This window comes from Rhodobacter maritimus, assembly GCF_058747975.1.
On sequence record NZ_CM179095.1, the window covers coordinates 2,943,079 to 3,058,421 of the forward strand.

The window sequence follows — 115,343 nt, forward strand, 5'->3', positions numbered from 1 at the left end:
GGCATGACTGGGGACAAGATCCCCGCGCGGAACCGACAGATGCAGATCTATCTCCCGATCGCCGAAATCGCAGTGAACGCCTTTCTCCTGCTGGGGATCGGCGGGCTGGTCGGCGTGCTGTCGGGTCTGTTCGGGGTGGGCGGCGGCTTCCTGATCACGCCGCTTCTGTTCTTCATCGGCATCCCGCCCACCGTGGCCGTGGCCACGGGCGCAAACCAGGTCGTCGCCTCTTCGGTTTCCGGCGTTCTGGCGCAGTTCAAGCGCAAGGCGGTGGATGTGCCGATGGGCCTCGTGCTGCTTCTGGGCGGGCTGAGCGGATCGGCCCTGGGCGTGTGGCTGTTCAACCTGTTGGCGCGCATGGGTCAGATAGACCTTGTGGTGCAGCTGTCCTATGTCGTCTTCCTTGGCTCGGTCGGGCTTTTGATGTTGCAGGAATCACTGCGCGCAATGCGCCGCGCCCGCCGCGCGACCAAGCCGGTAAAGCGCCATCAGCATACCTGGGTGCACAACCTGCCGCTGAAGGTCAAGTTCCGCGCCTCGGGCCTTTATATCTCGGTCATTCCGCCGATCCTCGTGGGCATGGTGGTGGGCATCCTCGCGGCCATCATGGGTGTCGGGGGGGGCTTCATCATGGTGCCCGCCATGATCTACCTGCTGGGCATGCCGACCAAGGTGGTGATCGGCACCTCGCTGTTCCAGATCATCTTCGTTGCCGCCTTCACCACCTTCATGCACGCCATAACCAACCAGTCGGTCGACGTGATGCTGGCCCTGATGCTGATCATCGGCAGCGTGATCGGCGCGCAGATCGGTTCGCAGTTCGGCGCGCGGCTGAAAGCCGAGCAGCTGCGCATCCTTCTGGCGCTTCTGGTGCTGGCAGTGGCCGGCAAGCTTGCGCTCGACCTGCTGATCCCGCCGGGCGATCTCTACTCGCTTTCGACGGGGGCCGCGGCATGAGACAGCTTTTCGCCGCCGCCCTTCTCCTTTGCCTAACCGGCGTTGCCACGCGCGCGGAAGAGGTCGTCGCCGGGCTCAGCCAGGACAATATCGACATCACGGCAAGCTTCGAAGGCTCCGAGATCCTGATCTACGGCGCGGTGAAACGCTATAGCCCGGAACCGGGCGGCCCGCCCCTCGAGGTCATCGTGACGCTCGAGGGCCCCTCTGCCCCCGTCACCATCCGGCGCAAATCGCGCGAGGCGGGCATCTGGGTCAACACCGCCTCCGTGGGCGTGGCAGCCGCCCCCACCTTCTATTCCGTTGCCACGACCGGACCGCTGAACGACATCCTCGCCCCGGACGAAGACGTAACCCAACGCATCTCGATCCCGCTGGCGATGCGGGCCTTCTCTGGCCCGCTAACCGTTTCGGATGCGCGCCCCTTCACCGAAGCCCTTCTCAGGATCCGCGAGGCCGATGGGCTTTATTCGGTCGAGACGGGCGGGGTTCATCTGGTCGAGGACACGCTGTTTCGCGCCGATTTCGACCTGCCCTCGAATCTCGCCGAAGGCGATTACAAGACCCGCATCTTCCTGCTGCGCGGTGGCCATGTCATCGATCAGCATCGCGCGGCGATCTATGTGCGCAAGGTCGGGCTGGAACGCTGGCTTTTCGGCCTGTCGCGCGATCTTCCCGCCGCCTATGGCCTGATGTCGCTGGCGCTTGCCGTATTCGCCGGCTGGGCCGCGGCCGCCATCTTCCGCATCATCCGGAACTGACCCCCGCACAAAAACCTGACGGCTAGAACGCCTTGAAGGTCATCGTCGTCAGCGTCCTGCTGATACCGGGAATATCGAACAGCATTTCGGACAGGTAATGCCCCACATCCACATCTTCGGGGATATAGATCTTGGCAATCAGGTCGTAATCGCCGCTGGTCGAATAAAGCTCACTGACCACCTCGCGGTCGAAAATCTCGTCGGCCACCTCATAGGTCTTGCCGGGCTGACAGCGAAACTGGACGAATACGCAGCGCATCTGCCATCTCCTTCTCTCGGGCATCCGGAATGCAGACTAGGCCGCCTGCGCGGCAGGCGAAAGGGGCCTGCTTTCATCTTCGTTCAAATATCCCTGCCGGAGGCTCCCGGCCTTTGTCGGGGAAGCCTCCGGCGGGGATATTTCGCCTCTGAAGAAACCCTCAGGGATCTTCGGCCTCAAGCCGCAGCGGTGCCGCACCGGGTTTGAGATCGTCGATGGACAGCGGGGCGGCGGGGCGGGCAAGCCGGGCGCGCGTGACCCAAAGGAGGCGCTGTTCGGCGCGCGTGATCGCGACATAGGCCAGCCGTTTCCAAAGCGGGATGCCGGCCTCGACCCGCCCGGCGCGGAAGGCCGCGTAAAGATCCGGGGCGAAGACCTGGACGTTTTCCCATTGCGACCCCTGGGCCTTGTGGATGGTGACCGCAGCGCCATGCAGGAAGGCTGCACCCATGCGGGCGGCATAGGGGATGAAGGGTTCTTCCTGGTCGGGCAGTTCGATCTTGATGATCGAGGCCGCGGAAAGGCGCGGATCCTCTGCGCCCATCACATGCAGGCGCGAGAAGCCCGGCTTCTTGCCGGGGCCGAGATAGATGACCTGCGCCCCCTTGATGAGGCCCCGCGCCTCGAGGTCGATGCGCTTCTTGCGATGTTTGAGCGGCAGCTCGATTCCGTCGCAGATCAGCGGCTCTCCGGGCAGAAGCTGATCGGCCGGGGCGCCATGGGCCGCGCGGAAGGCCTGGATCAGGCGGATACGGGTGGCATTGCGCCAGACCAGGACCGGGCTGCGCGCCATGAGATCGCTTTCCACCCGTTCGGCCCAGACCACGCGGGGATCGTTGCGCGCGAATTCCTCGATCATCCGCTCGAACCGCTCAAAGGTCAGGGCATCGTCGGAGAGGGCATGGGCGAGATCGAGGATCGGGTTGTCGTCGCTTTGGCGGTGGATGCGGTGCAGCACGAGCTTGCGCTTGTCGGAAAGCCGCTCGAACACCATTTCACCCGACTGGTTCACCGGGGCCAGCTGCGCCGGATCGCCAAACAGGATGAGGGTCGAGAACAGCTCGCGCAGGTCGTCGAACTGGCGTTCGTCGAGCATCGAGGATTCGTCGACGAAGCCGATATCAAGGGGGTCCTCGCGCCGTTTCCAGCCGCGAATGAAATCCGATCCACGCAGCCCCGCGGCGGCAAGGGCGGCGGGGATCGACTTGACCTGTTCGTAGAAGGCGCGGGCACGGTCGAGCGCCTCATCCGTCAGCCCGCCGATTTCCAGCATGTCGACATTGGGGCGGTCCCCCTGCCCGGCCAGCCATTCCGCGATGCGTTCGTATTCGGGATCGTAAAGCGGGGTATAGAGGATACGGTGGATCGTGGTGGCCGGCACGCCGCGCGTGCGCAGGACGGATGCGGCCTTGTTAGTCGGCGCAAGGATCGCCAGCGTGCGTTTGTCCTTGCGCTTGCGCCCCTCGAAATCGCCCGAGACGATCTCGACCCCCGCAGCCTCCAGCGCCTTGAACAGCGCGGCCAGCAGCATGGTCTTGCCCGACCCCGCCTTGCCGATCACCGCCAGAACCCGGCTGCCGCCGCCATCGGGCATCAGCGTGCTTTCGACAAGGTCGATCCCGGCATCGGCAAGCGCCTCGGCCACGCGGTCCCAGGCTTCGGCCTGATCGTCAGAGAAGGTCGGTGCAGCGGTCATGCGCGCGACCATAGGGCCGCGCGCGAACGGGGGGAAGGGAGAAACCCGCGCCTATTGCGCCGCGATGGGCGCAGGGCGGACCATCGCCACGATGTCCATCATGATGCGGTTCAGCTCGAAATCCTTGGGTGTATAGACCCGCGCGACGCCGAAGCCGCGCAGCTTCCCGGCATCCTCGTCGGGGATGATGCCGCCGACCAGCACCGGCACATGCCCGAGCCCGGCCGCGCGCATCCGCTCCATCACCTCTTCGATCAGCGGCAGGTGGCTGCCCGACAGGATCGACAGGCCCACGACATGGGCCTCGTCCTCGACGGCCCTGGCGACGATCTGCTCGGGCGTGAGGCGGATGCCTTCGTAGGTGATGTCCATGCCGCAATCGCGGGCGCGGAAGGCGATCTGCTCGGCGCCGTTGGAATGACCGTCGAGACCGGGCTTGCCGACCACGAATTTCAGGCGGCGGCCAAGCTGGCTCGAGACCGCATCCACGGCTTCGCGGATCTCTTCCAGCCCCTCGGTGCGGTTCGAGGGGTTGCGCGAAACGCCGGTCGGGCCGCGATATTCGCCATGAACCTTGCGCATGATACCAGCCCATTCGCCGGTCGTGGCGCCCGCTTTCGCCGCGGCGATCGAGGCCGGCATGATGTTCTCGCCGGCCTTTGCCGCATCGCGCAGCGCGCCAAGCGCCAGTTGCACGGCCCCCTCGTCGCGCGCCGCGCGCCAGGCTTGCAGGCGCGCGATCTGGTCCTGCTCGACCGCCGGGTCGACCACCATGATGCCGCCATCGCCCGCGGTCAGCGGGCTCGGTTCACCCTCGCGCCAGCGGTTCACGCCGACGACGATGGTCTCGTTCGCCTCGATCCGGTTCAGCCGCTCGGCGTTGGATTCGACCAGCCGGGATTTCATGTAGTCGATCGCGGCGATCGCACCGCCCATCGAATCGAGCGTCGCAAGCTCTTGCCGCGCGCCGTCCTTCAGTTCTTCTACCCTGGCGGTGACGGCCGGGTTGCCGTCGAACAGGTCGCCATATTCAAGAAGATCGGTCTCATAGGCCATGATCTGCTGCATGCGCAGCGACCATTGCTGATCCCAGGGGCGCGGCAGGCCGAGCGCCTCGTTCCAGGCGGGCAGCTGCACCGCGCGCGCACGCGCGTTCTTCGACAGCGTGACGGCCAGCATCTCGATCAGGATGCGGTAGACGTTGTTTTCGGGCTGCTGCTCGGTCAGGCCAAGGGAGTTGACCTGCACACCATAGCGGAAGCGGCGGAACTTCTCTTCCTCGATGCCATAGCGGTCGCGGCAGATCTCGTCCCACAGTTCGGTGAAGGCGCGCATCTTGCACATCTCGGTGACGAAGCGGATGCCCGCATTCACGAAGAACGAGATGCGGCCCACCATCGCCGGGAACCCCTCGGCCGGGACCTTGTCCTTCAGATCGTCCAGCACCGCGATCCCGGTGGCAAGGGCGAAGGCCAGTTCCTGCTGGGGCGTCGCGCCGGCCTCTTGCAGGTGGTAGGAACAGACGTTCATCGGGTTCCATTTGGGCAGGTGCTGCGCGGTATAGGCGGCGACATCGGTGATCATCGCAAGGCTGGGCTTCGGCGGGCAGATATAGGTGCCGCGCGACAGGTATTCCTTGACCAGGTCGTTCTGCACCGTGCCCTGAAGTTTGGAGACATCCGCCCCCTGCTCTTCGGCCACCGCGATGTAAAGCGACAGAAGCCACGGTGCGGTCGCGTTGATCGTCATCGAGGTGTTCATCTGCTCCAGCGGGATCTGGTCGAACAGCGCGCGCATGTCGCCCAGATGGCAGACCGGCACGCCGACCTTGCCGACCTCGCCCCGGCTCAGGACATGGTCGCTGTCATAGCCGGTCTGGGTGGGCAGATCGAAGGCCACCGAAAGGCCGGTCTGCCCCTTGGACAGGTTCGTGCGGTAAAGCGCGTTGGATTTCTCGGCGGTCGAATGGCCCGCATAGGTGCGGAACAGCCAGGGCTTGTCCTTGGCGGGTTTTGGCGTATCGGTCATGGCGGCCTCCGAATCCTGGGTTCGCAACAAAATTGCGACTGAACCCGAATTAGGCGAAATATTGTATCCCTGTCAATTCGCCGCGCTGCGGCAGAGCCGGCTTTGCGCCGGAATTGACAATCTGCGGCATTGCTGCGCCCGCATGCTGTTTTTCTGCGCATGCGAGGGACATAAAATTACAAAAACGTAAGGTCAGGCATTGCAATGTTGCGCGCCAATCGGTATCCGAAGCACAAGACCGCCCCGATTCTGCGGCGCGGCAACTGCTGACAGGAGACGCCAATGGCCCTTGACGTGCAAAGCCCGATCGCGCCTTACGATGCGCCGGAAAAAGACCTCTACGAGATCGGCGAAATGCCGCCCCTCGGCTATGTTCCTAAGAAGATGTATGCGTGGGCGATCCGGCGCGACCGTCATGGCGAACCCGAGAAATCCTTCGAGGTCGAGGTGGTCGACACATGGGAGGTCGACAGCCACGAGGTGCTGGTCCTCGTGATGGCTGCGGGCGTGAACTATAACGGGGTCTGGGCCGGCCTTGGCGTGCCGATCAGCCCGTTCGACGGCCACAAGCAGCCCTATCACATCGCGGGTTCGGATGCCTCGGGGATCATCTGGAAAGTCGGCGACAAGGTAAAACGCTGGAAGGTGGGCGACGAGGTCGTGATCCACTGCAACCAGGACGATGGCGACGACGAGGAGTGCAACGGCGGCGATCCGATGTTCTCGCCCAGCCAGCGGATCTGGGGCTACGAGACGAATGACGGCTCCTTCGCGCAGTTCACCCGCGTGCAGGCGCAGCAGCTCATGCCCCGCCCGCGCCACCTGACCTGGGAGGAAAGCGCCTGCTATACGCTGACGCTGGCCACCGCCTACCGGATGCTTTTCGGGCATGAACCGCATGACCTGAAGCCCGGCCAGAACGTGCTGGTCTGGGGCGCCTCGGGGGGGCTTGGTTCCTTCGCGATCCAGTTGATCAACGCGGCCGGCGCGAACGCGATCGGCGTAATCTCGGAAGAGGACAAGCGCGAGTTCGTCATGGGGCTGGGCGCCAAGGGCGTCATCAACCGCAAGGACTTCAACTGCTGGGGGCAACTGCCGAAGGTCAACACCCCGGAATATAACGAGTGGCTGAAAGAGGCGCGCAAGTTCGGCAAGGCGATCTGGGACATCACCGGCAAGGGCGTCAGCGTGGACATGGTGTTCGAGCACCCCGGCGAGGCGACCTTCCCGGTCTCGACTCTGGTCGTGAAGAAGGGCGGCATGGTGGTGATCTGCGCCGGCACCAGCGGGTTCAACTGCACCTTCGACGTGCGCTACATGTGGATGCACCAGAAGCGCCTTCAGGGCAGCCACTTCGCCCATCTCAAGCAGGCATCGGCCGCCAACAAGCTGATGCTGGAGCGGCGCCTTGATCCCTGCATGTCCGAGGTCTTCCCCTGGGCGGACATCCCCAAGGCGCATACCAAGATGTGGAAGAACCAGCACAAGCCCGGCAACATGGCCGTTCTGGTGCAGGCCCCGCGCACCGGCCTGCGCACCTTCGAGGATACGCTGGAAGCCGCGCCTAAAGGCTGAGTCGCCTCATTCGGCGGAAACGGAAAGCCCGCGCCCTGACGGCGCGGGCTTTTCGCTGTGCGGCCCTTCGGCGGCGGATCAGTTCGCGGCGGCGACCCTGCCCCCGTTCGTCGCGGCGCGATACCAGCGCACGATCTGCGCCCTCTCCTCGGGTTCCATCCACGACACGTTCGCGGGTGGCATGGCCACGCTGACCCCGGCCTGGATATAGATCGCGCGCGCGGCGCGGGCGATTTCGCCGCGGGTTTCCAGAAGCACGTTCTTGGGCGCGCGATGGATCCCGTCATAGCCCGGCTCACGCGCGTGGCACATCGAGCACCGGCCCAGAACGATGTCCTGGACCGCGTCGAAACCCTCGGCCTCGGCAAAGCGCTGCTCGGCGGGGGTCAGCGCGCGCGCCTCGGCGGTCTCCAGATCCTCTTGCATCAGGGGCGCGGTCGACAGCCACATGATGCAGATGAACAGGATCACCGTCACCGCCCAGGTCCAGTGCGGATTGCCCTTGCGCGCGTGGCGGGTGTTGAACCAGTGCCGGATCGTCACCCCCATCAGGAAGACCAGCGCCGCGATAAGCCAGTTGTATTGCGTCGCGAAGGCCAGCGGATAGTGGTTCGACAGCATCAGGAACACGACCGGCAGCGTCAGGTAGTTGTTATGGGTCGAGCGCAGCTTGGCGATCTTGCCGTATTTGGGATCGGGGGTGCGGCCCTCTTGCAGGTCTTTCACCACGATGCGCTGGTTTGGCATGATGATCAGGAAGACGTTGGCCGTCATGATCGTGGCGGTGAAGGCCCCCAGATGCAGAAGCGCCGCGCGCCCGGTGAAGATCTGGTTATAGCCCCACGCCATCGCCACCAGCAGCACGAACAGCAGCACCATCAGGAACGTGGGCTTCTCCCCCAGTCCGGATTTGCACAGGAAATCGTAGACCAGCCAGCCGACGGTCAGCGAGGCGGCCGAGATGGCGATGCCCTGCCAGACGCTCAGATCCGCCTTCGCCGTGTCGATCAGGTAAAGCTCGGCCCCCGCCCAGTAGACGATCATCAGAAGCGCGGCCCCCGAAAGCCATGTGGCATAGCTTTCCCATTTGAACCATGTCAGATGCTCGGGCATGCGCTCGGGCGCAACCAGATATTTCTGGATATGGTAGAAGCCGCCGCCATGGACCTGCCATTCCTCGCCATGGGCGCCGACGGGCAGGTCCGGCACCTTGCGCAGCCCCAGATCCAGCGCGATGAAGTAGAACGACGACCCGATCCAGGCGATCGCGGTGATGACATGCAGCCAGCGAACCGCGAATCCGATCCAGTCCCAGGCGATGGCCAATTCAAACATCACAACCCCCTCCCTCAGGATTTCAGGGAACGCTAGCGAAGTTCCGGTTATTGCTGTATCCAGCAAATACTCCAAGCTGCTTCAAAAAAAACCGCAAAATGTGCCATGGCCTATCTGGACAACATCAGAACCTTCATCCGTGTCTATGAATTGGGCAGCATGTCCGCCGCCGCCCGCGATCAGCGCATTTCCGCGGCGGTCGCCTCGGCGCGGATCTCGCAGCTGGAGGAACATCTCAATGTCCGGCTGTTCCAGCGCACCACCCGCAAGCTGAACCCGACCGAACAGGGAGAGCTGTTCTACCAGGGCGCGTGCAAGATCCTCGATGCCGTGGACGAGGCCGAAGCGGATATCAGTAACGTCACCCAGACGCCGCGCGGATCGCTTTATGTCGCGGCCCCGCTTGGCGTGGGCCGGCGGCTGATCGCGCCGATGGTGCCCGCCTTCCGCGAGGCCTATCCGCTGATCACCGTGCGCCTGCGCCTGTCGGACCGGCGGCTGGACCTGGCGGCCGAGGGGCTGGATGCGGCCTTCTTCCTGGGCGTGCCCGAGGATTCGACGCTGCGCATCCGCAAGATCACCGATTGCCCGCGCGTCCTGTGCGCCTCCTCCGCCTATATCGCGCGCAAGGGCATGCCGCGCGACAGTGCCGCGCTGAAGGACGGGCATGATTGCCTTAACCTGCGCTATCCGGGCGCGCCGGAATTCCAGTGGCCGTTGCAGGGGCCCGAGGGCGTGCGGCGCGTTGCGGTCTCGGGGCCGCTGGAATCGGATGACGGGGATGTGCTGACGCAATGGGCGCTTGGCGGGCACGGCATCGTGCTGAAGCCGCTTTTCGAGGTGGCCGAGCATCTGCGCGCCGGGCGCCTTGTCCGGGTGCTGCCGGACGAGCCGCCGGTGCCGATCCAGATGGCGTGCCTGTTCACCCACCGCCGCAGGCAGGACCCCAAGACGCGGCTGTTCATCGACTTCATGGCCCGCCACATCCAGAACGCGGTTGCCACAAGCCCCGATCAGCTTCCGCGATAGGTGGAATAGCCGAACGGCGACAGCAAAAGCGGCACATGGTAATGCGCGGCCTCGGACATGCCGAAGCGGATCGGCACGATATTGAGGAACCGCGGATCTTCGGGCGGCGTGCCGCTGGCATCAAGGTAATCGCCGGTATGGAAGACCAGCTCATAGCAGCCGACGGCGAATTCCTCCGCCGGAAGGATGTGGCGGTCGGTGCGCCCGTCGGCATTGGTCACAAGGCTGCACAGGTGGATACGCGCCTCGGCCTCGATGCGGTAAAGGTCGATCTGCAATCCTTCCGCAGGGCAGCCGCGGGCCGTGTCCAGAACATGCGTCGTCAGATAACCGGCCATCTCCATCCCCTGTCACTTGCGTCGGCCGCCATATTGGCGCGTTATCGCACAGGATACAGTGCAAACTTTCCGACAGCTTCTTCAAAAAGAACCTGAAAGTCATTTTCATTGCCGTGATTTACAAGGGATCGCACAAGAGAAGGGGGCTCCGATGAACCGATATTCCCGCGACATGCTTGGATATGGCGCGCAGGCGCCGGATGCGGAATGGCCGGGCGGCGCCCAGATCGCGGTGCAATTCGTGCTGAACTACGAAGAGGGCGGGGAAAACTGCGTCCTGCACGGCGATGCCGCCTCGGAGGCCTTCCTGTCCGATATAGCGGGCGCGGCGCCATGGCCCGGCCAACGCCACTGGAACATGGAGTCGATCTATGAATACGGCGCGCGCGCCGGGTTCTGGCGGCTGCACCGGCTGTTCACCGGGGCCGGGGTGCCGCTGACGATCTATGGCGTGGCCACGGCCCTTGCACGCAGCCCCGCGCAGGTTGCGGCGATGAAATCCGCCGGCTGGGAGATCGCCTCGCACGGGCTGAAATGGGTCGAGCACAAGGACATGCCCGAAGACCAGGAGCGCGCCGCCATCGCCGAGGCGATCCGGCTGCACACCGAGGTCGTCGGAGAGCGGCCGCGCGGCTGGTATACCGGGCGCTGTTCGGCCAACACGGTGCGGCTCGTCGCGGAAGAGGGCGGCTTCGCCTATGTCTCGGACACCTATGACGACGACCTGCCCTACTGGCTTGGGGTCGGGGACCGGGATCAGCTCATCATCCCCTACACGCTGGAAGCCAATGACATGCGCTTCGCCACCGCCCCCGGCTACATCACCGGCGAGCAGTTCTTCCAGTATCTCAAGGACGCCTTCGACGTGCTTTACGCCGAGGGCGAGGCCGGCGCCGCCAAGATGATGTCGGTCGGCCTGCATTGCCGCCTGATCGGCCGCCCCGGCAAGATCGCGGGGCTGAAGCGGTTTCTCGACTATGCCCGGTCGCATGCCGGGGTTTGGTTTGCACGGCGGATCGACATTGCCGAACATTGGGTCAGCACCCACCCGCCGGCCCGGCACGAACGGCCAAGCCGGATGGACAAGGCCGGTTTCGTCGCCCGGTTCGGCGGGATCTTCGAGCATTCGCCCTGGATCGCCGAACGCGCATGGGATCTGGAGCTTGGCCCCGCGCATGATTGCGCGGCGGGCGTCCACAACGCCCTTGCCCGCGCCTTCCGCAGTGCAAGCCATGACGAACGCCTTGGCGTGCTGAACGCGCATCCCGACCTTGCGGGCAAGCTGGCGCAGGCCAGGCGGCTGACGGCGGAGTCCACCTCGGAACAGGCCGGGGCCGGGCTTGACGCGCTGACCGATCAGGAACGCGCCACCTTCGAAAGGCTCAACGCCGATTATGTCGCCCGCCACGGCTTTCCGTTCATCATCGCGGTGCGGGACAATACCAAGGCCAGCATCCTTGCGGCCTTCGGGCGGCGCATCGCCAATGACAACGAGACCGAATTCGCCGAGGCCTGCCGCCAGGTGGAGCGGATCGCCGAGCTGCGCCTGAAGGATCTGCTGCCATGAGCCTGCACGCCGAGCCGCTGACCGCCCGGGCCTTCGCCCCCTTCGGGGACGTGATCGAGATCTCGGGCACCCCCGACAAGATGATCAACCAGGGGCTTTGCGGCCGCCACCATGATCTGGCGCGGCTTGATTTCGGGGACGGGCAGGCCGGGATCAGCCTGTTCGATTCCCAACCCGCCGCGCAGCCCCTCAGCGTCCGGATGGTCGAGCGTCACCCGCTTGGCAGCCAGGCCTTCATCCCGCTCAATCAGGTGCCCTTCCTCGTGGTCGTGGCCGAGGATGACAACGGCACCCCCGTCAACCCGCGCGCCTTCCTGACCGCGCGGGGGCAATCGGTCAACCTGCTGCGCGGCACATGGCACGGGGTCCTGGCCCCGATCGGCGCGCAGGGGCTTTACGCCGTGGTCGACCGCATCGGGGCGGGCAACAACCTTGAGGAATACTGGTTCGAGACCCCGATCCCCGTCACCTTCTGAGCCCCTGTCCGCCAAATGGAAAAGGCCCCGGTTGCACCACCGGGGCCTTCGTCTTTCGGTTCGCTCAGCGTGCGTCAGTGGCCGCCATCGGCCGCCAGTGCTGCCTCTTTCGCCTCATCCTCGCCGATCTCGACCGCGCCGTTGAAGAACCAGTTCAGCGCCACCGCCGCGATCGAGGCCAGAAGGATGCCGGATTCGATCAGCGGGTGGATCGCATGGGGCATCCACATCTTGAAATCGGGCGCGACCAGCGGGATCATCCCGAACCCGAGCGAGACGGCCACCACGAACAGATTGAAGCGGTTCGTCTTGAAATCCACGCCCGACAGGATGCGCACCCCGGTTGCGGCCACCATGCCGAACATCACAAGGCCCGCACCGCCCAGAACCGCCGTCGGCAGGGATTCCACCAGTGCACCCATCTTCGGGATCAGCCCAAGGACGATCATGATGATGCCCCCCGCCACGCAGACATAGCGCGACCGGATCCCCGTCACCCCCACAAGCCCCACGTTCTGCGAGAACGAGGTATAGGGGAAGGTGTTGAAGACCCCGCCGATCAGCGTGCCCAGACCATCGGTGCGCAGCCCGGCGGTCAGCATCGGGCGGGTGATCTTGCGGTTGCACATCTCGCCCAGGGCCAGGAACATGCCCGTCGACTCGATCATCACCACGATCATCACAAGCACCATGGTAAAGATCATCACCGGATCAAAGATCGGCATGCCGAAGCGGAACGGCGTGATCAGCGCGAACCAGCCGGCATCGGCCACCTTGTCGAAATGCATCATGCCCATCAGCGCCGCGGCAAGGCCGCCCGCCACGATGCCCACAAGCACCGCGATATTGGCCAGGAACCCCTTGGCATAGCGCGCCACCAGCAGCACCACGACCAGCACCAGCGCCGAGACCGTGATATTCGTCGGGCTGGCATAGGCCGGGTTGGGCGACGAGGCCGCAAGCGACAGGCCCTGCGGCAATTCGGGAACCGCGCCGCTGCCGGCAAGATCCTTCACTGCGTTCAGCCATTCGGCATGTTCCGGGCTGACCAGCTTCGGCGCCGTCGGGCCGACCGGCAGGCCGAAGATCCAGTTGATGCCGATCCGCATCAGCGTCACCCCGATCACAAGGATGATCGTGCCGGTCACGACGGGCGGGAAGAAGCGCAGCATCCGGCTGATCAATGGCGCGATCAGCATCGAGATGATGCCCGCGCCGATGATCGCGCCAAAGATCATCCGCGCGCCGTCGACACCGGGATTGGCGGCGCCGATCGCCACCATCGGCCCGACGGCCGCGAAGGTCACGCCCATCATCACCGGCAGGCGGATGCCGAAATAGGGCGACATGCCAAGCGACTGGATGATCGACACGATGCCGCAGACGAACAGATCGGCCGAGATGAGGAAGGCCACCTGCTCGGGGTCGAGCTTGAGCACGCGGCCGATGATGAGCGGGACCGCGATGGCCCCGGCATACATGACAAGGACATGCTGCAACCCAAGGGTAAACAGCTTTGGCGGGGGCAGCATTTCGTTCACTGCATCCGGGTGGGTCTGGGACGCCATCTTTCTGATATTCCTTCCTGTTGGGCGCGGCTTTCTTGTTTTGGGGAGGACCGCGGCCTGTGGTTTCGGGATCTATCCGTAGCTGGACACCTCCGATCCGGCGAGGGCGGCGGTGTTCAGCAGCCCGCGCACGGTGATGGACGGAGTGACGATATGGACGCGGTTGCCCATACCCATGAGGATCGGGCCGACCTCGATGCCGCCCGCCACGGATTTCAGGATGTTGCGGGTCGCGCCCGCCGCATCGGTATTGGAATAGATCAGCACATTGGCCTTGCCGGTCAGCCGCCCGTTGGGGAACAGCCGCGCCCGCAGATCGGGATCAAGCGCCGCATCGGTGTGCATCTCGCCCTCATACTCGAAGTTCAGATCCATGCCCCGCAGGATCTCCAGCGCGCTGCGCATGATGCGGCCCGGCTCGTAATCCAGGTTCCCGAACTGCGAGCCCGAGCAAAGCGCGATCCGCGGCTCAACCCCGAAACGGCGGACATGGCGCGCCGCCGCGATCACGGTTTCGGCCATCTGCGTGGCGGTCGGGACAAGGTTCACATGCGTGTCGGCCACGAAAAGCGGCCCGTCATCCAGGATCAGAAGCGACAGCGCACCGATCGGGTGCAGCTCGGAATTGCTCAGCACCTGGGTGGCGTAGTTCAGATGCCAGCGATACTGCCCGAAGGTGCCGCAGATCATGCTGTCGGCCTCGCCCCGATGCACCATCACGGCGGCGATCGCGGTGGTGTTCGTGCGCAGGATCGCCTTTGCCAGATCCGGGGTGACGCCATCGCGCTCCATGATCGTGTGATACGTCCCCCAATAGTCGCGGTAGCGCGGATCGTCCTCGGGATTGACGACCTCGAAATCCTCGCCGATGCGGATCTTCAGGCCCTCGCGCTCCAGCCGGGCAAGGATGACATCGGGGCGGCCGATCAGGATCGGGGTGTCGTGCTTTTCCTCGACCATGGCCTGGGCGGTGCGCAGCACGCGCTCGTCCTCGCCCTCGGCGAAAGCGATGCGGCGGTTGGCGGTCCGCGCCGCGTCGAACACCCGTCGCATAATCGCGTGTGACTTGAAGACCTTGGCCTGCAACTGCCCCTTGTAGGCCTCAAGGTCCAGCGCCCGCGTGGCCACCCCGGATTCAATCGCTGCCTTGGCGACGGCATAGGCGATGGTGGGCAGAAGGCGCGGATCGAACGGTTTGGGGATCAGGTAATCCGGCCCGAAGGTCAGCTTTTCGCCACTATAGGCCTGCCCGACCTCGGCCGAGGTCGTCTCACGCGCGAGGGCCGCGATGGCCTCGACGCAGGCCAGCTTCATGGCGTCGTTGATCTCGGTCGCGCCGGCATCCAGCGCACCGCGGAAGATGAAGGGGAAGCACAGGACGTTGTTGACCTGATTGGGATAGTCCGACCGGCCCGTAGCGATCAGCGCGCCCGGCGCGGCTTCGCGGGCCTCTTCGGGCATGATTTCGGGGGTGGGGTTGGCAAGCGCGAAGATGATCGGGTTCGGGGCCATCTTGCGCACCATGTCCTGCGTCAGAAGGCCTGGCCCCGACACGCCCAGGAACAGGTCCGCCCCCTCCATCGCGTCCGAGGTGGTGCGCATTTCGGTCTCGCGCGCGAATTCGCGCTTCTCGGGCGTCAGGTCGTTGCGTTGGCTGTGCACCACGCCCTTGCTGTCCAGCATGGTGATGTTTTCCTTCCGCACCCCCATCACCATCAGCATCTTCAGGCAGGCGATGCCCGCGGCCCCTGCCCCAAGGGCCACGACGCGGATCGCATCGGCGGTCTTGCCCGCCACCCGCAGCGCGTTGACCGCCGCGGCCGAGGCCACGATCGCGGTGCCGTGCTGGTCGTCGTGAAAGACCGGGATGTTCATCCGCTCCTTGCACAGCCGCTCGACCAGGAAACAGTCGGGGGCCTTGATGTCCTCAAGGTTCACGGCGCCGAAGGTCGGTTCCAGCTTGCACACGATATCGGCCAGCTTCTCGGGATCGCTTTCGTTGACCTCGATGTCGAAGCAGTCGATGCCCGCGAATTTCTTGAACAGGACGGCCTTGCCCTCCATCACGGGCTTGGAGGCCTGCGCACCGATATTGCCAAGCCCCAGCACCGCCGTCCCGTTCGAGATGACCGCCACGAGGTTTCCCTTGGCCGTGTAGCGCACCGCATCGGCGGGGTTCTTCTCGATCTCGGTGCAGGCCTCGGCCACGCCGGGGGAATAGGCGTTCGACAGGTCGCGCCCGGTCGTCATCGGCTTGGTCGCGCGGATCTCAAGCTTCCCGGGCCGGGGAAACTCATGGTAGTTCAAGGCTTGTTGCCGCTTCGTGACCTCTTTGGCGTCTTCCGTCGACATGGCGTATCCCCCTTTTACGCAGTTGGCTTTTCAGAACTCTACGTCCGTTGCGACGCCACGCGCCATAGCCAATTCAACCACGCGGGAAGCAACCGCCAGATCCTGCAACCCAACCCCGGTCCCGTCGAAAAGCGTGATCTCTGCGTCGGATCTGCGGCCGGGATGCTCTTGCACGATCACCTTGCCCAGTTCGGTGATCGCTTCGGGGGCCAGCAGGCCCGCGGCCACGGCATGCTGACACTCGCCGATGCCGACCGCCTGCGCGACCTCATCGGTGAAGACCGAGGCGCGGGCAACCAGAGCGGCCTCGACCTCCTGCTTGCCGCGCGTATCGGTGCCCATGCAGGCCAGATGCGTGCCGGGGCGGATATCGGCGGACTTCAGGATCGGCGCGAAGCTGGAGGTGATGGTGACGATCACATCGGCCGCGGCGCCCAGTTCCGCGGGCGAGACGGCCTCGAACGGCAGGCCCAGCTCTTCGGCGACCGCGGCCAGCGCCGTCAACTTTTCGGGCGAGCGGTTCCAGCCCACGACCTTCTCGAAGCTGCGCTGCGCCGCCACCGCGCGCAGCTGGAAGGCCGCCTGATGGCCTGCACCGATCATGCCCAGAACCCGCGCATCGGTCCGCGCCAGATGCGCGACCGACACGGCCGCCGCCGCCGCGGTGCGCAGCGCGGTCAGAAGGTTGCCCCCCACGACCGCACGGCACCGCCCGGTATCGGCATCGAACAGGAACACCGTGGACTGGTGGTTCGTCAGCCCCCGCGCCGCGTTTCCGGGCCAGTATCCCCCCGATTTCAGGCCGAGGTTCAGCGCATCGCCATCGAAACCGGACTTGAACCCGTAAAGCGCATCGGCATGGCCAAGCGCTTCGCGGATCACCGGAAAGTTGCGCGCCGATCCCTGCGCCATCGCGGCGAACACGCCCTCGATGGCCTCGAAACTGTCCTGGCGCGACAAAAGCCCCGCGATCCTGCTTTCGGGAACGATGATCATATCCTGCCTTTCCACCCGAGGGGTTGCGTCGGCGGTGCGCGCGGCCCCGCCGTCATGGGCCTAGTAGGCCTTGCCGCGCGCCGAGACCGGCCAGAGGCATTCGACCGTGCCGTTGCGCACCCCCACATACCAGTCATGGACGTTGCAGGTCGGGTCGCAATGGCCCGGCACAAGGCGCAGCTTGTCATTGACCTTCAGAACCCCGTCCGGATCCTCGACGACGCCATGCTCGTCCGAGCATTTGGTGTATCGGATATCGTCGCGGCCAAAGACGACGGGCAGCCCGCTATCGACCGACTGCGCCTTGAGGCCGGCATCGACCACCGCCAGATGCGGCTTGGCATGGCTCATGACCGAGGTCAGGATGAACAGCGCGTTTTCCCATTCCCCCTGGTCGATGCGCTTGCCCTCCTTGTCGTGGATCCGGCCGTAATCGGCATCCATGAAGGCGTAGGAACCGCATTGCAGCTCGTTGTAAACGCCCGAGCCGCTTTCGAAATAATAAGACCCGGTGCCGCCGCCCGAGACGAATTCGGGGGGCAGGCCCTCGGCTTCCAGCGCGGCCACCGCCTCCTTGACCTGCGCGATGGCGGCATCAAGCCTGGCCTTGCGGTCTTCATAGCTGTCCATGTGCTGCATCGCGCCCTGATAGGCCTGGATGCCCCGGAAGGTCAGGTTGGGCGCGGCAGCGGCGGCGCGGGCGATCGCCACCACCTCGGGCGCGGTCTTCACGCCGCAGCGCCCCGCGCCGCAGTCGATCTCGACGAAGATGCCCAGCTCGGTGCCGTGCCTTTGCGCCGCGGCCGACAGTTCGGCGATATTGGCCGGGTCATCGACGCAGACCGTTACCGTCGCACCCAGTTTCGGCAGGCGCGCCAGCCGGTCGATCTTGGCCGCGTCGCGCACCTCGTTCGTGACCAGCACGTCGCGGATGCCGCCGCGCGCGAAGACCTCGGCCTCCGAGACCTTCTGGCAGCAGACGCCGACCGCGCCGCCCATGCTTTCCTGAAGCTTCTGCACATCGACCGACTTGTGCATCTTGCCATGGCTGCGATGGCGCATCCCGTGGGCGCGCGCGTAATCCCCCATCTTGCGGATGTTGCGCTCCAGCGCGTCGAGATCGAGGATCAGGCAGGGCGTCTGGATCTCGGCCTCGGCCATGCCGGGGCGCGCGGGAATGTCATAGCCGACCTCGAGGCGGGAAATATCTGTCACTGCGTTCATCGTGGCTCTCCGTGTTCAGCTGTTCATCCAGGGCAGGCGGTCCAGATCGACATTGCCCCCGGTAATGATGACGCCCACGCGCTTGCCCGCGAAGACATCGGGATTTTTCAGGATCGTGGCCAGCGGCACCGCGCTGGACGGTTCCATCACGATCTTCATGCGCTTCCAGATCAGTTTCATCGCCTCGACGATCTCGTCTTCGGAAGCGGTCAGGATATCGGTGACGTGGTTGCGGACGAAATGCCAGGTCAGATCCTTCAGCGGCACCTTGAGCCCGTCCGCGACAGTTTCGGGCGCGTCGTCGGCAATGATATGCCCGGCGCGGAAGCTGCGGGCGGCATCGTCGGCCTGCTCGGGCTCGGCCGCATAGATCCGCACGTCGGGGGCAAGGTTCGACAGCGTCAGGCAGGTGCCCGACACCATGCCGCCGCCGCCGATGGGCGCGATCACCGCGTCCAGATCCGGAACCTGCTCAAGCAGTTCTTTCGAGCAGGTGCCCTGCCCCGCAATGACGCGCGGGTCGTTATAGGGATGCACGAACTCGGCCCCCGATTGCGCGACCACCTCGGCAAAGACGGCCTCGCGCGAGGTGGTGGAGGGTTCGCATTCCACCACGCGCCCGCCATAGCCCCGGACCGCATCTTTCTTGGCCTGCGGCGCGGTGCGCGGCATGACCACGGTGCAGGGAATGCCCCGGCGGCCGGCGGCATAGCTCAGGCAGGTGCCGTGATTGCCCGAGCTGTGCGTGGCCACGCCCTTCGCGGCCTGCGCATCCGACAGCCCGAAGACCGCGTTCGACGCCCCCCGCGCCTTGAACGCCCCCGCCTTTTGCAGGTTCTCGCATTTGAAGAACAGCTCGGCCCCGGCAAGGTCGTCGATGAAACCCGAGGTCAGGACCGGCGTGCGGTGGATATGGGGGCGGATGCGCTCATGCGCGATCAGCATGTCGGCAAGGGTCGGGATCTGCATCGCCTCAAGATCCTTCATCACGCGGCCTGCGCCAGGCTTGCGGCCGTTGCGCGGTAATGTTCCTGCGCCGCCGCCACGCCCGAGCCAAGACGGACGGGAAGGCCAAGATCGGCCATGCACATCTCGGCCGTGGCCAGGCCCGACAGCATCATGACATCGGTCAGGCTGCCCAGATGGCCGATGCGGAAGACCTTGCCCGCAACCTCGCCCAGGCCAACCCCGAAGGCCACGCCATAGGTATTGGCGGCATGGGTGACGATCCGGGTGGCGTCGAAGCCCTCGGGCGTGCGGATCGCGCTGACCGTGTCCGAATACAGCGCGGGCGCCTCGGCGCAAAGCTCCATCCCCCAGGCGCGCACCGCGGCGCGCACGCCTTCGGCAATGCGGTGGTGGCGGGCAAAGACCGTCTCCAGCCCCTCGGCCAGAAGCATCTCGGTGGACAGCTTCAACCCGTTCAGAAGCCCGACGGCGGGCGTGTAGGGATAGGCGTTGGCGCTGTAGGAACGGCCCATGTCGCGCACATCGAAGAAGGTCCGCGGCAGGCGCGCGCCCTCGACCGCGGCCATCGCCTTTTGCGAAAAGCCCAGGATCGCCAGCCCCGCGGGCAGCATGAAACCCTTCTGGCTGCCGGTCACGGCGATATCGACGCCCCATTCGTCCATGCGGAAATCCATCGACGCGATCGAGCTGACACCGTCGACGAACAGCATCGCGGGATGGTTCGCCGCGTCCAGCGCACGGCGCACCGCCGCGATGTCCGAACGCACGCCGGTTGCGGTTTCGTTATGCGTGGCCAGCACCGCCTTGATCCTGTGCGCGCTGTCGGCGGCAAGGATCTCGGCGTAGCGGTCGGCGGGCAGCCCCGCGCCCCAGGGCGTTTCGACCACCTCGACCTCCAGCCCGTGGCGCTGGCACATGTCGATCCAGCGATGGCTGAACATGCCGTTGCGCGCGGCCAGAACCTTGTCGCCGGGCGAAAGGGTGTTGCTCAGCGCGGTTTCCCAGCCGCCCGTGCCGGTCGAGGGAAACACGAAGATCTCGGCGCTCTCGCTTTTGAGGATCTTGCGCACGCCGGCCAGTGCGGGGCGCAGGATCTGCCCGAAAAGCGGCGAGCGGTGATCGAGCGTCGGCATGTCGACCGCCTTGCGCAGCACCTCGGGCATGTTCGTGGGGCCGGGGATGAAGACGGGGTTCTGAAAGCTCATGTCGTGCCCTCCTGATTGGGTTTCCCGAACGATATGAGGGGATTGCAGCGCAGCGCAATTTTTCTGAAAAATTCTTTCATTCGTTGAAAAACGTGATTTTATCATTTCAATCCCGTATGTTACGTTTTTCATTCACGGTGACGCATTTTCAAACGCACACGACAGATGCTTCATCATTTTCAAGAAGGATGCCCGGATGAAGACGCCAATGCGCCGCAAGGGGCGGCCCCGATCGACCGGAAGCGCCGCGGGACAGGGCACGATCCAGGCGCTGGTGCGCGCGCTGGACGTGCTTGACGCCATCGGCGATGCCAACGGAATGACGCTGAGCGGGATCGCCGCAGAGCTTGGGCAGTCGCCCGCCACGATCCACCGCATCCTCTCGACGCTGGAGGCGCGCGCCATCGTGGAGAACGATCCCGCCACCCAGACCTGGCATGTCGGGCCATCGGCCTTCCGGCTCGGCTCGGCCTTCCTGCGCCGCTCGGGCGTGGTGGAGCGCAGCCGCCCGGTGATGCATGCGCTGATGGAAAGCACCGGAGAGACCTCGAACCTGGGGATCGAGCGGGGCGGGCACGTGATGTTCGTCAGCCAGGTCGAAACGCATGAATCGATCCGCGCGTTCTTTCCGCCGGGCACGCTGTCGCCGCTGCATGCCTCGGGGATCGGCAAGGCGCTGCTGAGCCTTTATCCCGACGCGCGGCTGGCGGAGTTCCTGCGCGGGCGCGTGCTGGAGCGGTTCACCCCGCGCACCCTGACCGATGCCGCAGCACTTGGCGCAGAGCTTTTGCAGATCCGCAGCCGCGGCTATGCCGTCGACGACGAGGAAAAGGCCGAGGGTATGCGCTGCGTTGCCGCCCCGATCGTGAATTTCTACGGCGAGGCGGTTGCCGGGATCTCGGTCTCGGGGCCGACGCACCGGATGCCGGCGCATCGGCTGGACGATATCGGCGCGATGGTGCGCGCGGCAGCGGCGGCCGTGTCGCGCGGGCTGGGCGCGCCGGATCAGCCCGGCTGACGCATCAGGCCGGGGCCCGACAGCGGCATGTGCCGGTTGACATCCTTGTAAAGCAGATAGCGGAACGGCCCCGGCCCGCCGGCATAGCAGGCCTGCGGGCAGAAGGCGCGCAGCCACATGTAATCGCCGGCCTCGACCTCGACCCAGTCCTGGTTGAGGCGATAGACCGCCTTGCCCTCAAGCACATAAAGCCCGTGTTCCATGACATGGGTTTCGGCAAAGGGAATGACGCCGCCAGGCTGGAAGGTGACGATGGTCACATGCATGTCGTGGCGCATATCCGCCATGTCCACGAAACGGGTGGTGGCCCATTTGCCGTCCGTGTCGGGCATCGCGGCGGGGGGGATGTCGTTTTCGTTCGTCACGAACGGCTCGGGCGCGTCCAGCCCCTCGACCCATTGATAGGCCTTGCGGATCCAGTGGAACCGCGCGGGGGCCCCGGCGCGGTTGTGCATCTGCCAGACGCACCCCGGCGGCAGGAAGGCATAGCCGCCCGGCCCCATCGCATGGACCGTGCCCGCAATCATCAGCTCCAGCGTGCCCTCGACCACGAAGATCACGGCCTCGGCGCCCGGATCGCTTTCGGGGCGGTCGCTGCCGCCACCCGGCGCGATCTCTCCGATATATTGCGAGAAGGTCTCGGCAAAGCCCGAAAGCGGGCGCGACAGAACCCAGAAGCGGGCACCTTCCCAGAAGGGCAGGTAGCTGGTGACGATATCGCTCATCGTGCCTTTGGGGATCACCGCATAGGCCTCGGTGAACATGGCGCGATCGGTCAGAAGCTGCGTCTGCGGCGGCAATCCGCCTTGCGGCGCGTAATAGGTTCTGCGGGTCATCTGAATGTGGCCTTTCGGGCGAGCGTCCGTTGCCCCATCAAACCCTGCGGGGGATCGCTTTCCAACTGCTTTCTCAATCGGGAATCCGCAAAGGATTGCCTTGGGAAACATGAAAATGGTCAACGCGCCTCTCCGGCCCGCGCGGGCATGTTGTGATGGGCCGCGATCCGGCCCATATAGGGGCGGCAAAGCGCAGGAAGAACGATGGCAAGACCCCAGACCCCGGCCCGCAAGGCGGCAGACTGGATCGCAGACAGACTTATCCGGTCGGTCCTGTGGCTTCTGTTGCAGCTGCCCTATGACAGGCGGGTTCCGCTGGCAGGTTGGCTGATGTCGCGCATCGTGGCGCCGCTGATCGGCTATCCACGCCGGGTGCGCGACAACCTGGCCCTGATCTTTCCCGACCTGCCCGAAGATCGCATACGGGAAATCACCCGCGCGGTACCCGACAACCTGGGCCGCACGCTGATCGAGATCTATTCGGGCGCGGAATTCGCCGAACGCGCAATGCGTGCCCCGATCGCCGGACCCGGCCTGGCCGCGATCGAAGCGGCGGTGAAAGCGGGCCGCCCGGTGATCCTTGTGACCGGCCATATCGGCAATTACGATGCGGCGCGCGCCGCGCTCAATGCGCGCGGCTTCGGCATCGGCGGACTTTATAAGCCGATGACCAACCGCTTCTTCAACACACATTACGTCCGCGCGATCGAGCGTATCGGCAAGCCGATGTTTCCGCGCGGACGCGCCGGGCTGACCGACATGATCCGCTATCTGCGCGGTGGCGGCACGCTTGGCATCGTTCTGGACCAGCATGTCTGGGACGGCGTCCCGCTGGAGTTCATGGGCCGTCCGGCAATGACCTCGCTGTCCGCGGCCGAACTGGCGCTGCGCTACAATGCGCTTCTGGTGCCAAGCTATGGCCTGCGCGCGCCAAACGGCGTGGATTTCAACCTCGTGCTCGAGGCCCCGATCCCACCCGATACCCCCGAGGTGATGACGCTTGCCCTCAACCGCAGCCTCGAGGCGCAGGTCCACGCGCATGTGGAGCAGTGGCTCTGGACGCATCGGCGCTGGAAATCGGTGTCGGTCGATATGGCCGCGGATGACGGTTAAGCTGCCCGGTGGCCCGAAACTTTCCGCCCCAAGGGTGCGCTTTGTCTGTATTTCGTCCCAATCCCGTGTAATCTGACCCCCGCAAACACCTTTCCCGCAGCCCCAAAAGCCAGGAGCGGCGCCTTCATTCCGGACACCAAGCATTCTTCCGTCATCCCCCGACATGACGGTTACCGCCCGGAAATCGACGGGCTGCGCGCGATCGCCGTTCTGGCCGTCGTGTTCTTCCATTTCTCGGCTCCCGGCCTGGGTGGCGGCTTTGTGGGCGTGGATGTCTTCTTCGTCATTTCGGGCTTTCTGATCGGCGGGATCCTCTGGCAGGAACTGACGCAGACGGGCCGGTTGTCGCTGTCGCATTTCTATCTTCGTCGCTTTCGCAGGCTGGCCCCGGCCTTCGTGGCGATGGCCGTGGTGACCTCCGTCTTCGCCGCACTGATCCTTCTTCCGTTCGAGTTCCGGGCATTCGGGAAATCGCTGATCGCGGCAACGGTCTATCTGGCCAATGTCCAGTTCTGGCGCGAAGCGGGCTATTTCGACACCGAGGCCGACAGCAAGATCCTGCTGCACACCTGGTCGCTTTCGGTCGAAGAGCAGTTCTATCTGGCGGTGCCGATCCTCATGCTGGCGTTGCGCCACCGGCCGGCACTGCTCCGGGGCATGCTTTGGCTGGTCTTCGTGACCTCCACGATTGCCTGCGTCGCGCTGACGCCGCGTTGGCCATCGGCCACCTTCTTCCTGTTCCCCTTCCGCGCATGGGAGCTTCTGGCAGGCGTCCTTCTTGCCGTCGAAGGGCAGCGGCGCGGCTGGAAGTGGTCCTTTCATCCCGCGCTGTCCTGGGTGGGTATCGCGCTTCTGGCAGGCTCGATAGCGCTGGTCCGCGCGGGAGACGGCTTTCCGGGCATCCAGGCACTGTTTCCGGTGCTGGGCACGGCACTTCTGATCGCCAACGGGCGGCAGGACAATCCCGTCAATCGCACCCTTTCCGCACGGGGACCGGTCTTTGTCGGGCTGATCTCCTATTCGCTTTACCTTTGGCATTGGCCGGTCTTCACGCTGTCCCACTACTACCGCGAGGAATATTCCGGCGCCGTGGAAGCGGCCGCCTGGATGGCGCTTGCGGCGGTGCTGGCCGTGCTGTCCTGGCGCTATGTAGAGCTGCCCTTCCGCCGCGGCCTGCGGATCAGCTTTCCGATCGCCCTTGCGGGGGTTGGTGCCGCGTCGGCGGTGCTTCTGGCGATCGGGGCTGCCGCCTATCTGACGGACGGCGCCCCGGCGCGGTTCCGCGCCGAAACGCGGGTGCATATCGCGGCCTCGGCCGATTTCCTGCAAGACACCTCGCGCTGCACATGGCGCGACACGGGCCCCCTTGCCGGGCTTGAGGTCTGCGAGATCGGCCCCGAAGGCGCGGCACCGAGGGTTCTGATCTGGGGCGACAGTCACCTGCGCGCCTTCATGGAAGGGCTTGCCCTTGCCGCGCAGGAAACCGGCACGCCCGGCCTTCTGATCTGGAACGCGGGCTGCCCTCCGGTCTTTGGCGTGACGAAGGTGGAAACCGCCACCACCCCGGCCGAGGATCGCGCCTGCACCACCGCCAACGCCACGATGCTGGCCGCGCTGCCCGACCTTGCCGGGATCGAGCGTGTCCTGCTGATCGGTCGCTGGAGCTATTACGCCACCGGCACCGGCACGGGGCGGGACGCAGAGAACCGCATCGAGATCGCGCCGCAGCCCGGAAGCGGATTGGAGGGTGCGGATGGGCAGGCTGCACTGATGGACGCGGCACTGCGCGCGACGGTCAACACCCTGCGCCAACACTTCAACGCGGTCCATGTGCTGCGCCAGGTTCCCGAGATCCCGTTCTACGATTCCCGCACCATCGCGCGGCGCCTTGCCCGCGGCGACGCCCCGGACAGGACCGAGGCCGCCCTTTCGGTCCCGCGGACCACGGTTCTTGACAGGGTTGCCCAAGCCGAGGTTCCATTGATTTCCATGGATTCAGAACGGAAGATCACTCTCATCGACAGCTGGCCCGAACTCTGCGATGCGGACCGTTGTGGTGTGATGAAGGCCGGGCAGGCGCTCTATTTCGACAACAACCACCTGACGAATACCGGCGCGCGGGCGCTGCGGCATCTGTTCACGCCCTTTCTGTCCGCCGATACCGCCCCCCGGACGGAGGCGGTTGCGGCACCATGAGCAGCGGCTTGGCAGACAGACATTGGGACGTCATCGTCATCGGCACCGGCATGGGCGGCGGCACGGTGGGACGGGCGCTTGCCGAAAAGGGGCTTTCGGTTCTGTTCGTGGAAAAGGGCCGCAAGGGGCATCGGGCAGAACAAACCGCGCTGGATGCGAACCTATCCGACCGGGTCGCACGCAAGATCCGCGGCTTCTGGCCCGATCCGATCGAGGGGCAGATCAACGGGGGCAGGATCAGCTTCTATCCGCCGCTTGGCGCGGGGGTCGGCGGCTCGTCCGTCTATTACGCCGCTGCGCTGGAGCGGCCCGAACCCCATGACCTTGACCACAGTCCGGAACGTCCGCACCCTGCCGGCGGCTGGCCGGTGCGCTATGCCGCGTTTCATCCCTATCTCGAAGCGGCCGAGCGGATCTATCACATCTGCGGATCCGCGGACCCGCTGTCGTCCGTGCCCGCGGACAACCTGCGCCCACCACCCGACCTGCCGCCCGGCGATGCCGCCCTGATGGCGCAGATGCAGCGGATCGGCCTGCATCCCTACAGGCTGCACACGGCGGTGCGCTATCTGGAGGGTTGCCTGGACTGCCTTGGCGTGAAATGCCCGCGCAACTGCAAGATGGACGGGCGCTCCGCCGGGGTGGAGCCTGCCCTTGCAACCGGTCGCGCTGCCCTTCTGGAGCGGTGCGAGGTAACCGCTCTGCGCGGCGAACCGGGGCGCATCACCCATGTCGAGGCCCTGCTTGACGGCAATCCCGTCATGCTGCGGGGCGATGTCGTGGTATTGGCGGCGGGGGGCTTCGGCTCACCGCAGCTTTTGCTGGATTCGGCCGCAGAGCACTGGCCGCAGGGCTGTGCAAATGAAAGCGGGCTGGTGGGCCGCAACCTGATGTTTCACGTCAACGAGATGTTCGCCCTTTGGCCGGACCGGTCGGCGCGGAACTTTGCCCCCTCGCGCGCGATCGGGCTGCGCGATCTGTATTATGCCGAGGGCAAGCGTTTCGGGATGGTGCAGGCGATGGGGCTGAACGCGTCCTATGGCGATATCCTGCATCATTTGCGCATGCTTCTGGCGCGCACGGGGCTGGACCGGATCCGCCCACTCTACCAGCTTGCCCGCCTGCCTGCCGGGATCGCGGCGCGGTTCCTGGGCGACGCGAAGATCTTCGTCGGCCTGATGGAAGATATCGGCTACCCCGAAAACCGCATCCTGCCGCCCGACGGATCGGGCACGCTGCGCTTCGAATACCGCTTCAGCGACGAGTTGCTGGCCCGGCGCAAGGCGTTTCGAAAAGCGATCCGCCGCAGCTTTCGCGGGCAGCGCAAGATGTTCCTCTCCTTCCAGCCCGAGCTGAATTTCGGTCACCCCTGCGGTACCCTGCGCTTCGGTGAAGATCCGGCGACATCCGTTCTGAACCCCGATTGCCGCGCGCATGGGATAGGCAATCTCTATGTGACGGATTCATCCTTCATGCCCAGCTCGATGGGCGTCAATCCCAGCCTGACCATCGCCGCCAACGCCCTGCGTGTCGCGGATCGCATCGCCGAGGCCCGAAATGAGCACTGAATGGATCAAGGAACGCGCCAGCGTCGTGACCGGGGCCAGCAGCGGGCTTGGCCGCGCGCTTGCGCTTGAACTCGTGGGACGTGGACTGACCGTCGCGGGGATCGGGCGCGACGCGGAAAGGCTTGAGCAAACGCGCGCCCTTGCCGCGGCGCAAAGCGGGCCGGGACATTTCCATCCCTTCCCTCTGGATATTTCGGACGCGGAAGCCGTGGCCGCAGAATTCGCCCGGATCGAGGACCGCCTTGGCCCGATCGCCCTGCTGATCAACAACGCCGCGGTTCACCCGCGTCAGGATTTCCTGGACGAAACCCCCGAAAGCTTCATGCAAGGCATCCGCAACAACCTTGGCGGCACGGTTGCCTGCACCCATGCCGCCCTGCGCAGTATGACCCAAACCGGACAGGGGCGGATCGTCAACGTCATCTCTTTCGCCGATCAGCGGCCCGACCCGGCCTGCGGGGTCTATGCCGTCTCGAAAGGGGCGATCCGCATCTTTTCACGGGCCCTTGTCGCGGATCTTGCAGATCGCTTTCCACGCATCGTGCTCTCAGACTGGGCACCGGGGATTCTGGCCACCGGAATGGGACGGTCGGACGGTATCCCGCCTGAGCAGGCCGCGAAATGGGGGGCCACGCTCGCGCTTTGGCATGATCCGATGCTGAACGGCATGACGTTCGACCGCGATCAACAGCTTTTGCCGCCGCAAAGCCTCGGGCAACGGTTGAAGCGCCGCATGATGCTGCGCGGCCCGGTCAGGCCGCTGCGCCTGGACTGAGCCCTATGGCGCAACCAGTTGCGCCAGAAGCGCGATCTTGTCGTGATGGAGCCACAGCGCGACCGCGCCAAGAAGATACCCCACCGAGAAGAAGATACCGTCGTGCAGCGGATCCCACGCACCATGCCGTCGTGCCAGGCGTATCAGGAACGGGTAGACCGTGATCCCCGCGATCCCCTGCCCCACCAATGCGCCGGTCATGCCGCCGATCTCCGCACCGACCAGGAAGAACGCGGTCTGCACCGAGGCACGCAACGCGGTGAAGAAAAAGAAGTTGCGCGAATCCCCCGCGGCAAGCGCCGACTGGTCGTAGGTCAGACCTATCACCGTGGTGATCTGCACGCAGGCGATCAGTACCACGATGCCGCCGGCCGCGATATACCGGTCGTCATACATCACCCCGATCAGGAAGGGGCCGAAGAAGGCCATCGTCAGCACAAGGCTCAGCAGGCCCCCGGACATCGCGAAGCGCATCTTACGCAGGCGTTGGAAATTTTCTGCCGAGGCCGATGGCGGACGCTCCCGGTAAAGCGGGATCATCAGCCGCCCCATTACGGCCGAGCCAAGCAGAAGCGGGAAACTGGCCAGGAAATAACCGATATTGTAGATGCCCAGCAGATACATCGACAGATATTTGCCCAGGATCGCCCTGTCCCCCTGCCCGATCAGGAAGCCGCAGATCGTGCTAAGGAAGATCCATTTGCCGAAATGGATCAGCTCATGCGCGGCGGTAGGCTCCCACCGAAAACGGTTCCGCTCGCCCGGCAGGAAGATCAAGCTGAGAACAAGCTTGGCAAACGCCGTGATGACGGTGCCCGCTACCAATGCCCAGATCGACTCGAAGATCCATGCGAGGATGCCCATGGCGATGATGCCGATGGTCTGCGCCGAAAGGTCGATCAGCGTCAGCCGTCCGATCAGCAGATGGCGCGCGGCGGTCTCGATCCGGGTCGGATTGAATCCCGCAACCAGAAGCGACACCCCCGCGACCGGCAGAAGCTGCGCCAGCATCGGCTCGTTGTAGAAGGTGGCGGCCGGAATGGCGATCGCACAGGTCCCCAGCCACAGGATGACGCCGCGCACCACCTGGATCGTCCATGCGGTGTTCAGGAAATCGGGCTCGTCCCCGCGCTTGTTCTGCAGGATCGAGGGACCGATCCCCACATCCGAGAACATCACGAGCCCCATGATGAACACGGTCACAAGGGCCATCAGGCCGAAGGCCTCGGGGAACAGGATGCGCGTCAGGATCAGGTTCGAGATCAGGCGGATCGCCTGCCCGCCGCCATAGCCCATGACGGTCCAGGCAGAGCTGCGCATGGCCCGGGCGGCAAGCCCCTGGTCCAGCAGAAGTTTTCGTACCAAAGCTACCACGGTTACTGATGATCCTGCTGGGGGTCCGGCAATGACTTGCTGGCGAAATTGCCTCCGCCGTTCTGATGCGCGCCACCCTAAGAAGCAAGGGGCGGGGCGTCAATCGCAAGACTGGCGTGCCGGCGGGCCGGGTGACGCCGAAGTGATGGCCTGCGGAGGACTCCCCCTGGCACCCCGACCCGGGAGGCCGCTTCCCCAGCCCCGCCGATTGGCTTTTTGCCCATTCTCTGGAATAGTCGGGCAAGGGTGGCGGCTTCCCGCCGTCATCGGCCCCGGCGGGTGTGGCCATGCTTGCAACCCCTGCGCGGAGGGATGAAAAGGACGGCACGGACGCGCGGCCATCCTGAAGCGGGTGAAGAACTGTTAACCCCGGATGGCGCAATACTGCGCCTGCTGGGCCAGCGGACAGATGGTTTCGAAGCAAAGGATCGGCAGCAAGTGACGGCAGACGACATCCCGAACCGCGCGAACAATCCCTATCGCATCGCGTTGCGCGGATTGCGGCGCACCTTCGTGCAGGTCGGGCTGCTCAGCGCGATCCTCAACCTGCTGATGCTGACCGGGCCGCTTTACATGCTTCAGGTCTATGACAGGGTGCTGTCCTCGGGATCGGTCGCCACCTTGCAGGGCCTTTTCGTGATCGTCGTGGTGCTTTACGCCTTTCTGGGGATCTATGAGTTCCTGCGCGCGCGCCTGCTGTCGCGGGCCGGCTACCGGCTGGATGCCGAACTGGGCGGCAAGACCTTCGATTACTGGCTGCGCACCGGGCTTGGCGAACGTCGCAGCACCGAAAATCCGATGCGCGATCTGGGCGTGGTGCGGGCCTTCCTGTCCAGCCCCGCCATCGCGGGGATCTTCGATCTGCCCTGGATTCCGCTGTTCCTTGGCATCGTGTTCTACATTCACCCGTGGCTGGGGTATCTGACGCTGGTCGGGGCGGCCATCGTGGGCGTCGCAGCCTGGGCCAACCAGTCCCTGACGCAGGCACCCATCGCCGAGGCCATGCAGCTTGAAGGGGTCGAGCGCGGCTTTGCCGAGCGCAGCCGCCGCAACGGCGAGGCGGTCGTGGCCCTGGGGATGGCGCACAAGCTGATCGAACGCTGGCGCGAATTGCATGACGCGGCCCTGGCAAGGATGCAGACCGGGGGCGACAGGTCCGAGGGGTTCTCGGCCTTCGCCAAATCCTTCCGGCTGCTCTTGCAATCCATGCTGCTGACGCTTGGCGCCTATCTCGCGCTGCAACAGGAGGTGTCGGCAGGGGCGATCATCGCCACCTCGATCATCGCCGGGCGCGCGCTTGCCCCGGTGGATCAGGTGATCGGCCAGTGGCGCGCGATCGGCCGCGCGCGCGAGGCCCATCACCGGCTTCTCGACACGCTTGACCGGATGCCGGCCGAACGGCGCCATGTCCGCCTGCCGCCGCCCAAGGGCCATTTGCAGGTCACCAATCTGGGCAAGCGCATCCCCGACGCCCCCGCCAATGCCGAACGCAGCATGATCCTTGACAAGATCACCTTCAGCCTGTCGCCCGGCGACGGGCTTGGGGTGATCGGCAACAGCGCGGCGGGCAAATCCAGCCTTGCCAAGCTGATCGTCGGCGTCTGGTCGGCCGATACCGGCGAGGTGCGCCTTGACGGCGCCACCCTCGATCAGTGGGAGCCGCAGGACCTTGGCCGCCATATCGGCTATCTGCCGCAATCTCTTGAGATGCTGCCCGGCACCATCGCCGAGAATATCGCGCGCTTCGACCCGGCGGCGGAAGACAAGAAGATCATCGAGGCCTCGCGGATCGCGGGCGTGCACGAGATGATCCTGTCCCTGCCCAAGGGCTATTCCACGCAGGTCGGCAATACCGCGCAACCGCTTTCGGGCGGGCAGGTCCAGCGCATCGGCCTGGCCCGCGCGATCTATGGCCTGCCGCGCCTGATCGTGCTGGACGAGCCGAACTCGAACCTCGACAGCCGCGGCGACGACGCGCTTGCAAACGCGATCCGCACGCTGCGCGCGCGCGGCAGCGTGGTGATCGTGATGGCGCATCGGCCAAGCGTGATTTCCGCGGTGAACAAGGTGATGATCCTGAACCGCGGCACGCTTGCCCATTTCGGCGACAAGGACGAAATCCTGCGCGTGGCGATGAATACGCGCCAGCCCGCACCGCCGCCCGAAACGGAACCCGCCGCGGAAGAGATCCCGACGATGGTCCAGATCCTGCCGCAGCCGGGCGCGGACGGGCAGGCCGGGGGGCTGAAGGCCACGCGGGTTTCCGGCGCGCTGAAGCGGCGCAAGCATGTCCTGACCAATCCTAAACCCGCCGACGGCCCCGAAGCGCAGGATACCGACACGCCTGCCGAAACGACCGTCCGCAACTCCGGTGCCTGACAGATGACCACCACCCCCGCCGCCACGAAACCCGCTGCGCCCGCCGCTTCCGCGCCGGCCGTGCATACCGGGCTGACCGGGGCCGCGCGCGCGGCCGCCCTTGTCACGCTCTGCCTGACGCTTGTCGCGGGCTACTGGATGGTCACGACCGAGATTTCCGGCGCGGTCATCGCCTCGGGGCAGGCCGTCGTGCGCGGCAAGCCGAAGGTCATCCAAAGCCTCGATGGCGGGATCGTACAAGAGATCCTTGTCGCGGATGGCGATGTGGTCGAGGCCGGGCAGGTGCTGATGCGGCTTGATCCGACGCTGCTTCTGATCAACCTCGACATCTATCGCAACCGCCTTGCCGAAACGCTGGCCCGCGAAAGCCGCCTTCAGGCCGAATATGCCGGCGCGGCCGAGATCGTCTTTCCCACCCCGCCCGCAACGCTTCCCGAAGGCTCGCTTGATCGCCATGTCGTGGGGCAGACCGAGATCTTCCGCGCCCGCAAGGAGGTTCTGGCCGGGCGCGTCGAGCAGCTGGAAGAACGCATCCTGCAATTCCGCAACCAGATCGACGGGGTCGAGGGACGCATCGCAGCCAGCCAAGAGCAGCTGCGCTTTACCGAAAAGGAACTGAAAACCGCGCAGTCGCTTTACGATGACGGGCTTGCGCGCGAAGCCCAGGTGCTTGAGGTGCAGCGCGCGCAATCGGCCCTTCTGGGGCGGCTCTCCGAGGAACAGTCCGAGCTTGCCCGGATCCGGAACTCGATCCGCGACACCGAGCTTGAGATACTTCAGGCCCGCCGCCAGTTCCGCGAAGACGTGGTGACCGAACTGCGCGAGGCCACCGCACAGCGCGAAGAGCTGGAGTTGCAGATCGTCACGCTGGAAAAGCAGCTTGAGCGGATCGACATCATCGCCCCCGCATCGGGCGTGATGCACGAGATGCAGGTCACCACGGCGGGCGGTGTCGTCGCCCCCGAGGCAGTGATCGCGCAGGTCGTTCCCTTGGAAGAGGGCGTGGAGTTCGAGGTGCGCGTCGACCCCCGCTCGATCGACCAGATCTATGTCGGCCAGCAGGCGCGCGTGGTGTTTCCCACCTTCGACATGCGCACCACGCCCGAGATCTTCGGCACATTGGCCACGGTTCCGCCCTCAAGCGTGACGGACCCGGCCACGGGGCAATCCTATTACCGCGTGGTGCTGCGGGTGCCGCCCGAAGAACTGGACCGGCTTGGCGATGTCGACCTGATCCCCGGCATGCCGATCGAGGCCTTCCTGCAAACCGGAGAGCGTTCGGTCCTGAGCTATCTGACCAAACCGCTGACGGATCAGTTGCATCGCGCCTTCCGCGATGGCTGAGCGGCGCGGTTCGCGCTTGCCGCAACCGGGCCATGTGATAGCCTTTCGCCATCCCCCCGCGACGGGCGGCTTTGGATGGATGAGGGCTCGATTTGACGATTTTGATCACGGGGGGCGCCGGCTATATCGGCAGCCACATGGTTCTGGCGGCACTGGACGCGGGCGAAAAGGTCGTGGTGCTGGACAATCTGGTGACCGGTTTCGCCGATGCGGTCGCGCCGGGCGCAACCTTCGTGACCGGCAACGTCTCTGACCGCGCGCTGACGGGGCGGCTGATCGCCGAACACGGCATTACCGAGATCCTGCATTTCGCGGCCTCGACCGTCGTGCCGGAATCGGTGGCCGATCCGGTGAAATACTATTCCAACAACACCGCCGCCACGCTGGCCCTTCTGGCCGAGGCGGTGGCGGGCGGGGTGCAACGCTTCATCTTTTCCTCGACCGCCGCGGTCTATGGCGAGGTCGACAGCCGCCCCGTGCCGGAACAGCACCCGACCGCACCCCTGTCGCCCTATGGCGCCTCGAAGCTGATGATCGAGACGATGCTGCGCGACATTGCGGCCGCGCATGGGCTGCATTACGGCATCCTGCGCTATTTCAACGTGGCGGGCGCCGATCCGCAGGGCCGCTGCGGGCAATCCACCCGCGATGCGACGCATCTGATCAAGGTCGCCTGCCAGGCGGCCATCGGCACGCGTCCCGCCTTCACCATCTTCGGCGAGGATTACGACACGCCCGACGGCACCTGCATCCGCGATTTCATCCATGTCTCGGATCTGGCCGATGTGCATTTGCAGATGCTGCGCCACCTGCGCGACGGCGGGCAAAGCGAGACGCTGAACTGCGGCTACGGACGCGGCTTTTCAGTGCGCAACATCCTTGACGCGGTGCGCCGCGCCGCGGGAACCGATTTCCCGGTGGTGATCGGGGAACGGCGGCCGGGCGATGCAAGCTCGGTCATCGCAGATCCGGCACGGCTGCAATCGGTGCTGGGCTGGCGCGCGCGCCATGACGATATCGACGGCATCGTGGCCACCGCCCTTGCCTGGGAAAAGCGCCTCGGCAAGGGCTGAGGCCCATCAGTTGTCGGGCGGAACGTAATCGCCGGGGGCAATATCATCCACCCCGGCGGGCGCCTCGGCTTCCGGTGCGGCCCCTGTTTCAACTGCCGGCGCGGCGGCGCCACTTTCGGGCTGCGGCGCGGATTCGGGGGCCTGCGGCGGGGGCGCATCGGCACGGCGGCGCAGCACGGCCAGGTTCGCCGCCGGATCCTCGACCACCAGCTCGAAGAGCTGCGCGAAATTCGCCTCGGGGCGCTGCATCCAACCCGCAAGCCCGACCCAGTCGGCCAGATAGGTGATCTCGCTTGCGACGACGTAGTTCAGGATATGCCCCTCGGTCAGGAGGGTGTTCAGCGCATCCGGGTTTACCTTGCCGTCAAGGTTGATGGTGCGGTCATGCCAATATCCCAGCGTGCCGGTCTGCGGCGCGCCGACCCATGCCTCTTCGGGGACGTTCTGCTGCACATAGCGGACCACCTGAAAATGTTCGTGCACATGCACGCCGGGCAGCAGCAGGCGCACCAGAAGCGCCGCGGACAGTGCAAGGCCAAGGACTCCGGCCCCGGCCATCACCGCCGCGCCGCGCCGCGCCTCGAAGATCCGCGTCAGCGTGACAAGGACGGACACCGCCGCCACGATCATCAGGGGCGCAAGCGGCGCGAGATAGCGGCTCATGAAATGCGGGGCGCCGAAGAACAGCCCGTAATAGCCGCACAGCATCAGCCCGTAGATCACATAGGCCGCCACCACGAAGCTGACCGGCCCGCCGCGCAGGAACACGCCCAGAAGGAAGACCGCAAGGATCACCACCACGAGCACGGCCGTCACCGCGATGACCGAAGGCCATGTCTCGACCGAGGCGGGGATCGGCAGCATCGGGAAGATGTATTCGAACAGCTTAACCGGAACCAGCGCGGCATTCTGCCCGAACTCGGACCCGAAGGCCTGGGCCGAGCCGCTGATCGGCACGAAAGAACCGAAATTGATCTTGTTGTTGATCAGCCATGGCGCGGCCACCACAAGGCTGAGAATGCCCGGAGGGATCAGCTGCATGGCAACCCCGAGAACCCCCGCGCGCGTCACGAACAGACCGTGCAGCATCCACACGAAGAACAGCGCGGTGACTAGAAACGCCCCGTCATTGCGCGACAGGAAGGTCAGGCCGCACAGGAAGCCCAGCACCAGTCGGTCCATCGGCACGGCACTGCTGCCCTTTTCCAGCACGGCATGAAAGCGCAGTAAGGTGAGGACGGCCATCAGGGTGTAAAGCCCGGTCTCCAGCCCGTTCATCGTGTGCAAAAGCAAAAGCGGGCCGGTGAACCACAGCGCAGCCGCAAGCCATGGCCAAAGCGGGTTGTCATCCTGATCGCGCAGCATGTCGCGCGCAAGGGCCCGCACCGCGAAGAAGGCCGCAAGCGCGATGACCGCCGAAATGGCGATGACGCCGATCAGGCTTGTCACCTTGTCGCCGCCCGTCAGCCAGTAGGGCACCGCGAAAAGGAAGGTGGCCATCGGCTGCACGCCATTGGTGGGGATCGTGCCCTCGGACACGGTCATCCCCAGGCCGATCGCCATGTTGCGCGCGATCGTCAGCATCAGATAGCCGTCCTCGGTGATGAAGAACTCGGACAGCCAGGGCTGACCAAGCACGATGGGAAACAGCCGATAGACCGTCGCGGCAAGAACCAACAGGACAATCAGACGAGAGAGGATCTTTTCGGACATAGGGCTTTCCCAACAGGCAAGAACAATGGACGGGCGGGCCTCAGAGCGACCCGGATACAAGAACGATGGCAAGGCACAGCAGGATCACCACCTGGCTGACCCTGTCGCTTGCGGCATAGACGATCGGATCGTCGGTCATGAAGCCGCGATGGGTCATCATGACCATGCGGCTGATCCAGTAAAGCAGCAGCGGGCAGATCAGCCACAGAAAGCGCGGGTCGCCGTAAAGCGCCTTGATGCCAGGGCTGGAGATGTAAAGCGCGAACACCAGAACCGCCGCATAACCCGCCGAAAGCGCGATGCCGCGCAGGACGGGCAGGTCATCCACCTCATAAGCGCGCCCGATGCTTTTCTCGCGCCCGCCCCTGAGCTGGTCCGTCAGTTCCGCCTGGCGCTTCACCGCGGCAAGCGACAGGAAGATGAACATCGAAAAGCCAAGCATCCAGGGCGACAGCCACATCGTCGTGGCCACCGCGCCCGCGATGATGCGCGCGGTGTAAAGCGTGGCCAGCGTCAGCACGTCGATGATCAGCATCCGCTTGAGCCAGAGCGAATAGGCGAATGTCACGACGTAATAGCATGCCAATGCGCCAATGAAGGCCGGCGGCGTGAACGCCAACGAGATCGCCACCGCCAGCACCAGAAGCGCAATCGCAAGGCCGAAGCCGTGCATGATCGGCAAGGCCCCCGAGGCGAAGGGGCGCAGCCGTTTGCGGGGATGGGCGCGGTCGGCCTGAAGGTCCACGAGGTCGTTGAGCAGATAGACGCTCGATGCGGTCAGGCTGAAGGCGACGAAGGCGGCAACGGCGGCACCGAACTCGCTCAGCTCATGCGCCGAGAGAATGGGCAGGAACACCAGAAGGTTCTTGGACCACTGATGCGGCCGCATCGCGCGCAGATAGGTGCGCAACGTGCCCAGCAGGCCGGGCGGGGGCGCGATATGCACGGTATCGGGATTTGCCGCCTCGGCCGCGCGGCGCAGGGCGGGGCCGGCGCCCACGGTGATCGCGCGGCGCGCCGCGGCCCAGACCGGCAGGTCGACCTTGGCGTCGCCCACATAGTCGAAGCCCTTCGCGCCGTAACGCTCTTGCAGGAAGGCCGCCTTGGCCTTGCCGCCAAGGTTGCGCCCGGCGGATGCCTCTGCCCCGGTGCCGATCACATCGTCGAAAAGCCCGACATGGCGCGCAACCGCATTGACCTGCCGCTGGTCCGAGGCCGAGACCAGCGCCACGCGCCGCCCCTCGGCATGCGCCTTGCGGGCCAGGTCCAGCACCTCTTCGTTCAGCGGAAGCCCCTCGCCGGGCACCACGCACATATCGGCCACCCGGCGCTTGAACGCGGCCTTGCCCCGGAACAGCCAGCGGAGCATGCGCAGCAGCACCGGCGGAAAGGCCGCGATCATCGTGAACAGCGCCTCGTGCAGCGTATCGGAACGCGACAGCGTGCCATCCAGATCCAGCACAAGGACCGGCGTCGCCTCTTGCAGCGGCACCGGAGCGGCCCCCTGGCTTATCGAACTGTCATGCATCGGCACTCACGAACAACCCTGTTGCCCTCTTGTCTTCAACCTTCGCCGCATCTTCTTGGGTCAATGTGGCGATTTTCGTTCAGCCGGCGGATTTCCCGCCGACAAGGCCCATTCATTGCGCGGGAACGCCGCTGCGCGGATAGCTGGCCGCCACGTCCCATGCGATGGCCCGGAAATACTCGGACTGCTCGGGCGAAAGCGTGTCGTCCGGCACGATAAGCTTGTAGGGAAGCTCGCGCGGGTTGCGCTGGTAGATCACCGCATAGACAAGGCAGGTGATCGCATAGGCGCCGATATCGTTGGGATGGATGTCATCGTCGAAAAGATCGCCGATCGTCGTCATGCCGGGCACCTTGCCCGCGGCGATGTCATCGTAGATCCGCATCATCAGCCGGTGGCCGGGGATCATGTAGATCGGCGGCATGCCCTCGGGGCGGTGGGCATTGGCGGTGTCCTGCATCAACTCCCACCGTGCCCCGTCGCGGTCAAGGCGCTCGCGGAAGGGGACATCGGGCTCGGGGTCGTATTCCGGCGGCGCGCCCGCATGTTGCCAATAGGTCCAGGTGGAATAAAGCATCACCTCGGCCCCGCGCCCGCCATTGCCCTCTTTCCAGGCATGTGCGACCCATTTGTCCAGCCAGTCGAGCGTATCGGCCTTGAAGCCCGCCGGATCGGGGTTGAGCGGCACGCCCTCGGTCGTGACCAAAAGCTCGAACTGGCTGATGTCCTTGCGCGCATCGGGCGGATAGCTGGGATTTTCCCAACGCCAGGACAGCGGCGCCCCCGGAATGATCGAACGCTGGATCGTTTCATGGGCATTGTTGCCCGGCAGAATGCTGGTGGCCGCGATCAGGCGCCCCGGCCACGGGTTGGAGCCGTAGAGATCCGAAAGGCTGTGCCCGGAATGGATCTGGCGCACGGTGATCAGGCTGGGCTTGCGCGGCGGCAAATCATCGCCTTGCTGGGCAAGGACCGGCCCCCCGGCCAGAAGGACGGCGGCGGTCACGGCTGCGGCAAACTTCCTGAAAAATTCCGTCATGAACGGCCCCCTTTAATAACCCGTCGAATCCCCAATGCGGTCGGTATGCAGTCTTGCGTCCTTTGGACGCAAGTCCAAGTCGCATTCATGAATGTCAGATTTGTTGACAGAATTGCAACGCTATCTGTAGCTTCGACTGTGTTGTTGCCAACGAGTGAGTTTGTTTGCGGTTCCAGATGCCGGGTCGCGGGATGTTTGACGGAGGGCGCATGCTGCTTGACCCATCGGAATTCCAGCGCACGCGGGCGTTGTTGCTCGAAGCAGATCTCGATACGCTCAGCGCCGCGATGACCCGGCTTCATTTCGGTGAACTTCCCGAAACCCTGCCCCATGAACTGCGCGACCGCCTGGAGAAGCTGGGCTGGATCGACCCCGGCACCGGCGCCTTGAGCGAGCGCGGGTGGTTTGCCGCCGATTGCTGCCGCGAATACCATTTCTGGACCGAAAGGAACCATCGCCTGCCCTTCGAAACCGAAGCGCCGGATCTGGCCCGCGATGCGTTTCGCGGCAAGTCGGTGCTGGAGGTTGGTTGCGGCAGCGGTACCAACCTGATGTCCCTGAACGACACGACACGCGAGATCGTCGGGCTTGAGCCCCTGGGCATCTATCGCCAGATCGGCACGATCTTCGCCGAAGCGCATGGCGTGACGGATTACCACGTCAAGGCTGGCAGCGCCGAGGCAATCCCGTTTCCCGACGGGCGTTTCGACGTGGTGGTCTGCGTGACAGCGCATCAGTATTTCAACATCGGCCCCGCCCTGACCGAAATCGCACGCGTCCTGCGCAACGGCGGCGAGGCCATCGTGATCGGCTGCACGCTCAGGCCCTATCTTTGGGGCGGGCTACGGGCCTCTTTGGGCGGGTCGCTGCGCGAGGTGCGCTCGCATGTCGTCACGGCGGTCAACACGCTGTCCTACATGGCCTTGCGCCGGCGGATTCTGATCGGATCGAGCAAATGGACAACCGCCTATCCGGTCTATCCCAGCCGCCGCACGATCTGCGGATTGATGAAAGAGGCAGGGCTGCGCGTGCATGAGGTGCGCTCGATCTATCCCGAAACCTGCTTCCGCGCCCGTAAGCAGCGGCCAAGGCACCACTAGCGCCCGCGCGACCAACGGCCCGCGTCGCGCCGCATCCGCACTGCAAGCGCCACGGACACATAGACCGCAAAGCCGGCGGGATCGCTGAGCGCCAGGCGCAGAAGATGCCCGCGTGTCAGCACGGACTTGCCCTCATTGGCCATGATCGCGGGGTAATGACGCGCAACCTCGGCCACGCCCGCATCCTGACGCCGCCGCACCCGGACGAGGTTTGAGAACCCCTCGACCATGGGCCATTCGAAACCCGGCTCGACCCCGATCCGTTCCGCCGGGGCGAATTGCAGCCGCACATAGGTATCGTCCGAGATGATTGCGGGAAATTCGCCCCAACGCGCGCGCGCGGCGGCATTCACCGCAAAAAGCCCGGCGCCCGGAACGCCCTCGGTCATGAAGGGAAGACGCGTCCAGATCCGGGCATAGGCGCGCGTCACGGCGCTTTGCGCGCGCGCAACGACCAGCCGGCCGCTGGCATAGGCCGCATCGGGCCGGTCCAGCGCGCGCCACAGCGCGGCCAGAAGAGGCGGCGACATGACGACATCGGCATCCAGATAGATGCGCATGCCCTGCGGATCGTCCTCCGTCACAAGCCGGTCGGCGGCGTTAAGCGCCCCGGCCTTGCCGCCCTGCGGCAGGTCCAGCACCTCGATCGTCCAGCCCCGCGCATCCGCCCGTGGCGTGGCCGCGCGGGCAAGTACGACGGTATCGTCGGTGCAGGCATTTGCCGCCACCACCACGCGCACCTTCGGCGCATCCTCGGGCATCCGTTGCGCCAGAACTGCGTCAAGGCAGCGCCCGATATAGGCCTGTTCGTTATTGGCGGGGATGATGATGTTCAGCATCGGATCAGACCTCGGCCAGGCGAAGGCGGAAGCGCGCGGCGCTGTCATAGCGCCCGATGGCAAGGCGCGGCAGCGCGAAGGGATGTGCATCGGCACGCGCAAGGCGCATGCCGAGGATGGTGGCCGAACGGAAGCCCGCATCGCGCGCGGCATCGCAAAGCGCTGCGGAATGGTTGCCGTTCGGATAGGCGAAATGCGCCACCTCCTGCCCGGTCCAGTCGCGCAGCAGGGCGCGCGAACGCACCATGCTTTCGCGCGCCTCCGCCAGCGGGATCTGATCCAGAAGGTTGTGGCAATGGCTGTGCGCGCCGATCGTGACCAGCGGACAGGCGGCCAGCTCGGCCAGTTCCGCGCGTGTCATCGGGGCCAGCATGCGGCCGGGCGGCGGCGCGGGGCGCGCAGCCGCGATCCTTGCGGCCAGATCCTCGCGCGCGGCGGGGGCAAGCGTCTTCATCCGTTCCAGCAAGGGCCCCATCACGGACCAGAGCGCCGCACCGCCGCCCGCCGGGAACGCCCACTGGCCAAGCCCCTCTGCGCGCAGATCGAGGGCGAAGGCCCCCTCGGCCTGAAGCGCGTTCATCACCCGGTCGAACCAGAAGGGGGTTCCCGTCTCGATCTGGCCGGTTGCGACATAGACGGTGACCGGCACCCCTTCGGCGCGCACGAAGGGCAGAAGGTGGCGATGCATCCCCGCCTCGCCATCGTCGAAGGTCAGGACAGCGCGCGGACGGGTGGCGCCGGGCGCGCGCGGCGCAAGCGCCTGATCAAGGCTGACAATGTCGTAATGCGCGCGCAGCAGCGCCACCTGGCGGCGGAAATCCTCCATCCGCAGCACGGTCCATGCCTCGGGGCCGCCCCGGTCGGGGCCGAGCGTGTGATAGCACAGGATCGTCAGCGGATCGCCCGCAAGCGCGCGGCGGCGCAAAAGCCGCCAGACCGGCGGCGCCGCAAGCATCTGCGCTGCAAGCCGTTTCAAGCCCACCCCCATCGCCCTAGCCCTTCGCCGCGAACAGCGCGGCCAGCTTTGCGGCCTCGGTGTCGATATCGTGGCGCGCGCGCGCCCGTTCGGCCGCCGCCGCCCCCATCGCGGCCAGTTCGGCGCGCGGCGTGTCCAGCGCCGCGGCCATCGCGCCGGCCAGGCTTTCAACCTCGCCCGCGGGGACAAGCCAGCCGGTGCGGCCGGGCTGCACGAGTTCGGGGATGCCCGCGATATAGGTCGAGATCACGGGGCGGTGCTGCGCCATCGCCTCCATGATGACCACGGGCAGGCCCTCCATCAGGCTGGGCTGCACAAGGACGGTACTTTCGGTGATCAGGCGGCGCACCTCGTCGCTGCCGATCCAGCCGGTGATGGTGACACGATCGCCAAGGCCAAGCGCCGCGATGCGCGCCTCGATCCGGGCGCGCAACTCTCCGTCGCCGGCCAGCACGAGGCGGCAATCGGGATGCGTCCTGACCAGCGCGCCGAAGGCCTCGAGCAGCACCGCATGGCCCTTTTCGCCGCAAAGCCGCCCGATGCACAGAAGGACCGGGCTTTCGGGCAGCGGCGCGGGAGCGGGCGCGAAAAAGTCGGCCTCGAGCCCGCAATGCACGACCCGCACCTTGTGCCAGTCCGCCGGGTCGATATGGCGCAAAAGCTGGCTGCGGGTGTAGGAGCTGATCGCGGCGACGAATTTCGCGCCCCCCACCTTGCGCGGAAAGTTCAGGTTGCGGGCATTGTCGGCCTCATCCGCGCCGTGAATGGTAAAGCTGTAATCGGGCCCGCCCAGAAGGTGCAGCAGATAGGCGGTATCGGTCGAGTTGGTGCCGAAATGCGCGTGCAGATGGGTGATCCCTTCGCCCTCCAGCCACTCGGAAAGGCGGCAGGCATGGGCCAGCCAGATCAGGTGATAGGGCCAGGGCCGGACCGAATGGCGCGACATCGCCATCGCCGCGCGGAAGGCCTTCCACGTTGCGCCCGGCCTGCGCAGGGCGCTGCGCAGCACTGCCCCGGCAAGCGGCAACAGCCCGTCGGCCAGAAGATGACGGGTCCGGGCCTTTTCGGCGATGTCGGCGGGATCGACCACCTCGGCATCCCAGCCGCGCAGCGCAAAGCGCCGGACCGTCACGCCCTGGCGTTCAAGGGCAAGGATCTCTCGGCGGATGAAGGTATGGCTGACCTTGGGATACTGGTTGACCAGATAGGCCACCCGCAGCCCCTGGAATTGCGCGGTCGGGGGATCTGGATCAATGCTCACGGGCGGTGCCTTTCAAACGGGGCGGTATTCATAACGAGTGCGCAGCGGGGACCAAGAAGACGACATGGCCCCCGCCTCAAGAAAACATCTTTGTGCATATTCTATGGTGACGCGGGGGAAAAGATGCGTCAGGGCGCCGCCGCCGCATTGCGGGCCGATCGAAATGCCGCCAGCGCCGACCAGCGCGGATTTTCATCGTCGATATGGCGCAGCGCGCCCCAGCTTCCCCATTTTCCCGGCCGCCCGATATCGTAATAGGCGGTGAAGACGCCGCCGCCGATTTCAGTCCACCCCTGCAAAAGCTCTTGATAAAGGCGGCCCATCGCCTCGGTATAATTCAGATGCATGAAGAACTCGGTCAGGGCTTCATGTTCGACCCATTCGCCGATCCCTACGACATGGGTGCCGCCCTCATACATCACCAGCTCCAGCCCGCGATCCTGCGCGACCCCGGCGTGATAGGAGAACAAAAGCGCCATAAGTTCCTTGAGAGAGCCTTCCTCGCGCCCCGTGGCGGACCCGTCGCGCAATTGCTCCTCGGCGCGTTCGACCGCAAGGTCGAAGCGATGTGCGGCGACATAGTCCTGTAGCGCGGCACCGCCCAGCCCCTCGGCCCGGCCCGCGGCCTCGGCCGCGGCGCGGCTTTCGGACAGCCAGTCCAGAACCTTGGGCGGGGTATCGTCCCGCCCGAGCGCGCCGTCGAAATACCCCGTCACGGCATAGGCATCGAAATACTCTGCGGGGGGGCGGTTGTTCTGCGGATCTTCCGCCACCCATTTCGGCGCATCGAGGATCGAGGCCTCAAGCCCGGTCCAGCCGGTATGCGTGGCCAACACCAGCTTCAGCCGTGTTGCGGCCTCATCGCCATATTCGGCGCGCCAGGCACGGGCCATCCCTGCAGCGCGCATCCCGTAGAACTGCACCCAGGCGTCCTCGACCTTCTTGCCCCAGCGGGCCTGGCCTTCGGCATGGGCCCATTGCGCCTGCATGAATTGCCAGTTCCAGACCTCGTTGGAATATTCCACATGCGCGCGCCGGTCGGTATCCAGCCGCCCCCGGACAAGCTGCGCGAAGTTCTGGTTGAACGCCTCGTCGGCCAGATGCGGCATGGTGAACCACGGATCGGCCTTCAGACGGTTGGCCAGGTCGACCATCACCTCGGCCGGGGCGCCGCGCCATGTATAGGTATAGTCGCCCGGCTGCGGACGATCGGCCCAGTGCTGCAAGCTGCTGTTATTCGTGGCCATCCAGTCCATGAAGCGCAGGACGCTGACACCATCAAGCAATGCGAGCCATTGCGGATTGAAGACCTCGCCCGCCTCAAAGAGCGCAATCTGATCCTCGCGCACGACCGAGATATCCCGGATCGGGTCGGCCGGATCGGTGCGCGTGATAGCCACCCCCACAAGCCCGTCACCGCCGGGGGCATAATCGAACCAGATCTCGCCCGGCGCATATTGCACGTTCTGTGCATTGTAGCGCAGCATGATCTCGCCTTTCCCGGCATAGCGCAGCCGATAGCGGCCGCGCAACGAGACCGCCTCGGCGGGCTGTCCGGTCAGGACCAGAAGTTCCACCGCCTCAAGCTCTGGCGGGATCGAGACCAGCCAGCCATCGGCATTAAGATGCCCGCCTTCCTGCAATTGGGCATGTTCCCACCCGCCCCACTGGCCTCGGATATGACCGGTCCAGCTGCGCGCGGTCTTGATGTGGTCGATGAAGGGTTGCTGGGTGCTGTAATCAGACAGCCCGGCAAGTCCCATGCCAAGCGTCGCCCGCGCGGGGCCGGCCTGAACCTGACGAATTGCCGTCACGGGCAGGTCGCCGCGCCCTTTCAGGCCCAGAAGTGCCGCCCCGCCCAGCAGTGGCAGCGAAAACCCCGCGAAAACCACGCTGCGCCGCAGCCGGTTGACCCGGTTTTCCCCGTTTTCGCCTTGAGCACTGTCGTCAGACACAGCTTCACCCCATCGTAACGCCCCCACGTTACGATGCAGGCAAAATCACCCAAGCGCAATCACATCGACGGATCCCAGCCGTCCACGGTGACCGTTACGGTCGCCTGCGTATAGAAGCCCTCGTCATCCGCCGACCAGTAGGTGAAGCTGTCCGTTCCGGTGAACCCTTCGTTCGGGCTGTAAAGGACGCTGCCGTCATCCTGCAGGTAGACATCGCCGTGGCGCGGATCACCCAGCCCGTCGACACGCACATCGCCGCCATCGGGATCCCGGTCGTTGACCAGAACGTCGATCATCACATCTTCCCCGGCCGAGGTATGCGCCATGTCGTCCTGCGCCAGAACCGGGGCGCCGCCGAAGGTGATCAGCCCGTTGTTCTGTGCGCCGATGCCGTTCAGCTGCGCATCGGTCATCGCCAGCGTCACGACATGGCTGAACTTCAGCAGCTCGCCCGTGGCGCGGTCAGCCACGAAATCCTCGATCAGCATCACCTTCTGGCCCGATGCCGTGACATAGTAGCCATCGGTCTGGAGCAGGCGGTTGATGTTCTCGGGCTCGATCTTCTGGCGGTCGCCGTCGAACTGACGGTTCCGGGTACCGATCGAGTCGGTCTTCAGCCCGTCGAAATAGAAGGTTTCGCCCAGAGACAGGGTCGTGTCGCCCTGCATCACGAAGGAAAGCCGCCCCTCGACCAGGTCGTCCGAGTTCATCACCGTATAACGCGCGGTCGAAAGATGCGCCCAGGGCGTGCGGGTATCGGTGATATCGGCGTCGATGAATACGTGGCCATAATCGGCGTCGCGGCTGCCGAACGTGTGCTCGTTATGAGTCATGTCGACGCCGGTGTTGAAGCCGTCGACGCTGAGGCCGTTGAACGTGATGTCGAAGGCGTTGCCGATGACGGCCACGCCGGTTGCGGCATCGGCGACGGGCGCGGAGTTGCGCGTACCGATCAGATCGACATCCTTGATCGTGTAATGCGAGGTATAGGCGATCTCCATCCCGTTCGAGGTTTCCCAGTTCAGGAAACCGTCCAGGATGGTGCGCGTGTCATGATCCTGCCAATGGCTGGCCTTGACCACGACAAGGCCCACCTGCGTGCCGAAGGCCTCGTTATTGTGGAAGCCCTCGATCACCGTGCGCTCCACGTCCAGGTATTCGGCGCCATGCGCAATCTCGGGGTTCTGCAGGTTCGCCGAAAGCGGATCGCTCGGGGCCGAGCGATGCATCCAGACATAGCCGTGGGTGGTATTGGCCGCGACGTTGTCGGCAGCCTCGACCAGACGCCCGGCAAAGAAGAACCCGTCGCCCGTGCGGCCATTGTCGTGACGCCCCAGATCGGATTGCTGCTTGGCCGCGGCCTCGCCATAGCCGATCCCCTCGGCCCGGATCGCGATGTTGTTGATCCAGGACCCGGTTTCATCGCCATCCTCGGCGGCATAGGCGGCGCCGAAGACGTCGAAGACCACGTTATCGACGAAATCCGCGTGGCTGGAATGGTGCACCATGCCCCAGCCCGGAGAGCCATCGACCACGTTGCCCACCGACATGGCCGGGTTTTCCTGATCGAGCGTACCGGTCTTGTGGAAGTGCAGCGAATAGCGGCCCTTGACGTTGCTGTCGGCCGAAACGCTGGACAGCGTGCCCACATCGAAGGCGGGCTCGGACTTGTCGGTACGGCCCAGATCCTCGAATGCGGCATAACGCACGTCGACATCGTCGTTATGCATGAACATCACATGGCCGCGGTGATGGATCTCGCTGGCCTCGCCGCTCTCGCTCGAGATGGTGACGTTGCGCGTCATGTTGGCAACATAGGCGGCCAGATCTTCGCGCGGGGCGTCGTGATCGTAGCTGAGCGCGCGGTCGATGGTGACCGTGTTGCCGTTGATCGCGGTGATGTAGACTTCCTCGTCTTCGCTTTCCTGATAGACGACCTGGCGCTGGTTGTTGTCCCAGGTCCAGCCCTGTTTGTGGGTGCCGGTCAGGACCAGCTTGTCCCCCACCTGCCAGCCCGCCGGCAGCTCGGACAGCTCGATCAAGGTATCCCCGGCCATCGGCGCACGCGCCACGGTCATGAACGCTTCTTTCTCGGCGCCATGGATCTCGACCGAACCGTGCGAGATGACGCCGCGCGACAAGAGCGAGGGATCCCAGTTCACGTCGATATCGCCGTTGTCCGCGATGATGATCTGCGTCGTCACATCGGGATCGACCGGATTGTCGGCGGTGCCGATCTCCAGGCGGCCAGAGCCGGAGACGACCATCGTATCGACGACCATCTTCGTATCGGCATCGGTGGCGAAGGACAGCGTGCCATCCACGCGAACCGTGAACAGCGAAGCATCGCTTTCGCCGTCATAGGTTACCGAAACACCCTTTGGAATCAGAACCTTGGCATCGGCATCCGGGATGCGGCCCTGATACCAGGTCGCTGGATCGAACCAGTCGCCATTGGCCACGGCAACATGGGTCGCCTCGGAACGCGGCACGAGATCCAGCAGTTGCATATGCTCGGTCGCCATCGCGGCATTGTCGCCATGGGCATGGCCATCGGGCTCGGCCATGACGGCGGTCACGAAAGCCTCGATCTCGGCTGGGGTCTGGGGCAGATCGGTCGAGCCGCTGCCATGGTCGTGACCCATGCCGGTATCGTCACCACCCGTGCCGGTGCCCTCGTCCGTTCCGGTATCGGTGCCGTCATCCGTGCCATGGTCATGACCCATGCCGGTATCGCCGCCCGTGCCGGTGCCCTCGTCCGTTCCGGTATCGGTGCCATCATCCGTGCCATGGTCATGGTCCATGCCGGTATCGTCGCCGCCCGTGCCGGTGCCCTCGTCCGTTCCGGCATCGGTGCCGTCATCCGTGCCATGGTCATGGTCCATGCCGGTATCATCGCCGCCCGCGCCGGTGCCCTCGTCAGTTCCGGTATCGGTGCCGTCATCCGTGCCATGGTCATGGTCCATGCCGGTATCATCCATGTCATCCGACATATGGCTGAACGCGCCGCCACCGATCACCTCGCGGGCACCCTCGCTGTCAGGGCCTTGCCATTCCAGGCGCAGGCTCTGCTCGCCGTCACGCTCGAAATAGCGCACCTCGATCTCATGCGCACCAGCCTCGAGATCCAGCGTTACGCTCAGGTCCATCGTCCCATGCAGGCCGTCATTGTTCACGACGCGCTTGCCGTCGATATAAAGTGCCGAACCGTCATCCGACGTCAGATAGAACGTATACTGCCCCGCCTTCGAGACATTCAGCGCCCCCTGATAGCGGGCCGCGAAATGATCTGCCGTGCCTTCATCCCAGAACGGGTCGGTCGAGAGCAGCGTATCGAGTGAACCAACCATTCCCGAGGCGGAGGGCGTCGCGTCGAAGTCGATCTGGTCAAGCGACGATACTGCTGCCGGCAAAAGGAAATACGACGCGCGCAGCCCTTGCATCGCCATGCCCGACCCATTTTCCGTGCCGTCATCCGTGCCATGGTCGTGATCCATGCCCGTATCGTCACCGCCGGTGCCGGCACCGTCGCCACCAGTACCGGTATCATCCCCATCGGTGCCCGTGTCGTCGCTGCCCGCGCCAGCATCAGTGCCGTGATCGTGATCCATGCCAGAGTCATCGCCCCCCGCTCCGGCACCGTCATCCACCATCTCGGGCATGGCATGGCTTAGCGCATCGCCGTCAAGAACGACCCTGCGGCCATCGCTGTCGGGGCCGCGCCATTCGAGCCGCAGGCTCTGCTCGCCATCACGCTCGAAATAGCGCACCTCGATCTCATGCGTGCCGGCATCGAGATCAAGCCGCACCCGGCGATCCATCGTGCCATGCAGGCCGTCATTATCGATCACCAGCTCACCATCGACATAAAGCGCCGAGCCGTCATCCGACGTCAGATAGAACGTATAGCGCCCCGCTTGGGCCACTTCGACGCTGCCGGTGTAGCGCGCGGCGAAGTGATCGGTCGGACCACCTTGCCAGAACGCCCCTTCCGAGCGCAGCGTATCCAGCGACAGAACCGCACCGCTGGCCGTCGGCGGTGCGTCGAAATCAATCTGGGAAAGGCTGCTTACCCCGCTGCCAAGGGCGAAATACTCTGCATAGAAGCCCGGCATCCGCTCGGCATCGCCGGTCGCAACTTCTTGCGTCATGGCGGATGGCATGGACATCGAAACCGATTCGGCGCTGGCAGGCACAATCTCCGCCTGGGCGGGCTCGGACACGGGCTGCGTCACTTCTGGCTCCTTCGTGCGCGAAGGAAACAATCCGCTGAAAAGCTGATCGTAATTCAAAGTGAATCTTGCCATTGTTTCGCGTCCTATCTCATTTCGTCAGGGGCCGAAAACTTCCGCACACCCCTTTTTGTCCCGTGGTTTCAAAGCCAAAGCACGGCGCAAAACGGGCGAAACAGTGGCCCTGCCGCCCGCTTCCTGCAACCTGCCCTGACATCTGGCGACCCCGTCGACACTGCTTCCATCTCACACCGGCCGGACCGAGATCTTCCCGTATCGGTCACGTACCAGAAACCCCATCACCGCAAAAAGATCCCAAGGAATTGTAAAGGTTGAAACTTTTACCTAACCCATCCGAACACGGGCGCCTTGGACACCAATCCTGCGACGTCTTGTCCTCTTTATCGTTTCAGTGTGGAAGAAACGCAACACGGCAAGAGAATCTGCACCCCCGCTCGGCGGCATCATGCCAAGCCATTGCGCGGAAAAATGCCACAGTTACCCGCAACGCCCGGGAAGCAGGCTGTTTATCGACACGAAACAACCTTCTGCCCGGCCCCCACGCCAATCCGCAAAGACCACAGGCCGGCCGGATCAGGGCTAGCATCCCGGGCGGCGATCGCGGTATATGCGGCGCAATAGTTTTTTGCGGCGCGTCGCTGTCCCCGGGCTTCTGACGACGGATTACGAGGACATCGCGATGGGTCCGATCCAGACACTTGACGAACTTATTGGCATGCTGCGTCGCCGGTTACGGATGATCGGGACAATTTTCGGCGTGCTGATGGCGGCCGTGCTCTACTTCGCCTATATCCAGCCCCATACCTACGAATCCTCGGCGATCCTTCAGGTCGACAGCCCCTCGATTTCGGGGGATGCGGCATCTGGCGGTGTTACCACCGCGCAACGGTTGCAGCTGATCCAGCAGCGCCTGATGGCGCGCGACAGCGTTCTCGAGATGATCCAGAAGCATGGGCTGTTCCCCGAATTGCGGCAACTGCCCGAAAGCGACCAGGTGGCCGCCCTTCATGCCGCGACCCGGATCGAAAGCATTTCGGCGGTGCAACAGGGCTATGTCAACGACGGCCGCGTCGCCTCGCTGATCATCACGGTCAGCCTTGGCGACCCCGAGAAAGCCGCGGCAGTGGCCAACGATCTGGCCGCACGCGTCGTGGACCAGGATCTGCAAAGCCGTGTCGCGCAGGCCGAAGAATCGCTGAGCTTCTTTGAGGCTGAAGAGAAACGCATCGCGGACGAAATGACTGCGCTGGAATCCGAGATGTCGGAATTCAAGAACAAGAATGATGATGCCCTGCCTGACGGCCTGACCTTCCGGCGCGACGAGCTGTCCCGGCTTTGGGAAAACAGCCTGGATCTGGATCAGAAGATCCTGGAACTGGAACGCGAGCTTGCCGCGCTGGAAAGCGATACGGCGATGCGCATCGGCGAGGGGACGCCCGGCGCCAACCCCGTAGAGGAAGAGCTGCGCCAGCTTGAGGTGGAGCTTGCACAAGCGCGGCGCGTCTTTGCCCCCGGCCACCCGGAAATCCAGCGGTTGCAAACCCGGATTGAGGCCGTGACCAGCGGCTCGGGCGAAGCGCGCCTTGCCGCGGCCACGCGCCAGCGCCACATGATCGCCAGCCAGATCACCGCGCTTCAGGCCCAGAAAAGCCTGCTTGACGAACGCCGGGCCACGATCGAGTCCGCCATCAGCCGGATGCCCGAGGTCGAGCGCAACCTGAATACCTTCGAGCGCCGCCTGCGCCAGTTGCAAGACCAGCACAGCGTGGTGAACCGCCGCCGTTCCGAGGCGGAAACGACGCTCAAGCTTCAGGCCAGCCAGCAGACCGAGCGTTTCGAGGTTCTCGAACCCGCCCTGCCCCCGGCCCATCCCTCGAACTCGAAGCGCAAGAAGATCGCGGTGTTCGGCTTTGCGGCAAGCGCGGGCCTTGCCTTCGGCGTGGCTTTCCTGCTGGAAATCCTCAACCCGGTGATGCGCAGCGCCAGCCAGATGCAGCGGATGCTTGGCCTTCAACCGGTCGTCTCGATCCCCGAGGTCGTTCCTGCAACCAAGGGGGGCAGCACCCGCCGCCGCAGGTCGTCCGGCTTCCTGTCGGCCTGGCTTGCCGCAATGGTGCTGGCGGCACTTGCCGGCATCACGGGGCCCTTCGCCTGAGGAGCTAGCCGCCCGCCTGCGCCACGCCGGTCTTGGGATAGTTCGTCACGATCCGCCAGACGGTTTCCTGCATCAGCCGCGCCAGTTCCGCGTCGGGCGCATCGGCGGCCGTGCCATCCGCGCGGCGAAGCTGATGCGGAAGGCCAACCGGGCTGCGATGGTAAAGCACCGCGTAATGGGTCAGCGCCATCAGATAGGCGCCCAGATCGTTGAAGTGGATCATGTCCTGCGTGCCATCGGCATTCAGCGCAAAAAGATCCTCACGCCGGGCCGCATTCCCGACACCACCGCGCGCCTCAATCTCGCGCACGAGGGCGGCGAAGACCTGCCCGCCCGGAATCACATGGATCGGCCCGCCCAACCCCTCGCGCGCAAGCGCGGGGCGCAGAATTTCGCCCTCCCAGTAAAGGTCAAGGTCCCGGTCCAGCCGCTCCAGCCAGCCTTCGGGATCGTCCAGCGGGTGCCAGGTTTCGTAAAGATAGACGCGGGCCTCGGGGTTGGCTTTCCGCGCGGCCTGCGCCCAGAGGAAAAGATAATCGCCCGAGTGGAAATACCGGATCGCATCGCGGATCTCGACCATCTCGGTCACAATGAGCGCATCATATGTGCCGCTTTCAATCGCCTTGTGCGCGGGCTGGTGATTCGGGTGCGCGTTCTCCCTCCGATAGCCGTTGATCCTCACCAAAGGCTCCCAATGCGCGCGCAGGGCCGTTCCCCAACCCAGCTGGCTGTCGAATGCGTGCCCCTTACCGGCCAGCTGCGCCAACATCGCGGGCATGTCTCGCCCGACAAGGCTGTGGCCAAGGTGATAGACGCGCAACGGCCCCTCCGGCGGCAAAATCGGGTCGAAATACACCGCATCGGCGAGATCGGCATCCAGCGCCACAATCGGGGCGAGTTTTTCGCCATAGCGTAGGTGCCAAAGTTTGGCCCCCAATACGACAAGAGCGGCGGCAAGCACCGCCGCGAAAACAAGCATCGACATGCGAACAACCGGATTGAGGCGTTTTATTTTCAACAGCATAGGGCGTATGATCTGAGAAAGAGACTTACAGATACTGCCGCATCCTCTATCTTATTGCCACCTTTCGAAAACCTTTTTGCCTTCATAAAATTGCCCTCTAATCGTGTCAGATATCCCCGAACGCCCATCTCGAAAGAATACCGCATGCCCCCCAGAATGATGCCCCGTCTTATCATGGTGGCGCCCGCCCCCGTGATCGAAAAGCCCGGGGGGCTTGTGACGCTTGACAAGAAATTCGTCGAAGGCATGCGACTGCATTGCGAACATTGGCCGGGGCCGTTTTCCTGCATCCTGCGGCGTGGCAATGAGGCGATGCCTTTCGGTGCGGATTTCCGTCGCGCAGACCTGTGCTTCGACCTGAAGCTGATCGACGCCAAGGCACCGCTTTCAGCCGAGATGTTCGCCAATCAGGACATCGTGGTCCTTTCCGGCGACAGCCATCTGGAGCTGTTGCCGCCACGGCTGATCCAGAGCTTGCAGGCCAAGGTCGTCTATGTGGTGGAATACACCCTGCGCACCCGGCTTCAGACCGCTGCGCTGGATCGCGGGCGACCGGCGCTGAAACGGCTCTATTCCAAGCTGTGGCTGTTCTTGCAGGAGATTCGCCGCAAACGGGCCTTCCGCGCGGCAGCCGGGTTGCAGGCCAACGGCTATCCCGCTGACATGGCCTATGGTCCGCTGAACGAAAACCACCTGCTCTATCTCGACAACCGTATGACGACAGAGCTTTTCGCAACCGACGAAGAGATGCAGCGACGCAGGGCGCGCCTTGCCTCTGGCGCGCCGATCCGGCTGATCCATTCGGGCCGGCTGGAGCCGATGAAAGGCGCGCAGGATCTGGTGCCTGTCGCATTGATGCTGGCACGCGCGGAGATGGATTTTACGCTCGACATCTACGGTTCGGGCAGCCTGCATGACGAGATCGCAGCCGGTATCGTGCAGCACGGCCTGTCCGAAAGGGTTCGTCTGCATGCGCCGGTCGATTTCGAACGCGAACTTGTCCCTATCTCACGCAGCCAGGCGGATATCTTTCTGTCCTGTCACCGCCAATCCGATCCGTCCTGCACCTACATCGAAAGCATGGGCTGCGGCCTACCGATCGCCGGCTATGAAAACCTGATGTGGGCCACGCTTCTCAAACGCAGTGAAGCCGGCTGGTCGGCCCCGATGAGCGATCCCGAGGCCCTTGCCGCGCAGATTCTGGCCCTTGCCTCCCGCCGCGAAGAGATTTCGGACCGCGCGGAAAAAGGGCTGACTTTTGCGCGGCAGCACGAGTTCGAAGCAACCTTCCAGTCCCGTATGCGCCAATTGGTAAACACTCTGTAAACTCGAAAATTCCCCCTAGCGCGTTTCGTGATTCGCGCGCAGAAGATCAGTTATTGTTCTCTCCGGAGCTTTCAAAAATCGTGAACGGTATCCTTGTCGAAGCGTCGTCTTCCGATACCACCCCACTTGCCCCCATGCGGGACGAGACGCTTTTGCTTTATGCCCCGGTTCCCTTGTATCCGAACCCGGATGGCGGCTTTCTGCTGGAAGATCAGGCCTGCAATGGCCTACGCCTTTGGGCCGAGAACTTCGCGAAAATCATTGTGATGTTCCCGCTGGCGGCCGAACTCCCGCCGCCGAACTGGGTTCCGATCGAGTTCGTTGGGGCCAGTCTCGCGCGAATCGAGATTGTGGCGCTGCCGATGGCCTATCGTCCCGATCAGTTCCTGCGTGCTTTCCGCACGACACGGCGCAAGATCCGTTCGCTGATCCAGCGGGCCGACCTGATGTCCTTCTCGATCGGCGGGCTTTTCGGTGACTGGGGGTCGATCGCCGGGTTGCAGGCCTTCTTCATGCACCGCCGCTTTGCCGTCTGGACGGATCGCGTCGAATCCGAGGTCACCCGCCGCACGATGCATTCCGGCCCATTCCGCCGCAGGCTGCGGGCGCGCCTGACGCACCGCCTGATGGCATGGTATGAGCGCGTCCTGATCCGCCGCGCCGCGGTGGGCATGTTCCATGGCCGCGACACCTTCGAAGCCTATGCACCCTACTGCGTGAATCCGCAGGTGGTGCATAACGTCCATGTCACGCATGAGGATCACATCCCCGCCGAGATCCTGAACCGCAAGATGGCGGATGCCCGGCACGGGCCGCTGCGGATCTGCTATGTCGGGCGGGTCGAGGCGATGAAGGGCCCCTATGACTGGCTGGCCGTTCTGGCCGGGCTGGCCGCGCAGGGGGTCGATTTCCGCGCCGTCTGGCTGGGCGAGGGCGAGGATCTTGAACCGATGCGCGCCCGCCTGAACGAGATCGGCTTGCAGGACCGTGTCGATCTGCCCGGTTTCGCGCGCGACCGCACCGAGGTGATGGAGCATCTGCGCAGCGCGCATGTCATGCTGTTCTGTCACAAGACCCCGGAATCGCCGCGCTGCCTGATCGAGGCGCTGGTCTCGGGCACGCCGATCGTCGGCTATGAAAGCGCCTTCCCGAACGATCTGATTGCCGGGAACAGTGGCGGCATCCTGACCCCGCTGGACGATGTGGATACGCTGACGAAAGCGCTTTGCGCGCTGGATGCCGACCGCGCACGTCTGGCCGATCTGTTCGCGCGGGCGGCCCGCGATGGCGTGCCCTTCGACGATGAAAGCGTGTTCCGGCACCGCTGCGAAATCCTGCGGCACTACCTGCTTGAGGCGCCCGAACGCGTCGCCGGAATCGCCACGACCGTCATCAACCAGCCGCCGCCGCAGGCAAGCTGACCGTCCAGCCGGTCGCCGGCCCGGAACGGGCCTGCGGACCCGGTGAAGCACGCGTCGAACCGGCCCGCCGCGAGATCGGGCACGATCTGCATGGCAGAGAACTCCAGCACCTGCCGGCTGAGCGGATATTGCGCCTTGTAGGCGGCCTCTTTCGCGCTGAAGATCAGCCTTGCAAGGCCGCCCCGGTCCGGCGCCGGCTGCGCTGCAAGCCAGTCCCGTTCGGCCGGGATCAGGATCGCGTCCCGCAGATCCTCCGGCAGGGCCGCCCCCTCTTCCAGATCGACGCCCAGGCTTTGGAACCGCGCCGCATGCGCCACCACGGCCAGACAGGCCGAGGGGATATGGCTCAGGCTTCCGACTATTCCTTCGGGCCACAAGGGCGCGCGGTCAGGGCCCATCGGCACCGCCGCAGGCGGGGCGCCCAGGACGCGCAGCGCGGTGCGGATCGCGGCGCGCCCGGCGGCGAACTCACGCCGCCGGGCCGCAACCATTCCCGCCATGGCGGGGGCCTCTTCGGGCCAGACCGGCGGCGGCGCGATCCGGGGATCCACCACCGCCAGGGCAACATCGCCGGGCAAAAGCGCCCGGGCGACGCGCGCCAGTTCGGCGATCATCCCGACTGCGTTTCGCGGTTCATCCGCATCGCGCGGCGGCGCGACATCGCCTCGGCCCGGTTTTGCTCTTGCGCGGCGCGGGCGGCCTGTTCGGCGGCCGTATCCTTCGGCCGGTCGTCCAGATGCGCGGCAAGCGCCTGCAAGGTCGGGAAGCGGAAGATGTCGGTGATCGACAGCCGCGTGGCGCCCAGCTTCTCGCGGATTTCACGATGCGCCTGAACTGCCAGAAGCGAATGCCCGCCAAGCGCGAAGAAGTTGTCGCGCGATCCGACCTGTGTCACCCCCAGGACCCGCGCCCAGATCTCGGCGATGCTTTGTTCGACATCGTTCTCGGGCTTCACGAAGGTTTCGGCACGCGCCGCCCCCGTTTCGGCCGAAGGCACGGGCAGCGCCTTGCGGTCGACCTTGCGGTTCGGCGTCAGCGGGAATTCGTCAAGCGTGACGAAATGCGCGGGCACCATGTATTCGGGAAGTTCCGCCGCAAGGGCCTCGCGCATCGCGGCCTCGGGGACGGGCTGCGTGGTGGTGACATAGGCCACCAGCCTCAGGTCGCCGGGCTGATCCTCGCGCACGAGGGCTACGGCCTGCCGCACGCCGGGCACGGCCTCCAGTTGGACCTCGATCTCGCCCAGCTCGATCCGGTAGCCGCGGATCTTGACCTGATGGTCGGCCCGCCCGATGAAGTCGATCCGGCCATCGGCACGGCGCCGGACCAGATCGCCCGTGCGATACATGCGCGCGCCCCAGGGCGCGGCCGCGTCCGCAGGCACGAAGGGATCGGGCAGGAAGCGTTCGGCCGTCAGATCCTCGCGCTGCCAATAGCCGCGCGTGACGCCATCGCCCCCGATATACAGCTCTCCGGGGACGCCAAGGGGCACCGGCTCGCCCGCCTCGTCCAGCACATAAAGCTGCGTGTTCGAGATGGGCAGGCCGATATTCACGATGCCTTCGCCGCCCTGCGCCGTCTCGGTCGAGGACCAGATGGTGGTTTCGGTCGGGCCATACATGTTCTCGATCGCGGCCTTGCTGACCGAGTTAAGGTCAGCCACCAATGCCCCCGAAAGCGCCTCGCCGCCGATCATCAGCTGCCTGACCTTGCCGAGCGCCAGCCGCGCCTCTTCATTCATGGCGATCATGCGCGCCATGCTGGGCGTGCATTGCAGGTGGGTCACGTCATGGCGCACGATCTGGGCGGCCAGCGAATAGTCGTCATGCGCGGGCCCTGTGCCTTCATTGGCGCGCTTGCGCACCTCGGCCAGCGGGTAAAGCCCCTCCATGACAGTATCGGCGGCAATGCCGTAATCGATCAGGCAGGCGATCTCGTCCACGCCGATCCGCTTGAGCTGCTCAACCCGTTCAAGGCAATCCTCGACCGTGCCGAACAGGCCCGAATCCTCGAAATACCGCTGGAAGGCGAATTCGAGGATGCCCTCAAGCTCTTCGGCATTCAGCGACTGGATGTCGATCTCGGCCGGGTTCGAAATGCCCTTGGGCTTCTTGAAGGCCGGGAACGCCCAGGCATATTGCTTGATCAGCCCCGCAGCAGAACGCAGGTAGTCTTTCATCGGGCCACGCGCGATCTTGCGTGCCAGTTCGCGGTCGCGCGCCACATAGGTGTGCAGCATCAGCGTGACCTTGAAATCGGCCGGATCATGGCCAGCCTCGCGCAGGGCCGCGTGATAAAGCCCGATCTTTTCGGCCACCTCGTCGATTGACTGCCCCAGAAGGTGAGTCAGAACGTTGGCGCCGGTCTTGCCTGCATCGATCCAGGTTTGCGGGTTGCCGGCCGTCGTCACCCAGATCGGCAGCTCCTTCGACACCGGGCGCGGTTGCGTGACCACATCGAATGTGCCCTTCTGGGTGGGGAAGGTCACGGCCTCTCCCCGCCACAGGCGCCGGATCTGCTCGGTCGCGTCAAACAGCGCCTGGCGGTTGGCGGGGGGCGTATTCTCCGGGCGAAGCACGAAATCGTCCGGGTGCCAGCCCGAGGCGACAGCCAGCCCCGCGCGCCCGTTCGTCAGGTTGTCGATCACCGCCCATTCCTCGGCCACGCGGGCCGGATGGTGCAACGGCACCACGCAAGAGCCCGCGCGCACACCGATATTCTTCGTCACAGCCGCAACGGCCGCCCCGGTGACCGAGGGGTTCGGATAGGGGCCGCCGAAGGCGTGAAAGTGACGCTCGGGCGTCCAGACGGCGCAGAAGCCGTGATTGTCGGCAAACTTCGCACCTTCCAACAGAAGCTCGTATTTCTTCGGGCCGACGCCATCGTCATTACCCCAGTAATAGATAGAGAAATCCATCTTGCGGTCGGACATCTGCAACCGCCCGCCCGACACCATCGCCCGGTCCTCATCGCCCGCCAGGACCAGCCGGAAGCCGCGCGCTAGGGTATAGAAGATCTCCAGCACCGAGATGTCGAAAGACAGGCTGGTGACGGCAAGCCAGGTTCCCGGCGGATCGTGCGGGATGCGCGCATCCATGCCGTGGAAGAAGTTCGCCACGTTGCGATGTTCCACCATCACGCCCTTGGGCCGCCCGGTCGAGCCCGAGGTATAGATCATGTAGGCAAGGTCGGCTTGGCTCACGCCGCTGTCGATATCCATCTCGGAGGCGGTATTGAGCCGCGGATCGGCGTCGATCACCAGAACCTTGGCGGTATGTTCGGGCAGATCGTCAAGCAGATCTTCCTGCACCACGATGACCGGCGCGGCGCTGTCTTCGATATAAAGCTGGATGCGGTCTGCCGGATAGGCGGGATCCAGCGGCACATATGCCCCGCCCGCCTTCTGGATGGCCAGCGCCGCAACCACCAGATCGGGCGAGCGACGGGCGCACAGCCCCACCAGCGTGCCCGGCCCCACGCCCATCTCCCGCAGCACATGGGCCGCGCGGTTGGCACGCGCATTCAGCGCGCCATAGCTGATCGTCTCATCCTCGTGGATCAGCGCGGTCGCCTCGGGATGCTGTGCCGCGCGGGCCTCGAAGAACTGGTGCACACACAGGGTGCGCTCCGGCGTGGCCTTGGTCTGGTTCCACTGATGCAGCACCGCCTCGCGCTCGGCCGCGGGCAGGATCGGCAGGCGGCCAAGCGGCTGGGTGTCCTCTGCGGCGCCGGCCAGAAGTTCCAGTCGCGCCACCAGCATCTCGATCACCGGGGCGGGAAGGCGCGCGGGATCGTAGATCAGGCGGGCGCCGGCATCGCTCAGCGCGACGGTCAGCGCGCTGCCGGCAAGCGGCTTATCCGCCCCGAAGGACAGCGCGACCTGCGGCACGGGAAGCGCGGAAAGCGCCGGATCGCGCGCGACAAGATCAAGCGCGAAGGCGGGATAGCGCCGCGCCTGTTCGGCACGCGCACCGAATTCATCGGCCAGATCGGCAAAACTGCGTTCGGCCGCACCTTCGCCGCCGAAACGGACGGGAACCCAATCGCTCAGATACCCCGAGGCGGCGGGGGCCGCCGCGTCGCAAAGCGCCAGGTCCACAGACTCACGCCCGGCAGAGCGCGCGATCCACGCCGCGATCAGGGTCAGAAGGCGCGCGCCATCGGGATTGCCGGGAAGCGACAGGGCGCGGGTTTCATACCCGGCCGCCGCACCGGCCGGGCCGGCCAGGGGCAGATCCGCCAGGTCGAGCGCCAGAAGCGCCTTGCGCACCGCGCCCTCGCCCGGCGCAACGGCGGCGATCGCATCGCCAAGCGCCTTGGCCGCGGCCGCGTCCATCGCGGGCAGGATATCGCCCGCCTTCACCAGCCCCTTGGGTTTCAGCGCGGCCCCCGACATGTCGGCCAGCCGGGTCAGGCGCAGCGCCCCGTCGGCGGCGGCCACGGTCAGGCTTTCGGGCGTCACCTCAAGAACCGTGCCGGGCGCGGCGGACCCTTCGGCGGCCTCGGCCCCGCGCGCAAGTATCACCCGGTCGGCCAGGGCCAGTTTCGGGCAGGCCAGCGGGTTGCGGTAATCGCCATGATCCAGCGCATGCACAAGGGCCAGAAGCTCGGCCACGGGGCGCGCGAAATCCAGCCGCGCGGCGGCCTGCGGCCGGTCGGCGCGGGCGAAATACCGGCGCCCCGCCAGATCCTGCTTCACCGGGTTTAGCCGGGCCTCTCCGATCCCCTTCACCAGCGCGGCGAAGCTTTCGATCGCGGCCTCGTAGCAGCGGGTATTGACCGTCAGTGCGGTATCGCCGGGCGCCAGATCGAACATGCGCTGTTCCAGGATGTCGCCTTCGTCGATCCCCCCGCCGATCATGTGCCAGGTGATGCCGTGGCGCGGCTCGCGGTTCAGAAGCGCCCAGACCGGCGCGTTCAGCCCCGCATAGCGCGGCAGGGGGCCGTCATGGAAGTTGACCGCCCCGGCCCCCGCGCGCGCCAGAAGCGCATCGGGCACCAGCGATAGGTTCGCGATCGAGAAGAGCCAGTCGAAGGACAGGTCCGAAAGCCGCCCGGCATAGCCGTCGTCCTGCGCCTCGACCCGCAGGTCGCGCCCTTTGGCCCAGGCCCGCACCTCGGGGTTGCGGGTCACGACGGCACGCACCTCATGGCCCTGATCGAACAGGATTTCGGCGCATTGAACCAGAAGCGATTCATTGCCGATGAGGATACAGGAAAAACGGTTCATCTCTTACTCCTAAGGTATTCCGGCCAGGTCAGTGGCTTTTGGGCCCCGATGCCATGGCAGCGGACGAAGACAGCGATCGCGCGCGAACCCAATGGGTCATCAAATCACGAAGGAAATGTGGCGGATCCTCGGAATTCCGGCGACTGACAAGGTGTCGCAGGCGCCAGATGACCCCACCCGCAAGATGGGCGAAGGTGGCCAGCGTCGCATAGCCCCGCCCGTGGTTCTTGCTGAAATAATACTGGCGCGAATCCAGCCAGTAGCCAGGCACGCGATGCCATTTCTTCATTCCGGTCGAGACCGAGCCGATATGCATCACGCGGCTGTCGCGCAGATAGACGATCGGCCAGCCCGCCAGATGGGTGCGGCGGCACAGATCGGTTTCCTCGAAATAAAGGAAGAAGGTCTCGTCAAAAAGGCCGACCTGGTCCAGCGTCTTGCGGCGCATCATCATGCTCGCGCCCGCCAGCCAGTCCACCGCGACATTTTCCTGCGGCACGGGCAGCGCGACGACATGGCGCGCCAGCAGCCGGGTGATCGGGCCGGTGCGCGCCGCGCCCTCGAACTCGCTGGCGATCGAGGGGAAGCGGAAGGCGGTGGTCTCGATCTCGCCGTCCTCGTTCAGGATTGCGCTGCCGACGAAGCCCACGGCGGGATTGGCATCAAGATAGTCGACCAGAACGCGGATCGCATCGGGTTCAGGGAAGGCGTCCGAGTTCAGGATATAGACGTAGTCGGGCGCGCTGCCATCGGGCAGCCCGGCACGGATGCCGAAATTGTTGCCCGCCCCGAAGCCGCCGTTATGGCCCGATTGCAGGACACGCACCCGGCCATCCTTCGTCCAGCCGCGTTCTTCGGCCGCGGCAAGGATCTTCTCGTAAGAGCCATCCCCGGAATCGTTGTCCACGATGGTCAGGCTTCCCGGGATACCTTCAAGCGCCACCAGCGCCGCCTCGGCGGATTTCAACGTCATCTCGGGCGTGCGGTAGTTCAGGATGATACTCAGCAGGTTCGACACGGTTTCGACTTGTCCTTTTGCTATTCGGCCGCCTCTGCGGCCGGCGGAACCTCGGCCGTTCCGGCCTCGGCCCGCTCGATGCAGGCTTTCATGCGGGCTGCCAGAACCCGCACATTGGGCTCCAGCACCATGGAATCGTGATTCCCCGGCACTTCGATGACCTCGACACCGGGCACGAGGCGCGTCCAGTCATTATCCTCGAAGACATAATCACGCTCGGCGTTCACCCAGCGTCCGCCGCCCACCTTCCAGCGCCTGTCCAGCGGCGGCCGGAACAGAACCATCGGCCCGTTCCACCCGCGCAGATCGTAAAGCGGCAGCGCGCCGCGGAACGCGGCCTCGATCGCGGCATTGTGGAACTGGTTTTCCGGCAGGGGTTCAGCCTCTTCGAAACGGGCGCGCAAGCGGCCCATTTCCCATGCGGCGCGGTTGCGCACCCATTCGCCGAAATAGCGCAGGCCGCCCTGGCGGATTTCCTGCGCCTTGATCAGCATCCGGTCCCCGCGCGACAGGGGCGGCGCAACCGGCAGGGGCGTGTCCAACATCACCAGAAGGCTGACGCTTTCGCCCGCGGCCTCAAGCTGATGCGCCATCTCATAGGCGGTCAGCCCGCCGCCCGAGAAACCGCCCAGCATATAGGGGCCGTGCGGCTGCACCTGACGCAGTTCGGCGATGTAATCCGTCGCGGCCTCGGCCAGCGTGGCATGCGGCGCCTCGTCCCCGTAAAGCCCGCGCGCCTGAAGCCCGTAGAACGGGCGGTTCGCGCCCAGAAGATGCGCGAGATGGCGCAGGTTCAGCACATTGCCGAACATCCCCGCGACAAGGAAGAAGGGCTGGCCCGGCCCGCCCTCGCCCTCATGCATGGCGACCAGATGGGTAAAGCGGCGGGCGGGTGCCTTGGGCGCGGCGCCCTGACCGGCGGCTTCGCCGGCGCTGTCGGTCGCGCCGCCCACGCGTTCGGCGATCAGCGCCGCGCAGCGCGCGATCGTCGGCGCCTCGAACAGGACCGAGATCGGGAATTCGGTGCGATAGGCCTTCTTGATCATCGAGAACAGCCGCACCGCAATCAGCGAATGGCCGCCAAGGTCGAAGAAGCTGTCCTCGACCCCGACCTGATCGACGCCCAGAAGCTCTTCCCAGAAGCCGACCAGCGTGCGCTCGATATCGTTGCGTGGCGCGACATAGTCGTTATCGAGCTTCGGCCGCTCGAACTTCTGGCCCGCGCTTTCCTCGGAGGCCATCCCCTCGCCGGCCTGCTGCGCCAGCACGTTCAGATCAAGCGAGGAAACGACGATCTGCGCCCGCCCAAGGGCAAGCGCGCGCCCGAAGGCCTCGGCCCCCTCGGCGGGCAAGATGCCTTGCGACAGGTTGTGCATCAGCCGTTCTTCGACAGGCGAAAGCGGCTGCGCCCCTTCGGCCGCGCCGCCATCCTCGTCGAACTCGACCGCGCGCGGATCGGGCGGCGTGGTGCGGGCAAAGCCTTCGCTGCTGTCCAGCCGCCGGATCGAGAAACCCTCGACCTCGGCGCAGATGTTGCCCTTGGCATCGCACAGGGTGATGTCGAAGGTGGCAAAGGGCGCATCGGCACGGTTGTCCCCGGCATTGCGCACCCAGCTGAACACCTCGGCGGGCAGCGGCCGGTGCACCCGCACACGGCGATAGGAGACCGGCACCCACAGGTGCGACGGCTCATATCCCGCGATCAGATCCATCGCCCAGCCCGTCGCCAGATCCAGAAGCGCCGGATGCAGAAGCCAGCCCGCGTCGGGTTCGCCCGCGAACGCATCGGGCAACTTGAGGCGCGCGATCCCTTCGTCCTTGCCCAGATCGAGGCTGCGCAGCACGCGCCAGCGGGGGCCGAAGTTCAGATGCTCTTCCTGCGGCGAGCGGATGCCACCGGGATCGTCGGGCAGCGACCGCACCGTGCAGCGCGCCCGCACGGCGGCAAGATCGACCGTCGCCGTGCCGCCCCCCTTCTGTGCGCCAAGCGCGATACTGGCCTGGGCGCACAGCTCATGTCCGCGCCGCCCGTTCAGCAGGCAATCGCCGCGCAGCTCGAAGGCATACCCCTCGTCGCTGCGCGCAAGGCGCACGCGCATTTCACGCGGGCGGTCGTCGGCAACGTGGAAGGGACGGAAGAAATACAGGTCGTTGATCTCGAACGGCCCGGTCTCTCCCTGCGCGGCAAGCGCCTCGGCCACCAGTTCCAGACTGGCCGTGCCGGGCAAAAGCGCGTCCCCCGCCCTGGTGCGGTGACCATCCAGAACCCAGCGGTCGGTCACCCGCAGCTCGGTGCTGAACACCCGGTTGCCACGCGCATCGAAACTGGCCTTATCCAGCATCGGCTGGCCCGCATCGCGGACCGGGGCGGGCGGGCGACGCCCAAGCCGCGCGGATACCGCATCGGCGGCCATGCCGACCTCGTTCCAGATGCCCCAGTTGATGGCGATAACGCGGGTGCGCCCGCCCTGTCGGCTTTTGGCATAGGCGTTGAGATATTCGTTCGCCGCGACATAGTCGATCTGGCCGATCGGCGCCGTCACCGTGCTGGTCGAGGAGAATAGGACCATCAGGTCCAGATCGCCATCGGCAAACAGGCTGTCAAGGATCTGCGTGCCATGGATCTTGGGCGCGAAGACCTCTTCGATGCTGGCGGCGCTTTTCGTCATCAGGGGGCCGTCATCGACCATCCCGGCCGCATGGATCACCGCATGCAGCCCGCCAAAGCGCGCGCGCACGTTCTCGATCACGGCGCGCATGTCCTCGACGTTGCAGACATCGGCCGCGACGGTCATCACCTCGCCGCCGATCTCTTCAAGATGCTGCACGGCAAGGATCCGGCGCGAGACCGGATCGAACGGATCATGCGCGCGCAGCCATGCCGCACGCTCTGCGGGCGCGGGCAGTTCGCTGCGCGCCAGCAGCACCACCCTGGCGCCGCGCTCGCGCACCAACCGTTCGGCAATGGTCAGGCCGATGCCGCCGAAACCGCCCGTCAGCAGGCAGACGCCGCCTTCGCGCAACTCCTCCAGCGGAGCCTTGTCCGCCGGCGCTTTCAGCGCGACGGGCCGGAATTCAAGCGCGAACCGGCGGTCACCCCGCCATGCGGCGATGCGCGCCTCGGAACCGTTTGCGGGCGGTTCCGCCAGAAGATCCTCAAGCAGTTGTTCGGCAAGCCGGTCCAGCGCGCCGCCCATCGCCCGCCGGCCCGCGAAGGGATCGGTCAGCGCGCGCAGCGCCTTGCCGCCGAACAGCCGCGCATCGGGGCGCGGCAGCGCGACATCGACCAGCGTGCAGGACACGCCCGGCATTTCCCGCGGGATCACCCGCACCGGCCCCATGACGGTGGCCTTATCCGGATAGGGCAACGCCTCGCCATGCAGCTGCGCCGCCCCCGAGGTGACGGCGGTGATCTGGATCGGGCGGGGCAGGTTCTCGTCCGCGATGGCCTGCGCGAGGAACATCAGGCTGTAGAAGCCCTGCTCCTGGTTGCGGTGGAAGAAGCTCGACCCCGGACGGAAGCTTTCGTCCCGCGTCACCAGCCAGAAATGCGCGATCCGCGCCGGGGCAAGCCCGCGCGCCACCAGATCCTGCACAAGCTGGTCATAGCCTTCGCGGCCCCGTTCCGGCGACAGCGTATAGCCCATCTCGCCTGCGCGCGCGAAGGCATCGCCCGCGCGCACCTCGACCACGCGATGCCCGCCGTCGCGCAGCCGCGCCACCAGACGCGAGCCAAGCCCCGCCTCGTCGACGAAGATCAGCCATGTGCAGGGCTCTTCCAGGACCGGGCGGCCATCGGCATCGGGCAGGAAATCGGGCAGGCGCGGGCGCCAGACCGGCGCCCAGCCCCAATCTTCCAGATCCTCGATCCGGGCAAGGGCGGGGGCCTCGGCGGCATGGCGGCTTTTATCGCGTTCGACGAAATAGCGCTGCCGCTGGAAGGCATAACCGGGAAGCGGCAGGCGGTTGCGCCGCGCCGTGCCCCAGATCGGGGTCCAGTCGACATCGACACCCGTCGCCCAGAGCCGCCCCAGAATCCCGATGAAATAGACATCATCGGCAATGTCCTGTTCGGGGTGGCGCAGCGCGCTCATCACCTGCTGGGCGGGCACGCCATTGGCCTGCGCGAGCGAGCCGAGCGCCTTGCCCGGCCCGACCTCAAGATAAACCCGTTCGGGTTCCTGCATCAGCGTGGCCATGCAATCAGCGAAATTCACCGAATTGCGCAGGTGCCGCACCCAGTAATCCGGATCGGTCGCCTCGACCTCGGTGAGCCAGGTGCCGGACCGGTTCGACACGATCGGAATGCGCGGCGCCGACAGCGTGATCGAACGCAGGTAATCCCCGAACTGCTTCAGGATCGGCTCGAGCATGCGCGAATGCGCGGCGATGTCGATCTGAATGCGCTGACATTCCACATCCCGGGCGGCAAGGCGCGCCTCAAGCGCATCGAGCGCCGCCTGCGGCCCCGATACCACGCACAGCCCCGGCGCGTTGACGCTGGCCATGTCCAGATCCGCGCCCATCAGGGGGCGCAGGTCGGCCTCGGGCAGCGGCACGCTCAGCATGCCGCCGGCGGGAACGGTATCGAACAGGCGGCCGCGCAGATGCACAAGGCCGATGCAATCCTCGAAGGACATCACGCCCGACAGGCAGGCGGCGGTATTCTCGCCCATCGAATGGCCGACCAGCGCGGCGGGCGACACGCCCCAGCTCATCCACAACTGGGCAAGCGCATATTCGGTGATCATGATCAGAGGAAGCTGGACCGACGGCTGCTTCAGCTTTTCGGCTGCGGCCTCCTGCCCGTCCGGCTCGGGCAGCCAGAGCGCGCGGATGTCGTAATCCAGCCTGGGTTGCAGGATCCCAAGCCCGCGATCCATCCATTCCTGGAAGACCGGCTCGGTCTCGTAAAGGTCGCGCGCCATGCCGGCATATTGCGCGCCGCCGCCGGGGAACATGAACACGACCTCGGGCGCATCGCCCACGGGTTCGTGGTTGAAGACCCGGCGCGGATCGTTGCTTTCCAGAAGGGCGATGGCCTCTTCATGGGTTTCGGCCACCAGCACGCGGCGCTTCTGGAAGGCGCGGCGGCCTTCCTTCAGCGTATAGGCGATATCGGCCAGCGGCTGATCGGGATTGTCGCGCAGATAGCCCGCAAGCGCCGCCGCATTGGCATCCAGCGCCGCGCGCGTGCGTCCGGAGACGACCAGAAGGTGGAACGGCCAGTCCGATTCCTCGGAGGGCGCGCGGGACGGCGCCTCTTCAAGGATCGCATGGGCGTTCGTCCCCCCCACGCCAAGCGAGTTGACCGCACCGCGCCGCGGCCCCTTGTGCGACACCCAGTCGTTCAGCGCGGCATTCACCCGGAACGGGCTGGTGTCGAAATCGATCGAGGGGTTGGGCGCCTCATAGCCGAGGCTGGGCGGGATCTGCCTGTTGTAAAGCGACAGCGAGGTCTTGATCAGGCTGGCCACACCGGCCGCGGTATCCAGATGCCCGATATTGGTCTTGACCGAGCCGATGCCGCAGAAGCCGGTCTCGTCGGTGGTTTCGCGGAACGCCTGCGTCAGGGCCGCCACCTCGATCGGGTCGCCCAGATAGGTGCCGGTGCCGTGGCATTCGATATAGTCGATCGTGTCGGCGGTGACGCCGGCGGCGGCATGCGCCGCGGCGATCGCGGCGGCCTGGCCTTCGACGCTGGGGGCAAGATAGCCCGCCTTGGCGGCCCCGTCATTGTTGACCGCGCTGCCCTTGACCACGGCCCAGATATGGTCGCCATCGGCAATCGCATCCTCAAAGCGGCGCAGCACCACCGCCCCCGCGCCCGAACCGAAGACGGTGCCCTGCGCGCGGTGATCGAAGGCATGGCAATGCCCGTCGGGCGACAGGATCTCGCCTTCCTCGAAGATATAGCCGCGCGCATGCGGCAGCTCGATCGTGACCCCGCCCGCAAGGGCCATGTCGCATTCCCCGGACAGAAGCGACCTGCACGCGTAATGCAGCGCCACGAGCGAGGTGGAACACGCCGTCTGAAGGTTGATGCTGGGGCCCTTGAGGTCGAAGATATGGCTGACGCGGGTCGACAGGAAATCCTTGTCGTTGCCGGTATGGCGCAGCAGGAACATGCCCACATTGTCGACCAGATCGCGGTTCGAGCAGATGTTGAAATAGAAATAGCTGCCCATGCCGCAGCCCGCGAACACCCCGATCGGGCCGGGGAACTTCTCGGGCGGGTGGCCTGCGTTTTCCAGCGCCTCCCATGTCACCTCAAGGAAGCGGCGGTGCTGGGGGTCCATGATCGCCGCCTCTTTCGGCGACAGGCCGAAGAACTCGGCATCGAACTCGTCAAAGCCCTCGAGGATGCTGGAGGCGGGCACATAATTGCGGTGGCGCATCTTCTCGGGGCGCTCGCCCGCGGCGATCAGCTCTTCCTCGCTCAGGTGCCGGATCGATTCGACCCCGTCGCGCAGATTCGACCAGTATTGTGCAAGCGTCCGTGCGTCGGGCAGGTGCGCGGCCATGCCGACAATCGCAATATCGTTGTTCCCCGCTTGCGGGCCAGTCGTTGTGTCTAAATTTGCCAAGGTCTTACTCAAAAAAACACGATCAGGATCCAGGGGAAGAAATTAACGAGTTTTAATGGCAATGGATAGGGGAGCACGGCAATCGCCAGAGCAGATCGTGCCTTTTCGCGAAACAATTATCCCAAAAGACAGGGATCCGCCGCATCATTTGCCACAAAGCGAATGACGCTAGGTCAGCTTTGCCGCCGCTGACTGGCGCGGGCCAGATGTTCGGCCCTGCGCGCGAACGTCTTCTCAAAGACATGGGCGTCGGCGAAGGTGCGGGCGCGTCCTGCCGCGGCGGACAGCTCACTCCGCGCGTGATCAAGGCGCTGCACGACGCGCGCGAGCGCCGGCGCGTCCCCTGTCGGAACCGCCCAGCCCGCATCGGAATGGCGGACGATTCCCATGAAGGCCTCATTGCCGTAGCCCGCGATCGGCACACCGCAGGACATGACCTCCGGATAGGTGCTGGACGGGTCACCCTGCGGATGACAGCACAGGAAAAGATCGGTTCGGTCGCGCAGTTGCGGCACCCATCCGGTGGCAAAGTCGAGAACACCGCGCAGCGCGACACGGTTCTGCAACCCCAGGCTGCGAATCTGCTCGGACAGCGCAACTTCAAGCGGGCCGGAACCGAAGATGTCGAGCGTGTAATTCACCCCGATTCGTGACAGCTCCTGCGCCACCAAGGGCAGCTCCAACACCCCTTTCATCGCGATCAGCCGCCCCCCGAAGACAAGCCGCAGCGGTGCGCCGGACAGGATGCCGGCGCTTTTTGCGACAAGCGCCTCGGGGCGGATGACCGCATCGCCGCGCACCCGGTTGTCGAAAAACAGCAAGGCCTCCGGCGTACGGTCACGATAAAGCTCGTAGGTGGGGGTGCCACTGCACTGGATCCCCGATGCAAGGCGCAGCATGGCGCGACGGATGCGTTCCGCCTTGCGCACCCACAGCTTGCGGCGTACCCGCAGCAACGGGTTTCCGACCTCGGCGTCGATGATCTGGCACTCGGTGTCGGGCGAATATTCACTGGTGAACACAAGCGGCACACCGATTTTCTTGCACAGGTTCGTCACCCGCGCCTCGAAGGGCGAAAGAAAGGCCAGAACGACCGCGGCGCGGGACAGCCTCGCCGCCAGATCGGTCCGTGCAACCGGCCTTTCCTCCAAGGCGACATCACCTTTTCCAGGCATCACCTCGACATGGTCCATGTCGCTGGTGCGTTCGTCGTTCACCTCGATCAGAGAGGTGACGCGCCCGGGCCAGAACCGCGCGAATTCTGCCGCGCCATCGAGATATTTCTGCGTCAAAACCAACCCACCATGCGGGCCGCGCTGCCCCTTCAACGCAGGCAGCAGGATCAGTTCGCCCTGCGTTTCCGGCACCGGGGTCATGTCATCTTTCCGATCATCCGCTGCAACTCGGGCAGATCGACCCGGAACCCGCCTGGCACCAGCGTACCGACGACGAAACCGAACGGCATGTCCATCCGGTCCGCGAATTCCTTGTAGGCCATCGCGAAACGGTTCGGCGGTTGCAGCACCAGAAAGGCCCCGTCATCGGCCATCGAATAGATCACATGCGACAGGTGGCTGCCCTCGACACTGATCACGAGCCCGGCCCCAAGCGTGCGCCGTGCAACCTCGGGCACCGACAGAGCGGAGGGTTCCACGATATCGAACCCCGCACGCGCCAGCATCTCTTCCAGTTCGGCCTCGTTTTCGATCAGCCGTCGCACGCCGGTTGCGCCACGCTTGAGATAGACCAGCGGCCTCTGCTGTCCTGCCTGCGCGGGGAAGTGCCGCCTCAACCGGTCGCGCAGCGCCCGGTAGCGCGCGAGCTTGAAGGAATTCTGCGCGAAATCGGTATAGACGATCAATTCGCCGATCCGGGCATGGCGCAGCCGCTGCGGGCGCGGAAGGTCCAGAAGCGCGCGGTATCCGCCTTCGTCCTCGTAGTTGCGCGTCACCATGACGGCGGTCGGCGCATCTTCCTCGGGGATCATCCCGAGGGGCATGTCGTCCAGCAGGAAATTCCCGAAATAGTTGCTGCCCGCGAAATTCGACACGATATGCACGGTTTCAAGATGCCGGCAGGGTCCGAGGGTCGTGTCGAACAGGCGTTCCTTGCCGTAGCCGTGGCGCGACTTGGCGCCGCCGCGATAGATGAATGCCCCCGCGATCGCCGCATTCCCGATCCGGTGCGCACGAGTGGCCGCGTGTTCGATTGGGTCACCACGGATCAGCCCCTGCTCCACCTCCCATTTGCGCCAGGGTGACAGGTCGGTGATGCGCTCCAGCGCGCCATCGGGATAGATCGCGGGGCGCGTCGGGGCGGTTTCCTCGGGGCAGATGACCCATTCCCGCTCGGCCACGTTGCGCACATCGGGCGAACGGCCCCGGAAGATCCGGTGCCCGCCCCATTGCAGCATGGGCCAGTTCACGCTCATGATCCGCGCACGATCTCGATGATACGCATCTGGTCGCTTTCCTTCAGGTCGGGATAGATCGGCAGACACAGGATGCGCGCCGCCGCATCGCACGCGACAGGTAAACCGCCGGGGGCCGCGGAAGGAAGGTCACGATACATCGGCAGGTCCGAGATCAGCGGGTGGAAATAGCGCCGCGCAAAGATGCCTGCCGCGCGCAGCCTTTCGATCAGCGCGGTGCGGGACAGTGGATAATCCGGCCCTAGCAGGATCGGAAAGGCATAGCTGTTATGGCCCGAACGCCCCGGAGGACAAACCAGACGGAGCCCCGTGACGTCGCCAAGCCCCTCGGCGTAACGCGCAGCCACCTGCGCGCGCGCGGCGATTGCGGCATCGACATGCGGTAGCAAGGCAAGCCCGGCAGCGGCGCCAAGTTCGCTCATCTTGGCATTGATGCCTGCCTCGGGGATCGTGTCTTCGTCCTCGATTCCGAAATTACCCAGCCGGTCCAGCGCCAGCTTGGTCTCGCGGTCGGGGGCCACGATGACGCCGCCCTCGAACGTGTTGAAAACCTTGGTGGCGTGAAAGCTGAGAACCGACAGGTCGCCCGCGGTGCAAAGCGGCCCCTGCGCGGTGCGCACGCCAAAGGCATGGGCGGCATCATAGATCAGCGCAAGCCCGTGGCGCCGCGCGATCTCGGCAAGGGCATCGGTTTCGCACGGCGTACCATAGCAATGCACGGCAAGAATGGCCTGCGTGCGCGGAGTGATCCGGCGCTCGACCTCGGCGGGGTCAAGGTTCAGCGTCTGCGGGTCGATATCGGCAAAGACCGGCTCTGCCCCGGCCCACCGTATGACATGCCCGGTGGCCGCGAACGAGAAGGGCGTGGTGATGACCTCTTGCGTGACGCCCTTGTGGCGCAGAGATAGCAACAACCCCAGGGTCGCGTTTGCCACAACGCTCAGATGTTCGGCGCCCAGATATTCGGCAAGGGCTGCCTCGAAGCGTTGCAAAAGCGGGCCGTTATTCGTCAGGATGCGGCTTTCCCAGATTTCCTGCAATAGCGGCAGGAACGCTTCCATCGGCGGCAGGATCGGCTTGGTAACATAGACCGGAGGTTGCCGTTGCATGGTGGCCTTTCGAAAAGCGCTCTCAGGAACCCAATGCGTACCGCATCCGGCACGCCACCAATTCACCACTCAATATCAAGAGCATGCACCGCAAAACGGGTTGCGTAAAGCGCCCAGATCGTCCTCTGCGGTGCAGAAAAGCCCTGTTTATCCTATGACAGTCCGTGGTCGTGGGGGGGCCTCGGGCAAAGGTTCGATTCCGCTTGCGCGTGTGACGCGCCCGGCACGGAGCGCCTCGGCATAACCCAGAATCGCACCGGCCATCAGCCAGGTGAAGGGAATAAGCGTGGCATTGGGCAACAGATCGACCATATTCGCCGCCAGGATCAGCGCGATCACCCCGGCATAGGGCGACAGAACATTCGCATGGCTGCGTGCCTGCATCGCCAGATATACAAGCGGCAGCGCCAGAAGGCCGAATTCCATGATGTAGCCGACCCAGCCCAGAAGCCCGATCACGATGATCCAGCGCCCGTCCGGCACGGTCAGGCTTTTGCCGGTTTCGGGGTCGAAGACCATGTTTCGTCCGTATCCGCCCCAGCCGAACAGGGGCTTTTCGCTGGCACGCTCCAAAAGGACGGCCTCGTTGTCGAAGCGGAATTCAAGCGACTGGCCGCGGGCCGCATCGAAGGCGTAAGCACGCTCGACCATATCGTCGACGGGGATCAGATCCGCGCCGCGCAGCATCGGATAGGCCACCACGATCAGCGCCAGCACCGCGGCGACACGCACCTGCACCGTCGGCTTGACCACCAGCACAAGCGGGATCAGCCCGATGGCATAGATCACCGGCCCAACGCTGCGGCACAATAGCAGGATCGCCGCCAGCCAGAGCACGATCAGGATGTGCCGCGGCCTGTTATCGGCCGGCTCCAGCCGCGCAAGTGCCACCGCCGATACCAGCGTCATCAGGACCAGGAACGCGACCCAGAGCCCGTGATAGAGAAACACGATCGGACGGAAGCCACCAAAGCGCACCATCTGCTCGAACGAGTGCTGGAAGAAGCCGTAGATCCAGATATTGAGCTGTGGGCTCAGCCGCGCCTCGATCACGATCGGGACCGAGTAGATCAGCCCCGCGACAACAAGCGCGATCAGGATCTCGCGCATGGCCTTTTCGTCCGACAGGAAGCGGCGGCCAAGAAAGAAGGGCAGCAGGAACAGCAACTGGTTGATCATCACCGACAGCGCATCCCTGATCGTCATCCCCGGCAGGTAGACGACACCGAAGGTGACGGGCTCGGGGTTGGTCAGGACGGTTGCGACCGGACTGACGACAATCAGCACCATCAGCAGCTTGCCAAGCGCGACCTCTGGCAGGATGGACACCCGCTTGCCCAGCATCAGCACGCAGGCCGCAAAGGCCGAAAGGTTCGGGATCGTGGCCTTGTCCAGCGGCGGAAGCAGGGGAAGGTCGAAATTCACCAAGGGCGGCAGCAGCAGATACCCGCCCAGGATCGACCAGATCAGCGCACGCTCCAGCGGCATGCGTGCGAACATGACAAAGGTCACGATCGGCCAGATCAGCAGCATCAGGAACGAAAGGGCGTTGGGCATCGTCTCGGGTCGCTCTCGGGTTGCCGGTCCTTGGCGGGTTGCGATCTGACCGGGGACCGAGCCGCCATGACGTTCCGGTCCCGGTCAGGTTGTTACCAGAAGAACACCCCTGTTGCACGGTCTTGCGTGGAAAACGGCAGCAGAGATGGGTTTGGCTTGACCTAGGAACGCCACGGAAGCAGTTATGTAGCACGTCGCAGAGAGATGGCAGCGCGTCAATGCCTCCGGTGGCCGGGTTGTCGAATCTTCGCGTTGTCTCACCCGCTCTGACAGGGAGCGCCCAACAGTTGAACCACGCAAGCCAAGTCAGTGATTTCGGCACTCCGGTCGATCCGACGGGGATTTCCCCGACCGAGCCGGACTGGAGCCGTGAAGCCGTCACGAAACTCTGGGATCCGGGGCGGCGCCTCTTGCGCTGCATCCGTCGTTACCAGGCATTGCGCGGCAAGACCGGACCGCTGACCTATCTGCGGCGCAAATACTGGACCGCCCAGCACATGTTCTGGAGCACGGTGACCCAGTGCGAGATCCAGCTTGAAACCCGGATCGGTGGCGGATTGCGGCTGCAACATCCCAACGGGATCATCATCCACCCCGATGCGGTGATCGGGCCGAACTGCATGATCTTCAACCATGTCACGATCGGCATCGGCAAGGGCAGCAAGGTGCCGGTGATCGGCGGGCATGTCGATATCGGGGCCGGTGCGCGCCTGATCGGCGGGATCACCGTGGGCGATCACGCAATCATCGGGCTGAATACGGTCGTGCTGCGCGACGTGCCGGCCCATGGCGTGGCGGTGGGCGTTCCGGCCCGGATCATCCGCATCGGCCGCAACGCCCCGCGCAGCGAGGTCTAGGCCCGCTCAGACCAGGGCGCGCAGATAGGGCAGCCGGCGCATGATCGCCGTGGCGATCGAAGCAAGCGTGAACACGACGAAGATCCCCAGGAAGGTGTTCTGGCCAAATCCCGCGAAGTGATACCAGATGGCCATGAAGAACGGGTGGATCAGATAGATCCCGTAGGCAAGCGCACCCAGCTTCTGGAACGAGGTCGACTTGATCTCGTATTTCCATGCGAGAGCGAAGATCAGAACGGCCAGCACATAATGCGCCGGCCAGTACTCCGCCCCGCGCAGCCATGACAGAACCGCCGTCGCAACAAAGAACGCTACCGGCGCCCAGGCAACGCGGAACCTGATGCCGAAGGCCAGAAGCAGCCCATACAGAAACGGCGGCAACCCAAAGGCCCATTGCGCTAGCGGCACGACCAGATCGCCCGTGTCGTGCAACCACATCACCGGCATCGACACAAGAAAGGCCAGCACCGATCCGACGATCACCGAATTGCGGTTGCGCAGCACCTGCGGCGCCACGATGGCAAAGCCCGACAGCACGAAGATGAAGGGCAGGAACCACAGATGGATGCTGGGGCCCACCAGAAGCGACCAGGGATCGGTAATCGTGAACAGGCTGCGCAAATCGCCCGACTGCGCCACCAGAAGCAGCTTGTAGAACGCAGACCAGAACAGCCAGGGCAGCAACAGCCGCGACATCCTGCGCGACAGGCGATACCGGCGGCGCGGCACCCTAGGCGCGCCCTCCTGCGTCCGGCGCGCGCGTTCCTCGTAGAAGCGCACGGACAGGAACGGCACCATCATCAGGAAGATCGCAAGCGCGGCATAGCCGATCGCGGCGATCGGCTGGGGGTTGAGCATATGGGCCCAAACAATGCCGAAAGACGCAACGAAGCGGAGCAGATCAATGGAATGGCGATGCGTTCCGCTAATGGACGTCATGACTCGGCGCTTGTTCTTGATGCGGGTTGTCGTAACGGAAGAGGGTGGCCGGCACAATCTTAAACGGCTGTTTTCTTGCGCAGCTGCGCCATCAGGTTGTTTTCGGCACTGTCATCCGGCCAGAATCCGCCAAGGCGGGATACCCGGTGCGCCGGCCCACCACGCGGTAAAACCTTGCGGTCGGGCAAAGAATTGTGTTCACGTCGCCAGGTTCATTGCCGTGGCGGTGCCACCATGCAAAGCCCCCGCGCACGGCGTTGTCGGAGTATTCAGGTTGCAGTTCAGCTTTCCCCCCCATGTGATCCGCGTGAATATTCCCGGCCAGGCAGAGCTTCTGGCACGAATCGGAGCACTTTTCGAGGCGCGCGAAGGTTTCGCACTTGCCACGATCAACCTTGATCACCTTGTGAAACTGGCCTCGGACCCGGCCTTTCGCGCCGCCTATGCGGCACATGACCTGATCGTGGCGGACGGAAACCCGATCGTGTGGCTGTCGCGGCTGGCGGGCAAGCCGGTCGAACTGGTGCCGGGGTCGGACATGGTTCTGCCGCTTGCCCGGCTGGCACGCGACAAGGGGGTGACGGTTGCCCTTCTGGGCAGCACGGATGCGGTTCTCGAACAGACCGCCGCCGATCTGGCCCGCGAAGTGCCCGGGCTGAAGGTCGTGCGCCGCATCGCACCGCCTTTCGGTTTCGATCCGCAAGGGGCCGACGCGGCCGCGATCCTGACCGAGATCGGTGCATCGGGCGCGGGGCTGTGCTTTCTGGCGCTTGGCGCGCCGAAGCAGGAACTTCTGGCCGCGCGTGGACGTGAACTTGCGCCGCAAACCGGCTTCGCCTCGATCGGGGCGGGGCTTGATTTCATCGCGGGCACGCAGAAGCGCGCGCCCGTCTGGGTGCGCCGCCTGGCGCTGGAATGGGTCTGGCGGATGCTGTCCAGCCCGCGCCGGCTGATCCCGCGCTACGCCAAATGTATCGCCATTCTGCCCGGTCAGACCGTTGCCGCCCTGCGGCAACGCGGCGAGGACTGATCACCTTCACTTGTATTCGATGATGCGCGAGGCACGGCCGAACCGCCGCTTGAGGTGGTATTCCAGAACGCCCAACATTTCGGGGATCTTGCCCAAGGTGGAAAACACCCCCACGACAAGCGCCATGCGCGCGCCAAGCGCCCTGTTGCGCCAGGCCAGCCGCACCGCCTGCGCAGGCCATGCCAGCAATACCAGCGCCCCCCAGGGCCCGACAAGCACCATCGCCAGAAGTGCGGCCACCGGAACACCAAGCCCCCAGACCAGCGCACGCCGGGTCTCGGCGACCCAATGCCGCTGGGGGCCGCCGCCATGCAGTGCGGCACCTTCGGCAAAGGCGTGCCCCGCCCGGCGGGTGCGCCGCCACCATTGCCCGAAGCGGGTGATCGCCGCGTCATGCCAAGTCATTTCCTGCCCGATGCGCCAGATCTTCCAGCCCCGTGCCCGCAGGCGCAGGCACAGTTCGGGCTCTTCGCCCGCGATCAGACCGTCGCGGTAGCCGCCGACCTCAAGCAGCGCATTGCGCCGCATCAGCGCATCCCCGCCGCAGGCAAGCGCCTCGCCCACGGGCGTGTCCCATTCCAGATCGCACAGATGGTTGTAGATCGAGGCTTCGGGGTGACGTTCGCGGCGGCGGCCGCACACGACCGCCACGGCGGGGTTCGCATCCAGAAATCCGCGCGCGGCCTCAAGCCAGCCCTCGCGCAGCGCGCAATCGCCATCGACGAACTGCACATAGGCCTCGCCCTCTTCCGGGGCGCCCTCCGCCAGGGCGGCAAGCCCGGCATTGCGCGCCCGTGCGGCGGTGAACGGCTGCGCGAGATCCAGCATCACCACCTCGGCCCCGGCGGCGCGGGCCGCCTCGGGGCTACCGTCGGTGGAGCCTGAATCCACATAGATGATCCGGCGCGCGGCCCCGGCCATGGATGTCAGGCAAGCGACAAGGCGCCCACCCTCGTTCCGTCCGATGACGACAGCATCCACGACGCTGGGGCGGTCTACAGAAGCCATTGCCTGCCTCATTTGTTTCCGATCGGGTTGCGTTTTGCGCCACACTGCCACATCTGGGTGGTTCTAGGCCTTTCTTGTCCGGTATTGGTGTATTAAGCAACTGCAGCAGACGCGAATCTACCCAGCGGGCATTTTCGCCCGCCGATCTGCGAAAGCAAATTGAGTGAGCGAATACGCGTGAATGATACAGGCAAGTCCTTCTCTGCTTTTTCGAATTACAGGCAGGGATCCGAATTGATGTTCAAGAGCCGCAATATTCCGGAGGCTGATCCCATCGTGCAGAATCCCGACAAAGCCGAGGTCGACCGCGCGTGGGAAGAGATCCGCACCTACGAGTTGAACCCCCTTCACCTGGAATCGAACCGGCTGGTCAGCGCCTCGCGCGAGAATCCGGCCTCGGTCGCGTTTGACGTTCTGCGCACGCGGCTGTTGCATGCGCTGAAATCCCGCGGCTGGAGCCGCGTCGCCATCACCTCGCCCACGAAGGGCTGCGGCAAGACCTTCGTGGCCGCCAACCTGGCCTTCAGCATCGCGCACAAGCCCAGCACCCGTGTCGTCCTGATGGACCTTGACCTGCGGCTTCCAAACCTTGCGCCGACGCTTGGCATCCGCGATGCGGGTAATATCGCGCAGGCGCTGCACGGAACCGTTCCGATGAACGAGCATCTTTTGCGGATCGCGCCGAACCTGGCGGTGGGCCTGAACAAGGCCTCGGCGCAGGACCCGGCCGAGCTGTTGCAAGAACCCGACACGGCAAGGGCGCTTGACGAAATGCGCGCCGCGCTGCAACCCGATGTGGTGATCTACGACCTTCCGCCCGCGCTTTTGTGCGATGACGTGCTGGCCTTCCTGCCGCAGGTCGATGGCGTGCTTCTGGTGGCGGACGGGCACAGCACCCGCGCCAAGGAAGTGGCCGCCTGCGAACGCCTGTTCAAGGACCAGACCGAGCTGCTGGGTGTTGTGCTGAATCGCGCCGAAGACAGCGAAACCGACCGCTACGGCTATTACGGCAACTAGGCCGTTATAGCCGCAGCGTTCTGGATCAGCTCAAAACGTGCCGTCGAAATGGCGGCTGAAGGTCACGAAAAACACGTCCGACTTCGCCTCGCCCATGCCGACATCGCGCAGACGGTGGCGATAGCCGACATTCAGGCCCCAGCTGTCGTCCAAGAGATAGCTGTAGGTAAGCCCGATGTTCGAGCGCTCTTCCCGCGCCCCGGTATCGAGGTTTTTCAACCGGCTGGTGCTGAGCCCAAGACCAAAGCTGGACACCTCGTTGATCGGAAAGACATAGCTCAGCGCGGCTTCGGTCAGCGTCTCATCGCCATCCGTATCGCTGAAGGTGATGTCACGATCCAGCGACACTCCGATGGTGCCCACGGAGAGGACCTGACGGTAATCAACCGAGCCGATCGCCTCGGTTTCACCATGCGGGCCGCGCGCTACGCCGATGCTGCCCAAAAACTCTCCGTCGGGAAGCTCGAACCGGCGGCTGACGCTGAGGCGCGAATTCGTCCCATCCTCATCGGTATCGGAAACGAAGGACAGGCCGACATCGCCGGTCGGCAGGTCATGGGTCAGCAGGAACGATCCGTCGATGCCATTTTCCCGTGCGACCACCCCGGCGATTTCCTCACGCACCCAGGACGGGCCAACCTCGGCCTCAAGGCGCAGGACATCCGAGAATTCGTGCCGGACGCCAAGCGCCAGATCGGTGGTCTGCTCCTTGCGCGGGATCGCCTCGAACTCGTTCAGGCGTTCATGCCCGAGGCGCAGGAATACATCCGTGGCAGGCGAAACCGAGAAACGGGTTTCCGTATCGATGCTACGGCGCAGGTTGTCGAACAGATCGGGGCTTGTGACATCTTCATAGCGACGATCAAGATATGTCGCGTCGATGGTGAAGCCGATCAGGGAACTTGTACCCAGTTCCAGCCGGGTCGAGAAGAAACGATCCTCCCGCCAGCCGCCGCCACGCAGATCGTCAAGGTCAGCCAGCAGATCGGGGATATCCGGGTCGCCAAGCGGATCGTCCAGCGGACGGATGAAGGTAATGTCGGAACGGATATAGCGCGCGCGGGTTTCGAAAACCGCATTGGCGCCTTCGCGCGTATAGGCGAAACGGACATCCGGGTTGTCGAAATCTGCACTGTCGGTGCGGGTCGGAACGTCAAAGCCGCGGATCGCAAGCCCCAGACCGAAATCGAGGCGGCTGATGCCGTTATCGGTCTGCACACCAAAATTGAACCGGGTCGTGGCAATCGTGCTGGAGCCGGGGCTGGTCTCGTCAAGATCGAGGTTGCTGTCGGTCTCCAGCCGCTGGCTGATATCGAAGGTCAGCAGCACGCCCGAGCGCGGAAACTCCTGACCAGCCGCGGGCACGACCATCGCGCCAAGCGCACCGGACGCGATGATGGCAATACCAGCAACGGAATTGCGCCCTTTCAGGGTCAGCTTCATTTCGGCCCGCCTAGCTTGCAAAGGTTATTCGAACAACCGACGGGTCGGCACGAAGACGACATCGCCGCGATGCATCACATAGTTCTGCGTCAGCGATTGGCCGCTCTCAAGGGCGCGCATGTCGATCACATAGACGGTTTCCTGTCCGGTCTTGGGATTGGTGCGGCGCAGCTGAACGCGGTTCTTGGCGGCAAAGCGGGTCATGCCGCCGGCCTGGCTGATGAATTGCAGAACCGTGGTGCCAGGACGCATCTCGATCGCGCCGGGGGTTTCCACCTCGCCCAGGGCGAAGGACTGGACGGTGCGCGGCGGCAGCGGCTCGATCGGTTCGGCGCGCGATGCGAGCGAGACGAACACGCTCGGCGGGGCGGCGAAGTTCGGCGACAGCGCGCCCACCAGCGAACCGCTGAGCTGATCGACCGTGCGGCCAGCCGCGCGGACCGTGCCGATCTGCGGAAGCGAGATCTGCCCGTCGGGCATGACCAGCGCGTCACGGTTCAGACTTGGATCCTCGCGCACCTCGACGCGCAGCGTGTCGCCGCGCTGGATCTTGTATTCCTGTGCGAATGCAACCGAGTTCAGAGAAACGGTCGCCAGCAGCGTTGCCAGCATGACAAGCAGAGTTCTCATGTTCATCCCCTTCGAGCGCGCCTCTTGCAGCGAGTTCGTTCTATACCAACGATTCCCCCACCGCACGGCAATAATGTGACGGTGTTGCGGCTTTCGCACACATACCCCTCGGCAGCTTCATGCGGAGCCGGGCCTATTATTACAGCAATTACAAAGACCTCTTCCGCTAGGTCAAGGGCTGCTTTGCACCTGCGGCAAAATTCGCAGAACGATTGTTTCCCAATTGCTGCCGAATCACGCGAATCACGGCGGAAGGCGCCACAAGAATTAACAGACTTCGGCGCAGGGCGCGCCTGCCGGGAATCTGCGGCAGCACCCCGCCCGATCGGCCGCTGGCCCGCGCAAACTGGGAAGGCGGGCCGCCCCTTGTTTCTCTTCCGGCCTGATCTCGAATTTTTCAACCTATGGTTGTTGCAATTTCGGCAAAGTTCTGCCTGAATCACTTCACGACCTGCGCGCCAATCCGCAATCCGGGCCAAACCGGCGGATATGAGGCGGAGACACGCGCACAATACTGGTCATACTAAGGAAAGTTTAACCCTTGGGGCCGATTCTGCCTTGGCGCCATGGACGAGTTCAGGAAGAAACCGATGCCTATTGTGATTGCGGGATTTGGCACTTTTGCAGGCGTTGCGCTGATGGCTGCCCTTGTCGCCGGCGGTCTGCCCCTTTGGGTTTCGGTGGTCCTGTTCCCCCTCGCGGCCGCGCTCGGTTCTCTGCTGCTCGCGGTGGGCGTGTATTTCTGCCGCCTCCGGCATGAGCGGGGCGGCAGAACCAAGGGGCAGCTTCAGTTCTGAACTATTGCCCACCAGCAAGGAGGGCGGCGTTTCCGCCCGCAGCGGTGGTATCCACACACAGGTGCCGTTCATAGGCGACATGGCCATGATCTGGCGCTCCGGTGATCAGCGGCAGGATGGGCCCGTCGCGGCGGGCAAGCGCACAGGCCAGGGCGCGCGCATCCCCGCCCCACCAGATCACGCCTGACAGCCCCGCAAGGGTTTCCAGCACGGATGGTGCAACCCGGCCGTCCACCCCCACGGCGCGGCCGCCCAGCCCCTCGACCAGCGCGATCTGGCGCCTGACGGCCTCGGGACCGGGGCCCATGCACAGGATCGGCTCGCGCGCGAAAAGGACAAGGCGGTTCAGCTCTCCGGTCGGGCCGGGCATCAGTTCCTCTGTGATCGGGGCGGCGGGCGCCGGGGCGGCAAGCGCGCGGCGCAGCAGGGCCAGATCGGCCTCCTGCGCCCAGTCCTGCGCCACATCGCCCCCGCGCCCTTCCGGCGCGGTGCCGAAGCGCGGCAGATAATGCGGCCCGCCCGCCTTTGGGCCGGTGCCCGACAGCCCCTCGCCGCCGAAGGGCTGGCTGCCCACGACGGCGCCGATCTGGTTGCGGTTGACATAGACATTGCCGACGCGCAGCGCGTCGAACACCTCTTGCACGCGGCTGTCGATGCGGGTGTGCAGCCCGAAGGTCAGCCCGTAGCCCGAGGCGTTGATCGCCGCGACCACCTTGCCGACATCGCCCGCGCGGAAGGTCGCCACATGCAGGACCGGGCCGAACACCTCGCGCTCCAGATCCGCGATCCCGTTCACGCGCAGCATCGCGGGGGCCACGAAATGGCCCGTGGCCGGGGCGTCAAGCCGATGCAGCAACCGCCCCTCCTGTTCGGCGCGCGCGACATAGCCCGCGATATCGGCCTGCGCGGTCGCGTCGATCACGGGGCCCACATCCGTTGCCAGATCCCACGGGTCGCCCAGCACAAGCTCGTTCATCGCGCCCCTGATCATCTCGATCAGATGCGGGGCCACATCCTCCTGGACGTAAAGGCAGCGCAGCGCCGAACACCGCTGCCCGGCCGAGCGGAAGGCCGAGGCGACGATGTCGCGCACCGCCTGTTCGGGCAGCGCGGTGGAATCCATGATCATCGCGTTCAGCCCGCCGGTTTCCGCGATCAGCGGCGCGCCGGGGTCGAGGTTCTCGGCCATCGCGTTGCGGATGCGCCGCGCCGTCGCGGTCGAGCCGGTGAAGACCACCCCCGCCACGCGCGGGTCCGAGGTCAGCGCCGCCCCCACCGTCGCCCCGTCGCCGGGCAGGAATTGCAGCGCGCTGCGCGGCACCCCGGCCTCATGCATCAGGCGGACCGCCATGGCGGCGATGACGGGGGTCTGCGCCGCGGGCTTGGCCAGCACCGCATTCCCTGCCGCAAGCGCGGCCGAGATCTGGCCGGTGAAGATTGCCAGAGGAAAGTTCCACGGGCTGATCGCGGTGATGATGCCACGCGGCGCGATCTTGCCCGAAGCCTCGGCCTGACCGGCATAGTAGCGCAGGAAATCCACCGCCTCACGCAACTCGCCCACGGCATCGGGCAGGGATTTCCCGGCCTCGCGCGCAAGCGTGGCGAAGATCGGGCCGAAGTCACGCTCATAAAGCCCGGCCGCGCGGCGCAGGATCGCGGCGCGCTCGGCGGCCGGGGCATCCCATACCGCGGCCGCGTCGATGGCGGCGGCGACGGTTGCCGCATCGGCCTCGGTCACGGTGGCGACAGGGGCGCCACTGGCCGGGTTCACCACGTCGCGCGCCGCGCCCGTGCCCTGCCCCGCAACGATCGGCGCGGCGTCCGGCAGGGCCACGCCTTCGCGCATCGCCCCGATCCGGGCCAGCGTGGCCGCATCGCTCAGGTCGAACCCCTGAGAGTTCCGCCGGTCCGCACCGAAGATCGACTGCGGCGGCACCAGGCCGGCCGGGGCCTCGGCCGCGGCCAGCCCATCGAACGGATCGCGCGCGATATCCTCGGGCGTCACATCCTCATCCACGATCTGGTTCACGAAGCTGGAATTCGCGCCGTTCTCCAGCAGCCGCCGCACGAGATAGGCCAGCAGATCCCGATGCGCACCCACGGGGGCATAGATCCGGCAGCGCGTCTTGCCCTCGCGCAGGACGATGTCGTGCAGACGCTCGCCCATGCCATGCAGGCGCTGGAATTCGTACTCGACATCGCCCGCCATCTCGAGGATCGCGGCAACGGTATGGGCATTATGCGTGGCGAATTGCGGATAGATCCGGTCGGCATAGCCCAGCAGCTTGCGCGCATTGGCGATATAGCTGACATCGGTCGCGGTTTTCGAGGTGAACAGCGTGAAATCGGGCAGCCCCTCGACCTGCGCCCGCTTCATCTCGGTATCCCAATAGGCGCCCTTGACCAGGCGCACCATGATCTTGCGGTCAAGCGCCGTGGCGATCTGGTAAAGCCAGTCGATCGCCAGCCCCGCGCGCTTGCCATAGGCCTGCACGACCACGCCGAAACCGTCCCAGCCCGCCAGCTCCGCATCCGACAGGACCGCCTCGATCACGCGCAGCGACAGAACCAGCCGGTCCTGTTCCTCGGCGTCGATGTTAAGCCCCATCCCGGCCGCTTTCGCGCGCCGCGCCAGATCGCGCACGACGGGCACCAGTTCGGCCATCACGCGGGCTTCCTGCGCGACCTCATAGCGCGGATGCAGCGCGGACAGCTTGATCGAGATCCCCGGATTGGCCTGAACCGAGCCCTTGGTGCAAGCCCCCGCGATCGCGTCGATCGCCGTGGCATAGGCGCGGGCATAGCGCGCGGCGTCACCCGCGGTCATCGCGGCCTCGCCCAGCATGTCGTAGCTGTAGGTGAAGCCCTGCGCCTCGCGCGTGCGGGCACGATCCAGCGCCTTGGCGATGGTTTCGCCCAGCACGAACTGACGCCCCATTTCCTTCATCGCCCGGCCGACCGCAGCGCGGATCACCGGCTCGCCCAGCCGCTTGATGGCGCCGCGCAGCGTGCCCGCAAGGCCGGGCTGATCGTCGTCCAGCACCCGCCCCGTCAGCATCAGCGCCCAGGTCGAGGCGTTGACCAGCGAGGACGAGGCCTCGCCCAGATGCCGCCCCCAGTCCGAGGGCGCGATCTTGTCCTCGATCAGCGCGTCGATCGTGTCGCGGTCGGGCACGCGCAGCATCGCCTCGGCCAGACACATCAGCGCCACCCCTTCGCGCGTCGACAGCCCGTATTCGGCCAGGAACTGCTCCATCAGCGTGGGGCTGGCCTCGGCGCGGATGCGCCGCACCAGATCCGCCGCACGCCCGGAGATCGCCTTGCGCTGCACCGCCGGCAGGGCGGCTTCGCGCACAAGCGCGTCGAGCACCTCGGATTCGGGGCGGAATTTCTCGGCGGACAGCGCGGTCCACAAGGGGTCTGCGACGCGGGACGGGGTGGGCATCGGATGCTCCTGCTCGGATGGGTGGCGATCCCTGATGATAGCGGGCATTCGCTGGTCATGTTGCCCAAAGATAGGCAATCAGCTATGCTTATCGTCTGTATTTGCCGTCAGAAATCATACCATATGCCTATCAAGCTGGATCAGATCGACCGCCGCATCCTTGAACGGCTGACCCATGATGCCCGCATCCCGCTGACGCAGCTTGCGCGCGAGGTGGGCCTTTCCAAAACGCCCGTGGCCGCGCGCATCAGGCGCCTTGAGGATGAGGGGCTGATCACCGGCTATCGCGCGATCCTGTCGCCGCTGAAGCTCGGCCTCAGCCATGTCGCCTATGTCGAGGTGCGCCTGTCCGACACGCGCCAGGGCGCGCTGGACAAGTTCAACGCCGCCGTGCGCCAGATCCCCGAGGTCGAAGAGTGCTACATGATCGCCGGCGGGTTCGATTACCTTCTCAAGGTGCGCTCGCGCGATATCGCGGATTACCGGCAGATCATGGGCGCGAAAATCTCGGCGCTGCCGCATGTGCATGCGACCTCGACCTATGTGGCGATGGAAGCGGTGGTCGAGCAGTCGGCAACGCCGATCTGACCTGCGCGTGGCGGTGCGCCGTATCCTCGCATCGCCACGCGCAGACAAGGGGGCGAAGGGGCCCCTTGAACGGTTAGCCGATCCGCTCGATCCGGGCCGGCAGGCCCTGCCGCACCGAAGCGCCCGAGATCGGATCGACCCAGACCCCGGCCTGCGGGCGGGTGGGATCAAGCATGCCCAGATCGTTATGCGACACGCCCGCCGCAAGCCGCGGGTCGGCGGGCATCGTGACGCCATCGACCGTGATGTCCGCAGCCCCGAAGGCGCGGTGCCCGAAGCCATGCTCGATGGCGACCGTATCGGGCGCCACGCCGTCGCGCACCACCGCCACACTGGTCAGGCTGCCCCCCGGCGTCGAGAGGCGCACCATGTCGCCCGTGGCGATGCCATGCGCCTCGGCCAGGGTGCGACCGATATTCACCGGATTGGACGACACGATGCGCAGCAACGCCTTGGCCCCGACGGAATAAGAGTTCTGAAGCGGCGACTTGAAGCTGATCACCGAGACCGGCCATTCGCTTTGCGGATAATGCCCCGACACTTTCGAGCCATCGGCGAACTCCGCCTCTCGCCATGTCGGCACCCCCGGGGAACGCTTGCCCGTCAGCGCGTTGCGGGCACTGCCGATGCCTTCGTTATAGACCTGCAGCGGCTCGCTCCAGGCATGGGCGGCACGTTCTCCATCAAAGCCCTTGTCGCCGTTCTCGTAACGTCCGCCCTTGGCATAGACCATGGCAGCCTTACGCCATTCTCCGGGTTTCAGCACGGCCTCAAGCGCATCCCGGATCCGGTCGACGCCGGAAACCGAAATGTCGTCATCGCTTGCATCGGGAACGGGCTTGCCGATCATGGCCACGTTGACCGCTCCGCGCAGATACCAGTCCTCAGGACGATTGAGCGGATGCATCACGCCATCCGCATCGGGGATGGCCTCATCGCCAAAGCCCGGCAGACCCATCCGCTTGGCAATCGCGATCAGGAACATGTCGCTGTCGATCGGCACCCCCTCGGCCGTGCGCCCCACCTTGGGGTCCACCACGGGCCAGCGGGCCGTTGTCATCTTTGTAGCGACACCGCTCCAGGGTTTGGCGAAGCCCCAACTTTCATACATCACCGTATCGGGCACAATATAATCCGACAGCGCCGTGCTTTCGTTGATGAACGGGTCGATCGAGATGATGAGCGGCACAATCCCTGGGTCTTTCAGCTGCGCGACCATATGCTCGATCCCCGGAATACCGTAGACGGGGTTGGCATTGCGCAGGATCAGCGCCTCGATCCCGTAGGGATACCCCGTGACGATGGAAGAAAACCACTCTGTCGCAAGCCCCGGCGCATTGGGATACCATGGGCCATCGGCCGGCCAGGGCTTTCCGGCCGCCTTCTTAACCTTGAACTCGCTTGTCTTTTCGTAGGGGACGTTGCGGCCAAGCGGCAGGCCGCCGGCCTTCAGCGCGCCGGGAAAACCGGCCAGGTCGTAGGCCGGACCCTTGTTGTCGGGGAAGCCTCCGCCCGCAACGACCGTGCCACCCTTCCAGTTGAGGTTGCCGATCAGCGTGTTCAGCATCATCAGCGCATAGGTATTGTAAAAGCCCGACCCGCTCATCATCCCGCCATGCGAGTTCACCGCGGCCTTGCGGCCGTGGCTGGTGAACTCATCTGCAAGGGCGATGATCGTATCGGCCGGAATGCCGCAAGCGGCGGCGTATTCCCCGATGCCGCGCGACATCGCCTGTTCGCGCAGAAGCGTCAGCGAGGTCTTGACAGCCACGGGGCCGCCCGCGGTCTCGGCCAGCCCGTCGAAATAAAGCGGCGCCGCGGTCGCGCCCGCGGCTACCGGTCCCGCATCCGACGCGACAAGGAAGGGATCGGCCTCGGAATAGGCCTCGCCCCCGATGTCCAGACCGATATCGGAACCGCGCAGGAACCGGCCCATGCGGGGATGCGCCTCGTCGACGATCACCAGATGGGTCGCGTTGGTCCAGCTCAGCTCGCCCGCCGCATCGGCGGCCACTTGGCTGGGCTGGGCAAGGTAGGTCTCGTTGATGCGCCCATTCTCAAACATCCAGGCCATCATGCCCATCGCCATCGCTCCGTCTGTACCGGGCTTGATCGGCAACCAGCGCGCGCGCGCGTCGGACGGACCGCTTTGGGCGTTGTTGAGTACTGGATCGACCACGACATAGGACAGGTCACCCTCGGCGCGGGCCTGTGCCACCAACGCGCCCACCCGCTTGAACGGATTTCCCGCATTGCCCGGCGCGGTGCCGACGAACAGGATGAACTCGGACTCGCCGAAATCGGGCTTGGCGTGGGGCATGCCTTTCACATCGTTGAACATCGCCCCCGAGCCCGAGCGATACGACCCCCCGCAATAGGAACCGTGGCGCACGTAGTTGTTCGATCCATAGGCCTGCTTCAGCCAGCGGGTATTGATCAGGTCGCGTCCGTCATTGACCGAACTGAGCATGACCACGCCATTGGCACGCGGACCGAATTCCGGGGCGCCGGGCTTGATCGGGGTTTCCAGATCGCGGATCTCGCGCAAGCCCGCGACATGGCCCTCGCCGAACAGGTCGCCGCCCTCGACCACCTCTTCGACAAGCTGCTCGAAGCTGATCGTCTGCCACTTGCCCGAACCGCGCGGCCCGACCCGCTTGAGCGGTTGCAGAACCCTGCGCGGATTGTCGAGTTGCTGGAGCACCGCGTTGCCCCGCCCGCAGGCGGTCGAGCGGTAAAGTTGGCCGTCGCCCTGTCCGGCATGGGCAATGGCGCGGAAGCTGTCGCGCACCGGGGTTTCATAGGGCAGTGCGGGATCGGTGCTGAGCGGCGAATACGGATTGCCCGCCACACGCAACACCTTGTTGGTTTTCTGGTCGACCCGTACCCGCACGCCGCACATCGTCGTGCAGCCGATGCACATCGTGTAGCAAACCCGCTGATCGGGATTGAGCCCAAGATCGCCGGTTTCGGGATCGACCGAGAATTCCGCGGCCACCGAATTGCCGGTCAACGCGGCGTCCGGCACGGCACCGGCCCATTTTCCGCGGGCCAGTTTCCTTGCCGTTTCGGCATAGCCCGCACCGAAGGTGGCCAATGCCCCCACGGCAGCTGCGCCCTTGAGAATATTGCGACGAGTGGACATCTTTTGATCTCCTCAGAATGAGCTGACAGGACGGGCGGCAGGCAGGCTGCGCCGCGGGGCCATGGCCTCGGTCCAGGGGATGAAGGTGGTGTAGACGATCAGCAAGAAGAGCCAGAGCCCGAAGGTGCCGATCACCCCCATCAATCCTGCAATCCCGCCCGGCAAAAGTGCGTCGTAAAGGCCCGAACCCACCTTGGGCACCGCTTGTCCGCCCATGAAGACGGTCCAGCGGAACATCCATGCCGCATGGATCGCGACCAGTCCCGTGAACCAGCCCGTGCCGCGCGGCATGACGAGCGCGATCACCATCGGCACCGCGACCGAAGCCGCCCCCCAAAGCGCGATCCGGTGCCAGACCGGGAACCCCGCGACAGATGCCAGCGCGTCGGCATGGCGCGGCGAAAGCCCTGACAATGCCAGCCCAAGCCATGCCGCCCCCAACACCGCCACCGCCGCAAGCGCGATCGCCAGATAACGGTTCAGTTGCGCTTCGAGCCGTGCCTCATGGCCCAGAACACGCTCCAGCACCAGCATGACCCCAAGCGCGCCTACAAATCCGGTCGCGGCAAATTGCAGCGGAAGGAAAGGCGTGTTCCACAGCGGGCGTGCCCGCACGATGGCAACCTCCATCCCGGTATAGGCCAGAATACCCAATGCCGCGACGGCAGCGCCGACCCCCAGATACCGGGCAAAGCCATTGGCCGCGCCCCCAAGGCTGAGAACGCGGAACAACCACGCCAGACGCCAGGTTTCCTGCCCCCGGATATGGAAGAGTGGGCGATGAACGGCCCATGCAAAGCCAAGCAGAAGTCCGACATAGGCCGGCACGACCCATGCCCCCCAGGCCATCCAGGAGGTCGGGTTGGTAAACGCGTAGAATTCCCAGAAACGGAACGGCTGGTGCAAATCGGCCAGAAGCGCGATCGGCGCCGCAATCCCGGTGGTGACCGCCACGATCAGCGCCAGCCGGGCCCGCGGCAGCGCATCTTCGCGCCCCGAAACGAAGCCCGGCAGCGCCAGCAAAAGCGCCGCCGTCGAAACGGCGATCAAGAAGAAATACTGCACCGCCCAAGGCAGCCAGGCTGCCTCGTGGACCGTGCCGACAAGCTCATGGATCTGCACCTGCATCACGCGCCCTCCCCGTGGCGGGTCTCGGCCATGGCGGCAGGGCGATAGGCGGCCTCTCCGGCCACGCGCCCGTCAAGCACATCGTCCAGACCGATGTAATAGACATTGGGATTGGTATGCATCTCGGGCCGCAGCACCGAGACCTCGTTTTCTGTCAGCATCCGCGAAACTGCGCTGTCGGGATCGTTCAGGTCGCCAAAATTGCGCGCACCGCCCACGCAGGTCTCGACGCAGGCGGGCAGCAGCCCCACCTGCGTGCGGTGGAAGCAGAAGGTGCACTTGTCGGCGACCTGGGTCTCATGGTTGATGAAGCGCGCGTCATAGGGGCAGGCCTGGACGCAATAGGCGCAGCCCACGCATTTCGACGCATCGACCAGAACCTCGCCGCTTTCGGCCTTGAACGTCGCCTCGACGGGACAGACCGGCACGCAGGGCGGGTTTTCGCAATGGTTGCAAAGCCGCGGCAGCATGACCATGGCCGGATCCTGCCCATCCCTGACCAGTTCATAGACCGAAACATGGGTGCGGAAAGCATCGTCCGGGACATCGTTTTCCATGATGCAGGCAACCGTGCAGGCCTGACATCCGATACATTTGCGCAGATCGACGACCATTCCCCAATGCGGGGCCTGGCCGGCAGGGGCGGCTTCGGCGGACTGGCTGGCACCGGCCGCCGAAGCGGCGGCACCGATGGTCACCTTGCCAAGCGCGCCCAGAAAGCCGCGGCGGGTCGTGTCCATTGGCTGATCCTTTCTTGTGGCTCGGCCTAAGACTAAGCCCGCATGGAAAGAGGCGATATTGGAGGAAACCCGAGGGGCTTAGGGGTAAACCCCTAGATTTCGCTACCCCGGCCGCGACATCCCGCCGCAACCGCGCCTTCCGTCCCGAAGAACACAATTCAGGCGAAATCCTAGTGACAAATGTTCGCGCTATCGGAGAAGGTCCTGCGCCGTTTCATCTTTTCGGGCCTTGTTGCCCTGTGCCTGATCGCCCTTGCCCCCGGCGGAAGCTCCCTTGCCCAGACCGCCGGCCCGATCGCCACCGCAAATGAGCGGCTGATCTCCGACGTCAGTGGCGCACTCGATGCCTCGGATTATACGCGTCTCGAGCAGATCCTGGCCGAAGCCCATCGCAAGGCCGTCGAGACGCGCGATTTCAAGCCGCTGCGCGCGACCTACAGGACACTTTTCGCCGTCACGCACCGCGACCGGCTGAAACAAGGCGGCGCATGGCTCGCGGCGGTTCCCGGCTCGCCCTATGCCGCGACGGCATTGGCCGCGCAGCACTACCAACGCGTCCACGATTTCCGCGGTACAGCCATTCGGCGCTATGTCTCGCCCTATGCCGCGACCCACTACGCGGCCGAGCTCGACCGCGCAGGAAATGGCCGAACTGGCATTTGAAAACAGGGGGGGATTTCCTGCCCGCGATCGACACATTGCTGCGGCTGCGCCGGTCAGGGGCCAATGACCATTCCGTCGTGTTTCTGGTCAACCGGGCGCTTGATGTCGCGCCGGGGCGTTACGCCCTGCTTCTTGGGCTTGAGGCGCTGGATCCAAGCTGGGGAGGCAGCCTTGCCGAAATCGCCGGGCTTTGTGCGGGCGCCGCCTCAAAGATCCCCGACTACAGCGAGGACCTGTGCATGATCGACACGGTCTTCTGGCTGGACCTGTATGGGAATCTGCGTTTCGCGGCGCTGAAACTGCTTGAGAAACGCGACGAGGAGTTTCTCGGCTATGCCCGCCTCCACGCCTACTTGAACGAATGGGGCGACCGACCCGAAGCGGCACGGGAAGCCATGCGGATCGTGCGGGCGCAGGGCGGTGACACCAACGCATTCACCCTGAGCGTCATCGCAACCCAGTTCGGGCAAACGGATTTCTACGACGAGATGATGGTGAAGGCAGAGCAGGCCCAACGTGTGCGCCTGCTCCACTCGCCGCAGGACAGCAGCACCCTTCTGTCGCTGGCCGAAGACCTGCTGCAAAAGGATATGCGGGGGATTTGCAGGCGGCCCCGGCAGAATTGCTCGACCTCTGGCGCGAGACGCTGGAGCTTTCGGCCTATCGCGGCGATGTCTGGCTGCTGGGCAGCCACTTCGACAGCGCCGTGAACGGTTTCTGGGATTTCGAGCGGCGCAAGCCTTTCTTCGAGAATGCGGTCTATTACAGCAACTACCGGCCCTGGGCATTCAGCGAATACATGGTGTTCCTTGGCCAACTGCACGATATCGCGACAAACCCGATGATCCGGCTGCCCGACGGCATCGAATTCGACGACGAGAAGGTCGGAGCAGCGACATCCTGTGAGTTGGTGCGGGCGCTGCGGTTCTTCCAACAGGCCTGCGAGATCGACCCCCGCGACAGGGGGGGCCGCACCTTCGGTGTCGTCGAAGTGGCGATCGAGAAGGCCAACAAGCTGATGACGCAGGACAGCTGCGAGAACGAACGCACCGCACCGCTTGAGGATCTGGCCTGCAAACCGGTGCCGGTGGCGCATTTCACAGCAGTAGCAGGCAAGTAGGGTACCTTAGTCGGCAACCCATCCAGCCGCCACCAGCAGCCGCACCAGATCGGCAGCGCTGGTGGCGGTCATCTTGTCCATAACGTTATGGCGGTGGATCTCGACCGTCTTCTGGCTGATCCCCAGATCGGCCGCGATCTGCTTGTTCAGCCGCCCGGCCAGAACGGCGCGCGCGACCTCTGCCTCGCGCGTGGTCAGGCTTTCGATGCGGCGAGCCAGCGCGGCACGCTCGCGCTCGGCCCCGGCACGGGCACGGCTCTGCGCGAGGGCCTCGTTGATGCGGCCCACCAACGCCATTCCGTTCACGGGCTTTTCGAAGAAATCCATCGCTCCCGCACGCATCGCGCGCACCGCCATCGGCACATCGCCATGGCCGGTAATCATGATGACGGGCAAGGGACAGCCGCGGCGGCCCAGCTCGTCCAGAAGCTCAAGCCCGGTCATGCCGGGCATGCGGACATCGGCCAGAATGCAGCCCACCGTCTGATCGCCCAGCCGGTTCAGAAGATCGGCCGCGCTTGCATGATCGCGCGTCTCAAGCCCCAACGACGAGAGCAGGAACCCAAGCCCCTCGCGCGCGGCACGGTCGTCATCGACGATATGGATCACGGCCTTTTCGCTCATGCCTGCACCCTTTCCGGCAGCCAGATCACCACCCGCAAACCCGGACCATCGCGGGGCGTTTCCGCCCGCATCCAGCCGCCATGCGCCTCGACGATAGAGCGGGACAGTGCCAGCCCCAGCCCAATCCCCTCGGCCTTGGTGGTATAGAAGGCCTCGGCAAAGTGGTCCATCGCAGCGCTGTCCATACCCTGCCCCCAATCGCGTACCGAAAGGCATACTCCCGCGCCCTCGGCGGGATCGGCACGCCGGGTGGCCTGGATCGTCACGCAGCGATCCTCGGGCGGGGTTTCGCCCATCGCATCGAAAGCGTTCTGCACGATGTTCAGCAAGACCTGTGTCAGTTGCACCTTGTCGGCCATGACAAGCGGCAGATCGGGGTCGCAGGTAACCTGAACCTCGATCCCGGAACGATGCGCCGGTGCGTAATAGAGCGCGGCGCATTCTTCAAGCAGATCACACAGCGCCATGGGCGCCATCTGGCTTTCTCGCTTGCGCACGAAGGCACGGATGCGCCGGATCACCGTCGCTGCGCGCCCGGCCTGCGCAGCGATCTCGCCCGAGGCGCGTTCCATGTCCTCGGGGGTGAAGCGCCCCGCCTTCAGCCGCACGAGACAGCCCTGCGCGTAGTTCGAGATCGCGCTGAGCGGCTGGTTCAGTTCATGGGCAATGGACGAGGCCATCTCGCCCAGGATCGACAACCGCGCCACATGGTCGAGTTCGCGCCGGTGCAGTCGGTCGGCCTCTTCCGCGCGCTGCCGCTCGGCCATCTCTTCGACAAGGCGGGCATTCGCTTCGTTCAGCGCGCGGGTTCGGCGGCGCACCAATGTCTCGATCCGCACAGAATAAAGCGCCCAGAAGGCAAGAGCAAAGCCAAGCCCAATCAGCCAGTCCCGGTAATCGGCGATGAATTCGCGCAAGGATACCGGGCCGGTGCGCGCATAAGGCCCGATCTGAAGCTTGCGCAGCAGGTCGTGCACGGGCTGGTAATCCAGCGGCACGGTCCAGCGGTTGCCCTCTTGCATCTGCAAAAGCGCCACTGCCACCTGTTTTGCCAGTTCCGGGGGCGTGCGGGATGTCTTGGCAAAGGGCCAGCCGGGATAGACCGGGCTTGAGACCGCGCATGACGTATCCGCGGACGGGCGCAGCGCGAAGGCGTGCAGTGCCCCGTAACGGGCGGGATCGACGCGCTGCAATTCCTCCAGCGTACAGGCGCGCAGAACCGCCGCGTCGGCCTGACCGTCAAGCACCGCCCGAGCCGCCGCCTGCATCGGATAGCCGGTCACGACCAGATCGACCTTACCCGGAAGCGCGGTATCGACATCGACCATCTCGGACCAGATCAGCTGGAACCCCCCAAAGGCCTCTGGCGCGATGATGGCAAGGCGCCGGCCCGAAAGATCGGCAAGATCTCGCAGCCCTCCGGCTGTCACCAATGTCGAGGCGACGGGCTGGTCATCCTCGATCGTGGCGATACGGCTGATACGATAGCGATATTCCAGTTCGGCATAATTGCCGGGATTGGTCAGCACAAAATCCAGCTCACCATCGGAAAGCGCCGTTTCCAGGCGATGGATATCCAGCGCCTCGAAACGGAAATCATGATCCGGCAGCGCGGCATCCAGCGCCCTTTCCGTGGCGTCCCAATGGCTCAGGGAATGTTCCGAACCCAAGTAGTCCAACACCCCGATACGCAAGATCTGCTCGGCGCGCGCAGGCACGCAGAACACCAGCGCCACGCCCAGCACAGCCATCGGCAATCGCCCGGCCCGCGCCTTGGTCGGCCACCAGATTGCGGGTAGAAATCCTGTCACGTCCGCTTTCCTGCCCCGAACGCCCGGTCAGCGACCGGGCCAGCATGCGAGCCAGATGAACAGATTGCACCGCCATGGTCAAACCGGCAGGGCTGGCTATGAGCGACGCGGTGGCGGGGCGCGACAGGTGCCGACGGCTGCACCCGGACATGCTATTCTTCCCTCCGGATTGCAGCGAGGAGGGGACGCGATGCCCGGCAAGCAAATCGCGGTGGAAGCCATTGTTGCAGCCCCGGTCACGGTGACATGGCAGGCATACACGACGCCCGGAGACATCACGCACTGGAATGTTGCATCGGATGACTGGCACCGCCCTTCGGCATCGGTGGACCTGCGCGAAGGCAGTAAGTTCGTGTCACGGATGGAGGCACGGGATGGTGGCATGGGCTTCGATTTCGACGGCACCTACACCGCAATCGTCCCGCATGAGCCCATTGCCTATACATTCGGCGGGCGCGAGGCCGTGGTCTAATTCAGTTCCGCGGAAAACGGCATATCCATACGTGTGACCTTCGATCCCGAAACTGAGCACTCGTCCGAACAGCAGCGCGACGGCTGGCAGGCGATCCTTGATAATTTCGCCCGCCACGCCGCGTCGAAACAGACCTGAACGACAGCCGCGCCAGATCGATCGTGTCGGGCGCGGCGCCCCTGTTCAGCGAGCAAACCGCATGGGCAGGGTAAACGAATAGCTCGCCTCGCCCAGGCCCTTTGGTGCGGCGGGAAACCGGCCCGCCGCCCGCACGGCCTTGATCGCGGCCTCGTCCAGCGCGGCATTTCCCGAAGACCTTGCCACCGACACGCCCGAGAGCGCCCCCGCCCGGCTGACCGTCAGGTGAACGGTCACGGTGCCAGCAGCCCCCTGAGCCGCCCGGGGATAGGATTTCCGCCGTTCGATGCGGCTGCGGATCGCGGCCCCCCAACCGGCCTTCAAATCGTTGACGCGCGCCTTCGACAGGGTGGCCGACTGGGCCGACCCACCGACGCCGGCCTGAGCACCGCCACCCGATCCGGCGGCCTGCTGCGCGGGCCGGGCTGCGGCGGCGGGCTGCTTTTTCTTTGCCGCCGGTTTCGGCTCCGCCTTGGGTTTGGGTTTCGGCTTGGGCTTTTCCTCCACCTTCTCGGGCTCGGGTTCCGGCTTTGGCGGCGGAGGCGGGCTGACCGAGGGCAGCGCTTCGGACAGTTGCGGCACTTCAAGCGCCTCGGTCATCTGCACCGGCGGCGGGGCGATCTCGGGCGGGGTATCAAGGCTTGGAGGGGGCTCGAAGGCCTGCGGCACCTCCGGCTCGGGCGGAGTTTCCTCCACCACTTCCGGCGGCTTGTCCCAATCCTCGACCAGTGCCGCGATCGAGGCATCGGCAGCCTGAAGCGACACGAGGTCTTCGCCCCCCGCACCGGCCGAAACCGCCCCGGCCTCGTCCGGCCGAAGCGCGAAACCCGCCATATGCAGCCCCAGCGCCGCCGCGACCGCAAGACCAGCCTGCCAACGCCCCCCAGTCATGGCCCGTCCCCGGATCTGGCCACCAGTTCCATCTGCGCAAAGCCGAGTTGCGAAAGCTCGGGCAGCAGCGCGGCAAGCCGGGCTGCGGGAAGCGCGGCATCGGCACGGGCGGTCAACCGAGCAGGCATCGCCACGCAATCGCTTTCGGCGCAATAGGCCTCGCGCGCGGCGCTTAGGGCGGCAAGCGCCGCCGCCTCTCGTGCCTCGCCATAGCCAAGCGCACCCTCGGGCCCGACATAAAGCGTGAACTCGCCCTGCGCCTCGGCCTCGGCCTGTGCCTGGGGGGGCAGAACCTCGAAGGGTTCGGGCGGGGTCATGCGGGCCGAGATCAGGAAGAAGATCAACAGAAGGAAGACCACGTTGATCATCGGCAGCAGGTTTTCCTCGCGGCGGCGGCGGGGGGCGTCCCGAAAATCCATCGCCTACTCCACCAGAACCAGACGGGTGAACCCGGCCGCGGCCAGATCGTCCATCACCGCGACAAGGCCCTGCAACGTCACGCCGTCGCGCGGGCGCAGGACGATCGCGTCATCGGGGCCCTGCATCAGCGCGGACAACCCCGCCTCAAGCGCCTCGGGGGCGATGGCGACGCCGTTAAGCGTCAGGCCGTCTTCGCGCAGCTCGACCAGGCGCGGCGGGCCGGAATATCCGCCCCCCGCCCCGGCCGCCGCCAGCGGAAGGGCGTGATCGACACCGAAACGCGAGGCCAGCATGAAGAAGACCAGCAGCAGGAACACCACGTCGATCATCGGCGTCAGATTGGGCCGCCTGCGCGGCCTGTCCATACCGAAAGAAATCATTCCGCGGCCTGTCTGATCCGGTTTTCGACATGGGTGCCGTGCAGGATGCGGGTCGCGGCATCCTCCATGTCATGACGCAGGCCGTCCATGACGCTTTCGAACCAGGTCAGCGCGACCGAGGCGGGAATGGCCACCGCCATGCCCGCGGCGGTGGTCAGAAGCGCCTCCCAGATGCCGCCGGCCAGGGTGGCGGGATCGGCGCGGCTGCCGGCTTCCTGCAAGGCCTGGAACGCCGCGATCATGCCGGTGACGGTGCCCAGCAGGCCCAGAAGCGGGCCGATCGTCGCGGCCAGTTCAAGCCCGCGCAACCCGGCCCGCGCCCGGTTCAGAAGCTTGCGCGCGACGCGCCCGGTTTCGGCCTCGGCGGCCTCGCGGTCCAGCGCGGGGTTCAGCGCGGCCTCCATCGCGGCATGCACAAGCTGCGCGCGCAACGACCTGCGCTTTGCCACCACGGCCACCGCATCGGCCGTCCGGCCCTTGCGCCACAGATCCAGCGCGGCCTCGCTGTGGCGCCCACCCGACCATGCCCCGAAGGACATCAGCCGCATCGCCTTCCAAAGGATCAGCGCGATGGTGGCTACGGACAAGACGGCGATGGCCCACATCGCAAGGCCACCCATATCAAGAAAGGCAAGCATGCGGCCAAGCGTGTCTTGCATGAGCGGGGCGGATGTCGGGACTGCGGGTTCCATATGCACTCTCTTGAGGCTTCTCTTATGCTGCTACTGTTCATGACTGATTGCGTCAACGAAACATGCCATGACGCGACACAGTGCCACCGACCAACGGATGTCGGCGCGCGGCCTTCCTTAGCATGGGCAGGCGGGGCGGCACACCGCCCCGCCGCGGTTCAGAAGCGATAGTTCGCCGTCAGGCTGACGGTCCGGCCCGGCGCTTCCACCGCGTCGATCGCACGACCAGGGAAATCTGGATAGGTGCCGCGCGCGACATAGGTTTCATCCAGAAGGTTATCGATCGCAAGGCGCAGGGACAGACCATTCATACCCACCGGCGTCCATTCGCCATAAAGGTCGATCACGGTGTAGTCGGGCTGCGCCAGATATCCCCCGGCCAGCAGCGCCACATCGTCAAGTTTCAGCGCATGTTCCACGCTGGCGCCGACAGTCAAATCCAGTTGGTCGATCCGGTGATCGGCAAAAAGCGACACGGTGGTGCCCATCGGCGCAGCATCGGTTGCACCGGGCAAGACCGTGGCACTGTCGAAGGTGACATCGGCATGGCTGATCTTGACCCCGGCGCGCCCCGTATCCCAGCCATAGGCCAGCGAAAGCTCTGCCCCGCGCGAACGCAGGTCAGGCCCGCCCAGCCGCGTCGGAACCGTGGTGAAATCATATGCCACCGGATTGTGCAGCGTGGTGTCGAACAGTGTGACAGCACCTTCCCACGGCCCGTGCTCCAGGCTCAGGCCAAGCCGGTAATTCGCGGCCCAAGCGGCTTTCACGTCGGGGTCGTAGATGTAGTCACGGGCGTGAAACAGTGCCATCTCCCCCTGTTCGAGCCCCATCCAGCTGCGCCCCGCGGAGGCAAAGACCTGCACCCCGTCCGCGACCTCGTAGGTCAGCGTCGCGTTGGCCGAAAGCCCAGAATTGTCGAAGCTCTGGCCATCCATCGCATCGAATCTCTGCTTGTCGGCCCTGATCCCCGCCGAAAGGCCGAAACCCCGGCCCAGATCGAAATCGCCCTGAACGAAGACACCCGTCTGCCGCATGCTTTCCCGCACCATCGCGGCGGGAAGCGTCGGATAGGCAAAGCGTTCCAGGTCGGTATCGGCGCTCATGAAGTCGATGCCCGCGGTGATCTGGCCACTGCCAAGCGTGAAGCTGTTCTGGAACTTGCCGCCAAAGCTTTCGCTTTCCAGGTTGAAGGCCCCCGAAGGCCGGGCATAGCCGTTATCCGGCCGGTGTAGCGCGAAATCGTTGAACCACAGCTCTGCCACCGGATCCCAGCCGGCACTTGGCACAACGGTCGAATAGCGCAGCACGGTGGTCGTGCGCCGCATGTCGTTGCGGTTCAGCGGCAGCGCACCGCCAACCGTGTCCATGTTCATGCGCAGGGGACGGATCGCATCATCCCGGCTGTGATCGACCGACAGTTCCAGCCGGTGACCTTCTTGACTGGTATAGCCCAGCTTGAACAGGCCCGAGGCAAGCGCGGGCGCGGTGCCGCCCTGTTCGGCCCCATCGCCGTTCTCGTAGGCGTCGCCCTCATGCTTGCCCAGCATCGCCAGCCAGTCCCAGGCACCGCCGCGCCCATAGGCCGCAATCGTACCCTTGGCGCCATAACCGTTCGACCCGAACCCAAGCGAGACCCGCGCGCCGAAATCCTGGCCGTCCGACAGAAGGTCGGCGGCATCCAGCGTCTCGTAGCGCAGCGCCCCTGCACCGGTAGCAAAGCCCGCATCCGCCGACGCCACGCCGGGCCGAACCTGAACCGATTTCAGGAAGGCCGGGTCGATCTGCGAGGTGCCGCTGTGATGCCAGAAATTCCCCGGCTGGCGCGCACCGTCGACATTAACGGACAGCTTCGATTCCTCGAGCCCGTTCACATGGACCCGCTGCGAGGCCGCCGATCCGCCCCCCACGGCAATCCCGCTTTCGCGCCGGAAGACATCGCTCAGCGTTGAAGGTTGCAGCCGCTCCAGATCCTGCACCGTCAGTGACACGGCGCCCGCATCCGCGGTTTCCTCGGCGTTCTGGATCACGATCGCATCCAGTTCGGTGGCCTGTTGCGCCCCCGCCATGCCCGCCGCAAGGGCAAGCAGGCTCACGCCAAGCAAGATGCGTCCGTTGGATTTCATGTCAGTTCCTTTCGATGTGCATGGCGGATCAACCCGGATCCGGGTTGCGCCAATTCCGATTCTTATTGTAAGGATTTATTTAGCCGAGCCGCCCCCGCCCTGCCGCGGGAAGGTTTATGCCAGCAACGCAACAGGTTTTGCAAAAGAAGCAGGCACCCTTGGCACGCCATACAAACCACAACGAAGCCATGGCGCGCGCGCCGCGCGTTCCCGACATGCTGTTATGCCGGCGCCTGACCGGGGCCGATGTTTCGCGCAACGGGGACGTATATGTGCTTCGTGCCGGGGGCTGGAACGACATGGTCGTGCTGCGCCCCGAGGCCGGGGCCTTCGATCTTCCGGGCGGCATCAGCCTGCATTATGCGCGCGAGATGCAGGTGGCACACCTGGAGACAAGTGCCACGTTGCGTCCCTGCGTGTCCTTCAAGCTGTTTCTGGAAGGTGCGGTCGATGCCTGGATCGAGGACACCACCCTGCCGATGCCGCAACGTGACGGCACATCGGGCTGGATTGCCAGCGGCGCAATCGTGGCGCATCGCGGCCCGGTGCGGTTTCGGCGCCGGGCCGCGCGTGGCACGCATCTGGCCAAGGTCGTCATCGATATTCCACATACGTGGCTGCGCAGCACCCTGGCGGGGCCGGAACTTGCCGCGCTCGACAAGATCCTTGAGGCTGATCTGGTCGTGCTGCCATGGCAACCCGGCCCGACCGAGGTGGCCTTGGCCGAACGGCTTTTCCGGCTTCCCGCAGAGGCGCGCGATGGCATCGCGGCGCTACATGCACAGGGGATCACGCTTGCCCTGATTTCGGCTGTGCTTGATCAGGTGCTTGATCCGGCCGGCACGACACAGGATGCCCCCCTGCCCCGCGATCACCGCTGGCTGTGCCGGATCAACGACACGATCAACGGCCTGCCCGGCGGTCCGGTCAATGTCTCGGACCTCGCGGAAAAGATGAACCTTTCACCATCGACCTTGCAACGGATGATGCGCCGCGCGACGGGGCAAAGCGTGCAGGCCTTCGTCCGGCAGCGGCGTCTGGCCGAGGCGCGCCGCAGCCTTGCAGCGGGAACCGGTTCGATCGCGCAGATCGCATGGCAGGCAGGCTACAGTGCGACGGCGAATTTCTCGACCGCGTTCCGGCGCGAATTCGGGGTCTCCCCGTCGGCCGTCAGGGGCGACGCCCGCTAAAGGTGATGCAGGACCAGCGGGCGCCCCTCGAACTCGGTCACACGCAGATCCATGTCGTAAAGCGCCCCCAGCCTCGGCGCGGTGAAGACCTTGGCGGGGGGGCCTTCGGCCACCACGCGCCCCGCCTTCAGCGCGATGACATGGTCGGCCCATGCCGCGGCGTGGTTGATGTCATGCAGCACCACCACGACCGAACGTCCGGTCGCCCGCAGCCCCACCAGTTTCGCCATAACCGCGCGCGCGTGGGCCATGTCGAGCGCAGCCAGAGGCTCATCCAGCAGCAACCAGTCCGCGCCTTGCGCAAAGGTCATGGCAATGAAGGCCCGCTGACGCTGCCCGCCGGACAGTTCCTCGATGAACCGCTCGGCAAGGGGCGTCAGGTCCAGCGCCTCCAGCGCGGCGCAGACATGGGCCGCATCTTCGGGGCGCGGGCGGCCCTGGTGATGCGGCCAGCGGCCGAACGCCACCAGTTCGCGCACCCGAAGCCGGCTGCCAAGCGGGTTCGACTGCGACAGGATCGCCATCCGGCGCGCAAGCAGATGGCTTGGCGTGCGGGTGATATCGTCGCCATCCACCTCGATCCGGCCCGCCTGCAACGCCTGCAACCGCCCGACAAGTGTCAGAAGCGTGGATTTTCCCGCCCCATTCGGCCCGATCAACGCGGTCACCTTGCCCTTGGGAACATCCAGGTCGACATCCGACAGGATCGCGGTGTTGCCAATCCGATGGCCGACATTGCGAAGCGAGATCATCGCACCTTCCCCTTCAAAAGCAGCCACAGGAAGAACAGTCCGCCCGCGAACTCGATCACCACCGACATGGCCGATTGCAGGCCCAGAACACGCTCGAACACGGTTTGTCCGGCCACCAGGGTGATCCCCGCGATCAGGATCGCCATGGGCAAAAGCGTCGCGTGCCGCGCGCTTCGGCCCAGTTCATGCGCAAGGCCCGCGACGATCAGGCCCAGGAAGGCCATCGGACCGACCAGCGCCGTCGAGACCGAGACCAGCACCGCCACCAGCGCCAGCACCAGAAGCACCAGCCTGTCATGCGCCAGCCCGAGCGAGACCGCGAGCGGCCGACCAAGCGCCAGTACGTCCAGCCGTGGCGCAAGGTGGAAGGCGGCAGCGATCGCGGCAAGGCACAGCGCACCCCCCACCGGCAAGAGCGCCGTTTCAACGCGCGCAAAGCTGGCAAAGCTTGCCGCCTGCACCACGGCATAGGCATTCGGGTCGATCACCCGCGCCAGAAACCCTGCGGCCGAGCGGAAAAGCACACCAAGGATCACCCCGGTCAGCACAAGACGCGCAATATCCTGCCCTGCACGTCCCAGCAGTGTGCCGAAAAGCGCAAGCGCGGCCACGACCATGACCACCACCTCGGCCGCGAATTTCACCTCTCCTCGAAGGGTGGCAAAGCCGGTCAACCCCAGCACGGCCACAAGCGCGGTCTGCATCAGGATGTAAAGCGCGTCATATCCCATGATCTGCGGCGTCAGGATGCGGTTGCGCGTCAGCGTCTGGAAAAGCACGGTCGAGACCGCCACCGAGGCTCCCACCAGCAGCATCCCCGCCAACCTGCCCGCCCGCAACGACAGGACGAACTGCCATCGCGGCCCAAGGCCCGGCAGAAGGTAGGCCGCCGAACACAGGCACAATGCGGCACCAAGAAGAACGATCCGTTTATCCATGCGTGGGCTCTCGATACAGCAGCCACAGGAACAGGGCCGAGCCGATCACCCCCAGTACCGTGCCCACCGGAACCTCGTAGGGGTAGCGCACAAGCCGCCCGACGATATCGCAGGCAAGAACCAGCACCGCGCCCCCCGCCGCCGTAACCGGCAACGTCGCGCGCAGGTTGTCGCCCAGACGACGCGCAACGATATTGGGCACCACAAGCCCGACAAAGGGGATCAGACCGACTGTCACGATCACCAGCGCAGTGACCGTGGACACCACCACCAGGCCCAGCCGCATCACCGCATCGGGGTTCAGTCCCAGCCCCGTGGCCGCGGCACGCCCCAGCCCCAGAATGGCGAAGCGATCCGCCGCGAACCAGGCAAGGGCGGCCGCCGCTCCGGCCAGCCACAAGAGCTCGTATCTGCCGGCGATGACGCCCGAAAATTCGCCCGTCATCAGCCATATGCCGACAAGCTGAAGCAGATCGGCCTGCCAGCCGACGAAGGTGACCACCGCCCCCAGAACGCCCGACAGCACGATCCCCACAAGCGGCACCATCAGCACCTCGCGCGGGGGCAAGCGGCGGATCAGGCGCAGGAAAAGCGCGGTGCCCGCCATGGCGGAAAGGCTCGTGACCAGCATCTTCGTCCAGACCGGGGCATCCGGTGCGATCAGCGTAACTGCAAGCAGGCCAAGCGCGGCGCTTTCGGCCGTGCCGGTCGTGCCCGGCTCGACAAATCGGTTGCGCACAAGCTGCTGCATCACCACGCCGGCACTCGCAAGCGCTGCCCCCGTCAGGATTACGGCCACGGTGCGCGGTAGGCGCGAAACGGTCAGGATCAGCACCGTTCGCGGGTTGCCGTCCGGAAACGACCAGTCGGGCTGAGCGGCGCCGATCAGAAGGCTGGCCACCGAAAGCGGCAGCAAAAACAGGGCAAGGAACAGGGCGGAACGCATGGAAGGCCTCGACGGGGTTGCGCCGGGTGTCACCTGGCCCGGAAAGCCGCGGTGATTTCGTCAAGGGTCCGTGTCATGGCGGTATAACCGCCGCCCGCGATATAGACCGGTGCGGCCGAGAGATAGACGATCCGCCCGGCCTTGCCCGCCTTCGTTCCCGCCACCAGCGGATTGTCCAGCGTGGACGCGGCCGAGCCGGCCTCACCGATGGCCGCACCGCGGTCGATCACGATGAGCCAGTCAGGATCGGCCTCGGCGATAAATTCGAACGACACGGCATCGCCATGCGTCGCGGGATCAAGCTGCTCATGCGCCTCGGGGAGGCCAAGCGTGCTGTGCAACCAGCCAAAACGCGAACCTCTGCCATAGGCCGAGATCTTGGGGCCGTTGGTCTGGACGATCAGCGCGCGGCCCTGGCCTGCAACCGCCTCTTGCGCCTCGGCCAGCCGGGCATCATAGGCCGCAGCCAGCACTGCGGCCTCGGCCTGCCGGCCAAACAATGTGCCATAGGCCTCGATCCGCGCGCGCCCTTCGGCGGGGATGTCCGTTGCGATCGTCATGTCGATCACCGGAGCAATCGGCGCAAGTGCCTCTGCCTGAGGCGCAGAACGCCCCCCCACGATGATCAGATCCGGGCCAAGCGCGGCCAATGCCTCCAGGTCGGGTTCGAACAGGGTGCCGACAGGCGTTGCCTCAAGCCCGGCAAGATAATCGACATAAAGCCGGGACGGGATACCCGCCGGGGTAATGCCAAGCGCCAGCAGCGTGTCGATCGCAGCAACGTCGAATACCGCGACACGGGAGGGCGTAGCCGGAACGGCAACCTCGCCCCGTGCGGTCGGGACAGAGACATTGCCGGCAAGAGCTGGCATGGCGAAGGCAAGGGTCACAGCCAGAAGGCCGGACAGGCGAAGACGATTCATCTGCATCTCCTGTGCGGTTGGCGTGTGGCTGTGGATCTGGCTTCACGCGGTTCCTGCCGATAGCGCCTTGCGCGCACGAGGTCCAGACGTTAATCAGATAAAAACAATAAGGAATTGCAGATGCTCGTCTCAACCGCATATTACCCCACGGAAAACGCGTCGAAATATATCCAGCAGCTGTGCAAGCACTTCGCGCACAAGGTCGAAGCCGGCTATGCCGATAACCGTGGCCACGCGGCCCTGCCCCCCGGTCCGGCCGAGATGATCGCCGATCCGGCGGGCCTGACGGTGCGGGTCAGCGCGCCCGATCTGAAGGGGATCATCCAGGCGCGCTTTGCAATCGACAGCCATCTGGTGACATTCGCGCATCGGGAAGGCTTCTCGGGCCTCACCTGGATGCTGGAAACACCGCCGGCCAACACTGCCTGAGCGTCGACCGGCCTGTCCCAGTGCCCCTCAGGCCACCGCGCGACGTTGCCGCCGCATCCGCGCAAGCCGCCGCAGGCCAAGCGAAATGCCAGTATAGACCAGCATGACCGCCGCCAACGAGGCAAGCCCCGCCACGGTCTGGCCGATCACGCCATAGATCTGTCCGGTATGGGCAAAGCGCAGCCACCGGCGCAGACGAGAGCCAAGTTGACCCGGCTGACCGGAGCCCTCAGACACTATCTCTGTGGTTGCGCGGTCAAGCACGATCTGGGTCTGTGCGGCGCTTTGAACGCCATTCCCTGCATCCATCGTCACCTGGAGATAGGCGGCCTCGGGGGCGGGCAGCGTGATCGAAGCACGCTTCCATTCCGGCACCTTTTCCGCCGCGCTTGCGATCAGCGCATCATAGCTTTGCGGATCGGCGGCCAGAACCGCACCCCGCAGCCCCGTGGGCAGGGCAGCATTTCCGCCCGGCCCGCCACGGCCCTGCGGCGCCTCTTCGCCCACTGCGGCATAGAGCAGGCTGTTCGCCCAGGGATAGGACATCACAACCCCCGAAAGCACGATGACAAACAACGGCACCAAGGCCCAGAATCCGAAAGCGTGGTGCCAGTTATAGTGCCGCGCCTGCGCCGAAGGCAGTCCGCGCCGAAATACCAGGCGCATCCGGATCAGGCCCCAGCGGAATGCCGGGGGCAGCCACAGGTAAAGCCCCGAAATCACAAGAAGCAGGAACACAAGGTTCGACGCCCCGATCATCGCACCCCCGACATCGGTCGGGCCGCTGAGGGACAACCAGCGATGCAATGCGGTGACCGAGGCGAAGAAGGCCGCGATCGCGGCCCCGGCATCCGGAAGCGTGGCCCCGGTATAGGGGTCAACCGCCACGCCCGAACGGCCAGAACGCAGCGAGGCTGGGGCGCCCACTTCGCGTGGCAGGATCAGTGTCTGGCCCGGCTCCGCCCCGCCTTCAAGCACGGCGGAGACCAGCATGTCGGGCCCCAGAGGTTCGCCCCCTGCCGGCACAGTAACGGCCTGTGCCACAGCAAAATCGGTGATCTGCGTCTCATAGGTCAGCACCACGCCCGTCACCGCCATCAACAGCACGAATACTCCGGCAGCTAGGCCCGCGGCCAAGTGCCCCCAGAACACGATCTTCCTGAACATCTCGTCTCTCCGGCTAACGGTTCTGCTTGCTTAACGCAGATGTCCGGCCGTTCCGTCGCCTGTATCACAGATGGGGGACGGATGCGGCAATATGACCGGCCGGAGGCAGGGTAGTGGAGATCAAGCAGGGTCAGGAGAACGGCAGCACCGGCGGCACCCGTTCGACAAACCGGCGGACAGGCGCCGTGCGGCGCCCTCATCCGTCCGCCGGGCTTCAATCGTATTTGCGCAGATCCTCGATCACCATGCCGTCATTGGGCAGGCTGCCCGGAGAGACAAGGTCGATCAGGGCCTTCATCTTCAGGCTTTCCACGACACCATCCAGGTATCGCGCCGGATCGTCTGCCGGGGTTTCGATGCGGACCGTCATCACGTCCATTTCGCCGTCGCGGCTGGCGATGACGCGGGCGCGCGTCACCTCGGGATGGGCTGCAACGAAGGCAGCCACCTGTTCGGGGCGCACGAACATGCCCTTGATCTTGGTGGTCTGGTCGGCGCGCCCCATCCAGCCCTTGATGCGCATGTTGGTGCGCCCGCAGGGCGATGCACCCGCCATCACGGCCGAAAGATCACCCGTGGCAAAGCGCACAAGGGGATAGTCGGGGTTCAGCGCGGTTACCACGACCTCGCCCACTTCGCCCTCGGGGACGGGGTCGCCGGTGCCCGGGCGCACGATCTCGACGACGACGCCCTCATCCACGATCATGCCTTCAAGCGCGGGGGATTCGTAGGCGATATTGCCAAGATCGGCCGTCGCATAGCATTGCAGGCAGGCAATCCCGCGCTGCGCATATTCCTGCCGCAACGAGGGGAAAAGCGCCCCGCCCCCCACCGCGGCACGGGTGATGCGCAGCGCGGTTCCCATTTCCTCGGCCTTGTCGAGAATGACCTTGAGGTAATCGGGCGTACCCGCATAGACCGTGGTGCCGATATCGGCCGCGGCGCGCACCTGCAATTCGGTCTGCCCGGTTCCCGCCGGAAGCACCGCCGCCCCGACCGCCCGCGCACCGGATTCGAAGATCATCCCCGCGGGCGTCAGGTGATAGCCGAAGCAGTTCTGCACGATGTCGCCCGCACCCACGCCGCAGGCATGCAGGAAACGGCCCATGCGCCACCAGTCATGCTCGGTGCCGCCCGGTTCGTAGATCGGGCCGGGGCTTTGGAAGATATGCGCGAAACCATGCGCGGGGCGCGTCGTCAGCCCCCCGAAAGGCGCACTTCCCTTCTGCGCCTGCCCAAGGTCGGATTTGCGCAGGACCGGCAGCCGCGCAAGCGCCGCGCGATCGGTGATTTCGGCGGGATCGACCGCACCGAGATGCGCCGCCATGCCGGGTGCGCGCAGCGCGGTTGCGATCGCCGCGGGCAGATCCTGCGCAAGCGCGGAGGCACGCGCATCGGCAGATCGGGTTTCGAGATTGTCGAAATACTGGGTCATGACGTCCTCTTCGGGGCTTGCCCGATCCTTTCCGCCTTGCATCGGCGGCAGTTCACCAAATCAATCCGCCCGCATTCCTCATGCCAGCCAGCGTTTGCGGCGGCGATAACTGCGCACATCGCGGAAGGATTTGCGGCCCTCGTCCGACATGCCCAGGTAGAATTCCTTCACATCGGGGTTTTCGCGCAGCGCCTGCGCCGGGCCGTCCATCACGACCCTGCCGCTTTCGAGGATGTAGCCGTAATGGGCATAGCGCAGCGCCACGTTGGTGTTCTGCTCGGCCAGAAGGAAGGTTACGCCCTCGCCTTCGTTCACGGCCTTCACGATCTCGAAGATCTGCTCGACCAGTTGCGGCGCAAGGCCCATCGAGGGTTCGTCCAGAAGGATCGTCTCGGGGCGGCTCATGAGCGCGCGGCCCATGGCCACCATCTGCTGCTCACCCCCCGAGGTATATCCGGCCTGGCTTTTGCGCCGTTCTTTCAGGCGCGGAAAATAGGAATAGACCATCTCGAGGTCCTTCATGATCTCGGCGCGCCCGTCCTTGCGGGTATAGGCGCCGGTCAGCAGGTTCTCCTCGACGGTCAGATGCTCGAAACAGTGGCGGCCTTCCATCACCTGGATCACGCCCTTGCGCACCAGATCGGCGGGCGACATGTCCTGCACGCGCTCACCGCGATAGATGATCGAGCCCTTGGTGACCTCGCCGCGTTCGGATTTCAGCAGGTTCGAGATGGCCTTGAGCGTGGTGGTCTTGCCCGCGCCGTTGCCGCCCAGCAATGCCGTGATGCCGCCCTTCGGAACCGAAAGGCTGACCCCCTTCAGCACGAGGATGACGTGATTGTAGATCACCTCGATATTGTTGACCTCGAGCAGGGCCTGTTCGGTTGTCGCTTCGGTGCTTTTGGCGGCGTCAAGCATGGCGTCCTCCGTGCGGGTAAAGTCCCCGGCCCGAAGGCCGGGGACAGATCGTCAGTTGCAGCGTTCGCTGATGCCGGCTTCCGCGGCATAGGCGGCCGAGTCCTCAAGAACCAGAGGCATCAGGACATCGTCATCAGGCGTGATGAACCCGGTGATGAGGTTCCACTTCTTGGCGGTGGCATCCCACTGCTGGAGCATCGCCGCACCCGGGCCGCCGTGATCGGCGCAAGAGGCCGCGAAGGGCTGGCCGAAATGCGGCAGGCCCAGTTCGGCCATACGCTCTTCGGTGATCTCGAGGTTCTCGAAGCCTTCGCGCATCTGCTCGGCGTTGATGGCCGAGGTTCCGGCGATCTCTTGCGCCTTACGCGCGGCCTCGGCGATCACCAGCGCGGCATACATGCCCCGCGAATAGAGCACGCTGCCCACCTGGTCGCCCGCACCCGAGGCCTTTCCGGCATCGTGCACATATTGCTTCAGATCCGCATAGACCGGGTAATCCATCCCGGTGCCGTGCATCGCAAGGCTCTTGTAGCCATTGGCGCCGTCGCCCGCGGGCAGCACGTCGTTTTCAGAGCCCGACCACCAGACGCCGATGAAGTTCTCCATCGGGAACTTGATGTTCGCGGCTTCCTGGACGGCGACCTGGTTCATCACGCCCCAACCCCAGAAGATGACGTAGTCGGGCTTTTCGCGGCGCACTTGCAGCCATTGCGATTTCTGCTCCTGACCGGGGCTGTCGATCGGCAGGGTCGAAAGCTCGAAGCTGTGCTTCTTGGACAGCTCCTCGAGCGTGCGGATCGGTTCCTTGCCATAGGCCGAGTTGTGATAGAGCAGCGCGATCTTCTTGCCCTCGAGCGAGCCGCCGTTCTCATCGAGCAGATACTTGATGGCCACCGAGGCGCCATCCCAGTAGTTCGCGGGATAGTTGAACACCCATTCGAACACCTTGCCATTCGCCGCCGAGGTGCGGCCGTAGCCGGGCGTGTAAAGCGGGATCTTGTCGGCCGAGACCTTGGGGATCAGCTGATAGGTGATCCCTGTGGACAGAGGGTTGTAGACCAGCGCGCCGCTTCCCTTGGTCGCCTCGTAGCATTCCACACCCTTTTCCGTGTTATAGGCGGTTTCGCATTCCGGAACCTGGACCTTTTCACCACCGATGCCGCCGTCGCGTTCGTTCAGCAGGGTGAAATAGTCGTTGAAACCGTCAGCATAGGGAATGCCGCCTGCCGCGAAGGGCCCAGTGCGGTAGCTGAGGTTCGGGATGACCAGATCGGCCATGGCGGGCGCCGCAGTAGCCGCGGTGATCCCGGCGGCCACAAGCGCGGTAAAGGTCTTCTTCATGAGTTTCTCCTCCCAGAGCGTAGTTGGTTCATTGCTGCCGGTTGCCCGGTTCTTCGGTCTCGGCCCGACCTCAGTGCGGGAAGGGCCAAAGTCTGAGTTTCTCCTTCGCCACGCGCCACAGCTGCGCGAGGCCATGCGGTTCGGCGATCAGGAACACCACGATCAGCCCGCCCACGATCATCAGCTCGATATGCGCGGCAAGGTCGGTCGGCCATCCAAGCTGCCCCACCAGAAGGTTCTTGAGCAGCACCGGAAGCAGCACCAGGAACGCCGCCCCGGCAAAGCTGCCGAAGATGCTGCCCAGCCCGCCGATGATGACCATGAACAGGATCAGGAAGGATTTCTGGATCCCAAACGCCTCGCCCACCTCGGCCGCACCAAGATAGACGGCGAAGAACAGCGCCCCGGCGATGCCGATGAAGAAAGACGATACCGCGAAAGCCGTCAGCTTCGTGCTCAGCGGGTTCACCCCGATGATCTCGGCGGCGATGTCCATGTCGCGGATCGCCATCCACTTGCGCCCCACGGTACCGCGCGTCAGGTTGCGCGCGATCACCGCCACGATGGTCACCATGATCAAGCAGAACATGTATTTCGCCGTGGCCGAGGTCTGCGCGCCGGTCACGAAGACCCCGAAGACCGTGCGGTCGGGCGCCGTGATCTGCCCCGAGGCCGAGTAGTTGTAGAACCACGGCACCTTGTTGAACAGCCACACAAGGAAGAACTGCGCCGCCAGCGTCGCCACCGCAAGGTAGAACCCCTTGATGCGCAGGCTGGGCAGGCCGAACAGCACCCCGACCCCCGCCGTGATCCCCCCGGCCAGAAGCACATGGATGAAGATCGAGACCTCGGGGAAGGCGGTCATCAGCTTGTAGACCGCATAGGCCCCCACCGCCATGAACCCGCCCGTGCCAAGGCTGACCTGCCCGGCATAGCCCACCAGGATGTTCAGCCCGATCGCCGCGATCGCATAGATCAGGAACGGAACGAAGACCGCATTCGCCCAATAGTCATTGATGAACAGCGGGATCACCCCGAAGGCCACCGCCAGCACCGCGTAATAGCGCAGCCGGTCGAACCTGATCGGGAATGTCTGGCTGTCCTCGCGGTAGGACGTTTTGAAATCACCCGCCTCGCGGTAGAACATCAGATCTTCCCCCCGTTCTCCATCGGGGGGCAGACGATCCGCGCCCCCGTCAGCAGCCGCGCCGGATGCGCAGCCAGGACCAAAGCCCCGCGCCCGCGCCCGCAGCCGCCAGTAGAATGTTTGTCATCTGCAATGCGACCGACTCGTTGGCCGGCGCGGCCAGGGCCAGCCATCCGAACGCCAATGCGGCGGCCCAGCCGATCGTGAACATCATTGCGCAACTTTTCATTCGCAGAACCTCTCCCAGGTTTCCGCGCGGCCGGAACGGGCCGCGCTTGCGTCCCTTTTCCCCGATCCGGGCCTCCCAACCCGTTTGCGATCAGATCTGCGGCAGATTGATGCATAACTTACACCCGCTCAATGATTTTTTCGCCGAACAGGCCCTGCGGCCGGAACACGAGGAACCCAAGCGCCAGAACATAGGCAAACCAGTTTTCCGTCGCGCCACCGATCATCGGACCCACGAAGAACTCGAACAGCTTCTCGCCCACGCCGATGATCAGCCCGCCCACGATGGCGCCGGGGATCGAGGTGAATCCGCCCAGCATCAGAACCGGCAGCGCCTTCAGCGCAATCAGAGAAAGCGAGAACTGCACCCCCGACTTGGTGCCCCACATGATCCCCGCGACCAGCGCGACGAACCCCGCGATCGACCAGACCAGGATCCAGATGAAGCGCAGCGAGATCCCGACCGACAGCGCGGCCTGATGGTCGTCGGCCACCGCGCGCAGGGCACGGCCCTGTTTGGAATACTGGCTGAACAGCGTGAGCGAGCTGACAAGGATCACCGCCACCACGGTCGCCACGATATCCAGATTGTCGATGAAGAACCCGTAGCCGAAGATCCGGTCGGTCACCGATTCCACCGTTTCCGAGATCCCCTGCGGCAGGCCGACATCCAGCTTCTTGATATCCGCGCCCCACATCACATCGCCCAGGCCTTCGAGGAAATAGGCAAGCCCGATGGTGGCCATGAACAGGATGATCGGGGCCTGGTTCACCAGATGCTTGAGAACAAGCTTCTCGATCGCGATCGCCAGCCCCACCATGACCAGCGCCGTCAACGCGATCGCCACGATGCCCGGAAGCTGCCAGCCGAAGCCGTGCAGGTTGGTGCCGAAAGCCGCGTTGATCAGATGCGCGAACGGCACCTGTCCGTTCTGCAACCCCACAAGCGTCAGCGCCGCAAACAGCGCCAGCACGCCCTGTGCGTAGTTGAAGATCCCGCTGGCCTTGAAGATGAGCACGAAACCCAGCGCGACCAGCGAATACATCACCCCGGCCATCAGGCCGTTGAGGGTGACTTCCATTGCGTAAAGCAGTTGATCCGGCATCTCGTCCCCCTCAGTCGTGCGACACGCCAAGATAGGCGTCGATCACATCCTGGTTGTTGCGCACTTCGTCGGGCGTTCCGTCCCCGATCTTCTTGCCATAATCCATCACGACGACACGGTCCGACAGGTCCATGACCACGCCCATGTCATGTTCGATCAGCGCGATGGTGGTGCCGAATTCGTCGTTCACATCCAGGATGAAGCGGCACATGTCCTCTTTTTCCTCGACGTTCATGCCTGCCATCGGTTCATCCAGCAGCAGGATCTTCGGCTCGGCGGCAAGCGCGCGGGCAAGCTCGACCCGCTTCTTCAGCCCGTAGGGAAGGCGCCCCACCGCCGTCTTGCGGATGTTCTGGATCTCGAGGAAGTCGATGATCTTCTCGACCTTCTCGCGGTGCTCGTGTTCCTCACGCGAGGCGCCGCCATACCAGAGCGCCTGGCTGAGCAATCCCGATTTCATCAGGGTGAGGCGCCCGGTCATGATGTTATCGAGCACGCTCATGCCATCGAACAGGGCGATGTTCTGGAAGGTGCGCGCGATGCCAAGGCGGGCCACCTCATAGGGTTTCATCGGGCCGCGCTTCACGCCCTTGAACCAGACCTCGCCCTCGGACGGAACGTAGAAGCCCGAGATGACGTTCAGCATCGAGGACTTGCCCGCGCCGTTCGGCCCGATGATCGCGCGGATCTCTCCGTCGCGGATGTCGAAGCTGATGTCCTTGATCGCCACCACGCCGCCGAAACGCAGGGTGATGTTCTTCATCTCCATCAGCACGCCGCCGATCTTGCGGCCGTCCGCGGTCACATATCCTTCGGTGGTGTCTTTCATTCCGCCGCCATCCTCTGTTCCGCGATCACCCTGGCATCCGCGATGTTCAGCGTTGCCTTGATCTTGCCCTTGCGGCCGTCCTCGTAGGTGACCTCGGTTTCGGTGTAGATGCTGTCGCGCCCGTCATAGAGCGCGGCGATCAGATCGCCGAACTTCTCCTCGATCACGTTGCGCCGCACCTTGCGCGTGCGCGTCATCTCTCCGTCGTCGGCATCCAGCTCCTTGTGCAGGATCAGGAAGCGATGGATCTGGCAGCCCGACAGCATCGGATCCTGCGCGACGCTCGCGTTCACCTCGTCGATATGGTTGCGGATCATCTCGTAGACCTTCGGATGACCGGCAAGTTCCTGATAGGAGGCGTAGGCGATGTTGTTGCGCTCGGCCCAGTTGCCGACCGCCGTCAGGTCGATATTGATGAAGGCGGTGCAGCGGTCGCGCCCGCTTCCGAACACCACGGCCTCAAGGATGTTGGGATAGAACTTCAGCTTGTTCTCGACATATTTCGGGGCGAACAGGCGTCCGTCGGCCATCTTGCCCACGTCCTTGGCGCGGTCGATGATGCGCAGATGGCCGGTGCCTTCCTCGAAGAAGCCCGCATCGCCCGTGGCGACCCAGCCCTCGGGGTCCTTGGTCGAGGCGGTGCTTTCGGGGTTCTTGTAATATTCGACGAACGTCCCCGGCGAGCGGTAGAACACCTCGCCGCTCTCGGCGATCCGCACCTCGACCCCCGGCGAGGGCACCCCCACCGTATCCGAACGCACCTGCCCGTCGGGCTGCTGGGTGATGAAGACGCTGGCCTCGGTCTGGCCGTAAAGCTGCTTGAGGTTGATCCCGAGCGAGCGGTAGAAATCGAAGATCTCGGGCCCGATCGCCTCGCCCGCGGTATAGCCCACGCGGATGCGCGAATAGCCAAGCGTGTTCTTCAGCGGGCCATAGACCAGCAGGTCGCCAAGGAAATAGGACAGCCGCTCGCCAAGGCCCACGGCCTCTCCGTCCAGGATCCTCGGCCCGATGCGGCGCGCCACGGCCATGTAGCGGTCGAACAGCCATTTCTTGAACCGGCCCGCATCCTCCATCCGGATCATGACGCTGGTCAGCTGGCCCTCGAACACGCGCGGCGGGGCGAAGAAATAGGTCGGTCCGATCTCGCGCAGGTCGGTCATCATGGTGGCGGCGCTTTCGGGGCAGTTCACGGTGAAGCCCGTCCAGTAGGCCTGCCCGATCGAGAAGATGAAATCGCCCACCCAGGCCATCGGCAGATAGGCCAGCACCTCGTCATTGTGGTTCAGCCGGTCGAACTCGGACGAGGCCTTCGCGGTTTCGATGATGTTGCGGTTCGAAAGCACCACGCCCTTGGGCTTGCCGGTGGTGCCCGAGGTGTAAAGCATCACGCAGGTCGAATCGTAGGTCAGTTCCGCGATGCGCGCGTCCAGTTCCTGCTCGTAGCGGTAATGACCCGCGCGGCCCTCGGCCTGCACGTCGCCCAATGCGTTCATGCGCGAATGGTCGTATTTCCGCATACCGCGCTTGTCGAAATACATCACATGCTGGATGTGGTGGATGCGGTCCTCGACCTCGACGACCTTGTCGACCTGCTCCTGATCGCCGCAGACCACGAAACGCGCGCCGCAATGTTCCAGAACATAGGCCATCTCTTCGGCGACGGCATCCTGATACAGCGGCACGGGAATGGCCCCGCACATCTGCGCGGCCACCATGGCCCAGTAATGCGCCGGCCGGTTGCGCCCGATGATGGCGACGTGATCGCCCCGCTCGACCCCGATGCTCAGGAAGCCAAGCGCCATGGCGCGGATTTCCTCGGCGGTCTGGGCCCAGGTCCAGCTTTGCCAGATCCCGAATTCCTTTTCACGATAGGCCGGCAGGCCGCCGTAACGCGCCACGTTACGCGCCAGAAGCGCAGGAATCGAATGTGCGGAGTCAACCGCCGCCTTCGCGTCAGACAATATTCCCTCCCCCCGCCGGTATGCCCGGCGTCCTTCAGCCATGGACGATTCCTCCGCCGCCCATTGCGTCACGCCTGAACGCTCGCCGTCAAACTTTTCCTGACTTTTTCGCAATTGTTACGAATTCTTTCAGGCGGCGATAGATGCTTCCAATCGCGGCCGGGGCGGTGCTAGCCATAGGAAAAGAGGCATGGCCATGACACCGGACGATCCGCGCGAACGCTTGACCCAGGCAGGGCTGAACCTGATCCAGCAGGCCCTGTCGATCTTTGACAGCGACCTGCGCCTTGCGGTGTGCAACAGCCAGTATCAGGTGATGTTCGACCTGCCCGACCGGCTGACCAGGCCCGGCACCTCTTTCGAGGAAACCATCCGCTATCTGGTCGAGCGCGGCGAATACGGCCCGCAGCCCGATCTTGAACAGGCCGTGCGCATCCGGGTCGAACAGGCCCGCGCGTTCGAGCCCCATTACATGGAGCGGATGCGCGCCAATGGCCGGACCGTCTCGGTCGAGGGGTCGCCCCTGCCGCAGGGCGGATGGGTGACAGTCTATACCGACATCACCGAGATCAAGCGCCAGGAGATGCTGTTGCGCGCCCGCTCGGAAGAGCTGTCGGGCCAGGTTCTGGACCATGCCGAGGCCCTGGCCGGCGCCAACCGCGCGCTTGGCGCCACCAATACCGCGCTGGAAGAGGCCAAGCGCCAGCTGACCGCGATCGAGGCCCGCACCCGGCAGGTGACCGAGATGATGCCCGCGCATATCGCCCATCTGGACCGCGACCTGCGCTACACCTTCTCGAACCGGCGGCTTTCGGCGGTCATGCCGGGCAGCCTGTCCGATATCGTCGGGCGCTCTGCCGCCGAGGCGCTGGACCCCGCGACCTATCTGCGCCTTGAGCCGGCCCTGCTGCGCGCCCTTGCCGGCGAGGCCAGCGTGATCGAGATCACGCATGAGCCGTCGGGGCGGCGCATCCGCATCGCCTTCACCCCCGATCGCAGCGGCGATGACGATGCCATCCTTGGCGTCTATGTCCTGTCTACCGATGTCACGCAGGAAACCCAGGCGCGCGCCGCCCTGGCCCAGACCGCCAAGCGCGAACTGGCCGCGCAGCTTTCCTCGGGGCTGGCGCATGATTTCGCCAATCTGCTGACCATCATCCTTGGCCTTCAGGGCAGGCTGGACCGCATGGAGGCCCTGCCCGGCGAGGCGCAGGATCTGGTGCGCGCCACCCTTGCCGCGGCGCGGCGCGGGGGCACGCTTCTGGAACGGCTGGCCGCCATCTCGGGCCCGCGGGAACTGCGCCCCCAGCCCGTCGTGCTGGCAAGCCTTCTGGCCGATCTTGCCGCGATGGCGGGCCCGACCCTTGGCCCGAAGGTCGGGTTGGAGATTGAC

At 65.1% G+C, this 115,343-nt stretch carries 88 protein-coding genes (1 of these 88 running past the window's edge); 30 read left to right on the top strand and 58 right to left on the bottom strand.

Annotated elements, in window-relative coordinates:
- Positions 1-39: 39 nt before the first annotated feature.
- Positions 40-957 carry a sulfite exporter TauE/SafE family protein gene (locus AC4PTO_RS14925; RefSeq protein WP_492729784.1) on the top strand — a complete coding sequence of 306 codons (918 nt, stop codon included), beginning with the start codon at positions 40-42 and terminating at the stop codon, positions 955-957.
- Entirely contained in the window at positions 954-1,718 is a 765-nt protein-coding gene (locus AC4PTO_RS14930) for a TIGR02186 family protein (RefSeq protein ID WP_492729786.1), read from the top strand. The genes AC4PTO_RS14925 and AC4PTO_RS14930 overlap by 4 nt, the downstream gene beginning before the upstream one ends.
- 22 nt (positions 1,719-1,740) lie before the next feature.
- Here AC4PTO_RS14930 and AC4PTO_RS14935 read toward each other — a convergent pair whose 3' ends face one another.
- The 3 genes from AC4PTO_RS14935 to AC4PTO_RS14945 all read right to left on the bottom strand — a co-directional run bounded on the left by AC4PTO_RS14935 (position 1,741) and on the right by AC4PTO_RS14945 (position 5,701).
- Positions 1,741-1,977 carry an Lrp/AsnC ligand binding domain-containing protein gene (locus AC4PTO_RS14935; RefSeq protein WP_492729788.1) on the bottom strand — a complete coding sequence of 79 codons (237 nt, stop codon included), beginning with the start codon at positions 1,975-1,977 and terminating at the stop codon, positions 1,741-1,743.
- Between the two features lie 160 nt (positions 1,978-2,137).
- A complete protein-coding gene (locus AC4PTO_RS14940) occupies positions 2,138-3,673 on the bottom strand; it encodes an ATP-dependent DNA helicase (RefSeq protein WP_492729790.1) in 1,536 nt (511 codons plus the stop codon).
- A 51-nt stretch (positions 3,674-3,724) separates the two neighbouring features.
- Positions 3,725-5,701: a protein meaA gene (locus AC4PTO_RS14945; RefSeq protein ID WP_492729792.1), complete on the bottom strand. Its 1,977-nt coding sequence runs from the start codon at positions 5,699-5,701 to the stop codon at positions 3,725-3,727.
- Between the two features lie 282 nt (positions 5,702-5,983).
- On the opposite strand from AC4PTO_RS14945, the gene ccrA reads away from it, so the two are divergent.
- Positions 5,984-7,276 carry a crotonyl-CoA carboxylase/reductase gene (ccrA, locus tag AC4PTO_RS14950; protein ID WP_492729794.1) on the top strand — a complete coding sequence of 431 codons (1,293 nt, stop codon included), beginning with the start codon at positions 5,984-5,986 and terminating at the stop codon, positions 7,274-7,276.
- 78 nt (positions 7,277-7,354) lie between these two features.
- Here the strand turns inward: ccrA and AC4PTO_RS14955 are convergent, their stop codons facing one another.
- Positions 7,355-8,611: a urate hydroxylase PuuD gene (locus tag AC4PTO_RS14955; protein ID WP_492729796.1), complete on the bottom strand. Its 1,257-nt coding sequence runs from the start codon at positions 8,609-8,611 to the stop codon at positions 7,355-7,357.
- A gap of 105 nt (positions 8,612-8,716) precedes the next feature.
- On the opposite strand from AC4PTO_RS14955, the gene AC4PTO_RS14960 reads away from it, so the two are divergent.
- Positions 8,717-9,640: a LysR family transcriptional regulator gene (locus AC4PTO_RS14960; RefSeq protein ID WP_492729798.1), complete on the top strand. Its 924-nt coding sequence runs from the start codon at positions 8,717-8,719 to the stop codon at positions 9,638-9,640.
- Here AC4PTO_RS14960 and uraH read toward each other — a convergent pair.
- Positions 9,625-9,978 carry a hydroxyisourate hydrolase gene (gene uraH / locus AC4PTO_RS14965; RefSeq protein WP_492729800.1) on the bottom strand — a complete coding sequence of 118 codons (354 nt, stop codon included), beginning with the start codon at positions 9,976-9,978 and terminating at the stop codon, positions 9,625-9,627. The two genes, AC4PTO_RS14960 and uraH, sit on opposite strands and share 16 nt — an antisense overlap.
- A gap of 151 nt (positions 9,979-10,129) precedes the next feature.
- Between uraH and puuE the strand changes: the two genes are divergently transcribed.
- Entirely contained in the window at positions 10,130-11,545 is a 1,416-nt protein-coding gene (gene puuE / locus AC4PTO_RS14970) for an allantoinase PuuE (protein WP_492729802.1), read from the top strand.
- Positions 11,542-12,021: an ureidoglycolate lyase gene (locus AC4PTO_RS14975; RefSeq protein ID WP_492729803.1), complete on the top strand. Its 480-nt coding sequence runs from the start codon at positions 11,542-11,544 to the stop codon at positions 12,019-12,021. Before puuE ends, AC4PTO_RS14975 begins: the two co-directional genes overlap by 4 nt.
- Before the next feature lie 74 nt (positions 12,022-12,095).
- Here the strand turns inward: AC4PTO_RS14975 and AC4PTO_RS14980 are convergent, their stop codons facing one another.
- From AC4PTO_RS14980 to bhcA, 6 genes are all read right to left on the bottom strand, one after another.
- Positions 12,096-13,589 carry a nucleobase:cation symporter-2 family protein gene (locus tag AC4PTO_RS14980; protein ID WP_492729805.1) on the bottom strand — a complete coding sequence of 498 codons (1,494 nt, stop codon included), beginning with the start codon at positions 13,587-13,589 and terminating at the stop codon, positions 12,096-12,098.
- Between the two features lie 72 nt (positions 13,590-13,661).
- Complete coding sequence (locus AC4PTO_RS14985) at positions 13,662-15,941, bottom strand: NADP-dependent malic enzyme (RefSeq protein ID WP_492729807.1); 2,280 nt, start codon at positions 15,939-15,941, stop codon at positions 13,662-13,664.
- Positions 15,942-15,971: 30 nt separating this feature from the next.
- Positions 15,972-16,937 (bottom strand): iminosuccinate reductase BhcD, encoded by a 966-nt coding sequence (gene bhcD / locus AC4PTO_RS14990; protein ID WP_492729809.1) that lies wholly within the window; start codon positions 16,935-16,937, stop codon positions 15,972-15,974.
- A gap of 60 nt (positions 16,938-16,997) precedes the next feature.
- Positions 16,998-18,161, bottom strand: coding sequence for a 3-hydroxy-D-aspartate aldolase BhcC (gene bhcC / locus AC4PTO_RS14995; RefSeq protein WP_492729811.1), 1,164 nt, complete (start codon positions 18,159-18,161; stop codon positions 16,998-17,000).
- 15 nt (positions 18,162-18,176) lie between these two features.
- The gene (gene bhcB, locus AC4PTO_RS15000) at positions 18,177-19,148 is read right to left on the bottom strand and encodes a beta-hydroxyaspartate dehydratase BhcB (protein WP_492729813.1); all 972 of its coding nucleotides are present in this window, start codon (positions 19,146-19,148) and stop codon (positions 18,177-18,179) included.
- Positions 19,148-20,335, bottom strand: a complete 1,188-nt coding sequence (bhcA, locus tag AC4PTO_RS15005) for an L-aspartate--glyoxylate aminotransferase BhcA (RefSeq protein ID WP_492729815.1) — start codon at positions 20,333-20,335, stop codon at positions 19,148-19,150. Before bhcA ends, bhcB begins: the two co-directional genes overlap by 1 nt.
- Positions 20,336-20,531: 196 nt before the next feature.
- Between bhcA and bhcR the strand changes: the two genes are divergently transcribed.
- The gene (gene bhcR / locus AC4PTO_RS15010) at positions 20,532-21,353 is read left to right on the top strand and encodes an HTH-type transcriptional regulator BhcR (RefSeq protein WP_492729817.1); all 822 of its coding nucleotides are present in this window, start codon (positions 20,532-20,534) and stop codon (positions 21,351-21,353) included.
- Here bhcR and AC4PTO_RS15015 read toward each other — a convergent pair.
- Entirely contained in the window at positions 21,341-22,189 is an 849-nt protein-coding gene (locus tag AC4PTO_RS15015; RefSeq protein WP_492729819.1) for a bifunctional allantoicase/(S)-ureidoglycine aminohydrolase, read from the bottom strand. The genes bhcR and AC4PTO_RS15015 overlap by 13 nt on opposite strands.
- A 204-nt stretch (positions 22,190-22,393) precedes the next feature.
- On the opposite strand from AC4PTO_RS15015, the gene AC4PTO_RS15020 reads away from it, so the two are divergent.
- The 4 genes from AC4PTO_RS15020 (at position 22,394) to AC4PTO_RS15035 (ending at position 27,841) form a co-directional block, all read left to right on the top strand.
- Positions 22,394-23,302 carry a lysophospholipid acyltransferase family protein gene (locus tag AC4PTO_RS15020; protein WP_492729821.1) on the top strand — a complete coding sequence of 303 codons (909 nt, stop codon included), beginning with the start codon at positions 22,394-22,396 and terminating at the stop codon, positions 23,300-23,302.
- Positions 23,303-23,521: 219 nt separating this feature from the next.
- Positions 23,522-25,498, top strand: a complete 1,977-nt coding sequence (locus tag AC4PTO_RS15025; protein WP_492729823.1) for an acyltransferase family protein — start codon at positions 23,522-23,524, stop codon at positions 25,496-25,498.
- Between the two features lie 8 nt (positions 25,499-25,506).
- Positions 25,507-27,066, top strand: coding sequence for a GMC oxidoreductase (locus AC4PTO_RS15030; RefSeq protein WP_492729825.1), 1,560 nt, complete (start codon positions 25,507-25,509; stop codon positions 27,064-27,066).
- Positions 27,056-27,841 (top strand): SDR family NAD(P)-dependent oxidoreductase, encoded by a 786-nt coding sequence (locus AC4PTO_RS15035; RefSeq protein ID WP_492729827.1) that lies wholly within the window; start codon positions 27,056-27,058, stop codon positions 27,839-27,841. Before AC4PTO_RS15030 ends, AC4PTO_RS15035 begins: the two co-directional genes overlap by 11 nt.
- 3 nt (positions 27,842-27,844) lie before the next feature.
- Here AC4PTO_RS15035 and AC4PTO_RS15040 read toward each other — a convergent pair whose 3' ends face one another.
- Positions 27,845-29,161, bottom strand: a complete 1,317-nt coding sequence (locus AC4PTO_RS15040) for an oligosaccharide flippase family protein (RefSeq protein WP_492733651.1) — start codon at positions 29,159-29,161, stop codon at positions 27,845-27,847.
- Positions 29,162-29,653: 492 nt separating this feature from the next.
- Here AC4PTO_RS15040 and AC4PTO_RS15045 point away from each other — a divergent pair, with 492 nt between their 5' ends.
- The 3 genes from AC4PTO_RS15045 (at position 29,654) to galE (ending at position 34,011) form a co-directional block, all read left to right on the top strand.
- Positions 29,654-31,594 carry a type I secretion system permease/ATPase gene (locus AC4PTO_RS15045; protein ID WP_492729829.1) on the top strand — a complete coding sequence of 647 codons (1,941 nt, stop codon included), beginning with the start codon at positions 29,654-29,656 and terminating at the stop codon, positions 31,592-31,594.
- Between the two features lie 3 nt (positions 31,595-31,597).
- A complete protein-coding gene (locus AC4PTO_RS15050; RefSeq protein WP_492729831.1) occupies positions 31,598-32,938 on the top strand; it encodes an HlyD family type I secretion periplasmic adaptor subunit in 1,341 nt (446 codons plus the stop codon).
- A 92-nt stretch (positions 32,939-33,030) separates the two neighbouring features.
- Entirely contained in the window at positions 33,031-34,011 is a 981-nt protein-coding gene (galE, locus tag AC4PTO_RS15055) for a UDP-glucose 4-epimerase GalE (protein WP_492729833.1), read from the top strand.
- 6 nt (positions 34,012-34,017) lie between these two features.
- Here galE and AC4PTO_RS15060 read toward each other — a convergent pair whose 3' ends face one another.
- The 3 genes from AC4PTO_RS15060 to AC4PTO_RS15070 all read right to left on the bottom strand — a co-directional run bounded on the left by AC4PTO_RS15060 (position 34,018) and on the right by AC4PTO_RS15070 (position 38,291).
- A complete protein-coding gene (locus tag AC4PTO_RS15060) occupies positions 34,018-35,724 on the bottom strand; it encodes an ArnT family glycosyltransferase (RefSeq protein ID WP_492729835.1) in 1,707 nt (568 codons plus the stop codon).
- A gap of 40 nt (positions 35,725-35,764) precedes the next feature.
- Positions 35,765-37,252 (bottom strand): UbiA family prenyltransferase, encoded by a 1,488-nt coding sequence (locus tag AC4PTO_RS15065; protein WP_492729837.1) that lies wholly within the window; start codon positions 37,250-37,252, stop codon positions 35,765-35,767.
- Between the two features lie 112 nt (positions 37,253-37,364).
- Positions 37,365-38,291, bottom strand: a complete 927-nt coding sequence (locus tag AC4PTO_RS15070; RefSeq protein WP_492729839.1) for a hypothetical protein — start codon at positions 38,289-38,291, stop codon at positions 37,365-37,367.
- Positions 38,292-38,500: 209 nt separating this feature from the next.
- On the opposite strand from AC4PTO_RS15070, the gene AC4PTO_RS15075 reads away from it, so the two are divergent.
- On the top strand, positions 38,501-39,391 hold the full coding sequence (locus tag AC4PTO_RS15075) for a class I SAM-dependent methyltransferase (protein WP_492729841.1): 891 nt from the start codon (positions 38,501-38,503) through the stop codon (positions 39,389-39,391).
- On the opposite strand, the gene AC4PTO_RS15080 is transcribed toward AC4PTO_RS15075, so the two are convergent.
- The 5 genes from AC4PTO_RS15080 to AC4PTO_RS15100 all read right to left on the bottom strand — a co-directional run bounded on the left by AC4PTO_RS15080 (position 39,388) and on the right by AC4PTO_RS15100 (position 48,573).
- Positions 39,388-40,230 (bottom strand): glycosyltransferase, encoded by an 843-nt coding sequence (locus AC4PTO_RS15080; protein ID WP_492729842.1) that lies wholly within the window; start codon positions 40,228-40,230, stop codon positions 39,388-39,390. The genes AC4PTO_RS15075 and AC4PTO_RS15080 overlap by 4 nt on opposite strands.
- Positions 40,231-40,234: 4 nt before the next feature.
- Positions 40,235-41,206 carry a polysaccharide deacetylase family protein gene (locus AC4PTO_RS15085; protein WP_492729844.1) on the bottom strand — a complete coding sequence of 324 codons (972 nt, stop codon included), beginning with the start codon at positions 41,204-41,206 and terminating at the stop codon, positions 40,235-40,237.
- Between the two features lie 16 nt (positions 41,207-41,222).
- Positions 41,223-42,467, bottom strand: a complete 1,245-nt coding sequence (locus tag AC4PTO_RS15090) for a glycosyltransferase (protein WP_492729846.1) — start codon at positions 42,465-42,467, stop codon at positions 41,223-41,225.
- Between the two features lie 128 nt (positions 42,468-42,595).
- A complete protein-coding gene (locus AC4PTO_RS15095; RefSeq protein WP_492729847.1) occupies positions 42,596-44,422 on the bottom strand; it encodes a hypothetical protein in 1,827 nt (608 codons plus the stop codon).
- A gap of 59 nt (positions 44,423-44,481) precedes the next feature.
- Positions 44,482-48,573, bottom strand: a complete 4,092-nt coding sequence (locus AC4PTO_RS15100; RefSeq protein ID WP_492729848.1) for a PA14 domain-containing protein — start codon at positions 48,571-48,573, stop codon at positions 44,482-44,484.
- 781 nt (positions 48,574-49,354) lie between these two features.
- Here AC4PTO_RS15100 and AC4PTO_RS15105 point away from each other — a divergent pair.
- Positions 49,355-50,830 (top strand): GumC family protein, encoded by a 1,476-nt coding sequence (locus AC4PTO_RS15105; RefSeq protein ID WP_492729849.1) that lies wholly within the window; start codon positions 49,355-49,357, stop codon positions 50,828-50,830.
- A gap of 4 nt (positions 50,831-50,834) precedes the next feature.
- On the opposite strand, the gene AC4PTO_RS15110 is transcribed toward AC4PTO_RS15105, so the two are convergent.
- Positions 50,835-51,815 carry a hypothetical protein gene (locus AC4PTO_RS15110; protein WP_492729850.1) on the bottom strand — a complete coding sequence of 327 codons (981 nt, stop codon included), beginning with the start codon at positions 51,813-51,815 and terminating at the stop codon, positions 50,835-50,837.
- A gap of 195 nt (positions 51,816-52,010) precedes the next feature.
- Here AC4PTO_RS15110 and AC4PTO_RS15115 point away from each other — a divergent pair, with 195 nt between their 5' ends.
- Positions 52,011-53,180 (top strand): glycosyltransferase, encoded by a 1,170-nt coding sequence (locus AC4PTO_RS15115; RefSeq protein WP_492729851.1) that lies wholly within the window; start codon positions 52,011-52,013, stop codon positions 53,178-53,180.
- Between the two features lie 80 nt (positions 53,181-53,260).
- Complete coding sequence (locus AC4PTO_RS15120) at positions 53,261-54,601, top strand: glycosyltransferase (RefSeq protein WP_492729852.1); 1,341 nt, start codon at positions 53,261-53,263, stop codon at positions 54,599-54,601.
- Here the strand turns inward: AC4PTO_RS15120 and AC4PTO_RS15125 are convergent.
- The 8 genes from AC4PTO_RS15125 to AC4PTO_RS15160 all read right to left on the bottom strand — a co-directional run bounded on the left by AC4PTO_RS15125 (position 54,523) and on the right by AC4PTO_RS15160 (position 72,533).
- The gene (locus AC4PTO_RS15125; RefSeq protein WP_492729853.1) at positions 54,523-55,215 is read right to left on the bottom strand and encodes a 4'-phosphopantetheinyl transferase family protein; all 693 of its coding nucleotides are present in this window, start codon (positions 55,213-55,215) and stop codon (positions 54,523-54,525) included. The genes AC4PTO_RS15120 and AC4PTO_RS15125 overlap by 79 nt on opposite strands.
- A complete protein-coding gene (locus tag AC4PTO_RS15130; protein ID WP_492729854.1) occupies positions 55,212-59,831 on the bottom strand; it encodes a MupA/Atu3671 family FMN-dependent luciferase-like monooxygenase in 4,620 nt (1,539 codons plus the stop codon). Before AC4PTO_RS15130 ends, AC4PTO_RS15125 begins: the two co-directional genes overlap by 4 nt.
- 28 nt (positions 59,832-59,859) lie before the next feature.
- Positions 59,860-60,849, bottom strand: a complete 990-nt coding sequence (locus AC4PTO_RS15135; protein ID WP_492729855.1) for a glycosyltransferase — start codon at positions 60,847-60,849, stop codon at positions 59,860-59,862.
- A 20-nt stretch (positions 60,850-60,869) separates the two neighbouring features.
- Positions 60,870-67,373, bottom strand: a complete 6,504-nt coding sequence (locus tag AC4PTO_RS15140) for a type I polyketide synthase (RefSeq protein WP_492729856.1) — start codon at positions 67,371-67,373, stop codon at positions 60,870-60,872.
- Positions 67,374-67,609: 236 nt separating this feature from the next.
- Positions 67,610-68,812 (bottom strand): glycosyltransferase, encoded by a 1,203-nt coding sequence (locus AC4PTO_RS15145; RefSeq protein ID WP_492729857.1) that lies wholly within the window; start codon positions 68,810-68,812, stop codon positions 67,610-67,612.
- On the bottom strand, positions 68,809-69,867 hold the full coding sequence (locus AC4PTO_RS15150; protein WP_492729858.1) for a glycosyltransferase family 61 protein: 1,059 nt from the start codon (positions 69,865-69,867) through the stop codon (positions 68,809-68,811). Before AC4PTO_RS15150 ends, AC4PTO_RS15145 begins: the two co-directional genes overlap by 4 nt.
- On the bottom strand, positions 69,864-70,976 hold the full coding sequence (locus AC4PTO_RS15155; protein WP_492729859.1) for a DegT/DnrJ/EryC1/StrS family aminotransferase: 1,113 nt from the start codon (positions 70,974-70,976) through the stop codon (positions 69,864-69,866). Before AC4PTO_RS15155 ends, AC4PTO_RS15150 begins: the two co-directional genes overlap by 4 nt.
- A gap of 147 nt (positions 70,977-71,123) precedes the next feature.
- A complete protein-coding gene (locus tag AC4PTO_RS15160; protein ID WP_492729860.1) occupies positions 71,124-72,533 on the bottom strand; it encodes a hypothetical protein in 1,410 nt (469 codons plus the stop codon).
- Positions 72,534-72,820: 287 nt separating this feature from the next.
- On the opposite strand from AC4PTO_RS15160, the gene AC4PTO_RS15165 reads away from it, so the two are divergent.
- A complete protein-coding gene (locus tag AC4PTO_RS15165; RefSeq protein WP_492729861.1) occupies positions 72,821-73,390 on the top strand; it encodes a serine O-acetyltransferase in 570 nt (189 codons plus the stop codon).
- 6 nt (positions 73,391-73,396) lie between these two features.
- Here AC4PTO_RS15165 and AC4PTO_RS15170 read toward each other — a convergent pair whose 3' ends face one another.
- Positions 73,397-74,248, bottom strand: coding sequence for an acyltransferase family protein (locus AC4PTO_RS15170; protein WP_492729863.1), 852 nt, complete (start codon positions 74,246-74,248; stop codon positions 73,397-73,399).
- A gap of 355 nt (positions 74,249-74,603) precedes the next feature.
- Between AC4PTO_RS15170 and AC4PTO_RS15175 the strand changes: the two genes are divergently transcribed.
- A complete protein-coding gene (locus AC4PTO_RS15175) occupies positions 74,604-75,359 on the top strand; it encodes a WecB/TagA/CpsF family glycosyltransferase (RefSeq protein WP_492729864.1) in 756 nt (251 codons plus the stop codon).
- A 6-nt stretch (positions 75,360-75,365) separates the two neighbouring features.
- Here AC4PTO_RS15175 and AC4PTO_RS15180 read toward each other — a convergent pair whose 3' ends face one another.
- Positions 75,366-76,367: a glycosyltransferase family 2 protein gene (locus tag AC4PTO_RS15180; protein WP_492729865.1), complete on the bottom strand. Its 1,002-nt coding sequence runs from the start codon at positions 76,365-76,367 to the stop codon at positions 75,366-75,368.
- A 237-nt stretch (positions 76,368-76,604) separates the two neighbouring features.
- Between AC4PTO_RS15180 and AC4PTO_RS15185 the strand changes: the two genes are divergently transcribed.
- The gene (locus AC4PTO_RS15185) at positions 76,605-77,384 is read left to right on the top strand and encodes a CpsD/CapB family tyrosine-protein kinase (RefSeq protein WP_492729867.1); all 780 of its coding nucleotides are present in this window, start codon (positions 76,605-76,607) and stop codon (positions 77,382-77,384) included.
- Between the two features lie 30 nt (positions 77,385-77,414).
- Here AC4PTO_RS15185 and AC4PTO_RS15190 read toward each other — a convergent pair whose 3' ends face one another.
- Complete coding sequence (locus AC4PTO_RS15190; protein WP_492729868.1) at positions 77,415-78,827, bottom strand: hypothetical protein; 1,413 nt, start codon at positions 78,825-78,827, stop codon at positions 77,415-77,417.
- 24 nt (positions 78,828-78,851) lie between these two features.
- Positions 78,852-79,457: a polysaccharide biosynthesis/export family protein gene (locus tag AC4PTO_RS15195; RefSeq protein WP_492729869.1), complete on the bottom strand. Its 606-nt coding sequence runs from the start codon at positions 79,455-79,457 to the stop codon at positions 78,852-78,854.
- Between the two features lie 590 nt (positions 79,458-80,047).
- Here AC4PTO_RS15195 and AC4PTO_RS15200 point away from each other — a divergent pair.
- Positions 80,048-80,254, top strand: coding sequence for a hypothetical protein (locus AC4PTO_RS15200; protein ID WP_492729870.1), 207 nt, complete (start codon positions 80,048-80,050; stop codon positions 80,252-80,254).
- 1 nt (position 80,255) lies between these two features.
- Here AC4PTO_RS15200 and putA read toward each other — a convergent pair whose 3' ends face one another.
- Positions 80,256-83,699, bottom strand: coding sequence for a bifunctional proline dehydrogenase/L-glutamate gamma-semialdehyde dehydrogenase PutA (gene putA / locus AC4PTO_RS15205; protein WP_492729871.1), 3,444 nt, complete (start codon positions 83,697-83,699; stop codon positions 80,256-80,258).
- A gap of 123 nt (positions 83,700-83,822) precedes the next feature.
- On the opposite strand from putA, the gene AC4PTO_RS15210 reads away from it, so the two are divergent.
- The gene (locus tag AC4PTO_RS15210) at positions 83,823-84,287 is read left to right on the top strand and encodes an Lrp/AsnC family transcriptional regulator (protein ID WP_492729872.1); all 465 of its coding nucleotides are present in this window, start codon (positions 83,823-83,825) and stop codon (positions 84,285-84,287) included.
- 73 nt (positions 84,288-84,360) lie between these two features.
- Here AC4PTO_RS15210 and AC4PTO_RS15215 read toward each other — a convergent pair whose 3' ends face one another.
- Genes AC4PTO_RS15215 through dsrO form a run of 3 tightly spaced genes read right to left on the bottom strand, consistent with a single transcriptional unit; the run spans position 84,361 to position 89,300 of the window.
- Positions 84,361-87,432: a molybdopterin dinucleotide binding domain-containing protein gene (locus AC4PTO_RS15215; RefSeq protein ID WP_492729874.1), complete on the bottom strand. Its 3,072-nt coding sequence runs from the start codon at positions 87,430-87,432 to the stop codon at positions 84,361-84,363.
- Positions 87,433-87,444: 12 nt separating this feature from the next.
- Positions 87,445-88,560: an NrfD/PsrC family molybdoenzyme membrane anchor subunit gene (gene nrfD, locus AC4PTO_RS15220; protein ID WP_492729876.1), complete on the bottom strand. Its 1,116-nt coding sequence runs from the start codon at positions 88,558-88,560 to the stop codon at positions 87,445-87,447.
- Positions 88,560-89,300 (bottom strand): sulfate reduction electron transfer complex DsrMKJOP subunit DsrO, encoded by a 741-nt coding sequence (gene dsrO / locus AC4PTO_RS15225; protein ID WP_492729877.1) that lies wholly within the window; start codon positions 89,298-89,300, stop codon positions 88,560-88,562. The genes nrfD and dsrO overlap by 1 nt, the downstream gene beginning before the upstream one ends.
- 180 nt (positions 89,301-89,480) lie before the next feature.
- Here dsrO and AC4PTO_RS15230 point away from each other — a divergent pair, with 180 nt between their 5' ends.
- Genes AC4PTO_RS15230 through AC4PTO_RS15240 form a run of 3 tightly spaced genes read left to right on the top strand, consistent with a single transcriptional unit; the run spans position 89,481 to position 91,083 of the window.
- Positions 89,481-89,963 carry a hypothetical protein gene (locus tag AC4PTO_RS15230; protein ID WP_492729879.1) on the top strand — a complete coding sequence of 161 codons (483 nt, stop codon included), beginning with the start codon at positions 89,481-89,483 and terminating at the stop codon, positions 89,961-89,963.
- Positions 89,960-90,673 (top strand): hypothetical protein, encoded by a 714-nt coding sequence (locus tag AC4PTO_RS15235; protein ID WP_492729881.1) that lies wholly within the window; start codon positions 89,960-89,962, stop codon positions 90,671-90,673. The genes AC4PTO_RS15230 and AC4PTO_RS15235 overlap by 4 nt, the downstream gene beginning before the upstream one ends.
- A complete protein-coding gene (locus AC4PTO_RS15240) occupies positions 90,586-91,083 on the top strand; it encodes a hypothetical protein (RefSeq protein ID WP_492729883.1) in 498 nt (165 codons plus the stop codon). The genes AC4PTO_RS15235 and AC4PTO_RS15240 overlap by 88 nt, the downstream gene beginning before the upstream one ends.
- 6 nt (positions 91,084-91,089) lie before the next feature.
- On the opposite strand, the gene AC4PTO_RS15245 is transcribed toward AC4PTO_RS15240, so the two are convergent.
- Together AC4PTO_RS15245 and AC4PTO_RS15250 are read right to left on the bottom strand one after the other, a co-directional pair.
- Positions 91,090-91,707 carry a response regulator transcription factor gene (locus tag AC4PTO_RS15245; protein ID WP_492729884.1) on the bottom strand — a complete coding sequence of 206 codons (618 nt, stop codon included), beginning with the start codon at positions 91,705-91,707 and terminating at the stop codon, positions 91,090-91,092.
- Positions 91,704-93,518, bottom strand: coding sequence for a sensor histidine kinase (locus tag AC4PTO_RS15250; RefSeq protein ID WP_492729886.1), 1,815 nt, complete (start codon positions 93,516-93,518; stop codon positions 91,704-91,706). Before AC4PTO_RS15250 ends, AC4PTO_RS15245 begins: the two co-directional genes overlap by 4 nt.
- A 190-nt stretch (positions 93,519-93,708) precedes the next feature.
- Here AC4PTO_RS15250 and AC4PTO_RS15255 point away from each other — a divergent pair, with 190 nt between their 5' ends.
- A complete protein-coding gene (locus AC4PTO_RS15255) occupies positions 93,709-93,990 on the top strand; it encodes an SRPBCC domain-containing protein (protein ID WP_492729888.1) in 282 nt (93 codons plus the stop codon).
- Positions 93,991-94,173: 183 nt separating this feature from the next.
- Here AC4PTO_RS15255 and AC4PTO_RS15260 read toward each other — a convergent pair whose 3' ends face one another.
- The 5 genes from AC4PTO_RS15260 to AC4PTO_RS15280 form a co-directional block, all read right to left on the bottom strand.
- The gene (locus tag AC4PTO_RS15260; protein ID WP_492729890.1) at positions 94,174-95,019 is read right to left on the bottom strand and encodes an energy transducer TonB family protein; all 846 of its coding nucleotides are present in this window, start codon (positions 95,017-95,019) and stop codon (positions 94,174-94,176) included.
- Complete coding sequence (locus tag AC4PTO_RS15265) at positions 95,016-95,438, bottom strand: ExbD/TolR family protein (protein ID WP_492729892.1); 423 nt, start codon at positions 95,436-95,438, stop codon at positions 95,016-95,018. The genes AC4PTO_RS15260 and AC4PTO_RS15265 overlap by 4 nt, the downstream gene beginning before the upstream one ends.
- A 3-nt stretch (positions 95,439-95,441) precedes the next feature.
- Entirely contained in the window at positions 95,442-95,819 is a 378-nt protein-coding gene (locus AC4PTO_RS15270; RefSeq protein ID WP_492729894.1) for an ExbD/TolR family protein, read from the bottom strand.
- Positions 95,816-96,511 carry a MotA/TolQ/ExbB proton channel family protein gene (locus tag AC4PTO_RS15275; RefSeq protein ID WP_492729895.1) on the bottom strand — a complete coding sequence of 232 codons (696 nt, stop codon included), beginning with the start codon at positions 96,509-96,511 and terminating at the stop codon, positions 95,816-95,818. Before AC4PTO_RS15275 ends, AC4PTO_RS15270 begins: the two co-directional genes overlap by 4 nt.
- 158 nt (positions 96,512-96,669) lie before the next feature.
- Positions 96,670-98,637 (bottom strand): TonB-dependent receptor domain-containing protein, encoded by a 1,968-nt coding sequence (locus AC4PTO_RS15280; protein WP_492729897.1) that lies wholly within the window; start codon positions 98,635-98,637, stop codon positions 96,670-96,672.
- A 158-nt stretch (positions 98,638-98,795) separates the two neighbouring features.
- Between AC4PTO_RS15280 and AC4PTO_RS15285 the strand changes: the two genes are divergently transcribed.
- Complete coding sequence (locus AC4PTO_RS15285) at positions 98,796-99,827, top strand: helix-turn-helix transcriptional regulator (RefSeq protein ID WP_492729899.1); 1,032 nt, start codon at positions 98,796-98,798, stop codon at positions 99,825-99,827.
- Here the strand turns inward: AC4PTO_RS15285 and AC4PTO_RS15290 are convergent.
- The 4 genes from AC4PTO_RS15290 to AC4PTO_RS15305 are packed head-to-tail and all read right to left on the bottom strand — an operon-like array spanning position 99,824 to position 103,386.
- Complete coding sequence (locus tag AC4PTO_RS15290; protein WP_492729901.1) at positions 99,824-100,579, bottom strand: iron ABC transporter ATP-binding protein; 756 nt, start codon at positions 100,577-100,579, stop codon at positions 99,824-99,826. The genes AC4PTO_RS15285 and AC4PTO_RS15290 overlap by 4 nt on opposite strands.
- The gene (locus tag AC4PTO_RS15295) at positions 100,576-101,517 is read right to left on the bottom strand and encodes an iron chelate uptake ABC transporter family permease subunit (RefSeq protein WP_492729903.1); all 942 of its coding nucleotides are present in this window, start codon (positions 101,515-101,517) and stop codon (positions 100,576-100,578) included. Before AC4PTO_RS15295 ends, AC4PTO_RS15290 begins: the two co-directional genes overlap by 4 nt.
- On the bottom strand, positions 101,510-102,463 hold the full coding sequence (locus AC4PTO_RS15300) for an ABC transporter permease (RefSeq protein WP_492729905.1): 954 nt from the start codon (positions 102,461-102,463) through the stop codon (positions 101,510-101,512). Before AC4PTO_RS15300 ends, AC4PTO_RS15295 begins: the two co-directional genes overlap by 8 nt.
- Before the next feature lie 29 nt (positions 102,464-102,492).
- Entirely contained in the window at positions 102,493-103,386 is an 894-nt protein-coding gene (locus AC4PTO_RS15305) for a siderophore ABC transporter substrate-binding protein (protein ID WP_492729907.1), read from the bottom strand.
- Between the two features lie 120 nt (positions 103,387-103,506).
- On the opposite strand from AC4PTO_RS15305, the gene AC4PTO_RS15310 reads away from it, so the two are divergent.
- Positions 103,507-103,815, top strand: a complete 309-nt coding sequence (locus tag AC4PTO_RS15310) for a DUF2218 domain-containing protein (RefSeq protein WP_492729909.1) — start codon at positions 103,507-103,509, stop codon at positions 103,813-103,815.
- A gap of 27 nt (positions 103,816-103,842) precedes the next feature.
- Here AC4PTO_RS15310 and AC4PTO_RS15315 read toward each other — a convergent pair whose 3' ends face one another.
- From AC4PTO_RS15315 to AC4PTO_RS15355, 9 genes are all read right to left on the bottom strand, one after another.
- Positions 103,843-104,982, bottom strand: a complete 1,140-nt coding sequence (locus tag AC4PTO_RS15315; RefSeq protein ID WP_492729910.1) for a PepSY-associated TM helix domain-containing protein — start codon at positions 104,980-104,982, stop codon at positions 103,843-103,845.
- Between the two features lie 214 nt (positions 104,983-105,196).
- Complete coding sequence (locus AC4PTO_RS15320; RefSeq protein WP_492729911.1) at positions 105,197-106,417, bottom strand: phenylacetate--CoA ligase family protein; 1,221 nt, start codon at positions 106,415-106,417, stop codon at positions 105,197-105,199.
- Positions 106,418-106,495: 78 nt separating this feature from the next.
- Positions 106,496-107,335, bottom strand: a complete 840-nt coding sequence (locus AC4PTO_RS15325) for an ABC transporter ATP-binding protein (protein ID WP_492729913.1) — start codon at positions 107,333-107,335, stop codon at positions 106,496-106,498.
- Positions 107,336-107,386: 51 nt separating this feature from the next.
- Entirely contained in the window at positions 107,387-108,676 is a 1,290-nt protein-coding gene (locus AC4PTO_RS15330; RefSeq protein WP_492729915.1) for an ABC transporter substrate-binding protein, read from the bottom strand.
- Positions 108,677-108,746: 70 nt separating this feature from the next.
- Positions 108,747-109,823 carry a branched-chain amino acid ABC transporter permease gene (locus AC4PTO_RS15335; protein ID WP_492729917.1) on the bottom strand — a complete coding sequence of 359 codons (1,077 nt, stop codon included), beginning with the start codon at positions 109,821-109,823 and terminating at the stop codon, positions 108,747-108,749.
- A 49-nt stretch (positions 109,824-109,872) separates the two neighbouring features.
- Entirely contained in the window at positions 109,873-110,052 is a 180-nt protein-coding gene (locus AC4PTO_RS15340; protein WP_492729919.1) for a hypothetical protein, read from the bottom strand.
- A gap of 118 nt (positions 110,053-110,170) precedes the next feature.
- Positions 110,171-111,157, bottom strand: coding sequence for a branched-chain amino acid ABC transporter permease (locus tag AC4PTO_RS15345; RefSeq protein ID WP_492729921.1), 987 nt, complete (start codon positions 111,155-111,157; stop codon positions 110,171-110,173).
- A gap of 10 nt (positions 111,158-111,167) precedes the next feature.
- Positions 111,168-111,986, bottom strand: coding sequence for an ABC transporter ATP-binding protein (locus tag AC4PTO_RS15350; RefSeq protein WP_492729923.1), 819 nt, complete (start codon positions 111,984-111,986; stop codon positions 111,168-111,170).
- A complete protein-coding gene (locus AC4PTO_RS15355; RefSeq protein ID WP_492729925.1) occupies positions 111,983-113,950 on the bottom strand; it encodes a long-chain fatty acid--CoA ligase in 1,968 nt (655 codons plus the stop codon). The genes AC4PTO_RS15350 and AC4PTO_RS15355 overlap by 4 nt, the downstream gene beginning before the upstream one ends.
- A 190-nt stretch (positions 113,951-114,140) precedes the next feature.
- On the opposite strand from AC4PTO_RS15355, the gene AC4PTO_RS15360 reads away from it, so the two are divergent.
- Positions 114,141-115,343, top strand: the 5' portion of a protein-coding gene (locus AC4PTO_RS15360; protein WP_492729927.1) for a hybrid sensor histidine kinase/response regulator. 723 nt of this gene lie beyond the right edge of the window; only the first 1,203 of its 1,926 coding nucleotides appear in the window; it begins with the start codon at positions 114,141-114,143; its stop codon lies off the right edge, out of view.

What these genes read in the sequence shown, in the direction of transcription:
- AC4PTO_RS15280 (WP_492729897.1), bottom strand. Translation starts at nt 98,637, where the DNA reads ATGAAATCCAACGGACGCATCTTGCTTGGCGTGAGCCTGCTTGCCCTT.
- AC4PTO_RS15020 (WP_492729821.1), top strand. Translation starts at nt 22,394, where the DNA reads ATGGCAAGACCCCAGACCCCGGCCCGCAAGGCGGCAGACTGGATCGCA.
- AC4PTO_RS14940 (WP_492729790.1), bottom strand. Translation starts at nt 3,673, where the DNA reads ATGACCGCTGCACCGACCTTCTCTGACGATCAGGCCGAAGCCTGGGAC.
- AC4PTO_RS14975 (WP_492729803.1), top strand. Translation starts at nt 11,542, where the DNA reads ATGAGCCTGCACGCCGAGCCGCTGACCGCCCGGGCCTTCGCCCCCTTC.
- bhcR (WP_492729817.1), top strand. Translation starts at nt 20,532, where the DNA reads ATGAAGACGCCAATGCGCCGCAAGGGGCGGCCCCGATCGACCGGAAGC.
- AC4PTO_RS15180 (WP_492729865.1), bottom strand. Translation starts at nt 76,367, where the DNA reads ATGGCTTCTGTAGACCGCCCCAGCGTCGTGGATGCTGTCGTCATCGGA.
- AC4PTO_RS15335 (WP_492729917.1), bottom strand. Translation starts at nt 109,823, where the DNA reads ATGTTCTACCGCGAGGCGGGTGATTTCAAAACGTCCTACCGCGAGGAC.
- AC4PTO_RS15345 (WP_492729921.1), bottom strand. Translation starts at nt 111,157, where the DNA reads ATGCCGGATCAACTGCTTTACGCAATGGAAGTCACCCTCAACGGCCTG.
- AC4PTO_RS14925 (WP_492729784.1), top strand. Translation starts at nt 40, where the DNA reads ATGCAGATCTATCTCCCGATCGCCGAAATCGCAGTGAACGCCTTTCTC.
- AC4PTO_RS15150 (WP_492729858.1), bottom strand. Translation starts at nt 69,867, where the DNA reads ATGAGCGTGAACTGGCCCATGCTGCAATGGGGCGGGCACCGGATCTTC.
- AC4PTO_RS15340 (WP_492729919.1), bottom strand. Translation starts at nt 110,052, where the DNA reads ATGAAAAGTTGCGCAATGATGTTCACGATCGGCTGGGCCGCCGCATTG.
- AC4PTO_RS15040 (WP_492733651.1), bottom strand. Translation starts at nt 29,161, where the DNA reads ATGCGCAGCTCTGCCTGGACCGTCATGGGCTATGGCGGCGGGCAGGCG.
- AC4PTO_RS15260 (WP_492729890.1), bottom strand. Translation starts at nt 95,019, where the DNA reads ATGACTGGGGGGCGTTGGCAGGCTGGTCTTGCGGTCGCGGCGGCGCTG.
- puuE (WP_492729802.1), top strand. Translation starts at nt 10,130, where the DNA reads ATGAACCGATATTCCCGCGACATGCTTGGATATGGCGCGCAGGCGCCG.
- AC4PTO_RS15170 (WP_492729863.1), bottom strand. Translation starts at nt 74,248, where the DNA reads ATGCTCAACCCCCAGCCGATCGCCGCGATCGGCTATGCCGCGCTTGCG.
- AC4PTO_RS14955 (WP_492729796.1), bottom strand. Translation starts at nt 8,611, where the DNA reads ATGTTTGAATTGGCCATCGCCTGGGACTGGATCGGATTCGCGGTTCGC.
- AC4PTO_RS15060 (WP_492729835.1), bottom strand. Translation starts at nt 35,724, where the DNA reads ATGTCCGAAAAGATCCTCTCTCGTCTGATTGTCCTGTTGGTTCTTGCC.
- AC4PTO_RS15185 (WP_492729867.1), top strand. Translation starts at nt 76,605, where the DNA reads ATGTTCAAGAGCCGCAATATTCCGGAGGCTGATCCCATCGTGCAGAAT.
- AC4PTO_RS15155 (WP_492729859.1), bottom strand. Translation starts at nt 70,976, where the DNA reads ATGCAACGGCAACCTCCGGTCTATGTTACCAAGCCGATCCTGCCGCCG.
- AC4PTO_RS15245 (WP_492729884.1), bottom strand. Translation starts at nt 91,707, where the DNA reads ATGAGCGAAAAGGCCGTGATCCATATCGTCGATGACGACCGTGCCGCG.
- AC4PTO_RS15125 (WP_492729853.1), bottom strand. Translation starts at nt 55,215, where the DNA reads ATGATCGCCGAACTGGCGCGCGTCGCCCGGGCGCTTTTGCCCGGCGAT.
- nrfD (WP_492729876.1), bottom strand. Translation starts at nt 88,560, where the DNA reads ATGCAGGTGCAGATCCATGAGCTTGTCGGCACGGTCCACGAGGCAGCC.
- AC4PTO_RS15325 (WP_492729913.1), bottom strand. Translation starts at nt 107,335, where the DNA reads ATGCTTGACGCCGCCAAAAGCACCGAAGCGACAACCGAACAGGCCCTG.
- bhcC (WP_492729811.1), bottom strand. Translation starts at nt 18,161, where the DNA reads ATGAACGCAGTGACAGATATTTCCCGCCTCGAGGTCGGCTATGACATT.
- AC4PTO_RS15145 (WP_492729857.1), bottom strand. Translation starts at nt 68,812, where the DNA reads ATGACCCCGGTGCCGGAAACGCAGGGCGAACTGATCCTGCTGCCTGCG.
- AC4PTO_RS15305 (WP_492729907.1), bottom strand. Translation starts at nt 103,386, where the DNA reads ATGAATCGTCTTCGCCTGTCCGGCCTTCTGGCTGTGACCCTTGCCTTC.
- AC4PTO_RS14980 (WP_492729805.1), bottom strand. Translation starts at nt 13,589, where the DNA reads ATGGCGTCCCAGACCCACCCGGATGCAGTGAACGAAATGCTGCCCCCG.
- AC4PTO_RS15200 (WP_492729870.1), top strand. Translation starts at nt 80,048, where the DNA reads ATGCCTATTGTGATTGCGGGATTTGGCACTTTTGCAGGCGTTGCGCTG.
- AC4PTO_RS14960 (WP_492729798.1), top strand. Translation starts at nt 8,717, where the DNA reads ATGGCCTATCTGGACAACATCAGAACCTTCATCCGTGTCTATGAATTG.
- bhcB (WP_492729813.1), bottom strand. Translation starts at nt 19,148, where the DNA reads ATGAAGGATCTTGAGGCGATGCAGATCCCGACCCTTGCCGACATGCTG.
- ccrA (WP_492729794.1), top strand. Translation starts at nt 5,984, where the DNA reads ATGGCCCTTGACGTGCAAAGCCCGATCGCGCCTTACGATGCGCCGGAA.
- AC4PTO_RS15315 (WP_492729910.1), bottom strand. Translation starts at nt 104,982, where the DNA reads ATGTTCAGGAAGATCGTGTTCTGGGGGCACTTGGCCGCGGGCCTAGCT.
- AC4PTO_RS15210 (WP_492729872.1), top strand. Translation starts at nt 83,823, where the DNA reads ATGCCTATCAAGCTGGATCAGATCGACCGCCGCATCCTTGAACGGCTG.
- AC4PTO_RS14945 (WP_492729792.1), bottom strand. Translation starts at nt 5,701, where the DNA reads ATGACCGATACGCCAAAACCCGCCAAGGACAAGCCCTGGCTGTTCCGC.
- AC4PTO_RS15015 (WP_492729819.1), bottom strand. Translation starts at nt 22,189, where the DNA reads ATGACCCGCAGAACCTATTACGCGCCGCAAGGCGGATTGCCGCCGCAG.
- AC4PTO_RS15230 (WP_492729879.1), top strand. Translation starts at nt 89,481, where the DNA reads ATGTTCGCGCTATCGGAGAAGGTCCTGCGCCGTTTCATCTTTTCGGGC.
- AC4PTO_RS15035 (WP_492729827.1), top strand. Translation starts at nt 27,056, where the DNA reads ATGAGCACTGAATGGATCAAGGAACGCGCCAGCGTCGTGACCGGGGCC.
- AC4PTO_RS15310 (WP_492729909.1), top strand. Translation starts at nt 103,507, where the DNA reads ATGCTCGTCTCAACCGCATATTACCCCACGGAAAACGCGTCGAAATAT.
- AC4PTO_RS15065 (WP_492729837.1), bottom strand. Translation starts at nt 37,252, where the DNA reads ATGCATGACAGTTCGATAAGCCAGGGGGCCGCTCCGGTGCCGCTGCAA.
- AC4PTO_RS14985 (WP_492729807.1), bottom strand. Translation starts at nt 15,941, where the DNA reads ATGTCGACGGAAGACGCCAAAGAGGTCACGAAGCGGCAACAAGCCTTG.
- AC4PTO_RS15255 (WP_492729888.1), top strand. Translation starts at nt 93,709, where the DNA reads ATGCCCGGCAAGCAAATCGCGGTGGAAGCCATTGTTGCAGCCCCGGTC.
- AC4PTO_RS15195 (WP_492729869.1), bottom strand. Translation starts at nt 79,457, where the DNA reads ATGAGAACTCTGCTTGTCATGCTGGCAACGCTGCTGGCGACCGTTTCT.
- AC4PTO_RS15070 (WP_492729839.1), bottom strand. Translation starts at nt 38,291, where the DNA reads ATGACGGAATTTTTCAGGAAGTTTGCCGCAGCCGTGACCGCCGCCGTC.
- AC4PTO_RS15270 (WP_492729894.1), bottom strand. Translation starts at nt 95,819, where the DNA reads ATGATTTCTTTCGGTATGGACAGGCCGCGCAGGCGGCCCAATCTGACG.
- AC4PTO_RS15265 (WP_492729892.1), bottom strand. Translation starts at nt 95,438, where the DNA reads ATGGATTTTCGGGACGCCCCCCGCCGCCGCCGCGAGGAAAACCTGCTG.
- putA (WP_492729871.1), bottom strand. Translation starts at nt 83,699, where the DNA reads ATGCCCACCCCGTCCCGCGTCGCAGACCCCTTGTGGACCGCGCTGTCC.
- AC4PTO_RS15130 (WP_492729854.1), bottom strand. Translation starts at nt 59,831, where the DNA reads ATGAACCGTTTTTCCTGTATCCTCATCGGCAATGAATCGCTTCTGGTT.
- AC4PTO_RS15115 (WP_492729851.1), top strand. Translation starts at nt 52,011, where the DNA reads ATGATGCCCCGTCTTATCATGGTGGCGCCCGCCCCCGTGATCGAAAAG.
- AC4PTO_RS15050 (WP_492729831.1), top strand. Translation starts at nt 31,598, where the DNA reads ATGACCACCACCCCCGCCGCCACGAAACCCGCTGCGCCCGCCGCTTCC.
- AC4PTO_RS15105 (WP_492729849.1), top strand. Translation starts at nt 49,355, where the DNA reads ATGGGTCCGATCCAGACACTTGACGAACTTATTGGCATGCTGCGTCGC.
- AC4PTO_RS14935 (WP_492729788.1), bottom strand. Translation starts at nt 1,977, where the DNA reads ATGCGCTGCGTATTCGTCCAGTTTCGCTGTCAGCCCGGCAAGACCTAT.
- AC4PTO_RS15330 (WP_492729915.1), bottom strand. Translation starts at nt 108,676, where the DNA reads ATGAAGAAGACCTTTACCGCGCTTGTGGCCGCCGGGATCACCGCGGCT.
- AC4PTO_RS15215 (WP_492729874.1), bottom strand. Translation starts at nt 87,432, where the DNA reads ATGTCCACTCGTCGCAATATTCTCAAGGGCGCAGCTGCCGTGGGGGCA.
- AC4PTO_RS15295 (WP_492729903.1), bottom strand. Translation starts at nt 101,517, where the DNA reads ATGGATAAACGGATCGTTCTTCTTGGTGCCGCATTGTGCCTGTGTTCG.
- AC4PTO_RS15080 (WP_492729842.1), bottom strand. Translation starts at nt 40,230, where the DNA reads ATGCTGAACATCATCATCCCCGCCAATAACGAACAGGCCTATATCGGG.
- uraH (WP_492729800.1), bottom strand. Translation starts at nt 9,978, where the DNA reads ATGGCCGGTTATCTGACGACGCATGTTCTGGACACGGCCCGCGGCTGC.
- bhcD (WP_492729809.1), bottom strand. Translation starts at nt 16,937, where the DNA reads ATGATCATCGTTCCCGAAAGCAGGATCGCGGGGCTTTTGTCGCGCCAG.
- AC4PTO_RS14930 (WP_492729786.1), top strand. Translation starts at nt 954, where the DNA reads ATGAGACAGCTTTTCGCCGCCGCCCTTCTCCTTTGCCTAACCGGCGTT.
- dsrO (WP_492729877.1), bottom strand. Translation starts at nt 89,300, where the DNA reads ATGGACACGACCCGCCGCGGCTTTCTGGGCGCGCTTGGCAAGGTGACC.
- AC4PTO_RS15190 (WP_492729868.1), bottom strand. Translation starts at nt 78,827, where the DNA reads ATGAAGCTGACCCTGAAAGGGCGCAATTCCGTTGCTGGTATTGCCATC.
- AC4PTO_RS15140 (WP_492729856.1), bottom strand. Translation starts at nt 67,373, where the DNA reads ATGGCCGCGCACCTGCCCGACGCACGGACGCTTGCACAATACTGGTCG.
- AC4PTO_RS15320 (WP_492729911.1), bottom strand. Translation starts at nt 106,417, where the DNA reads ATGACCCAGTATTTCGACAATCTCGAAACCCGATCTGCCGATGCGCGT.
- bhcA (WP_492729815.1), bottom strand. Translation starts at nt 20,335, where the DNA reads ATGAGCTTTCAGAACCCCGTCTTCATCCCCGGCCCCACGAACATGCCC.
- AC4PTO_RS15350 (WP_492729923.1), bottom strand. Translation starts at nt 111,986, where the DNA reads ATGAAAGACACCACCGAAGGATATGTGACCGCGGACGGCCGCAAGATC.
- AC4PTO_RS15110 (WP_492729850.1), bottom strand. Translation starts at nt 51,815, where the DNA reads ATGTCGATGCTTGTTTTCGCGGCGGTGCTTGCCGCCGCTCTTGTCGTA.
- AC4PTO_RS15160 (WP_492729860.1), bottom strand. Translation starts at nt 72,533, where the DNA reads ATGCCCAACGCCCTTTCGTTCCTGATGCTGCTGATCTGGCCGATCGTG.
- AC4PTO_RS15300 (WP_492729905.1), bottom strand. Translation starts at nt 102,463, where the DNA reads ATGCGTTCCGCCCTGTTCCTTGCCCTGTTTTTGCTGCCGCTTTCGGTG.
- AC4PTO_RS15290 (WP_492729901.1), bottom strand. Translation starts at nt 100,579, where the DNA reads ATGATCTCGCTTCGCAATGTCGGCCATCGGATTGGCAACACCGCGATC.
- AC4PTO_RS15100 (WP_492729848.1), bottom strand. Translation starts at nt 48,573, where the DNA reads ATGACGCAAGAAGTTGCGACCGGCGATGCCGAGCGGATGCCGGGCTTC.
- AC4PTO_RS15075 (WP_492729841.1), top strand. Translation starts at nt 38,501, where the DNA reads ATGCTGCTTGACCCATCGGAATTCCAGCGCACGCGGGCGTTGTTGCTC.
- AC4PTO_RS15275 (WP_492729895.1), bottom strand. Translation starts at nt 96,511, where the DNA reads ATGGAACCCGCAGTCCCGACATCCGCCCCGCTCATGCAAGACACGCTT.